The organism is Arthrobacter rhombi (assembly GCF_900163545.1).
Classification (GTDB): Bacteria; Actinomycetota; Actinomycetes; order Actinomycetales; family Micrococcaceae; genus Arthrobacter_H; species Arthrobacter_H rhombi_A.
Genome location: NZ_FUHW01000023.1, coordinates 1 through 82,469, shown reverse-complemented (window position 1 = coordinate 82,469; position 82,469 = coordinate 1). Strand labels below are relative to the sequence as shown.

Here is an 82,469-nt window from a genome sequence, read left to right as displayed (position 1 = left end):
AGGACGTGGACATCGTCCTCTACCCGGAGGACTTCGAATTCGATGCCGCCTCCGACGAGACGATCAAAACCAACAACCAGGCCAAGACCATGGTGAACACCCTCACCAACTGGCTCATCGAGCAGGAAGACCGTGAAGAGGCCGAGGAAGCCGGTACCCGGACCCCTGCCTCGCGGCGGCTGCATCTGCACTTCCTGCACGCCCCGGTGGAGATCACCGGAAACAACGGGGCCGTCGAAGGCATCCGATTCGAACGCCAGGAACTCGATGGCACCGGAAACGTGCGCGGGACCGGGGACATCGTGGACTACGACGTCCAGGCCGTCTACCGGGCCATCGGCTACTTCGGCTCCGCCCTGCCCGACCTGGCTTATGACGGCAGCAACGGGGTCATCCCCAACGCCGGGGGACGGGTCCTCGACGAGGCAGGAGGCCACGTTTCCGGACTGTATGCCACCGGGTGGATCAAGCGCGGTCCGGTGGGCCTGATCGGCCATACCAAGGGAGATGCCCTGGAAACCATCACGCTCCTGCTTCAGGACCTCGACAACCTTCCGACCGCCGTCGTCCCGGAGCCCGCGGAGGTGCCCCGACTGCTCGCCGCCCGTGGAGTGGAATTCACTGACTGGGCCGGATGGATCGCCCTCGATGCCCATGAACGGGCACTGGGGGAGGCCGCCGAACCCGTCGTCACGGCGGCGGGGCCGGCGGCCCGTGAACGCATCAAGGTCGTCGACCGCGGGGCCATGGTCGAAGCCTCCACCGGCGAGCGCCAGGGCAGTGACGTGGGGGCCTCTGTCTAAGCTCGCCCGGCTAGGAGGAGGCGGGATGGAGCCGCGGCGTGGGATTGGCCAGGACGAACTCGAAGCCGATGTCTTCGGGATAATCGAAGTCGGCATTGGCCACCACGACCCGCTCCATCGACACCTCCCGGATGCTGACCTTGACCCGTTCGGCCTGGTTGTCGACATCCAACCACCAGTCCTCGGCCAGATACCCCAGGCCCGGCTCCTCGAGGCGGGCCTCGGCCGCGGTCAGCTCCATGGCCGCCTCGAGTTCGTTCCATAACAGGTCGATGGGCACGAATCCCTCTTCCGTCATCTTCAGGTAGCCCAATTTCTCGTTGTCGGATTCCCTCGTATGCGGAAACACCACGTCTTCACTCATGCAGCCACCCTAGCGGGGCGGCAGAGCGGGGGAAATGGCCGCGACGGAAACCCCGCCCAGCGGCGCGGCCCCACGGCCGGTCCCGCGGGGGAGAAGTAGCCTCAAGGCATGACCGCCGTAACCCCGAAGCCGCCCCTGGACGAGTCACGGCCGGCAGAGATTGCCCACCGGTACGCAGGAACCGTCGCCCCGGCAGCCGCCGGTGGCTTCGTCTTTTTGATCCTGCGCATCTTCGCCGTCTCCGGCTACGACTGGGACACGGCCTTTGCGGTCAGCACGACGCTGGGTTTGAGCGATGGTCTGGCACTGCTGTTCGGTTCGCTGATGGCAGGCCACCTGCTGGTGACCTACCTGATGATCGTGATCCTGCCCTTATTGCTGGCCACCTATGTGTGGTCCCCGCTGGGCCGGCGACCGGTGGTGCTCTTGGCTACCACGCTGGCGTTGGTGACGCTGGCAGCGCTGACCGTATCCTTCGAGGTCTGGTGGCTTCCCGTCGCCGTGGCCGCCGTCTTCGGGCTCTTTGCCTTGATCCGGATGCTTTCCTCGAAGAACCCGGTGCGCCGGGCCTTTGCCAAGGCCATGGCGAGCGTGGGGTGGGTGTCCGGGATCTCCCTGCTCCTGGTGGCCGCTTTTGTCCAGACCCCCTGGGTTCCGTTGGAGCACATCGAAACCACCGGCGGTCCGCTGACGGCCTACGTGCTCAGCGTCGATTCGGGCTACCTCAACCTGCTCACGGAGGACCACGAGTTCGTGATCGTGAACAGCGGGGACGTTATTTCGCGTAAATAGCGGTCCCTGCGCGGTCAGGGTCCGTCGGGCTACCGGTCCGGTTCATCCGGGACGTTGCCCTGAACCCAATCCATGTACCTGGACAGTGAGGACTCCACCACCGGTTTGGCCCCCTGCTCGATGACGGCGAAGGCACTGTATATCCGGTCATAGTCATAGGCCGTGGTGGCCTCCAGGATCCGGCGGATGGAACGGGCCGGCAGCGGAATGTTGTTCGGATAACTGCGCATGGCGCTCACCGAGGCCCGGTCGGCGCCGATCTGGATCGTGTCCCCGCTGAGCATGGTGCCCTTCCCAGCGGCCCCCGTAGCCCAATGGACGACCGAACTGCCCGCGAAATGGCCGCCGCATTGGATCATTGTCAATCCTGGGAGCACCTCATGCACCCCCGACCACAGCTCAATGACCGGGTCGGGCCTGCGAATCCACGCCCGGTCCGCCGACGCCACCCACACCGGGGCCCGGTTGAAGGCATGGCTCCACTGGATGGAGGCCCCGGTCAGATGGGGATGACTCGCGGAGATGGCATCCACCCCTCCCAGCTCCTGCACCGCCGCGAGGGTCTCCTCATCGAGATACCCGGGCGGCTCCCACAACAGGTTCCCCTCGTCCGTACACACCAGCAGCCCCCGCTGGCCGATCGCCAACCGTGGGGACACGGACAACCCGTGCAACCCCGGTTCAAGCGGTTCGACGTGCATCCGGTGGCCGTCGGCCGAGAGCTCCAGCTGGTGGGTCCACCGCTGCCCGGTGGCCGGTACATATTGCCTCGCGTCCAGACAGATGGCGCAGGACGACGGCGGGGCCTCGGTGTCGGGATGCTCGATGCCGCAGGTTGCACAGATCCAGATGGTCATGGACACCATTCTTCGGTGCTCGACCGGTGACACGTCAAGGGTTCGCCGGGCGGAATCCGAGGCCGGACTATCATCGGTGACATGTCCGAACCCCGCCTTTCGCAGACCATCAACCAGCCAGCCGACCAGTTTTTCTCCGGCGGGCCAATTCTGACCATGGACGCGCGGAAGCCGCGAGCCCAAGCAGTGGCAGTCCGTGATGGGCTTATCCTCGCAGTGGGTTCCACCGAGGAGCTCTCTGGGCTGATCGGTGCCGGGACCGAGCAGATCGACCTGGAGGGCAGGGCGTTGCTGCCGGGATTGATCGACCCCCATATGCATTCCTCCATGGTGCAGTTGGCCGACTGGACCGATATCAGCCCCATGACTCGTCCCACGGCGGACGAGGTCTTCACCGCTCTGCGCCAGGCCGTCCCTGCCTCGACGGGCTGGGTTCTGGCGCAGCAATTTGATCCGAGCATCACCGCCGGCCACCCGGTGCTGGACCGCTATGTTTTGGACCGCCTGGTCCCGCACGCTCCGGCGCTGGTGTTGGAAAGCAACGGGCATATCGCCTACGTCAACTCCGCCGCCCTGGCCCGGGCCGGTATCGACCGGCATACCCCGGATCCGCCGGCGGGCCGCTATACCCGCGATGCCCAGGGTGAGCCCACCGGCCGGCTGGAAGAATCCTCGGCCCTGGCCGCCTTCGGTGCGGGGCTTCCCTTCGCCACCGGTGCTGGCTTGGCCGGCAGGATTCGCGAGCTGCTGTGGCAGGCAGCCGGCCAAGGGGTCACCTTGCTGCACGACTGCGGGATCGGTTCCATCGACGGCACCTCGGATCTGGACGTCCTGCGCACTGTACTCGACGCCGATTCACCCGTCAGATATCGGGGCATGCTGGTCTCGAGCTGCTATGACGACTGGATGGCCAAGGGAGTGCGCCCGGGCGACGGGGACGACCTGTTCCGGGTTGACGGCATCAAGGCGTGGTCGGATGGGTCCAACCAGGCAGGCACCGGATTCCAACGCGAACCCTATCTCGGCAAGAGCAGCCGAGGGGCCCTGAACCATTCGCCCGCGGAACTGGCGGCCGTGGTGTCCCGGGCCCACCGTGACGGTTGGCAGATCGGCGTCCACGCCAACGGGGACGCGGCCATCGACACGACCCTGGACGCCTTCGAACAAGCGCTGGCCGCCCACCCGCGGAGCGACCACCGGCACCGGATCGAACACTGCAGCCTCACCCGTCCGGAACATATTGCCCGCATGGCGGCAGCAGGGGTTTCACCATCGTTTCTCATCGGACATGTCAGATGGTGGGGCCAGGCGTTCCGCGAGCGGTTGCTGGGCCCCGAACGCACCAACTTCTACGACCCCTGCGCCTCGGCGCTGGCCGGTGGCCTGCGCATCTCGCTGCACAGCGATTGGAACGTCACCCCACTTGAGCCGCTGCGCTACGTGCAGGATGCGGTCACCCGGATCATGGCCGAAGGAGGCGGGGTCCTGAACCCGGACGAGCGCATCAGTGTTGAAGCAGCCCTGCGGGCCGTGACCATCGACGCCGCCTGGCAATGCCGGGCCGATGACGTGACCGGATCGATCGAAACGGGGAAGTACGCGGATCTGGTGTTGCTTGAAGAGGATCCGACGGCGGTGGATCCCACACGGATCCAGGACATCGCCGTCGCACAAACCCGCCGGGGCGGGATCGTGCGATTCGCGTAGGGTTCGCCGAGCCTGTGGTCCGGAGTGGGGTTCTTCGGGATACTGAGGGCATGAGGAAGAACCCCGGGGGCAGTGGATCCTGGACCCGGCGTCCAGGGTCCTCCTTCGAATCGGCGGTGTATGGGCTCATCGTGGTCTCCGCCATGCTGATCGTGATGGGCCGTTATGCCAACACGTCGGCGGAGAATTTCTTCAAGGTGCTCGGCACGGTCGTCGTCTTCTGGGCGGCCCATCTCTTCGCTGTCGCCGTAGCGCACCTGAACCAGAGCGAACCGGGCCAGGCAACTTTTCGCGGCGAGATCGCCCATGCCTGGCGCCATTCGGTGGGGTTGCTCTTGGCGGCCGTCATCCCACTGGGCATCCTGTTGCTGGGTGTCCTCGGGGTGCTCAGCGACGAGGTGGTCCTGTGGACGGCACTATGGGTCAACGTCTTCCTGCTCGCCGTGGTGGGATATCTGTCGTCGCTGCGCTGGGCCCCCACCGTATGGACTCGTCTCATGGTTTCCGGGTGCACGGCACTTCTGGGGCTGCTGGTCGTCGGGTTGAAGGTCTTCCTCCATTGAAGCCGGCCAGCCCAGACAAAGAAGGACCTGTGCACCACGACCAGATCGCGATTGACGTTCCCACGGTCCAGTCCTTGATCCGTCAACAGTTTCCACACCTGATGCGGGAACCCGTCAGCTATCTTCCAAGCACGGGAACCGTCAATGCCATCTTCCGCGTCGGCGATCTGTTGGCTGCACGCTTTCCGCTCCGCCGCACCGACCCGGACGAGCTGGCCGAATCCCTGCGTGCCGAAGCCGGTGCCATGAGCGAGCTCGCGGGGCCCAGCCCTGTTCCCACACCAACCTGCGTCGGCCTGGGCCGGCGCGGCGATTCCTACCCCCTGCCGTGGACGCTCCAAACGTGGATTCCCGGTAGCGTCGCGACTCCCTCCGGCCTTGCGGGCTCGATTCGGTTCGCCGACGATCTCGTCCGACTCATCCTGGCCCTGCGGAAAACCGACAGACACGGCCGTACCTTCAGCGGCGGCGGCCGCGGGGGAGACCTCCCCGATCACGACGGCTGGATGGAGCACTGCTTCGAAAAAAGCGAGGGCCTGCTCGACGTTGCCCGTCTGCGTTTGATGTGGGGCTCATTCCGTGAACTTCCGGCTGGCGGTGAAGACGTCATGAGCCATGGCGATCTGATCCCGGCCAACCTTCTCGTGGACGGGGAGCGCCGGCCCGCAGCATGAGCGCACCACCGCCCTGGTATCCGCTAGACTGGAAGCACCAGCAACGACCCGGCCATCACCGGTGAGCTTCCGGAAGAACGGTCAGCCCCCGTGCAGACCCAGTAGAACCGGGCGGTTGGGCGCGTGAAAGCCCAGTGCGAGCGGTTCGCGCGGCCCTCCTGTCAGGTGGGCCCGCGGACAAGCGGGGTGGTACCGCGAGAACCGGCAACCGAATGCCGGGAATCGTCCCCGCATCGAGAACACCAGACGTTGTCAGACAACGTCGAACCGATGCCAGGACTGCCGCTGATGAGTTTGTACCCCAAGGCCTCCACCGATCCGCAGAACGTCACGCCCGCCTCGCCGCGGTTCCCCGAGATCGAGGAACGCGTGCTGAAGTACTGGGAAGACGACCAGACCTTTCAGGCCTCCATCGACGCCCGACCCGCAGGGGCTGACGGGGCCAACGAATTCGTCTTCTATGACGGCCCTCCCTTCGCCAACGGCTTGCCGCACTACGGACACCTACTCACCGGCTACGTCAAGGACCTCGTCGCGCGCTACCAGACCCAGCGAGGCAAGCGTGTGGAACGCCGCTTCGGCTGGGATACCCACGGACTGCCCGCCGAACTCGAGGCGATGAAGCAGCTCGGGATGACGGATAAGCAGCAGATCGAGGCCATGGGCATCGACAAGTTCAACGACGCCTGCCGTTCCTCGGTGATGAAGTACGCCGGTGAATGGCAGGAATATGTCACTCGGCAGGCCCGCTGGGTAGACTTCGACAACGACTATAAGACGCTGAACGTCGACTACATGGAATCGGTCCTCTGGGCCTTCAAGCAGCTGCACACCCAGGGCCTGACCTATAACGGCTACCGGGTGCTGCCGTATTGCTGGAAGGACGAGACGCCGCTGTCCAACCACGAGCTGCGCATGGACGAAGACGTCTATAAGGACCGCCAGGACCAGACCGTCACGGTCACCTTCGGCATCCTGGCCGGGGAAAGCAAGATCTCCCAGCAGCTGGCCGGCACCCAGGCGATCGCCTGGACCACCACGCCGTGGACGCTGCCCACCAACCAGGCTCTCGCCGTGGGACCCGACGTCTACTACGTCGTCGTTCCCGCGGGCCCCGCAGGAACCAGCGCGGCGGGGGAGTCCTTCATGCTGGCCTCGGACCTGCTCGGCGCCTACGCCAAGGACCTCGGGTACGACGACGCTGCTGCCGCGGCCGAAGCAGTCACCGCCACCTACCAGGGGTCCGAATTGGAGGGGCTGGAATACGAGCGGCTCTGGGATTATTTCGCCGATGACGAGACCTACGGCACCGCCAAATCTTGGCGGATCCTGGTCGCCGACTACGTCACCACCACCGACGGCACCGGCATCGTCCACCAGGCCCCCGCCTATGGCGAAGAGGACCAGAAAATCTGCGAGGCCAACGGAATCCCCGTCGTGCTCTCGGTTGATGAGGGCGCCAAGTTCCTGCCGCTCTTCGCCCAGGGCCCGCTGTCCCAGATCGCCGGCGTGCAGGTCTTCGACGCGAATAAGGCCATCATTTCCGACCTGAAGTCTTCCGGTCGGTTGGTCCGCCAGGCCAGCTATGTGCACTCCTACCCGCATTGCTGGCGTTGCCGGACCCCGCTGATCTACCGGGCCATCTCCTCCTGGTACGTCGAGGTCACCAAGATCAAGGCCCGGATGAGCGAACTGAACCAGGACATCAACTGGATCCCTTCCAATGTGAAGGACGGCCAGTTCGGCAAATGGCTGGAGAACGCCCGCGACTGGTCGATCTCCCGCAACCGCTACTGGGGCAGCCCGATCCCCGTCTGGGTTTCGGATAACCCCGACTACCCACGCACCGATGTCTACGGTTCGCTGGCCGAAATGGAGGAGGCCTTCGGTCGCCTGCCGTTGAACCACGAGGGCGAGGTCGACCTGCACCGCCCGTTCATCGACGAACTCACCCGGCCCAACCCGGACGACCCCACCGGGGCCTCCACCATGCGCCGGGTCGAGGACGTCCTGGACGTCTGGTTCGACTCCGGCTCCATGCCCTATGGGCAGGTGCACTACCCGTTCGAGAATAAGGACTGGTTCTCCACCCACCACCCCGCGGATTTCATCGTCGAATACATCGGACAGACCCGCGGCTGGTTCTACATGCTCCACGTGCTCTCCACCGCGCTCTTCGACCGCCCGGCCTTCCGCAACGTCATCAGCCACGGGATCGTGCTGGGCTCTGACGGACAAAAAATGTCCAAGTCGTTGCATAACTTCCCCGACGTCAACGAGGTCCTGGACCGTGACGGTTCCGACGCGATGCGCTGGTTCCTGATGTCCAGCCCCATCCTGCGCGGTGGCAACCTCGTGGTCACCGAACAAGGCATCCGTGACGGAGTCCGCCAGGTCATCCTCCCGCTGTGGAATGTCTACAGCTTCTTCACCCTCTACACCAACTCCGCGAACTCCGGGGCCGGCTATGAGGCGAAGCTGCGCCATGACGGGTACACCGACACCCTGGATCAGTACCTGTTGGCCAATACGGGGGACCTCGTCTCCGAGATCGGCACCCGTCTGGACGCCTACGACGTCTCAGGGGCCTGCGACGCCTTGAGGTCCTACCTGGATATGCTCACCAACTGGTATGTCAGGCGTAGCCGCGACCGCTTCTTCGCCGAAGATACCGACGCCTTCGACGCCCTGCACACCGCGTTGGAAGCCCTCTGCCGGGTGGCCGCCCCACTGCTGCCGTTGGTGACCGAGGAGATCTGGCGTGGTCTCACCGGTGGGCGTTCGGTCCACCTGACCGACTGGCCCGAAACCGGCACCTTCGCCGCCAATCCCGAGCTCGTCGCCCGCATGGACAGGATCCGGCAAGTCTGCTCAACCGGTTCGAGCCTGCGCAAGGCAGCCAAACTGCGGGTGCGCCTGCCGCTGCAGGAACTCACCGTGGTCGTTCCCGCCTCCTCCGAGCTGGAATCCGGAACCGAGGTCATCGCCGACGAACTGAACCTGCGCCATGTCCGGCTGGTCGACGCCGCCGACGCCTCCCCGGAGGAATTCGGGATCGAACAAAAACTCGTCGTGAACGCCCGGGCCGCAGGACCCCGGCTGGGCAAGAACGTCCAGGTAGCGATCAAGGGCTCCAAAACGGGCAACTGGTCGCTCACCGACGGCGTCGTCACCTCGGGTGGGCTGGCGCTTGAAGAAGGGGAATACACCCTGGAAACGGTGGTCGCCGACGGGGACGACGGCGGATCCACCGCCGTCTCGATGCTCCCCGGCGGTGGTTTCGTGGTCCTGAACACCGACGTCACCGCCGAACTGGAGGCCGAAGGCACCGCCCGCGATATGGTTCGTTCGATCCAGCAGGCCCGTAAGGATGCTGACCTGCACGTCAGCGACAGGATCCTGACCACCATCAATGCCCCGCAGGACATCATCGATGCCCTGCACGCCAACGCCGAACTGGTCAAGCACGAAACCTTGACCATCGATCTGGAACTGATCCCCGGCGATGTCGACACCACCATCTCGGTAGAACGGACGGTTGCCTGAATGAGCCCCGACCATGACGAGTTCTCGGTCCAAAGCGTCTATGCCGAGCTGTTGGGCCGCGCGCCCGAAAATAAGATGGAACCACGGATGGAACCGATGTTCCGGGCCATGGAGGTCCTCGGCGAGCCCAACAGGGCCATGCCGATCATCCATCTCACCGGAACCAACGGTAAAACCTCCACCGCACGGATCATCGAACAACTGGTCCTCGCCCACGACCTGCGGGTCGGCAGGTACACCAGCCCGCATCTGGCCAGTGTGACCGAACGCATCAGCATCGACGGGGAACCGGTTTCCGATGAGGACTTCGTCCGTAATTGGGATGAAATCCGCCCGTTTTTGGCCATCGTCGACGCCGAACTGGAGGAGGCGGGGGAGAACCCGCTGACCTACTTCGAAGCATTGACGATCCTGTGCTTCGCGGTCTTCGCCGACGCACCCGTGGACGTCGCCGTGATCGAGGTGGGCCTGGGGGGCATCACCGATGCCACCAATGTCGGCGACGGACAGGTTTCGGTGGTGACCCCGATTTCCCTGGACCACACCGACCTGCTCGGGGACACCGTCCACGACATCGCCCTGGAAAAGGCCGGCATCATCAAGCCCGGCGGCTTCCTGATCTCCTCGGCCCAGGAACCCGAGGCGGCCCAGGTGCTGCTTGAAAGGGCCCGCGAACTCGAGGTCCCCTTCCGTTTCGAAGGCGTGGAATTTGGTGTGGAGTCCCGCCGGCTGGCCGTCGGCGGACAGGCACTGACCATCCAGGGCATTGCCGGACGGTATGAAGATCTGGCCCTGCCCCTACACGGAGCCCATCAGGGCCAGAACGCGGCCGTGGCAGTGGCCGCGATGGAGGCCTTCCTCGGCGGCGGGGAGCAGGCACTGGAGGAAGACCTGGTCCGGATGGCGTTCGCCAATGTGTCCAGCCCCGGCCGGCTCGAACTGGTGCGCTCGGCCCCCACCGTCCTGGTCGACGCCGGACATAACCCCGCGGGTCTGGCCGTCTCGGCACAGGCGGTGAAGGAGGCCTTCGATTTCAGTGCCCTCGTACTCGTCGTGGGGATCCTGCAGGAAAAAGATGCACGGGCGATGCTCGATGAGCTGTACGTCCAGTACGGGGACCTCGTCCACGGCATCTGCCTCACCCAGTCCACGTCCCCCCGGTCCATCCCGGCCGCCGAACTGGGCGAACTGGCCTTGAAGGCCGGGTTCAATGACCAGGACATCCACGTCAGCGATCGTCTCGACGATGCCTTGGAATGGGCGATCGGCCACGCCGAAGCCACCGAGGACCTCACCGGTGGCGTCCTGATCACCGGATCGATTACCGTCGTGGGCGAAGCACGCACCCTGTTAGGAAAGTAAGCAGAACATGGCACGCATGACCAAAGCCCAACGCGCCTGGCGCCCCGGGATGAAAAAGAAGCGCCGCTCGACACGGGTGCTCTTTGCCTCCACCGTTCTGGTGCTCGAAGCCGGCGTCGCCCTGTTCGCGACGCTGGCCGTCTTCGGCCTCTACCGGGACACGATCGACCCCCTGCTGATCTTTTTGACCGGTGGGTGGATCATGGCCGTGTGCATTATTGCGTGCGCTTTCCTGAACAAACCCCTGGGCTACTGGATCGGATGGATCGTCCAGATCCTGCTGATCCTGCTCGGGTTCGTGGATGCCTCCATGTTCTTCATCGGGGTCCTGTTCGCCTTGTGCTGGTGGTATGCCGTCACCAAGGGCAGGTCCATCGACCTGGAGAACGCCGAACGGGACCGGCTGCAAGCCGAATGGGAAGCCGCGAACCCCGAGCCCGAAACCGACCACTAGACTGGTCATAGATCCCCGCACCACAGAAGGAGCACCTCCGTGTCCACAGAACGCACCCTCGTCCTGGTCAAGCCCGATGGCGTGAAGCGCCAGCTGACCGGCACCATCTTGGCCCGTGTCGAGGCCAAGGGCTACCGCCTGGTCGAATTGAAGCAGGTCCAGGCCACCCGCGAGATCCTCGAGGCTCATTATGAAGAGCACGTCGGCAAGCCGTTCTACGAGCCGCTCGTGGAATTCATGCTCTCCGGCTCGGTCGTCGCCGCCATCTTCGAAGGCGAACGCGTCATCGAAGGCTTCCGCTCACTGGCCGGCGCCACCGAGCCGACCGCAGCTGCCCCCGGCACCATCCGTGGTGACCTCGGCCGCGACTGGGGCCTGAAGGTCCAGCAGAACCTGGTGCACGGGTCCGACTCGGTCGAGTCGGCAGAACGCGAAATCGGGATCTGGTTCTCCTAGCCCGAACCAGTGCCCCCGCAGAATCGGCCGCCGCCCCCCGTCCAGGGGAGCGGCGGCCGACGTCGTTCGCGGCAAGGGTTCGTTCTAGCCGAAGAACACCTTGGCGAAAGTGATCAGGATGGACCCGGCACAGAGCAGGACGATCAGCGAGACGATCACCCAATGCCATTCCGCCAGGAACTTCCGCACACCGGCGGGTGCCGGAATAACCCCGTGGCTGATGTTCCGGGCGGTCGTGTAGGTGAACACGACGATCATCATGGCCCAGACGACCATGCAGTAGGGGCAGAGGATCCCGATGACGTAGAGGGCCTGGAACCACAGCCAGCCGATCATGGCCATGGCCAGCGTGACGCCGATCTGCAGGCCCACGAAGTACCAGCGCGGCAGTGTGGCCCCGGCGATGAGGGTGATGCCGATCGCGGTCAGCACCGCGAATCCGGCAACACCAATCAGCGGGTTGGGGAAGCCGAAGAGGGCCGCCTGTGCCGTGCGCATGACACTTCCGCAGGATACGAAAGGGTTCATATCGCAGGAGGTGACGTAGTCCGGGTTCTTGTAGATTTCCAGCCGTTCAAGCGTCAACGCCGAGGAGGCGATCCAGCTGACGAAACCGGTGATGGCCAGGATCCACCCGAAAATGGGGGTCTTGGCGTAGCCGGGAAGATCCTCGCGGGCTGGCCGGATCGAGGTGCCGTCCGGCTGGTTCCTACTGGGGGCATGCTGGGCCACGCGGGGCTCCTCGGGTCTGTCGGTGTCGTGGCGATTGCCGCCATCCACTTCGATTCTAGGGCCCGGAGGCCACGCCACGGACGGTAGACTGGCAGAGTTCTCCAACGTGAAAGAAGTGTAGTGTCGCAGATTCCCGCCAAGGCCGCTGATCCCCAGATCATCGACCAGTCCTCCCGTCGTCGTACCTTTGCGGTGATCTCGCACCCCGATGCGGGCAAATCCACCCTCACCGAAGCGCTGGCACTCCATGCACGGGTGATCGGCACCGCCGGGGCAACCAACGGCAAATCCAACCGCAAAGACACCGTCTCCGACTGGATGCAAATGGAGAAGGATCGCGGTATTTCGATCAGCTCCACCGCCTTGCAGTTCGAATACCGTGACACCGTGATCAACCTGGTCGACACTCCGGGCCACGCTGACTTTTCGGAAGACACCTACCGGGTGCTGGCTGCCGTGGACTGCGCGGTGATGCTGATCGATGCGGGCAAGGGGCTGGAAGTCCAGACCATGAAGCTCTTCGAGGTGTGCCGGCAACGGAACCTGCCGATTATCACCGTGATCAACAAATGGGACCGCCCCGGGCTGGAATCCCTGGAGTTGATGGACGAGATCACCGAACGGACCGGATTGCGGCCCATGCCCTTGACCTGGGCGGTAGGCATTGCCGGAGAGTTCCACGGCGTCGCGGATCTGCGGAAAAACGAATACGTCCGCTTTACCCGTAACTCCAGTGGGGCCTCCTTGGCCCTGGAGGAACATTTCACCCCCGAGGAAGCCCAGGACGTCGAAGGGCAACTGTGGTCCGACGCCCTGGATGAGGCTTCGCTGCTGGAAAGCTCAGGAGAATTCGACCTGGATGGTTTCCATGCCGGCACCGCAACCCCGGTGCTCTATTCTTCGGCCGCACAGAACTTCGGGGTCCGTCAGATCCTGGACGCCCTGGTGGATTTGGCCCCCTCGGCCGCACCGCGCGCCGACGCAGACGGGGAAGTCCGTCCGGTCGATGCCCCCTTCTCCGGCTTCGTCTTCAAGGTCCAGGCCGGCATGAACCAGGCCCACCGCGACCATGTGGCCTTCATCCGTGTCTGCTCGGGAATCTTCGAACGCGGCATGGTGGTCACCCACGCCAACACCGGTAAGCCGTTCGCCACCAAATATGCCCAACACCTGTTCGGCAGGGACCGCGAAGTGATCGACCAGGCCTGGCCGGGAGACGTGGTCGGGCTGGTCAACGCCTCGGCGCTTCGGGTCGGAGACAGCCTCTATGAGGACACCCCGGTGACCTATCCGCCCATTCCCTATTTCAGCCCCGAACATTTCCGCGTCGCCCACGCGAAGGATCCCAGCCGCTATAAGCAATTCCGCCGCGGCATCGACCAGCTCGAACACGAAGGCATCATCCAGGTCCTGCGTTCGGACCGGCGCGGAGACCAGGCCCCCGTTCTGGCCGCCGTCGGACCCATGCAGTTCGAGGTGGTCCAGGACAGGATGGCCCAAGACTTCAACGCCCCCATGCGGATGGAGACCCTCGGATACTCCTTGGCACGGCTGACCACCAAGGAAGCCATGACGACGCTCGCCCCGGTTCGGGGGGTCGAGGTGATCATCCGTTCGGATGGCGAATATTTGGCGTTGTTCAACGATGTGTGGGCGCTGCGCCGGGTAGCCAAGAACTACCCGGACCTCCCGCTGACGCAGATCGGGGTCAACCAGGACGCGTCCGTCTGATCCTTCGGTAGAGAACGTGGCGACCGGCTCATGATTGAACGCGTATGAGACAATGGCGTTGGTTGGTGGTGAATCCACAGTTTGCTTCCAGCCCAACCACAGGATTCCGGGCCCTCACGCGATGGATCACCGTAGGCATCGACCACGATGCCGGCGGATGAAAACCGCGGACGGTCGCCGCAACAGAAAGCGGCTCGCCCGGGGAACTGGGTTGGTTTCCCGGGCCGCCGCACCCGCCGACGTTGGTGCACCTCGGGAGATAAGAAAACTGACTTCCGGGGATCGGATGGCCGACGAGGCCGCGGTTCCCGAACCGATCGCCGGCGTCCCGGCTGTGGAGGGTACTCCGGCTAGGAGCATGGCCTTTCATGGAAGCAACGAACGAAGAGCAGAATGGGCCGGCACAATCGTCCCTCCCGTTGAATGACGACGCCGCCGAGAGTATCGAAGCACCCCAGACAGCGGCACCAGCCAAGCGGGCGCCACGCAAACGCGCCACGACCCGTAAACCGGCGGCCGCTGCCGCCCCGGCCACCGAAGAAGTCGCCGCAACGGTTGCTGCCGCGGACCCGGCAGCTGCTGAAACCGCAGCCGAGCCCGAAAAGACCGCGGCCGCACCGGCCAAGAAGACGGCCCGTGCACCACGGACCCGGAAACCTGCCGCCGCTGCGGCCAGCACGGAGCAGGCCTCCGAAACGGCCGAGACGGAAGAACTGCCCCAGAAGCCGGCCCGCGCACCGCGGACCCGCAAACCGGCAGGCACCTCAGCGGCGACCGCTGTCACCGCAGACACGCCCGAAGCCGCCAGCACCACGGATCTCGACGGCGCGGGGCAGACCCCCGACGCCGCCGAAGCCCCGGCCAAGACCACCCGGACCCGCAAGGCCCCGGCCCGCAAGTCCCGGGCAGGCGCCACCAGCACGAAAGCCACCCCCGCCGCCGAAGAGGCCGATAGCCCGGCAGCAGCAGATACCGTGCCCGAGGCTGTGACGGAAAACCCCGCCGCCGATGAAACCGCGCCGGCCACGACCGCAGACCCGTTTGCTGTCCCCGACTCGGCGATCTCCGTCCTCTTCCAGGCCCCCGACCTGGCAGCAGTTGCCCCCGGTACCCGGGCCACCGAGGAAGGTTCCTCCGAGGACGGGCAGGATGCGGGTACGGGCAACCGTTCCAGCCGCCGCAACCGGTCGCGTTCCCGCGAGGAAGCACCGAACCGGGAGGAGCGCGCCGACTCCGAGGAAACCAGTGACGAGTCGGGATCCAGCTCGCGACGCCGCCGGCGGCGTCGCCGCGGTGACGCGGACCTGGAACTGACCGGCGGCAACGATGACGATCCGCCCAACACCGTGACCCGCGTGCGCGGTCCCCGCGCCGCCGCCGACCCGGCCCCGTCGAATAAGGTCACCAGCGTCAAGGGCTCCACCCGGCTCGAGGCCAAACGCCAGCGTCGCCGTGATTCCCGGGATTCCGGTCGTCGCCGCCACGTGATCACCGAGGCGGAGTTCCTGGCCCGCCGCGAATCGGTGGACCGTCAGATGGTCGTCCGCCAGCGCGACGAGCGCATCCAGATCGGGGTGCTGGAAGATGGTGTTCTGGCAGAGCACTTCGTCTCCAAAACCCAGCAGGATTCGCTCATCGGCAACGTCTACGTGGGCAAGGTCCAGAACGTCCTGCCGTCCATGGAGGCAGCCTTCATTGATATTGGACGGGGTCGCAACGCCGTGCTCTATGCCGGTGAGGTCAACTGGGATGTGGCAGGGCTCGAAGGCCAGCCACGGCGTATTGAACATGCCCTGAAGTCAGGGGACCCGGTGCTGGTGCAGGTCACCAAGGATCCGGTGGGTCATAAGGGGGCCCGGCTGACCAGCCAGATCTCGCTGCCAGGGCGCTACCTGGTGTATGTCCCCGGGGGGTCGATGACCGGCATCTCCCGGAAGCTGCCCGACGTCGAACGCAACCGGCTGAAGAAGATCCTCAAGGATCACCTGCCGCAAAACGCCGGCGTCATCGTACGCACCGCCGCGGAGGGGGCCAGCGAGCAGGAGCTGATGAACGACATCAACCGCCTGCGCGCCCAGTGGGAAGAAATCGAGGCGAAGTCCACGTCGACGAAGACCACCCCGCCCGAACTGTTGTACGCGGAACCTGACCTGACCATCAAGGTCGTCCGCGACGTCTTCAACGAAGACTTCTCCAAGCTGATCGTCTCGGGAGAACACGCCTGGGACACCATCGAGGCCTACGTCACCTATGTGGCGCCTGACCTGCTGGACCGGTTGGAGAAGTGGACGAGCGATGAGGACATCTTCACCGCCCGCCGACTCGAGGAACAGATCCACAAGGCCCTGGACCGCAAGGTCTTCCTTCCCTCGGGTGGTTCGCTGGTCATCGACCGGACCGAAGCCATGACCGTGGTGGACGTGAACACCGGCAAGTTCACCGGCAGCGGCGGAAACCTCGAGGAAACGGTCACCAAGAACAACCTCGAAGCCGCCGAAGAAATCGTCCGCCAGCTGCGGCTGCGAGATATCGGCGGGATCATCGTCATCGACTTCATCGACATGGTTCTCGAAGCCAACCGGGACCTGGTCCTGCGTCGGCTCGTGGAATGCCTGGGCCGGGATCGGACCAAGCACCAGGTCGCCGAAGTCACCTCCCTGGGGCTGGTGCAGATGACCCGCAAACGGATGGGCACCGGACTCTTGGAGGTCTTCAGCGAAAACTGTGAAGCCTGCAACGGTCGCGGAGTCGTCACCCATGACGAGCCCGTGGAACACCGTCGGTCCACGAGCCAGCAGAGCGAACAGCACAACCAGAAGCGGAACGACCGCAAACAGCGCGGCAACCGTCACGGCAAGGGCGGGGATCAGGTCACCGATCAGGCCACCGAGCCCTCGGCGCCCGAACCGAAGAAGCATGACCCCGAGGCGGAAGCCAAGGCCGAAACGACCCGGGCCGCTTTGGCTTCCATCGCCGCCGCTACCCAGGCCTCGCATGAGCAGACCGGGGGAACCAAGCAGCGCGACGGGAACGACGCCGGTGCTTCCAGCCACGGCGAGACGGCACCCGTTGAGGCTCAAGACGGCTCCGAGAGCGGATCGCGTCGCCGTGGACGGGGCCGCTCACGCGGCCGCGGCCGTGCCGGTTCGGCCGAGATGTCGCCTACCAGCGGGTCGGGGGAGCAGACGGTCGAAACCGCCGGCAGTGCCAGCACCACCGGTGGCCCCGCGGCCTCCAGCTCCCACCAGCCGGAGGAACGCCCGCAGGCCGGCAACGCCGGAAGCAGCGATGCCGCACAGGAGACCGAGGTAGATCGTGATGGCCCCGTGGTGAGCATCGCCGGCGAGGACGTCCGACTGCCGCGGGCACGTCGGAGCCGTCGGGCCACGGCACCAACACAGACCCCTGATCTGACGTTGGAATCTTTGAGTGCTGCCTTCGGCGCAGCACCGGAGCCGGTTCGTGAGCCGGCCGCCGTACAGCCGCCGGCACCTGCCGTTGATTCGGCACCGGCAGCACAACTGACACCGGCACCGGCAGCACAACCGGTGGCCAGTACCCCGGCCCGCCGTCCGCGGCGCAGTCGGGCGGCATCCAGCGCCCAGGGCGGCGCGAATATGCCGATCGAACGGGTGGAGGCCACGTCGTCGTCCCCTGAGGCAGGAACGAGTCACGTCGCCAAGCTCGAGTCTTCGGAGCCTGGGGCGAAGAAGAAGGCCGCCGAAGACGCGCCGATGATGTTCGGGGTGGGAGTGCCGGCCTCCGAGCTGTAACCGCAACGGACGGTTCACCCGTCCAGAAGAGTACCTGTGTGGGCGGGCCCTGGTTGATCCGGGGCCCGCCCACCGTCGTGGGGCAGCCTGAGTTCCCGGTTGCGCTCACGCCCCGCAGGATCATTGACCGGTGCGGAGCCCCATGCTAAACATGGCCCACCCCTGATGCTCAGGGACCGGTCGGCCGGCAACGGCATCCACCCTCACGGTTCGTGAACATCCCAACCGATCGATGGGTGGGACAACGATGTCCGGCAACAGCACCAAACAGGTGATGGGTCACCGGGAAACCGGCTTGCCCCGAAGCATGGGCTTGGCCTGCGCCATTGCTACCGTCGTCGCCGGCACCCTCGGAGCCGGGCTCTTCGTCACCCTGGGAACAGCGAGCACCACCACGGGTCCCAGCGTGATCCTCGGGGTTGCCGTCACCGGCATCATCGCCCTGTGCATTGCCACGTACTACAGCTGGATGGGCACCATCTTTTCGGCAGCCGGAGGCGCCTATACCTACCTTTCGCGCACCTTCAACAGCCGTTTCCTGGGCTTCGTGGTCACGTGGACGAAATGGTTGGGCTACATTGCGACCGACGCCGTGCTGGCCATCGGGTTCGGTAGCTACCTCAATGTCTTCTATCCGACGGTGGACCCCGCCGTCTCCGGCTTCGTCCTGCTCACCGTGCTCTTCATCGTCAATCTCGGCGGCGTCAAGGGGTATAGCGTCTCGCAAAACGCGATGTTCGGACTTCTGGTGGCAGCAATCCTGGTGCTGGTCATCCCCGGGGTGTTCTCCATCGACACCGCCAACTACCAGCCGTTCTTCACCGGTGGCGCCGGCGGATTCGTCGGCTCCCTCGTGCCTCTGTTCTACGCATTCATCGGCATCGAGGTCGCGGCACAGATGGGGGCTGAGATCAAAAACCCAGGACGCAACCTGCCGTTGGCGATGCTCGGAGGGACCTTCGTGCTGGTGGTCCTGTTCATGCTGACCGCCGTGGTGATCTACGGGGTGGTGGGCGATTACACGATTCTGGCCAACTCCGATCGGCCATTGGTGACCGCAGCCCAAACCTTCATGGGGGATACCGCAGTCATTGTGGTCGCCATCGGAGGCTTACTGGCCACCGCCACCAGTGTCCACGCAGTGATGGCAGCGGCCATCAAGATCCCCTATTCATGGTCTTGGGATGAAATCTTCCCCCGCTGGTTCTCCACGGTAAACCGGCGGTTCGGTACCCCGCACTGGTCGCTGCTGACGCTCTATATTTGTGCTTGTGCGCTCATGTTCTGGAGTGGGGGACTGGACCAGGCGTTGTCCATCGCCACCTTTAGCTACCTCGTCGCCTACCTGGGCGTGGCGGTGGCTGCAGGCTATATCTACGCCAAGAAACCCGGGTTTGCCGCCCGGGCAGCGTTCTCTCCCGGCCCCTGGTTCTATCTTCCGATCATCATCGCCGGGCTCGGGTCGGTGGCCTTGCTCTCCCAGGCGGCGAATTGGGGTGCCCTCTTCACTGGGCGTTTCCACGAACTGACCACCCTGGCCATCTACCTTCCGTGGCTGGCCATCGGGCTGGTGGTCTTCACGATCTATTCCCGTCTGGGGAAACGCCGGGGCACCGACGTCAACGCCATTCTGGACACGCTGCCCGGCGTGGAGGGGGAGACGATCTCCTCTTTGACCGGAAGAAAATGAGGCAGCCGTTGTTGCCTGCCGTTCGCGGTGTCGGGGCTGAGAAGGTAACGTAGAAAGGTGCTCCAGCCTCACGGGGGTCTTGACGACCCGCCGTCGGAGGATGTATTTGCTCCCGCGGACCGAAATAGCGTAATCTGGATCCTCGGTGCATGCGCCGCTCATCGGATTTTCCGCTCGGCGTGACAGCACAGCGCTTATCCCCGATCGTTTGGTCCGGTGGAATGTGCGCAGTAAGAGTAATAGACGTCGAGAGAAGTGAGTTCCCAAGTGGTGTACGCGATTGTCCGCGCAGGCGGCCGGCAGGAAAAGGTTTCCGTAGGAGACTGGGTGACCCTTGACCGCGTCCCCGAGGCAGCTGGTGGAACCATTGAGCTCCCAGCACTGCTTCTGGTAGATGGCGAGAAGGTCACCTCCGCTGCTGCCGACCTGGCGAAGGTCACCGTGACCGCCGAGGTTCTCGAGAACCTCCGCGGCCCGAAGATCGTCATCCAGAAGTACAAGAACAAGACCGGCTACAAGAAGCGTCAGGGTTTCCGTTCCGCACTGACCAAGGTCAAGGTCACCTCCATCGCCTAAGGCGACGGAGACCAGATCACCCACGATTCAAAGGTAGGCACATTCAATGGCAAGTAAGAAGGGCGCGAGTTCCACTCGCAACGGCCGCGATTCCAACCCTCAGTTCCTGGGCGTCAAGCGCTTCGGAGGCCAGGTCGTTTCCGCCGGTGAAATCATTGTTCGCCAGCGCGGCACGCGCTTCCACCCCGGCGCCAACGTCGGCCGTGGTGGCGACGACACGCTGTTCGCACTGGCAGCCGGCTCGGTAGAGTTCGGCACCCGTCGCGGCCGTCGTGTCGTGAACATCGTAGATGCCGGCTAATTTCTGTAGTACAGATTTTAGCTAGACTGGAGGGCGGGCCGTTTGGCCTGCCCTCCAGTTCTTTTTTTCACCGGCCGCATCACGGACCAGCAGGACCGTAGCGGCACCCAATAGAGGAGTCCCAGTAGTGGCAGCGTTCGTAGACCGCGTAGTCCTTCACGTTTCCGGCGGAAACGGAGGGCACGGCTGCGTGTCGATCCGTCGGGAGAAGTTCAAGCCGCTCGGCGGGCCCGACGGCGCCAGCGGCGGCAACGGAGGCGACGTGATCATCCGCGTCGACCCCCAGACCACCACGTTGCTCTCCTACCACCATTCCCCCCACCGCCAGGGCGGCAACGGCGAACCGGGCAAGGGCGATATGCAGCCCGGGCGCAACGGTGAGACGCTGATCCTTCCGGTACCCGATGGCACCGTGGTCAAAGACCGTGCCGGGAACATTTTGGCCGATATGGTCGGCGCCGGGACCGAGTATGTCGCCGCAGCCGGCGGCATGGGTGGCCTCGGTAACGCAGGCATTGCCTCGCAAAAACGCAAGGCACCAGGTTTCGCCCTCTTGGGTGTCCCCGGGGCGGAGCAGGACATCGTCCTGGAGCTGAAGTCTGTCGCCGATATCGCGTTGGTCGGCTACCCCTCAGCCGGAAAATCCAGTCTGATTGCCGCCATGTCTGCGGCCCGGCCCAAGGTCGCCGACTACCCGTTCACCACGCTGATCCCCAACCTGGGCGTCGTCCAGAGCGGGGAGGTCCGATTCACGGTCGCTGACGTGCCGGGGCTCATTCCCGGGGCCAGCCAGGGCAAGGGCCTCGGGCACGAGTTCCTGCGTCACGTCGAACGCTGCGCCGCGCTGGTTCATGTCTTGGACTGCGCCTCGCTGGAATCTGACCGTGACCCGCTCAGCGATCTGGAAGCCATCGAGGCAGAACTGGCCGCCTATGCCACCGACTCCAGCTACGCGGGCGCCGACGGTGTCGTGGTCCCGCTGAACGAGCGGCCTCGGCTGGTCGCCTTGAATAAGACCGACATGCCCGATGGTTCGGAGATGGCCGAATTCGTCCGTGCCGATCTGGAAGGGCGGGGCTACCGGGTCTTCGAGGTCTCGGCGTTGGCCAGGACCGGGCTGAAGGAACTGGGTTATGCCATGGCTGAGCTCGTCACCGAAGCACGCAAAAAGTCGACCGAGGAGCTGCCCCAGGTCGAGGTTCCCGTCCTGCGACCCCGCGCAGTGAACCGTGCCCCCTTCACCATCCACCGTGAGGAACGAAACCTCGAACCGCTGTTCCGGGTCGAGGGCGAAAAACCGGTGCGTTGGGTCAAGCAAACCGATTTCAGCAATGACGAAGCCGTCGGCTATTTGGCTGACCGGCTGGCAAAGATCGGTGTCGAAGACAAGCTGTTCAAGGCAGGGGCCAAGCCAGGGGATGCCGTGGTCATCGGTGACGATGACAACGGCGTGATCTTCGATTGGGAACCGACCATGGCTGCCGGCGCAGAACTGTTGGGCTCCCGTCGAGGCCAGGATGACCGGTTCGAGGACGCCAGCCGTCCCACCCGTGAACAGAAGCGTCAGGACCACCAAGAACGCAAGGATGCGCGTGCCGCAGCCCGCGCGGAATTGGAGCGCGAGCGCAAGTCAGGCGTGTGGACGGAGTCCGTGAACTATAAGCATCAGAGTTCGCCCAAGGACAGCGGGAAGTGAACCGACAGAACCGCCTTCCCTCCTCGATCCGGAGTCGCTCGCAACTCACCGAGGCGACACGGATCGTGGTGAAGGTCGGTTCCTCCTCGCTGACGACTGTCAACGGCGGGATCTCCGAGGATGCCCTCAATCGGCTGGTCGTTGAACTCTCAGCTGTTCGCAATCGGGGGATCGAACTGATTCTGGTGTCCTCGGGCGCCATTGCCGCAGGGATCGCCCCGTTGGGTCTAACCCGCAGGCCACGTGACTTGGCCACCCAGCAGGCGGCCGCCGGTGTCGGTCAAGGGCTGCTGATGGCCAAGTACACGCAGGCCTTCGGCGCCCACGGAATCACCGTTTCCCAGGTCCTGCTCACCGCGGATGACCTGATTCGGCGTCAACAGTATGCCAATGCGTTCCGGGCCCTGGGCCGTCTACTCACGTTGGGTGTGGTCCCGGTCGTCAATGAGAACGACACCGTGGCGACCCATGAGATCCGTTTCGGAGATAATGATCGGCTTGCCGCTCTGGTGGCCCACCTGGTGAAGGCCGATGCCTTGGTCCTGCTCTCGGATGTCGATGCCGTCTATGACGGCCCGCCGACGAGAGGGGCCAGCCGTATCGCTGACGTGGGTAGCGCCGCGGACCTCGACGGGGTCAGCATTGGGACGACCGGTGGCTCCGGCGTGGGCACCGGGGGCATGGTCACCAAAGTTGAGGCAGCCACCATGGCCGCCGATTCGGGGATCCCCACCCTGATCACGTCGACAAAACAGGCAGGCCGTGGCCTGGCAGGGGAGGACGTCGGGACGTGGTTCTCCGCCCGCGGCGGACGCCGTCCGGCCCGGATGCTCTGGCTGGCCCAATTGGCCAACACCCAGGGCGGCCTAACGCTCGACGACGGTGCCGTCGCCGCCGTTGTTTCGGGCGCGCGCTCATTATTGCCTGCCGGTATTACCTCCGTGAGCGGGAACTTCGAAGCAGGGGACGCCGTGGAGATCACCGATCCCGAAGGAAAAGTGGTTGCCCGCGGATTGGTGAACTACGCTTCCAAGGAACTGCCGGAAATGCTGGGACGTGGCACCCGGGAACTGGCCAAGAGCCTTGGGTCCCACTACGAACGCGAAGTCGTCCACATCGACGATCTCGTGGTGCTCAGGCCAGGGGGGCGGACCCGCAAGAAGCAGACCCTGCCGCCCACGGAACCGAAGCCTTAACACTGTTGCTCAACAATCGGCATGGCTCCGGTCGGGCCGACTAGGCTTGGGTCATGAGCCAGAGCGTTACCGATTCCACCAGTCCAACCGAAGATATTGCCCGTCAGGTCGGGCTGCGGGCCGATCGCGCCCGACAAGCTTCCCGCGTGTTGGCCCGGGCCACCCGGGATTGGAAAGACCGAGCCCTACGGGCTATCGCCGCTTCCCTGGACGAGCGGCGGGCCTCCGTGAAGGCCGCCAACGCCGAGGATCTCGAACGTGGCAGGGCGGCAGGCACGACCGATGGCCTGCTGGACCGGCTCAAACTCGACGACGCCCGCATCGACGCCCTGATGGCGGCCCTCGAGGAACTTGCGGGCCTGCCGGACCCGGTGGGTACCGTGCAGCGCGGACAGACGCTGCCCAACGGACTGCGCCTGCGGCAGGTCCACGTGCCGATGGGGGTACTCGGCACCATCTACGAGGCACGCCCCAACGTCACCGTGGATATCGCCGGTCTGGCCTTGAAGAGTGGTAACGCGGTTCTGCTGCGGGGTGGATCGGCTGCAGCACGGTCCAACGAGGCGTTGTTGTACTTGATTCGTGACGCCCTCGAGTCGGTGGGTTTGCCCGCCGATATCGTGCAGAGCGTGGATGACTTCGGCAGGGCGGGGGCCACGGCGTTGATGGGTGCCCGCGGCAAAGTTGATGTCCTGATCCCGCGTGGCGGTCACGATCTGATCCAGACGGTGCTGCAGAACGCCCAGGTCCCGGTCATCGAAACGGGGGAGGGCAACGTCCATATCTTCGTCGACGCCTCGGCTTCGGCCGAATCTGCTGCAGCGATCCTGCTAAACGCCAAAACCCAGCGGCCCTCCGTGTGCAATACCGTGGAGACCTTGCTTCTGCATGCGCAGGCTCCGGCCGCGCCCGAGGTTCTCAAGGCCCTGTCTCAGGCGGGAGTCACCTTGCACGGTGATGAACGAGCGATGGCACTCATGGAGGGGCTCCGCGCCATCCCGGCAACCGAGGAGGATTGGGCCCGCGAGTATATGGACCTGGACTTGGCGGTGGCCGTCGTCGACGATCTCGATGCTGCGTTGGAACATATCCGTACCTGGACCACCGGTCACACCGAAGCCATCCTGACCAATGATCTCGCTCACGCCGAACGGTTCGTCGCAGAGATCGATTCTGCGGCGGTCATCGTCAACGCCTCGACACGATTCACCGACGGTGGCCAGCTGGGATTGGGGGCCGAAGTGGGGATCTCAACACAGAAGGTTCACGCCCGGGGTCCGATGGGTCTACGCGAGTTGACGACGACGAAATGGATTGTTCAAGGAGATGGCCACATCCGTTCGTAGAGTGCCTCGCAGGTGGGTAGGATGGTAGGCAGACATCAGACGATCGACGGATCGCATCGCCCGTTGGGGGCGCCGGTCGACGACGGGCACGAAGGAGAAAAATGCTCACGCAGGTCTTGGGTACGGTCATGGCAAGCGGCGCGGAGGCCGAAAGCGCCGGAAACTGGCCCTATCTTATCGGTGGAGGAATTTTCGCCTTCTTCCTCCTGCTGCTTTTCGTCGCTGTTTCCTTCACGAATGTCGGCAACCGGCACGAAGGACAGATCGAAGCCGAGGACGTCCACAAGCAGTTCTCGAACAAGCACGGCCACGACGATCACTAGTAGATCGCAGGCGGTCGGGTCCCAGAGGCCGGTCCGTCTTGGTGTCATGGGGGGTACCTTTGACCCCATCCACCACGGGCACCTAGTGGTTGCCAGCGAAGTGGCCGCGGAGTTCGACTTGGACGAGGTCGTCTTTGTTCCCACGGGGCAGCCATGGCAGAAGTCGGGTCAAGACGTTGCCGATTCCGAACACCGCTACCTGATGACGGTGGTGGCTACGGCATCGAACCCGCGCTTTACGGTCAGCCGGGTGGATATCGACCGCCCGGGCCCGACCTACACCATCGATACCTTGCGGGATCTACGCCGGCTTCGGCCGAACGCCGAATTGTTCTTCATCACCGGGGCCGACGCGCTGGAGCGGATTATGTCTTGGAAGGACATTGACGAACTGTGGAGCCTGGCGCATTTCGTCGGTGTCACCCGTCCGGGACATGAACTCCCGGATCTGGGCCGGACGGATATCAGCCTGCTGGAAGTTCCGGCGATGGCCATCTCCTCGACGGCTTGCCGGGACCGGGTCAAGGCGAATAAGCCGGTCTGGTATCTGGTGCCCGATGGGGTGGTTCAGTACATTGCGAAATACGAGTTGTATCACTACGACGGCGACACCTGAGGGGGATTGCCTGGAATGGACAACATGAGCGACGATTTGGGACGTACGCCAACGCGGCGATCCCTGCGTGAACAACGCCGTGTCAGCGAAAGCGCTGACGGCGGCCACGATCGTGGGCAAGTCCCGGGGGAAGACGCTGCTGCGCAGCCGGAACCGCGCTCATCCGGGGACACCAACGAGCTCGATCGCGTCACCAAGGCCAACCGCAGCAGACGCGCCGCGGACGTCCCCTTCGATATGGTGCCCGAACGCGAAGAGCAGAGTGAACCGGGTGAGCGCAGCTCCCTGCAGCGGGCCCGGGACCGCGAAGCATTGAAGGCACGTCGCGAAGCCGCGGCACAGCCACCTGCCGCACCGGCCAGCAGCCAGCCCAGCGGGGACGAACCAGCCCCACTGACCCGACGCCAACTCCGGCTTCAGGCCCTGGCAGCTGCACGGGCTGCCGCCGCAACGGAAGAACCAGCGGCAGAGGTTACTCCCAGCGCGGAGCCCGCGTCGCAAACTGTCCAGGATCCCGTCGAGACGCAGGACTCGCTCAGCGTCGAAGCAGCCCTGGAAGCACGTCGCCAAACGGTCTTCGAACAGCCGGTGAAAGCCGGGGCCGAGGCCGAGGAAGAACATGACGATTTAGAGATCCTCGCCAAACAGCGTGAACTCGCAGCACGAGCGGCCATCATCAGCCGACGGGTGGCCGAACGCGAACGACTGAAACGAGCCCACTCCACCCGGAACCAGGACGAGCAGGCTGGCGACCCGTTCACCGGGGCCATGGACCGGCTGCGGCGGGAAAAAGCCGAAAGAGATCTGGCCAATACCGGGATCAACGCCCCGGAGACGAGTGGCTTCCATCTCCAAATACCCGCGACCGGCAAAGGACCCGCGGTTGAGGCGCCGACTCCCGGGGCCGTGTCCGAGAACGTCGGGGCGAAGCCCGAAGAGCGGGAGCCTTCGGCTCCGTTTTCCGATGAACCAGGTCGCGACGCTGCCCGCCAGCCCGTGAGCGCCAGGTCGGCCCAGGGCCTGGACCCCCTGGACTACCAAACGGGCGGGGCCAGGCGGGCGAATATCTGGGCCTGGACAGTCCTCGGGGTACTCCTCGTGGGTGCCGCAGCCCTCACGACCGGCATCATCTTGATCACTACCCACGGCTAGTCGTCCTCCGACGACCAGCACCATGACCCGAGGAGCCACATGGCTGCAACAGAATACTCACTGAACGTTATCCAAACCGCAGCATTGGCCGCGGCGGAGAAACTCGCAGAGAACCAGATTGCCCTAGACGTCAGCGAACGCCTGGGGATCACGGATGCCTTCCTGATCGCTTCGGCAGATAGCGAGCGCCAGGTCAACTCCATTGTCGACGGCATCGAAGAAGCCCTGATCGAAAAGTATGACCTACGCCCCGTCCGCCGTGAGGGCAGGGGACTCGGCCGTTGGGTCCTGCTGGATTACATCGACGTCGTCATCCACGTTCAGCACCAAGAAGATCGAGTCTTCTACGCGCTGGATCGTTTGTGGAGCGACTGCCCCGCCATCGAACTGCCCGTCGAAGCCCGAACCGTGGCCACCACCGACGAGCCGGAGACCACCGCACAGTAAGCTGCCGTCGATTTGCGCGGGCTAAATTCCGTGCCCTATGATGGATGAGTTGTCCGGACGGAAACGAAACCGGCAACTCCCTTTCGGGGGTATGGCGCAGTTGGTAGCGCGTCTGCATGGCATGCAGAAGGTCAGGGGTTCGAATCCCCTTACCTCCACCGAAATTGAGACATCAAAGAAGGAGCCCCATCTGCGGATGGGGCTCCTTCTCTGTCCGGGGTCATTGAGCTGCCTGCCGCGTCGACCCGGATTAGTGCTGGGGTCGATCTTCTTCAAGAGGTTCAACGTCATCGGCCGATGCTGGAATCCGTGGAATGGTTCCCGTCGTGGTCGGCATGACCGGGGTGAGGACCGAGGCGTAGTCATGCTCGTTGGAGTAGTGGAGGAACCCCAGATGTGCCTCGTACCGGTCCAGGACATCATTGATGATCTGCTGCTCCGTCAGACCCATCAGGTCATAGCCCTCGGTTCCCGTCTGGGTGAAGACCTCCAGCCGGTAGTAGACGTCGATCTGTCGCGACATGCTGCGCCCGCCGAACATCGGTGCCGGCGCTTCGACGGCAGCTACCTGGTAGTGGAAATTCCGGTGGTCTTCCATGTTGACCAGCAGGGTGTGCTCGCTGATGCCCGTTTCGAGATTGGGTTCGCTCGTCAGTTCGGCGTCGTAGCCCAAACCGTTGAATTCGTTGAGCACTTCCTGCAACGCAGGTTCCACCACACGGTCAGCGAACTGTGCCACGGCCTTCTTGGACGGGTACGAACGCAGCTGGGCCAGGCGCTGACGCCAGGTCTTCTCTGGGGTCTGGCCGCCATGGATGGCCATCGAGCGCCGGCGCCGCACCTGCCCCTCTCGTTCGGCCCGTTCCATCCGCAGGACCTTGGAAAAGGAGGCCATGACCAAATAACTGATGATGGTCACCGGCAACGCGAAGATCAGCGTCGCGTGTTCCATGGTTGTCACCCCTCCGGCAACGATCATCGAAACCGTGAGCACCGCGGTGAGTACCGCCCAGAAGATCCGCAACCATTTCGCCCCGTCCACTGAAGGATCTGGAATCGAGGAGGAGAAATTCGCCATGACCATGGCACCAGAATTCGCGCTGGTCAGGTAGAACAGCATCCCGGAAAGTGTGGCCAAGCCGATCAGGAAGGGGGCGCCGGGAAACATCTCCAAGAGGGCATACCAGCCATGTTCGGGACTATCCATGGCCAGCTCGGCGAAGTCGGTGTTTCCCTCCAGCACCTGACGGAGGGCACTATTGCCGAAGATCGTGACGATGAAGAAATCGCAGAGGACCGGTGCGGTGATCGCAGCAATCACGAATTCACGGAGGGTGCGGCCACGGGAGATCCGTGCCAGGAAGAGCCCGACGAAGGGCCCCCAGGCGAGCCAGAAGGCCCAGAAGAAGAGCGTCCAACTTCCCATCCACTCACTGCCACCATCGGTGTAGGCGAAGGTCTTTAGGGTGCGCTCGGGCAAGGTGAGGACAAACCTGCCGATATTTTCGACCATCGCGTTGAGCAGGAAAGCGGTCTTGCCGGTAATCAAGATGTAGAGCATCATGGCGCCGGCGGCCCAGAGGTTGAGCTCGGAGATGAGCCGGATCCCCTTATCCACCCCCGAGGCGCAGGCGGCCACGGTCATGATGACGGCGACGAGCACCAAGGCGATCTGCAATGCCAGCCCCTCGGGAATACCCAAGAGCCAGGAAAAACCGACGTTGAGGAGCACGACCCCGATCCCCATGGACGTGGCCACACCGAAGACGGTCCCCACCAGAGCGAAGATATCGATGACATCCCCTGCGGCCCCCCGTACGCGTTTGCCCAAGAGCGGATATAGCACCGCACGAATCGACAGGGGCATGCCCCACCGATAGGCAAAGTAGCCCATGGCCATGCCCAGCAGGGCGTACATCGACCAACCGGCGACTCCATAGTGGAACATCGTCCAAATTACCGAGTCCTGGAGGGCTTCAGCCGATTCGGGAGTGGCCGAGGGTGGGGTGATGAACTGGGTGATGGGGCCGGTGACCGAGTAGAAGAGCATGTCGATGCCGACCCCGGCTGCGAACAACATGGCTACCCAGGTGAAGAGGTTGTACTGCGGGCGAGAATGGTCCGGCCCCAGCCGGACACCGCCTTCCTTGGAGAGCGCCACCCAGAGGACGAAGAGGATGACCAGGGTGATCGTTACGACGTAGAACCACCCCAGATTGGTCGAGATCCACGTCACGGCAGCTTGCATGGTCGCCGACGCCTGATCCGGTAAGAGCATCGCCCAGACCGAGAAACCCAAAATGATCGCCGAAGAGGTGACGAAGACGCGCCAATTGACCCGGGGCCCGCGGTGCTCGGAGAGCTCGACGGGTCCCTTGCTCAGTTCGCTGCTGGAAATGGGGGGACGCATGTGTTGAGCGTCGGGCTCCCTGCGGCGGCCTGCGATGCCGAAACGGCTGCGGTCGATCCTGGGGTGAGGTCGTTCGGCTGAACCCTCGGGGGGCTCTTCTGCGTCAGTCAATCAGTACTCCTTCGCGTCGGAACAATGGCGAAGACTGTTCCGCTCTGCAACGGGTGTATTCTCCCTACGGCAGGAAGAAGGCGTGCGGGCTACCCGGTAGTAATACGCGGCGAGTCCATGCTAACCCGGTAGCGCCGACCCGGGTAGTTGAGCCCGGGGAGGAGAGGCCAGGCCCTCTCGTCGTGAGGAGCGGGGAAGCGCCCTCGTGCTTGACCGAGAGCCACGTCCAGCTGGTTTAACCATGCGGACATCACGAGGTCGCTGTCGTCAACATCGAGCAGTTGCAGCGCCAGCCGGTGCATATCGCGACCAGCTTGCCGTTCCAAGGGGATGATCCGCCCACGGAGAGTCTGACCCACGGCGACGACCGTCGACACGTGGAGCGCGGCGCGACACAGGGTTCCGGTATACGGATCGGCAAAAAATTCACGATGGCCTCGATCTGTTCCGCTTCCATCCCCCGATAGGGGGAGCGTCAACGGCGAGGGCCCTACGGCGTTCGACCATGTCGTCCAGTGCCGCAAGGATCAGATCCTCCCGGGTGAGGACGTGGTGCTGTCGGTTGCCGGCTGCCACCCCTTCATCGGCCAGGCAGACGAGGATCGCCTCGAGCAATCGCTGCCGAGTGATGCGGCTGCGGTCCTGCTTCGGTGTCGAAGAAAACTGCGGAACGAGTCCGCGACGTGTGGGCGGTCAAGACCCATCGGCGGTGACCAAAAGAGCGACCCAAGGGTTGGGATGACCTGGTGGAAGGCGCCACACCTGATCCGATGCACGTACTCATCGACGGCCGGGACAGTGTCCAGTGCCTTTACATGTGAGGGACGACTACGCGCCCGAAAGAGACGCTAACCAGCCATCTGTCGGTGACCATTGCCTCGCTGAGCAATTCGAGTGCCGTTCGTGAGAACCGGGGTTCCAATCCTCCGTTGACCCACATGATGATATTGCCGATGTCACGGAACTACTCGAACGCGTGGACGCGATGTATCCGCCGGCAGCAGTCATCCCCAGCTCCGGACAGACGGAAGTATTGCCGGTCACCGCCATGCAGAGGCCGGCCCATCTACAGAACGCCTCAAACTTTTGGGGAATTCAAACGCCACCCGTGCTGGTCGGCATGATGGACCCGACTGGAAGGGGACTCTCTGCCGGTGAAGTTGTTGAGATTGCCTACAGGTCCCCGAATGTCTGCTCCGGATACTGGAAGAACCCGCAGGCCAAGGAGTCATCGAAGATGCCGTCCTCTGGTTCTCCGACCGGCTGAAGGAGATCATCACGTCCGGTGGTGAGAACGCCTCCTCGATAGCCGGAGAACTGGAGGAACGAGTCGTCTCCCACGCCACGCAGCACCTTGCGCGTTTCCAGGTGCCCAAGATGGTGCGGGTCTTTGCGGAGCTTCCGAAGACGGTCACCGGAAAGATACGTAAGAACGAGGTCAGGGCCCAGCTGGAATAGAGAGGCCGGCCCGCGTGGAGCTCCGTTTTCCGAGCTCCACGCAGACCAGATCCGGCACTAGAAGAGTTGACGCCAGTTCGTCGCCGCGAGGTCCAATAGCTCGTCGCCTCTGCCGGACATGACCGTTCGTACGGCATACAGGGCGAACCCCTTGGCCTGTTCAGCGGTGACGTTCGGTGGCATGGTCAGTTCCTGACGCGCCGTGACGATATCAACGAGTGCTGGTCCGTCATGGGCCAGGGCCTTCTTCAGGGCCGCATCCAGATCGGCAGAGCTTTCCACCCGGATACCGAGAACCCCGACCGCGTTGGCCACCTCGGCAAAGTTCGGGTTCTCCAAGTCGGTGGCATAATTCACGAATCCTGCCGCCTTCATCTCCAGCTCCACAAAGTTCAGTGAGGAGTTGTTGAAGACCACCATCTTTACCGGCAGCTTCGACTGGACCACGGTGAGCAACTCGCCCATGAGCATCGACAAACCGCCGTCACCACACATGGCAACGATCTGACGGCCCGGTGCCGCTGACTGTGCTCCGATGGCTTGGGGGAGCGCGTTGGCCATGGACCCGTGGGCAAAGGATCCGAACAGACGGCGCCGGCCGTTCATGGTCAGGTAACGGGAGGCCCACATGACCGGGGATCCCACATCGGGAATGAACACAGCGTCATCCGAGGCATGACGATCCAGACTCCGAGCAACGAATTGCGGGTGCAACGGTTTGCCCTTGCGCGTCTTCGTGGCCAGATCGTCGAGCTTCTCGCGGGTCTTGCGGTAGTGCTTCTGCGCATCCTTCAGATGTGATCTGCGGGACTTGCGCTTGAGCATCGGCTGGAGGGCTTCGGCGGTGTCGGCCACCGTGCCCACCAGCCCGAGGTCCACCGGAGCACGACGGCCGAGCTGCTCGCCACGAAGGTCAACCTGGATAATACGGGCCTTGGAGGGGAAAAATTGCTGGTACGGGAAGTCGGTGCCCAGCATGAGCAAGGTATCGGCGTCTTCCATGGCCCGGTAGCCCGAGGCGAAACCGAGCAGCCCGGTCATGCCGACGTCGAACTCATTGTCGTATTCGATATGCTCTTTGCCGCCGAGGGCGTGGACGATAGGTGCACCGAGAGTGTCCGCCAGCCCCACCACGGCATCATGGGCACCTGCCACGCCCGCGCCAGCAAGGATCGTGACCTTGGAGCCAGCATTAAGAATGCCTGCCGCTTCTTCGAGTTCTTCCCTCGAGGGCACCACGACCGGGTGGGAGCGGCGGATGTGGGTGATCCGCTCATTGGTTGCCGGAGCCAGTGCCACGTCGCCAGGGATGACCAGCACGGCAACGCCACGCTTTTCGATCGCGGTCCGCATCGCAATTTCCAGCAAGCGCGGCATTTGATCTGGGGTGGAGACCATTTCCGTGAAGACCGAGCATTCGCTGAAGAGGTCTTGAGGATGTGTTTCTTGGAAGTAGTTACTGCCAATCTCCGCGCTGGGGATATGTGCGGCAATGGCGAGAACCGGTACACGTGATCTATTGGCCTCGTAGAGCCCGTTGATCAGGTGCAGGTTGCCCGGACCACAGCTGCCGGCACAGACGCCCAGGTTCCCGGTCATCGTTGCCTCGGCCCCGGCAGCAAACGCGGCGGCCTCTTCATGGCGGACATTGGACCAGGAAATCGTCCCGTCCTTGCGCAGCGCGTCGGTGATCCCATTGAGCGAGTCTCCGGGGACGCCATGGATTCGTTGGACGCCGTTGGCCCGAAGGGTGGCGATCATGTGTTCTGAGACCGTAGTCATATCAGTTAGAGTTCCTTCCGCTGAGGTTGAATCCAGCCTACCGCTGAGCCTTCGACCCTCGCTTTTCCGAGGAGGTGGCGACACGCCGTCGCGGAGCGACACACCAGCTGTTGGCTTGTGGGCATCTTCCATGCACAGCCTGTGGATGGAGCTGCCTGAACCCCGGATTCGTGCGGCAATTAGGGATGCGTTTCTCCACACCCGCTGTGGACTAACGCCGTGGGGAATGACATACTTGTAAGACAACATATAGGGGTTGCTTGCTGAACCTTGTACTACATGTAGTATTGAAATCTCAGGAAGCGCCCCACGGGGCGGGAACAGTTTCTACTCCCGCCAACGCTCGGATGGCCCGCTTTCGGACCCCCGGGAATCCGGGAACACACCACGAAGAAGACCGCATATTTTGTACGAGGGGATCAACGCCATGACCGTCACGGTTTACACCAAGCCAGCATGCGTGCAGTGCAACGCCACTTACCGAGCGCTGGACAAGAAGGGCATTGCCTACCAGAAGGTCGACATCTCCCAGGATGCGGATGCCCTCGAGCGCGTTCGGGCCCTCGGCTACATGCAGGCCCCCGTCGTCATGACCGAAGCCGACCACTGGTCAGGCTTCCGCCCGGACAAGATCGAGGAACTGGCCATGGCCGCCTCGAACGTAGCCTAGGCAACAACACCCATCACCAGCAGTTGGAGGCCGGTCTCATGTCTGGCGACATCGCGGTGGAGGAGCGGACCACGCGTCCGGCCACCGCAAACACCACTGAGAGTTCCCTGATCTACTTCTCCTCCGTTTCCGGCTACACGAAACGGTTCATGGAGAAACTGGGGCTTGAAGCGGCGCAGATCCCCCTCTATGCCAGCGAACCAGAACTGCTGGCTTCTCAGCCGTATGTCCTCGTTCTGCCCACCTATGGTGGGGAGAAAGGGGCGCGGTCGATCCTCCCGCAGGTGATCCGGTTCCTCAACAACGAGGGAAACCGACAGCTGCTGCGCGGCGTCATCGGCGCCGGCAACACCAACTTTGGAACCACCTACTGCTTGGCGGCAGACAAGATCTCCGCCAAATGCTCGGTTCCCGTGCTATATCGTTTCGAACTCATGGGGACGTCGGAAGACGTCACCCGTGTACGCCAAGGATTGGAAGAGTTTTGGACACCACCGTCGCAGAGCCAACCGTGAAGACCGACACCAAGGAAGTCCCTGAGGCCTTTCAGGGCTTGGGATACCACGAGCTCAACGCCATGCTCAACCTTTACGATAAGGAGGGGAAGATCCAGTTCGCCGCAGATCGTGCGGCGGCACGGCAGTACTTCCTGCAGCATGTGAACAACAACACGGTCTTCTTCCACGACCTCGACGAGAAGCTCGAGTACCTCGTGAAGCACGAGTACTACGAACGCGAAACCATCGACCAGTACACGATGAACTTCGTCCGCGGCCTCTACGCACATGCCTATAAGAAGAAGTTCCGCTTCGAAACCTTTCTGGGCGCCTTCAAGTTCTACACCTCCTACACGCTGAAGACCTTCGACGGAAAGCGCTTCCTGGAACGCTACGAGGACCGCGTGTGCATGGTCGCCCTGCACCTGGCCCGTGGCAACGAAGAGCTGGCCACGCAACTGGTCGACGAGATCATCGATGGTCGCTTCCAGCCAGCCACCCCCACCTTCCTGAACGCCGGCAAGGCCCAGCGCGGCGAGCTGGTTTCCTGCTTCCTGCTGCGCGTCGAAGACAACATGGAGTCCATCGCCCGTGGCATCAACTCCTCGCTTCAGCTTTCCAAGCGCGGTGGCGGTGTTGCCCTGTCGCTGACGAACATCCGCGAACACGGTGCCCCGATCAAGCAGATCGAGAACCAGTCCTCCGGCGTCATCCCCGTGATGAAGCTTCTTGAAGACAGCTTCTCCTATGCGAACCAGCTGGGTGCCCGCCAGGGTGCAGGAGCCGTCTACCTGCACGCCCACCACCCGGATATCTACCGCTTCCTCGATACCAAGCGGGAGAACGCGGACGAGAAAATCCGCATCAAGACCCTCTCATTGGGCGTGGTCGTCCCCGACATCACCTTCCAGCTGGCCCAGACGAACGAGGATATGTACCTCTTCTCGCCCTACGACGTCGAACGCGTCTACGGCATCCCCTTCTCCGACGTCTCCGTCACGGAGAAGTACTACGAAATGGTCGATGATTCGCGGATCAAGAAGACCAAGATCAACGCCCGCGAGTTCTTCCAGACCCTCGCGGAGATCCAGTTCGAATCGGGCTACCCGTATGTGATGTTCGAAGACACGGTGAACCGGGCCAACCCCATCAAGGGCAAGGTCATCATGAGCAACCTCTGCTCGGAGATCCTGCAGGTGTCCTCACCGTCGGTGTACAAGGAAGACCTGGGCTACGAGGAGATCGGCAAGGATATCTCTTGCAACCTCGGCTCGCTGAACATCGCCAAGGCGATGGATTCCCCTGACCTCGGCGCCACGGTGGAGACAGCGATTCGCGCGCTCTCCGCAGTGTCGGATATGTCCTACATCGGTTCGGTTCCTTCGATTGCTGAGGGCAATAAGCAGTCGCACGCCATCGGTCTGGGTCAAATGAACCTGCACGGCTACCTGGCACGTGAACACGTCCACTACGGCTCCGAAGAAGGCCTGGACTTCACGAACATTTACTTCTACACCGTGCTCTTCCACGCCCTGAAGTCTTCGAATAAGTTGGCCATGGAAACGGGCGAAACCTTCGATGGGTTTGAGGATTCGAAGTACGCCTCGGGGGAGTTCTTCGATAAGTACACTCAGGCTGAATGGGTTCCGCAGACCGAAAGGGTCCGCGAGCTTTTCGCCAATGTGCACATCCCGACCCAGCAGGACTGGGAGGAACTGAAGGCTTCGATCATGGAGCACGGTATCTACAACCAGAACCTGCAGGCCGTCCCTCCGACGGGCTCGATCTCCTACATCAACAACTCGACCTCTTCGATCCACCCGGTGGCCGCGAAGATCGAGATCCGTAAAGAAGGAAAATTGGGCCGTGTCTACTACCCGGCTCCGTACCTGACCAACGAGAACCTGGAGTACTACCAGGATGCCTACGAAATCGGCTACGAAAAGATCGTCGACACGTACGCAGCCGCAACCCAGCACGTTGACCAGGGCCTGTCGCTGACGTTGTTCTTCAAGGACACCGCCACGACCCGTGACATCAACCGGGCGCAGATCTACGCATGGCGCAAGGGCATCAAGACGCTTTACTACATCCGCCTCCGCCAGCTCGCGCTGGAAGGCACGGAGGTTGAGGGCTGCGTTTCCTGCGCACTCTAGGAGTCGCAGGCGCTGAATAAACCTCGTCCTTCCACCTGGACGCCGTCAGCCGGCATCCAGGACACCGGACCGGGACGACGGCGGGAATCTTCCCGCCGTCGTCCCGCTCACGGAATACACAGGCAACCCGCATTAGAAAGTCAAAGTCAGGGGATGAAATGACCGATCAGGTCAAGCTGCAGCATCACGTCGAGGCCATCAACTGGAACCGCATCCAGGACGAGAAGGACGTCGAGGTGTGGAACCGCCTTGTCAACAACTTCTGGCTCCCGGAGAAGATCCCGCTGTCTAACGACGTCCAGTCATGGAACACGCTCACCGAGGACGAGAAGCTCCTCACCATGCGCGTTTTTACGGGGCTCACCCTGTTGGACACGCTGCAGGGCACCGTCGGGGCTGTCTCCTTGATCCCCGATGCCATCACCCCGCATGAAGAGGCCGTTTACACGAACATCGCGTTCATGGAATCCGTGCACGCCAAGAGCTACTCCTCGATCTTCTCCACGCTGGCCTCCACCAAGGACATCGACGAGGCATTCCGCTGGTCCACGGAGAACGTGAACCTCCAGAAGAAGGCCTCGATCATCGAGTCCTACTACTACGGCGAGGATCCGCTCAAGCGCAAGATCGCCTCAACCCTGCTGGAATCCTTCCTGTTCTACTCCGGCTTCTACCTGCCGATGTACTGGTCCTCACGCGCCAAACTGACCAATACTGCTGATCTGATCCGTCTGATCATCCGTGATGAGGCCGTTCACGGCTACTACATCGGCTATAAGTTCCAGAAGGGTCTGGAAGGTCTCAGCGAGGAGCGCAAGACCGAGTTGAAGGACTACACCTTCGAACTGCTCTACGAACTGTATGAGAACGAGGTGCAGTACACCCACGACCTGTACGACAGTGTGGGCCTGAGCGAGGACGTCAAGAAGTTCCTGCACTACAACGCCAATAAGGCGCTGATGAATCTGGGCTACGAGGCGATGTTCCCGTCCTCGGTGACGGACGTGAACCCCGCCATTCTCTCGGCTCTGAGCCCGAATGCCGACGAGAACCACGACTTCTTCTCCGGCTCCGGCTCCTCCTATGTGATCGGCAAGGCCGTGAACACCGAAGACGAGGACTGGGACTTCTAGCAAACCCAGCAGGTTCTGCACGAACCGTTCGAAGGGCTCCGGCGCATCAGTACCGGAGCCCTCCGACGTTTGAGCTGTGGCGGCAGACCGCCGATGCAGCGAACCTAGGCATCAATCACCAGGTCTTCCGTCGGTCGCGAACAGCACAGCAGGATCTTGCCCTCGGCTATTTCGCGTGGCCGGATGCCGCCAGCATGATTCATTTCGACCGCGCCTTCCAACAGACCGCTCTTACAAGTACCGCACATCCCCAAACCACAGGACGAGGGGACCGGCACGCCATCGGCGAGGGCCGCGTCGAGGACGAAGGAGCCTGCCGGGCAGTCGATGCTTCGCCCACTGCGCGCGAAGGTCACGGTGAACGCACCAGCCTTGTTGGTACTGGGGATTCCGGCGGATGCCGCATCTTGGTGGACTCCGATGTCGAAGCTCTCCTCGTGCCGGCGATCTGTGGCGCATCCCGCGGCATCGAGCATGGTCCGAACTCCGTCCAGATATCCTGCGGGACCACAGGAGAAGATCTCACGGTCCACGAGATCGGGAACAAGGCTGCGCAGCAGTTCCGTATCAAGCCGTCCGGGGGAGATTCCGATACCTGCAGGTAGCTTCGTCCCGCGCCTTTGGTCGGCAGTGACGAGCGTACTGCTGACCAGTTCCACACGCAGCCCGCGCCGGACGGAGAAGGCTTCCAGATCCCGACGGAAGATGACGTCGTCCGGACCGTGGAGGCTGTTGACCAGAACGGCATCGATCGGGTTGCCCTTGACCAGCAGCGTGCGCAGGATGGCCATGATCGGCGTGATGCCGGAGCCTGCTGCAAGGAAAAGATAGCGCTGCCTTTGCGCCCTCGCCTCGTAGTCCAGCTCGAAAGGTTGCGTTAGCTGGAGCTCGGTCGGTGTGAAACCGCCCACCGGCCCGTGCGCGCTGATTGCTCGGCCCGGGCGCAAGTTCTCGTGCAGCCAGTTGGAGAATGACCCACCCGCGATGCGTTTGACGGTGATCTCCAGCCGCCGGCTACCCGACGGTGCCGAACTGATGGAGTAGCACCGGCTGGCCCCGGCGCCGTCGATCTCCTGGCTCAGGGTCAGGAACTGGCCCGCCACCCATCCGAATCCTTCCTCCCCTTCGGGCTCAAAGACGAAGGTCTTGACATCGGCTGTCTCGTCACGGACATCGACGCAGCGCAGGACGTAGGCATCGGGGGCAGCCGGGTCGGCCGGAGATACTGGTGTGTGCACGGCCCGAGTGTGCTCGGCCATCTGGGTCATGGGAACACTTCCAATCCGTCGCCACCGGCTGCGTCGTCCAGAGCCGCAGAGGATCCGTTCCAGGATTCCGCTTCGACGTGGGCTCGTAACCGGTTGATGTACCAGGAGCAGAAGGCCTCCACCTGGTATTCGTTCGGTGCGTAGGGTCCCGGTTGGTAGGCGGGGCTGGACACGCCGCGCTGGGCGCGTTGCACGAAGACCCCATCTTGTGCGTTCGTCTGCTTCCAGACTCGCTTGAGCTCCTGTAGATCGTAGTCGTGACCTTCCACCGCGTCCTCGTGGACGAGCCAGGTGGTGCGCAGCAGGGTCCGGTCGGCAGCCAGCGGCACCACCGAGAACGTGACGGCGTGGTCGCTGAGGAAGTGGAACCATGCATTGGGCTGCCAATGCATCGAGAGCCGGCCCAGCCGGGGCTCAGTCAAATCGCCGAGTAGCTTGTTCGAGACGATCCGCCCATCCGGGCTGAAGGACTCGCCGGCCCCGTCGAGCGGTTCCCGCTGGATGCGGAACCCGGTCACGGGAGTCTCGAGTTCCTGGATTCGCTCGAACGGCAACCCGTTATCGGCGCTGACGCGCCGCAGATCCGCTTCGGCACGCAGGTAGCGGTCGTAGGCCGGCCGCAGCCGCGCCGGCAGACCGTCGGGTTCATAGCCGTAGGTGGGAAACAGCGAGCAAGAGAGTTCCGGGTGCCCGTCGCAGTGATAGCACTCTCGGTTGTTCTCCATCACGAGCTTCCAGTTACCCTCTTCGACGAGGTCCTCTTGCGCTGCGACCTTGGTACGCATCAGTTGATGCGGGGTCAGATAGGATTCGATTCGCTGGGCCACCGAATCGAAATCCTCCGGCGGCTCCGCAGAGAGGCAAATGAAGATCAGACCAGCGATGCTCCTGACCGCGACCTTTTTCAGAGCGAAGCAGCTGCGGTCGAAATCGGCGGGCTGCGAGTCGGCGTGCAGCAGCGAGCCGTCCGTCCCGTAGGTCCAGTGGTGGTATCCGCACACCAGGTTCCCGACCGAACCGCTGGCGTCGTTGAGGATCCGTGCGCCCCGGTGTCGGCAGACGTTGTGCAGGGCGCTGACCTGATCGTCGTCGTCGCGCACCAGGATCACCGAGTAGGGGCCGACGGTGATGGTGACGTAGTCCCCGGGCTCGGGCAGTTCGGCGTCGGCCGCCACATAGATCCAGTGTTTGGCGAAGATTGCGGCGATGTCCAGATCATGGACCAACGCGGATGTGTAGAACTCGGAATCAAGGCTCAATCCTTCAACCCGCTGGTGCACCAGCTGGGTCAGGCGGGCCGGGATCGGTTGGGCTCGCCCGGTTGTTTCGGTGCTGACGGGTGTGGTGTTCATGGTCTTCCTCCGGGGTGCCGTGGTGGATGCTGATGGCGTGGCCGGCCGACGCGGCTCGATCTGTTTCACATCGGCAGGCACAGCCGGAAGGCGTCGTAGATGGCTGCGTGGATGTTCCGGCTGGCCACTGCATCGCCGACGCGGAAGAGTTGGAACTTCCCGGAGGCCTCGGGATCCACGGGTTGTGGTTCTCCGGCCAGCAGTGCCTGGTAGTCGACTTCCCCTGCGTTGGCCGAGTCCGCCAGCAGCTCGAAGTACAGTTCGGCGTTGGGCAGATTCCCGTGTTCGACGACGACGAGGTCCACGGTTCGCGTCATCACCTGGCCGGAATAGTCGCTGCGAAGTTCAGCACTGAATTGCCCGTGGGCTGCCGGCATGACCGAGACGAGTCGGTGGGCCAAGGTGATGGTGACGTCGTGCTCGGAGAAGGCACGCAGGTAGCCCGGGGAGTTCATGCTGCCCACATCGGGGGCCACGGTGCGCTCCGGGGTGACGAGTTCAACGCGGGTGCCGGCCAGTGCCAGTCGTTCGGTGGCATCCATTCCAGGCTCGGCCCCGTTGTCGTCGTAGACCAGGGCCGTGGACGGCATCTTCGATAGTTGTCCTAGTACGTCCCAGCTATCGGCTACCAGATCCTCACCGGCGGCCAGGAACGATCGGTTCGGGGTGCCACCGGTCGCGACCACGACGACGTCGGGGTTCTCTGCCAACACCATCTCCCGATCGGCGTAGACACCGTACCGGAGGTCAGCGCCTGCCAGCTTGGCCTCACTGACCCGCCAATCGATGATCCCGATCAGATCGCGTCGGCGCGGTGAAGAGGCGGCGATGAGCACCTGGCCCCCGGGGGCATCGCCCGCTTCGAAGAGCACGACGGCGTGACCGCGCTCGGCCAAAACACGGGCGCATTCCAACCCCGCCGGCCCCGCCCCGATCACCATTGCCTTCTTTCGTGCTGCACCACCGGACACGATGGTGTGTGGCAACTGGAGTTCACGTCCCGTGGCGGGGTTGTGGATGCATTTGGCGTCGCCCGATGCGTAGATGGAGTCCAGACAGTAGTTCGCGCCGACGCAGGGGCGGATCCTGTCCTCCTGCCCGGCCGCCAGCTTGGCCACGAGCTGTGGGTCGGCGATCTGTGCGCGGGTCATACCGACCAGGTCCAACAGGCCGGCACCGATGGCGTGCCGGGCGGTGGAGACGTCGGCGATCCGCGAGGCGTGCATTACCGGGATGTCGATCTCGCGTTTGATGGCACCGGCGAAATCAAGGAACGGGGCCGAGGGGGTCCCCATGGAAGGAATCACCCGCGAGAGCGTGGCGTCGCTATCGATGGTGCCTTTGATCACGCTGAGGAAATCGATTCCATCGGCGATGTAGTGCTGCAGCGCCTCGAGGGCCTCGTCCTGCCGGAGGCCATCGGCTCGATCCTCATCCATGGACATGCGGATACCAACAATGAAATCTGGCCCGACCGCGGCACGGACGGCTTGGATGACCGCCCGAGGGAAGGCCATGCGGTGTTCGTGGCTTCCACCCCACACGTCCTGGCGGTCGTTGGTTGCCGGAGAGAGGAAGGCGTCCAGGAAGTGTCCGTAGGACTGGATTTCGATGCCGTCCAATCCGGCCTCCTTGCAACGCAGGGCTGCCCCTGCGTAATCGGACACCACCCGGCGCAGATCCCAGGGCTCTGCCACCTTGGGGAAGGCGCGGTGGGCGGGCTCCCGCTGATGGGAGGGGTAGAGGACCGGCAGCCAATCGCCGGTGTAGTTACTGGTCCGCCGCCCCAGATGGGTGATTTGGCACATGACCGCCGCGCCGGCGTCGTGCACTTCGTCGGTGAGCTTGCGGATCCATCCGGAGACTTCGTCCCGGTAGAGCAGCAGGTTGCCGAAGGCCGGGGGGCTGTCGGGGGAGACGACGGCGGATCCACCGATCATCAGCAGGCCGGTTCCGCCGCGGGCCCGTTCCACGTGGTAGGCACGGTAGCGATCGGTGGGCATGCCACCTTCCGCGTACGCCGGTTCGTGGGAGGTGCTGACGATCCTGTTGCGCAATGTCAGGTTCTTCAGCGTAAAGGGTTGGAGCAGTGGGTCTGTCGCGTGCATGGGGATGATTCCTCCCGGTGTCCAGATGCGCTGTCGTGGCCACCTGATACCTTTAGTGTGGTGTTCGCGAATGCTGAAGAAAAGCGAAAGATTCGTCACAGTACCGTGTACAGTTATTGCATGATTGATAGCCGACTTCACGTCCTGCGGATGTTGGCCGCCCACGGCACGGTGACGGCGACGGCGCGGGCGCTGCACTACACTCCTTCGGCCGTTTCACATCAATTGAGGGGGTTGGCCGAGGATCTCGGAGTCGTGCTGCTGATCCCCCAGGGACGCGGGGTTCGCCTGACCCCTGCGGCCCGAATCCTCCTGAGCCAGGCCGACGACCTTTTCGCCCGCTGGGAGACCATCAAGGCACTGATCACTTCCGAGTCGGGCGAGCACGCTGGTGAGTTAAGACTCTGCGGTTTTTCAACCGCAGCGGCGGCCCTCTTGCCCCCGGTGGTCACCGCTCTGCGCTCGTGGCGTCCGGAGCTTGAAGTGCGGATCATCGAGGCCGACCCGTTGGAGTGCTTCGACCTCCTGCTGGCCGAGGAAGCGGACCTAGCAGTGATCGTCGCCACCGACACCGTGCCAGCGACGGCCGATGGCCGCTTTGACCAGCAGTTCCTTCTTGATGATCCTCTTGACCTGCTGGTCCCCGACGGGCATCCATTGGCGCAACGTGCCTGGATTACCCTGCGTGAGACCGCCGAGGAGTCGTGGATCGTCGATCGGCCGAACCGTCCGCACCGCCAATTGGTCTTCACTTCATGCGCAGAGGCAGGCTTCACCCCGACCGTCGCACATGAAGCCGTCGAGTGGGACACCGGGGCGGCCTTGGTGGCCGCAGGGTTCGGGGTATCGCTGGTTCCGCGGCTCGCCCGGATGCCGGCAGGGTATGCCACAACCCGCGTTCCCTTGCGCGGGGATCCCGCACCGTCACGGCATATCCGCACTGTGGTCCGTCGAGGGAGCCGGTCCCAACCACTGCTGGCTTCGGCACTGGAAGTGCTCGGCGAGACAGCGGCCGGAGTCCACGCGCTTGACACCAGTCCTCCGCTGCCGGCGTCGGGCTGAGCTGTCGCCGGCTGTTCACCGTCGCCTCGGTTGCCCGCTCACCTACTCTGAGTGGGAACCATCGCGCGCTTGCCGTAGCGAAGTCGAAGCGGTCTGCCGGGATCTCCGTTGCCGTTGCCTCTGACGCATCAGCAAGCAGTCCAATGAGAGGACCAGAAAGGCCCCTAGCGCATAAGCGGGTAGATCGGTGAGGGAAAAGGTCGTACCCAAGACCAGACGGATCGGTGGAACGACGGCGGAGAGGGCACTGGGCAGTGCTGTCAGCTGCAGCAACTCCACCAAGGTACTGACGCAGAACGCCCAGATCGCCACCCTGAAGGGACGCCAGGCAGGTTTGATCAAACCGACCACCAGATAAATCAGCACTGTGTAGAGCGCCCCGCCAGCAATATCAGCCAGTCCAGCCGGCAGCAGGAAACGTGCTGTCAGGCCCACGGGGATGACGGAAACGGCTGCCACGCAGAGAATGAAACGACGTGACCCGAGGAATGATGTCAGTCCGGGCGATGGCATGGAGGAAGTCTAACGCCGCCGTGGTGGCGGTAGGCTCGAAGCATGAGTCCAGCACTACAGCAATCCGTTGTTCTCGAGAACGGGTTCGCCCGGAATTTCCCCGAACTCTCCATTTCCTGGGCAGCGGAAGAACCCCCGGCACCGGAACTATTGGTTCTGAATGAGCGATTGGCACGGGAGCTCGGGCTGGACCCCGAATACCTTCGCAGCGCCGAGGGGATCTCCGTGTTGACCGGGGCCCACCCGCCCGAAGGGGCGACACCCGTTGCCCAAGGGTATGCAGGGCACCAGTTCGCTTCGTACTCCCCGCGGCTCGGGGACGGCCGGGCACTGCTCTTGGGAGAGCTGCGCGGCGCTGATGGAAACCTCCGTGACCTACACCTGAAGGGTTCGGGACGGACGCCCTTCTCCCGTGGTGGTGACGGGTTTGGCGCCGTAGGGCCCATGCTGCGCGAGTATATTCTGAGCGAATCTTTGCACGCATTGGGAATCCCGACCACGCTCTCGCTGGCGGTTACCGCCACAGGAAACGGAGTATTACGTGAAAGCCGGTTGCCCGGCGCCGTGCTCACTCGCGTTGCTTCCAGCCATCTGAGGGTGGGCTCATTCCAATATGCCCGCGCGCTGGACGACCCCGATCTGCTGCACCGTCTGGCTGACTACGCCATCCTCCGCCATCATCCGGAGGCAGGTGAGGCCGAGCGACCCCATCTGGCCCTGTTCGACGCGGTTGTCGCCGACCAAGCTACTTTGATTGCCCAATGGATGTTGGTCGGATTCGTCCACGGGGTGATGAACACCGACAACATGACCATTTCGGGGGAAACCATCGACTATGGGCCCTGCGCGTTCATTGACGCCTTCGATCCCGCCGCGGTCTTCAGCTCCATTGACGCGCAAGGACGTTATGCTTATCGGAATCAGCCGGTGATGGCCGAATGGAACCTGGCCCGTCTGGCAGAGGCCATGCTGCCGCTCTTTGACGACGATGAGGACCGGGCCGTGGAATTGGCCATGGAATCGTTGCGCACCTTCAGGACCCGCTACAGCGAGGCCTGGTCCGCGGGTATGTTCGAGAAATTGGGCCTGCCACCAGCCACCGGCGTCGAGAGCCGCGACCAGCCGGCCCACGACCTCGTAGAAGCCACGACCGCTCTATTGGCTGCCAGCGGGGCCGACTACACTTCGTTCTTCCGTGCCTTGGCGGATGTGGCCCGGGGCGAGCGAGCAGTCGCCCGTACCCTTTTCGCCGACCCGGCGCCCTTCGAGGACTGGGCCGGAAGGTGGCTGGCCCTGGGGCCCGACCCTGCGGGGCTGGACCGGATCAACCCCGCCTACATTCCGCGCAACCATCTGGTGGAAGAAGCCCTTGAGGCAGCCACGGGAGGGGACCTGGAACCGTTGAACCACCTTTTGGAAGCCGTCTCTGCGCCCTATGATGTGCGTCCGGGCCTGGAGCGGTATGGCACGGGTGCGCCTACGGAATTCGGCCCATACGTCACCTTCTGCGGCACCTGAGGCTGCCCGTTTCGACACCAGCGGATCAGGTACTGCGGGACCAAGAACGACCGATAGGGTGGAACGGTTAGCGCCGATCCCCGAGGCGCTGAAAGGATGCCTTCATGACTGCCTCGACCATCGGCCACCAGGACCGCCCGGACGCTTCCGGAACCCATCTCCTCGAGCTGCCCGACGGCTCACGCCCCTCCAGCTTCTACGTGCCACTGGGGGAAGGCAGCTACCGTTCCACCATCCACACCCAAGGTGCCTGGAACGAGCACGAGCAACATATGGCGCCGGCCACCGGGCTCCTGGTCCGCGAGCTCGAGCTTTTCGAGCCCCGCGAGGATATGCGCATGGCACGAGTCAGCCTGGATATCCTGGGGATCATCCACGGTGGCGACGTGCAGATCACCACGCAGATGATCAGGCCCGGCAAGACCATCGAACTGGTTGAGGCGCAAATGGTTTGTCAGGGCCGGACCGCCATCGTGGCCCGCGGGTGGAGGCTGAAGACCCACGACTCACAGCTCGTCGCCGGTGTCGAGGACGCTGACGTCACCCACCCCGAAGACCTACCCGTCTGGGACGGAATGGAGATGTGGCCCGGCGGCTACATCGAGCAGCTGGAACTACGGGTCGAACCCGGACACCGTTTGGGCAAGGGCGTGGTGTGGCTGCGCAACCCGCAGCAGATGGTCGATGGCTTCGACACCCCTGATATGGTCCGGCTGTTGGGGATGGTCGATACGGCCAACGGGGTAGCACCGAGGGTGGCTCCGGGACCGGAATCCTGGATGTTCCCGAACGTCGACCTGCAGATTCACATGTACCGCCGTCCCGTCGGTCAATGGCTGGGCATTCAGTCGCAGCAGACCTACGGTTCGGACGGGATCGGACTGACCTCTGCCGTACTGCATGACACCGAGGGGCCCTTCGGGCGCAGCGAACAGATCCTCACCGTCCGTCCGATGCCCACACGCTAGCGCGGGTCAGGCACCGTGGAGGCTGACGCGAGCATGGACCGGATCCTGGCCTTGGGAGTAGGGATGAAGCCTGCGTTCACGTAGCGGCGCCGTACTGAGCCCTCGGCCCGGTACAGGGCCCAGCCACGACGCAGCAAGAACGGAAGCGGCTTCCGGCGTTCCTTGATATCGCGTACCAACCGACGCACCGCCGTCGTGATGGGGGAGACGTCTATGTAATAGGCGCGGACGTCCACCCCGTGAGCGATGAGCGGCGCCCGGATCTCATCCACGAAGATTCCCTCGGCCACGACGGGACCGCCGGCCATGGTGACGGTCGAATAGCCGGAGTAGCTCGACGTGGAAATCGAATAATGCGGGACTTCCATGCTGCCGGTGCGTAGCAGGTGCAGGACGGAGTTGACCGCTGCATCACAGTTCCAGGTTCCGGGATGGTCCCAGTCGACCTCGCCGTAGGCGGTGTGGGGCAGCGGGGTCTGCGGGGAATCCTCGGCCAATTCACGGTAGAAGTTATCCAGCTCGACATGCGGGCGGCCGTAGCGCTCGGCGAGATAGGACTTTCCGGATCCGGAGGAACCGCCCAGGAGGATCAAAGTCAGGATTGGTTCAGGCACGACCCCCATTATTCATGCGGACCGCCCACAACTAGAATCGTCATCATGACTTCCTGGAATTCCGCCACGCATCAGCCCCTGACCGTGTGGCGTTCCGAGGCGAGTGGAAACCCGGAAGCTGACCTGCTCGAAGGCATCGAGCTGCTTGAACGGGTTCGCTACGGGAAGTCCGGGCCGACACTGCGCCTCTACCGCCCCGAACCCACTGTGGCCTTCGGCCAACGGGATATCAGGCTTCCCGGCTATGAACAGGCCACCGCCTCGGCTCGTGGCCTGGGCTTCGACCCCGTGGTCCGAAAAGCTGGCGGCCGGGCAGCTGCCTACCACCAGGGCACCTTGATCGTCGATCATGTCGAACCAGCAGGTGAGGCGATGCTTGGCCATCAGGACCGCTTCAAGGTTTTGGGCAGCCTCTATGCCGAGGCCCTGAAGAGCCTGGGCATCGACGCCGTGGTGGGTGAGATCCCCGGGGAGTACTGTCCCGGTGAATTCAGCGTCCATGGCCGGCCCGGCCCCGGCTCCAGCACCGCATCCCCGGTGAAACTTGTGGGCACCGCACAACGGGTTGTCTCCGGTGCCTGGCTGTTCGCCAGTGTGTTCGTCATCGAAGACTCTGCCCCGTTGCGCGTGGTTCTGGAGGCCGTCTACGCGGATATGGGATTGGACTTCGACCCGACGACGGCTGGTGCCGCGGAGGACCTGGTTCCTGGAACCACCGTGGAAGCCGTTGAACAGGCGCTGCTGCGGGCCTATGCCCAGCACACCACCGTCATCGACCCACAAGCCCTGGTGGGATAACCTCCGTCGACTCGACACCCACAGGCGTGCACACACCCCCGTTGTGCACAGCAGGAAGCTGCGCCCTCACGGTTCACGACCACGGCTCGATGCTGGTGGCTAGGCGCTGAGACTCCGGCGGGGAGACCGGTGCCCTAAGGAGGCATCATGTGTAGGAGCTGCAGCATTACGTCCAGCCGGCTCGAGGGGCGGCTGGCGCCATTGCCGGGGGAATGGTTCATTGAACACGCGATCGGACGCCGCGGGGTTCCGGTCGCTTATACCGTGGGACTGACCGGGATCCACCAGCCGGAGCTGATCATCCGCGAGACGGGATTCTCCCGTGGTCACCGGATCCTTCATGAACTCATCGCCGGTGTCGTGGTCGGTTCCCTCCGGCTGGAACCCGGGCCAACTCGCTTGGGAGAAGGACGAGATCTGGTCCTTCACCGCTATGCCCATAGCATCGAGCTGACCGAAGCCGTCCGGCGGTACGACGGAATCATCAACGTGCTCCAGGTGGTGCAGGTTCCCTTCAAGGATTCCTCCGCAACTGTCAGACGGTCGGTTTCGGTGGTCCAGGCCAGGACTGCCGAAGTTGTTTCGCTGGGCAGTGTGGCCCACGAGTTTCGAAGGCCGCGACGAGAGCAAGGCGCCTAGGGCTGTGGGAGCTCGTGAAACACCGCGTGGCGGGAACCCTTTCGGGCTCCCGCCACGCGGTAGATCAATCGGGGGCCTGTCGGCCCTCCAGTTTCGACTACTTGCTGATCTGGTCCAGCCATTCCTGCAATTGCGGGGCTTCGGCAGCGATGCTGGTCGCATCACCGTGGCCGGTGTTCACGATGGTGTTCTGCGGCAGCACCAACAGTCGGTCCCTGATCGAGGCCACAATCGTCTCGTAGCTGGAATAGCTGCGCCCGGTGGCACCGGGGCCACCGCTGAACAGGGTGTCCCCGGAGAAGACCGTGTCCAACTCCTCGGCGTAGAAACAGGTGGATCCGGGGGAGTGGCCAGGAGTGTGGATCGCCTTCAACGTCGTACCGGCGATGTCGAAGGTATCGCCATCTGAGATCTCCTGATCCGGCGTCGTCCCGGGGAAGACATCCTCCCAGAGCATCTGATCCTCGGGATTCATGTAAATCGGAGCGTTGACCATCTCGGCGAAATCGCGCGCATAACGGATATGGTCGTCATGCCCATGAGTGAGCAGGACGGCGGTGACCTTGCGTCCGCCCACCGCTTCGACAATGGCAGCGGGCTTATGCGCCGGGTCGATCACGAAGACTTCGGCCTCGTCACCGATGATCCACACGTTGTTGTCTACATCCCATGTTCCGCCGTCGAGGCTGAACGTTCCGGAGGTCACCAGGTTTTCGATCTGTGCGGCCATTAGAGCTCCACCACCGAACGCAAGACGGTGCCATCATGCATCTTGTCGAAGGCCGCCTCGATATCGCCCAGCCCGATGCGTTCGGTGACGAACGCATCCAGATCCAGTCTCCCGAGCTTGTATTGTTCGACGAGCATGGGGAAGTCGCGGGAAGGCAGGCAGTCGCCGTACCAGGAGGACTTCAGTGACCCGCCGCGGCCGAAGACGTCGGCGAGGGGCAGTTCGAGCTTCATCTCCGGATTGGGGACGCCCACCAGCACCACCCGGCCGGCCAGGTCACGGGCGTAGAAGGCCTGCTGATAGGTTTCCGGGCGGCCGACGGCATCGATGACGAGGTCGGCGCCGAAGCCACCGGTCAACGCCTGGATGGCTTCGACCGGGTCCTTCTCCTTAGAGTTCACCCCATGCGTGGCACCGAGCTCCAGGGCCATGTCGACCTTTGACTGGTCGATGTCCACGGCAATGATGGTGGTGGCCCCGGCCAGCTTCGCGCCGGCAATAGCGGCGATGCCGACACCTCCGCAACCGATGACCGCCACGGATTCGCCGCGTTTGACCTCGCCGGTGTTGATGGCCGCACCAATACCGGCCATGATTCCGCAGCCCAGCAAGCCCACGGCAGCTGGATCGACGTCGTCGTCCACCTTGGTGCACTGGCCCGCGGCGACCAAAGTTTTCTCGGCGAAGGCACCAATGCCCAGCGCGGGGGAAAGCTCGGTACCGTCTTCGAGGGTCATCGGCTGAGCAGCATTGGCAGTATCAAAGCAATACTGCGGCTGGCCCTTGGCGCAAGCGCGGCATTCCCCGCACACGGCACGCCAGTTCAGGACGACGCGGTCGCCGACCTGGACATTGGTTACGCCTTCACCGAGCTGGCTGACCACGCCGGTGGCCTCATGCCCCAGCAGATAGGGGTAGTCATCGCCAATTCCGCCGAGCTTATAGTGCAGGTCGGTGTGACAGACCCCGCAAGTGAGGATGTCCACGACCGCTTCGCCGGGACCGGGATCCGGAACGACGATCGTCTCGATTTCCACCGGTGCGTCCTTGGCCTTCACGACGACAGCCTTGACCTTTTGTGCCATGGTTTCCATCCTCTCGGCCATGCCCTGCACGGCCCATTCAGTTCAGAAAAAAGGTGCCCACACGGAAAAAACCGCGGGCACCTTTCATCCTGTCATAGAGCGCCTAGAGACGCTCGCGAACCTGCTCAATACGGGGATTCGTGACGGCCGAACCATCGGAGAAGATCAAGGTGGGGACCGTTTGGTTACCGCCGTTGAACTCCTCGACGATCTCGGCGGTTCCCGCGACGTCCTCGATGTTGACCTCCCGGTAGGAGATGCCATCGGCGTCCATGGCCTTCTTTAGGTTCCTGCAGTATCCGCACCAGGAGGTCGTGAACATGGTGACGGTCCCGGCTTCGGGGATGTAGTCCTCAGTCTTCAAATCAGTCATGTCCAGCACAACCGGCACTATGAGATCCTTATTCCATGTGTGGGAGATACGTAATGGCCCGGGCCATTGGTGACCTGGTAGCCGAAGCCGAGGCGGAAGCCGACGATGCGCTGGAACTGCGTAAATCGTGGAACGTCGCCCCGACCAGCGATGTTCCGATTGTGTTGGAGCGGTTGGTCGACGACGAAGTCGTCCGTCAGGTGCACGTGGCCACATGGGGTTTGGTACCTATCTGGGCCAAGGACCCTTCCGTGGGGGTGAGGGCTTTCAACGCCCGCAGTGAAACCGTTCTGGAGAAACCCACCTTTCGTTCTGCCATCAAGGCCCGCCGGTGCGCCATCCCCGTTGAGGGCTACTACGAGTGGAAGAAATCCGGGGCCGGCAAGACCGCCTCCAAACGTCCGTATTTCGTGCACCCGGAAGGCGGCTCGCTGATCTTCTTCGCTGGCATCTACGAGTGGTGGAAAGATCCCTCAAAGACGGAAGACGACCCAGAACGTTGGCTGCTCAGCTGCAGCATCCTCACGATGGCCTCACCCGACGAGACGGGCGAATCCACGGTGCTCGACGAACTGCATGGACTGCACGATCGGTTGCCCATCCCCTTGGATCGGGAGACGATGTCCGAATGGTTGAACCCCGGCGACCGGGAAGCTGCCCCGTTGGTCGAGCAAGTCAGATCCGAAGCCTATGAGGTTGCCGGAGGCTGGTCTCTCCGGGAAGTGGGCTCCGCCGTGGGCAACGTGCGGAACAACGGTCCCGAGCTCATCGAGCCGGTTCAGAACCTTTTCGCGGAGTAATCTGAGGGGATGGAAGCGCACGAACTGCAGGAGCTGATGCGGTTGCGTCGCGCCAGGGATCTAATGGACCGCGACTTCGCTGATCCTCTCGATGTGCCCACCATGGCCGGCACGGCACTGATGTCCCCGGCCCATTTCTCCCGAAGGTTCAAGGCCGCCTATGGTGAATCGCCGTATGCCTACCTGATGACCCGACGCATCGAACGAGCGATGACCTTGCTGCGGGGTGGGGTCGGGGTCACCGATGCCTGCCTGGCCGTGGGCTGCACGTCACTGGGGTCGTTCAGTTCGAGCTTCACCCGGATCGCCGGTGTTTCCCCGACGCAGTACCGGGCCTTGGACCATGCGGCACTGCAGGCCATGCCGGGCTGTTTGGCGCGGTTAACCTCCCGACCTACCTCCTTGAAACCGAGCAGGATCCGAGAAGCACCCCCAGTTATCCAGGACTAGCGTTGGATACATGAACATTTCCTTGAAGTACTGCCACATCACCGTGAACGATGTCGACGAGGCCATCGCCTTTTATCGCGACGGACTCGGGCTCGAGGTGGTCAACGACGTCGCCGGTGGCGGGCACCGGTGGGTCACCCTGGGTACCGTCTCCCAGCCAGGGGCGGAAATCGTGCTCTCTAATCCACATGCAGGTCGATCAGAGCAGGACGGGGATGTCCTCCAAGAACTCCTGGCCAAAGGTGTGCTGCCCATGACCGTGTTCACCACGGACGACGTCGACGCCCTCTTCGAAAAAGTCCGTGCCACGGGTGCCGAAGTGCTCCAGGAGCCAATCGATCAACCGTGGGGACCACGCGACTGTGCCTTCCGTGACCCCTCAGGGAACATGGTGCGCATTAACCAAGCAACTGACTGAGCGGCGGTGCTCCTGCCTCCTGCGAGTGACGTCTCGTGACCCGGGCAGGGCATCCCCTAGGGTGTTCATCATGACTTTGACGTGGAGCACGACGCACCCGATCTTGAAAAGTTCCACGAACGGTGGGGCGGGGATCGTCTTACGCCCCTGGAGCCCCGAGGATGCGGACTCGATCTACCAGGCCTGCCAAGACCCGGAAATCATCCGGTGGACGACCGTGCCGTATCCATACACGCAGGATCACGCGGTCTCATTTGCCGATTTTTCCGCAGCAACCTGGCGCGAGCAGGCCGGAGCTTCCTTCGCCGTGGTGGATGAAAGCACGGACGCTGTCCTGGCTTCCTGCGGGCTGGTTGATGTCGACCAGACGAACGCCACGGTGGAAGTGGGATATTGGGTGGCGCCATGGGCTCGTGGCCGTGGAGTGGCTACGGCGGCAACCAAGGCCGTGAGCCGGTGGGCGATAGAAGATCTGGGAGCCCAACGGGTCAGCCTCGAAGCCGCATCGGAAAACCATGGTTCCCAGCAGGTGGCACTCAAGGCCGGTTTCACCCGCGAAGGTATCCAGCGATCCAAGGCCGCACGCTTCGGTGAACGCCATGACATGGTGCTGTTCTCCCTCCTGCCCGGCGACGGAGCATCCTAACAGGACCTCCGCTACCCGCGGGAGGAAGAAGAAGGCAACCCTGGTCCGCTGATGAAGGAGAAGGGCGTGCTCTCCGCCGCCAGCGTGTCATGTCAGCCGCCCTCGATCAGCGCCTTCAACCGGGCGAGATCCTCCCGAGCATCGTTGGCATCCTGTTCGAACTCGGCGTCACTCATTCCCGTTTTCTTGAAGAGGGTGAACACGACCTCGCTGCCCTGATCGTTGCTCAGTACACGGAGGGGATTGCGCACGACGGTCCCGTCCGGCAGGACCACGTCATGATCGAGGACGCCCGACTTGATCGGGCCGACGAACCTCACCTCGACTGCGCCCATCGGGGAATCGGTAATCCATCGTCCCTCTTCGTTGCGAATGCCGGAGCTCAGACCCGCGGCCCAATGAGGGAGCTGCAGAGGGTCAGCGGCAACGGCGATGACCCGGTCGATTCCAGCGTCAATGGTCTGGGTGAGGTGTCGCACCGGCCATGTCATGGTCCAGATCCTATCCAGAAACCCAAAGTGTCGTACATGCTTTCTAGTCTAATCTTGCTTAGAACAAAGATTCGAATAGAATGGGATGATCGTCGCGCACAGGCAGTTTTGCGGCCCCTTCCATGATTTAGGGCCCCGAGACCTATGCCGTCGTCCGGGGCGAATTGGAGGTATCAGATGGGGCTTTTCACCCAGTCAGTCGACGTGGAATGCAGCACCGCAGGCTTACCTTTGCGGATGCGGTGGCAGGGACGGGAATACCGTGTTGCCGCCGATCCCGTGCGCTGGTTTGAGCGCCGCCGCTGGTGGGCCGAGGAGATCCGCGCAGAACGCGGCCGCGGTCCGGGACTTGTCGACCATGAGATATGGCAACTACAGGTCAGGCTCGCCGGCAAGGGGCCGCTGCTCACCTTCGAGGTCTCCCGCGATGTGGAGAGCGGGCGCTGGCGACTCATCCGGATCCACGATGCCTTGCTGGAGAGTGCATGAGTTTCACCCATTTGAACGTGGCCTCCGCGTTCAGCGCACATTACGGGGTTTCCTGGCCCCAAGACCTCGCCCTGAAGGCCGCTGCCGAGGGGGCTGACGCCCTGGCCAGCACCGAACGCAATGGCCTTTACGGCGCCGTCAAACACCTCAAGGCGTGCCGGGAGACCGGACTGGATCCGATCCTCGGGGTGAACCTAGCGGTGCTGGGCCCCGGCGCTGATAACGCCCGGCATCCTCCGGCGCATGCTGCCCGGGGGCGCCCGGGACTACAGCTCCAAGGGCGTGTCATCGTACTGGCTAAAGGACATTGCGACGGGGCCGGCTACCGGGCTCTGTGCCGGCTGGTCTCCCTAGCCCATGAGGGGACTGCGGCGCACCGGGGTGCTACCGGAGGCAAACCCGTGGGGGTGACTCGTGCGCAGTTAGCGTCGTGTGCCACCGACCCGGAGGCCGGTACGGTACTGAAGGTGCTGCTGGGACCGGATTCCGATGTCGGTCAGGCGGCCCTGCGCCGTGAACTCCCACGCGCCAGGACCGCGCTGGCCGGATGGCTGCAGGCGGTGGGTAGAGATGTGGTGCACCTCGAGCTGGTCACCCACCTGAACACCCCGGGGGAGCGGCTCAGCACAGCGCATTCCATCCGGATGCTCCGCGTCGCCCAGGCCCTTCATGTTCCGGCAGTACTTACCAACGCCGTGCGCTATGCAGACCCCGATGGTGCGGCTACTGCCGACGTGCTGGATTCTGCCCGTGCCTTGAGCTCGTTGGAAACTCTTGGCGATCTGCAACCAAACGGGCAGGGATGGCTCAAAAGCCCCGGACGGATGAACGCCCTGGCCCGGGAAATTGCGCGGGACGCGGGGGAGGGGAGAGCCGCTGGGGAACTGCTGGGCAACACCTCGGCCATGGCCGACTGGGCACGGATGGACCCGGTGGACGACGCCGGCTGGGGAATCCCCGTGGTCCCCGAAGCCAGCGTGATTGGTATCAGCGGTCACCCCGATGCGGAACTGGCGGCACGCTGCGAAGCAGGCATTACCCGCCTGATCCCTCAGGACGCCGGTTCCCGTGCGCTGCGCGATCGCCTCGCGATGGAACTGGAAACCATCTCCGACCTGGGCTTTGGCACCTACTTCCTCACCGTGGCCGAGGTCAGCTCGATGATCACTACCCTGGGCGTGCGCAATGCCGCCCGGGGATCCGGCGCTTCTTCCGTGGTGAACTTCCTCCTGGGCATTAGCCATGTGAACCCGTTGGCCCACGACCTGCTCTTCGAACGCTTCCTCTCGCGGGACCGGACGACCCTTCCCGATATCGACATCGACGTCGAATCCGCCGAACGACATCGGGTCTATGAGCACATCTTCAAACGGTTTGGTTCAGAGCGGGTCACCCTGATGAGCATGCAGAACGGGTACCGGGCCCGTGGCGCGGTCCGGGACGCGGGGCAGGCGCTGGGCATGGGAGACGGGGACCTGGATGTCATCGCCAAACAGCTGTGGCGTTTCTCGGCCAGCAACTTCCGCGAGGCCCTGGACGAGAAGCCGGAGCTGCGCCCCTTTGCCGAACGGATGGGGGCCGAGAAGCAGCTGGACCTGCTGGTGGATTTGACCGAGCGGCTGGACCGGCTGCCCCGCCACATCTCCATGCACCCGTGCGGGGTGATCCTGGGGGATAACACCCTGCTGGACCGGACCCCGGTCCAGCCCAGCGGACTCGGGTTGGCGATGAGCCAATTCGATAAGCACGATATGGACCCCATGGGCATGCTCAAACTGGATGTGCTGGGGGTGCGCATGCAATCGGCGATGGCCTATGCGGTCTCCGAGGTCGTCCGGATCCATGGGGACGGGGATGCGGTTGCCCGCGCCGGCGCCCATTCGAAAACATCTGACGGGGGGCTTCCGGAGTATCTGGACACCGACGGGACCATCGACCTGCAGCGGGTCCCGCTGGATGATGAACCGACCTTCGAACTCATCCGCACCACCGACACGCTGGGCTGCTTCCAGATCGAATCTCCCGGGCAGCGTGAACTGATCGGCAAACTGGCACCACGCGAATTCAACGACATCATCATCGATATCTCGTTGTTCCGGCCCGGGCCCATGCAATCAAATATGGTCAAACCGTATCTGGAAAATCGGCATGGTTTTGCGGTTGAAAACTATCCTCACCCTGACCTTAAACCAGCACTGGCCGAGACGCATGGGGTCACGGTCTTTCACGAACAAGTACTACGGATCTTCGACGTGATGACCGGGTGCGGATTGGCCAAGGCAGATGTGTATCGGCGGCTGCTGGGCAACGAGCAGGCCGAACCACGGGTGGAGGAACTCTACCGTTCCAGAGCTCTGGAGCGGGGCTATCCGCTGGCCGTGATCGACGAGGTCTGGGCGACATTGAAGGCCTTCGGCTCTTTCGGCTTCTGCAAGGCCCATGGGGCAGCTTTCGCCGTGCCGACTTACCAGTCGGCCTGGCTGAAGGCCCACCACCCCGAGGCGTTCCTAGCCGGTATCTGGGAACACGATCCCGGAATGTATCCCAAACGTTTGCTGGTAGCGGAGGCTCGGCGGATGGGCATCCCCATCCTGCCACTGGATATCAACTGCTCTGACGCCTCCTACCGGGTCGAACGTTTGAAGGGATTGCTGCCCCCGGCCACGGTTCCACCCGTCTACCGGGCACCGGGAACGATGCCAGCCGGACGGTTAGGCATCCGGCTGTCCCTGAGCGGGATCCACGGGGTCTCGGGAAACGAGGTGAAGCGGGTCGTTGCCGGAAAGCCCTACGACTCGCTGGCTGATGTGCGCGACCGGTCGGGGCTGAATCGTTCCTCGTTGCGGACTTTTGCCGCCCTAGGGGCCTTCGATTCCCTGCAAAAGGTGGCTGGGCGCGGCAACCGTGCGGACCTGATGGCCCATCTGGCAGCCAGGCCCGCCAAGGCCTTGCCCCCACGGCACCGCCCCATTGCCGGGCAGCTGCCCTTGCCCATGAGCGACGTGGAACTGGGCGGATTGGCCGTGGGACACGTCGAACAGAGCATGGAGGAAACCGTCCGGACCGAATTGGATCTGATGTCGGTGGACGTCAGCGGCCATTTGATGTCCTCGCATGCCCCGGTATTGGCGAAACTGGGGGCGACCCATGCCGAGGATCTGCGGAGATTACGCAACGGAACCGAGGTTCTGGTGGCCGGGGTGCGGGTTGCAACGCAGACGCCACCCATGCGTGGTGGCCGACGAGTCGTGTTCATCTCCCTGGACGACGGAACCGGTTGCGTGGACTGCACCTTCTTCCACGAAGCCCAGCAGAACTCCGGGCCGCTGCTATTTTCCACCCGGCTTTTGCTGGTCCACGGGATCACCCGGCGGACGGGCCCCCGCGGCATCAGCCTGCAGGCCCTCCAGGCGTGGGACCTTGCTGACCAGGCCTCCCTCCCGGGGCCGGGACACCTCAGCGACCCGAACCGTGTCAGTGCGAAGCAGTCACTGTCCGCGACCAAGAAGCCCGGCAGCGAGGGCGCCTTGTCGTTGGCTACCCGGATGAAGGACGAAGGCCTGGACCACCGGCTGCCCGGTGAGGTTCCCGAGGACTGGCCGGAGTTCGACGTCGGATCATGAGCCGGGTCCCACCGCCAGTAGGCTGAAGCAGGACAAGTCACCGTAGGACACGAACCAAGGGAGAGGCACCGGATGACCAGCCCGAAACTTGAGGAATGGCCATCGACCGACCCCAGATACCGTCGCTCGGAGGCCTCGGCACTGTTGGGCCAAGGCGACGCGCTCTGGGAGCGCGTAACAGTGGATGTCATGCGTTGGCGGGTGAAGACTGCCAGCGGGTTTTGCGTGAACTCAACGGCCCCAGCGGCTCCGGGGGACCGCCTGGATGTCACCGTGCACGTCCTCGGGATGACGATCATCGAACCCGTGGAGGTCACCGACGTGGTCATCGAACACGACCGCGTCGGTTTTTCCTACCGCACTAGGCCGGGGCACCCCGTCAGTGGTGAAGAGGCCTTCATCGTGCACCGCCGGGGCGACGCCGTGCACTTCACGGTCCGCTCGCTCACCCGGGCGGCTCCACAACAACCCTGGCGGGTCCTCTACCCTATGCTGCTCATCGCCCAGCACATCGTGCGACGACGTTATCTGCGCGCGCTGCGATGATTGCCGGCTCTGATAGAAAGGTTGGTGCGCAGATGGACTTGGAGAGCAATCCACAGCGTGCGGCAGAACTCTGCTGTGCAGCGCAGACACGATTAAGAACGCGGGTTGCCCACCTGACGGAGGAGCAGGTTCGGGCCCCCAGCCGTCTACCCGGCTGGAGCGTAGGGCACGTTCTGACCCATCTGGCCCGCAACGCCGACGCCCATGCACGTCGACTTTCTGGTGCGCTTCGTGGAGAGGACCTGCCGAAGTATGCCAACGGACCCGAGCAGCGTGGCAACGAGATTGAAGCCGGAGCAGGGCGGGCCGCCGCGGAGATTATTGCCGACGTGGAAAACAGCCAATCGCAGCTCGAAGAAGTCTTCATGCTCAATGCAGCAGCCGGGTGGCCTCATGGCGACTTTCTGGGCGGTGGACACTACGGGGTTTCGGGATGCCCCGCGCACCGGCTGCGCGAAGTAGAGATGCACCATGTGGACCTGGGACTGGGCTACACCCCTGCCGATTGGCCGCATGAATATGTCGAGTGGGATCTTCCTATTCTGCTGGCCACGGTCGCAGAAAGGCTCGGATCCTCCGGTGACCGCCGACGAGTCATGGCCTGGCTGGCCGGCCGGGGACCACTGGATCCGACCGCGACGCTGGCCCCGTGGTGAGCGGCGGGGACCGAAGCAGTAGCTGGCCATGAACGACGACGGCTACGAAGCCTCCGGCATGGATGGCCTGATTCCCCCCGGGGCGGGTCCGCGCCGAAGACCAGCCTTTGTGCTGAGCCGCAGGATGCGGGGCTCGGTTTCGGGTAGCGTCCTGTGCATGCCCGAGGAGAAGGCCGTTGCGCAAACGGTGAAGCGAAGAACACGGTCCCTGTCCTCCGACGACGCCGGCGAACTCGCAGAACTGCTTCGACTGAACCGCTCGTTTCTGGCGCCTTGGGAACCGGTCAGGCCCGAATCCTTCTTCACCATCGCCGGACAACGCGAGTTGCTGGAACGGGCCCTTGAAGCGCGGGCCGCCGGGACCATGATTGCCTGGGGGATCACCGACGAGACCGGCGCCTTGGTCGGCAGGATCAACCTCAATGGCATCACCCGTGGCGCGCTTCAGTCAGGCAGTCTGGGCTTTTGGGTCGGCCAGGAACACAATGGGACCGGCCTGGCCACTAGGGCTGTGGCCGAAGCCAGGCAATGTGTCTTTAATGAGTTGGGACTGCACCGACTGCAGGCGGAGACCCTGGTTGAGAACCACGCCTCACAACGTGTGCTGGCGCGCAACGGGTTTACCCGGTATGGCACGGCGCCTAAGTACTTGAAGATCGCCGGGCGGTGGCAGGACCATGTCATGTACCAGGTGCTGTGCACGGATGGATCGCAGGAAACTGACGATGGCTGAACCCCAGGCCCTGGCCCGGCGACTGAATACCTTTGACGCCTCGGTCATCGGTCTTGGCTCGATGATTGGTGCAGGCATCTTTGCGGCCTTCACCCCGGCGGCGGCCGCGGCAGGATCGGGACTGCTGATCGGTTTGCTCGTTGCGGCCATCGTGGCCTTTTGCAACGCAACGTCATCCGCCCAGCTTGCTGCCGTCTATCCGACCTCGGGCGGGACCTACGTCTATGGGCGCGAACGGCTCGGCTCCTGGCCCGGGTTCCTGGCCGGATGGGGGTTCGTGATCGGAAAGACGGCAAGCGCTGCAGCCATGGCCATGACCTTCGCCGCTTATGCCGCCCCGTCCGGGTGGGAACGTCCTGTAGCCATCGCCGCTGTCCTGGTTCTGGCAGCGGTCAACTACTTCGGGGTCACCCGCACTGCAGCGGTCACCCGCGTCATCGTGGTGGTGGTGTTGGCGGCCTTGGCGATCGGGGTGGCAGCCGCGTGGGGAGGTCCTGCCCGCGCCCCGTCAGGCATCCTGGGTGCTGGCCTGCTGGCCCACGGCTGGTATGGGATCCTGCAGTCCGCAGGCTTGCTGTTCTTTGCCTTCGCCGGATACGCCAGAATCGCGACGATGGGTGAAGAAGTCCGCCACCCCGAACGAACGATTCCCCGCGCCATCGTCATCGCACTGGGCATCAGCGTCTTGGTCTACGCGGTGATTGCCGTGACGTTGCTGGCGACCCTGGGCCCCGGTGGGGTGGCGAGCCACGTGGCCCCGCTGGCGGCGGCCGTTGATGCCGGATCCCTGCCCTGGGTCGGCTTCGTCGTCAGGTTCGGGGCCGCGGCAGCGTCCCTGGGCGCGCTCCTGGCCCTCATTGCCGGGCTCGGAAGGACGAGCTTGGCCATGGCCCGCGAACGCGATCTGCCACAGTGGCTTTCCGCGGTGCACCCCCGCTACAGGGTTCCGCATCGGGCGGAGATGGTACTCGCCGTGGTGATCTGCGCGGTCATTTCCGTCGCAGATCTACGCGAGGCGATCGGCTTCTCCTCCTTCGGCGTCCTCATCTACTATCTGGTCGCCAATGCCGCTGCATTCACGCAGCCCGCTGTCGACCGCAGGTATCCTCAGGCCTTGCAAGTCCTGGGTGCCGGATCATGCGTGGCCCTGATCGCCACGCTGCCGCCACTGTCGGTGGCGATCGGGATCGTGATGTTCGCGGCGGGGATCGTCCTGCGGCTGATCAGGATCGGAAGAGACTCCTGACATGGATGGTGCCCGCGCCCTATCCGTTGTGCTGGAACATCGGCCATAACACGGAGGGGGTCCGGACCGAGTTCGCGCGGAGCGGATTGCTGGGGCGGTCTGGGTGCGGTGCTCCGGATGTGGGCGGTCTTCCATGGGTGGGCCGGGGCTGCTCCACCGTCCCGGGGGCACTTCACTTCGTGGCCGGGCGGTGGGCGCTGTTCTCAGCCGGGGTGGGGGTAATTACCGAAAACGGCGCGGAAACTCGTGGCCATTGACCCCTTGACGACCGCCGCGAACGCCACCACACTGACGGGACTGTAGATAGTCCTTCAGCCGGCCCATCACGTGGAGTGATCCTCATGCCTGAACGTCACATCATGGTGCAACGGCGCATGTCTGCGCCCATCGGTTCAGTCTGGGCCTTGTACGCCGACTTCCCGAATCTCGCGAAGCATTGGAATGGTCTCAGGTCCACGAGAGCCATCGGCGAGCAGACCAGCGGTGTGGGCGCTCGCCGCCGCGTTGAACTGAAGCCGATGGGCAGCATGGATGAAACCGTCACCACGTGGGAGGAGGGGCGCAGGATCGACACAGAAAACCAGCCGAGCCTGGCGGTGCCGATCAAGCGGGCCGAGTCCACGCTCATGCTCCTGCCCGACGAGGACGGCTCCTTCGCGACGTTCGACTACCGATATGTTCCCCGGGGTGGGCCAATTGGTCGATTCACGGGCCCGTTGATCGACAAGATGCTGACGTCGAACTTCACTGGCATGCTGGCTGCCATCGAGGACGCCGCACTCGCGAAACGATAGTGGACGCAGAACGGGCCGCCGGACCGAGGATCTGGTGTCCACGGACGTGACCCGAGTTTCCCGGGCGCAACTCTGACCCGAAACCGCGAGTAGCGAGTTGCTGGCGTCGGTCTGGATGTGGTGCCCCGGATATGGGTGGGTCTTTCGCGTTGTGGCTGGGCGGTAGGCGCTGGCCTCGGTCGGGGTGGGTTGGCTGCCGCAGTCGAGGCAGGACGGCGGTCAGCAGGTTCGGCCCCGGTGGCCAGCGCAGGAAGCAGGCCCGCTGCGGCGGGTCCTCCGGGCCGGGCTGTGGCCCAGAACCCGATGTGGATCCGCAGCGGCAGTTCCCCGGGATGGGCGTGCGCGCCCGTGGCCGCGATGGTCCGAGTGGCAGGGGCCAGGGCGGCCAGCTGAATCAGGCCCAGCGCAGTGGAATCTCCGTCGAAGTCGGCCTGTCGGGGCTGAGAGGGGCATCGGGTTGCCGTGTGGCTGGCATCCAGGAGGAGGGAGTTGGTGGTTTCACGCTGAGCGGCGCCCGTCCCGTGAGGGGATCACCGAACCGCCGTCACGGCTGCGTAAGGAATCCCCGCATTCGCAATGGTCCGGACAACGAGAGTATACTGTCGTAAAGACACTAAATCGAAGGAGTCGTCATGAATAACCAGCCAGTTCGCAATCTCGAGGACAAGGCGATCATCGTCACCGGCGGTGCCGCTGGTATCGGCGGTGCGGTAACCCGGGCGTTCGTGGCCCGAGGCGCACGGGTCGTGGCGGTGGACCTCAACGAGGACGCCGGAGCTGCCATCGTGGAGGAACTCGGCCAGGCCGTGGAATTCGTCGCCGGGGATGTCTCCGATCCCGAGGTCGCGAAGAAGGCGGTAGCGCGCGCCGTGGAACGCTTCGGTCATCTGGACGCCCTGGTCAACAACGCCCACGCCTCCAAGCAAGGGTCCTTCCTGGACCATACCGATGCCATGTGGGACCTGTCCTTCAACACCGGCTTCTTCGCGACCCGGAACTTCATGCTCGCTGCCTACCAGGAACTGAAAAAGACTGGTGGGGCCGTGGTCAACTACGGATCCGGTGCCGGGCTCGAAGGCCAGCCGACCCAGGCGGCCTATGCTGCGGCCAAGGAAGCCATCCGCGGACTCAGTCGGGTCGTCGCCAACGAATGGGCCCCCGATGGCATCCGGGTCAACGTGGTGTGCCCGATGGCCATGACCGAAGGCGTGGAGAACTGGAAGAAGAACTACCCGGAGATGTTTGCCGCCTCCGAGGAGAAGGTGCCGTTGGGACGTTTCGGCGATCCGGAGACCGATGTGGCTCCCATCGTCGCGTTCCTGTGCTCCGATGACTCCCGCTACATGACCGGACAAACGGTCATGGCAGACGGCGGATCCATCAAACTGCGCTGACCCGATTCCGGGGCGGGTGGGGCCGGCAGCCGGGATCCGATTGGTTCGGGCATGATCTGGTCCGTTAAGCTGGATCCCGGCTGGCTGTGGTCACCGTATGCCACAAGTCATGAAGCCCCACCACGATTCAGGAGACCCACGTGTCAGAGCAGATCACCCTCAGTGTCGACGGCGAACAGCGAGCGGTGGCTGCGGGCACCACCGGCGCCGAGCTGTACTTCGACGATCGCAGCGTCGTCGTCATGCAGGTCGACGACGCCCTCTGCGACCTGTCCCGCGAACTCGAAGCCGGGACCACCGTCGAACGGGTGACCATCGATTCACCGGCAGGGCTTGAGGTTCTGCGCCACTCCACAGCCCATGTGATGGCCCAGGCCGTCCAGCAACTGCGCCCGGAGGCGAAGTTGGGCATCGGCCCCTACATCACCGACGGCTTCTACTTCGATTTCGACGTCGAAGAGCCCTTCACCCCCGAGGATCTGAAGACCCTCGAGAAGATGATGCTCAAGATCGTCAACCAGAACCAGAAGTTCGCCCGCCGCGTCGTGACCGAGGCCGAAGCCCGTGCCGCCATGGCGGGAGAGCCGTATAAGTTGGAGATCCTGGGCAAGTCCAGCGACGCCGACGCGGTCGCCGAGGGCGCCAACATCGAGGTCGGTGCCGGTGAGATCACCATCTACGACAACGTGGACCGCAAGTCCGGGGACACCATCTGGTGCGATCTCTGCCGCGGCCCGCACCTGCCCAACACCAAACTGATCTCCAATGCCTTCGCTTTGACCCGTTCCGCTGCCGCCTACTGGCTGGGCAACGAGAAGAATAAGCAGCTCCAGCGCATCTACGGAACCGCCTGGCCGACCAAGGCCGATCTGAAGGCCTACCAGGAGCGCCTGGCCGAGGCCGAACGCCGCGACCACCGCAAACTCGGTGCCGAACTGGACCTCTTCTCCTTCCCCGACGAGCTCGGCTCGGGCCTGCCGGTCTTCCACCCCAAGGGCGGCATCATCCGCCGGGCCATGGAGGACTACTCGCGCCAACGCCACGAAGAGGCCGGCTACGAGTTCGTCTACACCCCGCATATCACCAAGGGCCACCTCTACGAGATCTCCGGTCACCTGGACTGGTACCGCGACGGCATGTTCCCCCCGATGCACGTGGACGAGGAACTCAACGAGGACGGCTCGGTGCGCAAGCCCGGCCAGGACTACTACCTCAAGCCGATGAACTGCCCGATGCACAACCTGATCTTCGCCTCCCGGGGCCGCTCCTACCGCGAACTGCCCCTGCGCATGTTCGAATTCGGTTCCGTCTACCGGTACGAGAAATCCGGCGTCGTGCACGGGCTGACCCGCGTGCGTGGCATGACCCAGGACGACGCCCACATCTACTGCACCCGCGAGCAGATGAAGGACGAATTGACCAACGCGCTGGAATTCGTGTTGGACCTGCTCAAGGACTACGGACTCGACGACTTCTATCTGGAGCTCTCCACCAAGAACCCCGAGAAATACGTCGGGAGCGACGATGCCTGGGACGAGGCGACCCGCACCCTGGAGGAGGTAGCCACCGCATCCGGTTTGGAACTGGTCCCGGATCCGGGCGGAGCCGCCTTCTACGGCCCGAAGATCTCCGTCCAGGCCCGTGACGCCATCGGGCGCACCTGGCAGATGTCCACCATCCAGCTGGACTTCAACCTGCCCGAGCGCTTCGAACTCGAATTCCAGGCAGCAGATGGCTCCCGCCAGCGGCCGGTGATGATCCACCGCGCCCTCTTTGGTTCCGTGGAACGCTTCATGGGTGTACTGATCGAGCACTACGCCGGCGCGTTCCCCGCCTGGCTGGCCCCGGTTCAGGTGCTCGGCATTCCCGTGGCCGAGGCCTTCAACGACTACGTCCAGGACATCGTGGGCCAGCTCAAGGCCCTCGGCATCCGCGTCGAAGCCGATTTGGGCACCGAGAGGTTCCCGAAGAAGATCCGCAACGCCTCCAAGAACAAAATCCCCTTCACCCTGATCGCCGGGGGAGAAGACGCAGAGGCCGGCGCCGTCTCCTTCAGATTCCGCGATGGAAGCCAGGACAACGGGGTGCCGGTGGCCGAGGCCATCGAGCGCATCGTGACCGCCGTGCAGAACCGGGAGGCGTAGCCCGTGGGGACCCCGGAACACGACGAGGAGATCACCGACGACTTCGAACTGGCCGGGGTCCCGGACTCCTTCCAACGCCTCTGGACGCCCTACCGCATGGCCTACATCAAACGGGGCCAGGGGCAGGTCAAAAGCGAGGACGACTGCCCGTTCTGCACCGGACCGCAGCGCAGCGACGAGGAATCATTGATCGTCCACCGCGGCAAAACGGTGTTCGTGGTGCTCAACCTCTTTCCATATAACTCCGGGCATCTGTTGGTGTGTCCCTACCGCCACGTCCCCGATTACACGGATCTCACCGTGGAGGAAACCGCAGAAATGGGTGCTGCAGCCCAACAAGCGATGCGCGTCCTCCGGGCGGTGGCCAACCCTTCCGGCTTCAATCTGGGGATGAACCAGGGAGTGGCCGGCGGGGCTGGTATTGCCGCGCACCTGCATCAGCATGTGGTTCCCCGGTGGAGCGGGGACGGGAACTTCTTCCCGATTATTGCCCAGACCAAGGCCATCCCCGCGGTCCTGGGCGATATCCGTCAGGACATCGCCGACGCGTGGGAACAGGACTGAGGCAGCCCTCGAGCATCAGTTGTGCTAAGCATCTGCGTCATCGACTGACGGAAAGCACGCCCATCGCTGACCGGTGGCGTCATCCGGGGCGGTGATCGCCGGCACACTGGCTTAGGATGGAGCGTACTTTCCCCCGTTTTGAAAGGACCATCCGTGTCCAGCACTGAGAACACCTCCGCGCAGTCCTCCACCACAGGTAGCCCCCGGGTGAAGCGTGGCATGGCCGATATGCTCAAGGGCGGCGTCATCATGGATGTCGTGACCGCCGAGCAGGCCCGAATCGCCGAGGATTCCGGCGCCGTCGCCGTCATGGCACTGGAACGGGTGCCCGCAGATATCCGTGCGCAGGGCGGCGTATCGCGCATGTCGGACCCGGATATGATCGACAGCATCATCGAAGCCGTATCGGTTCCCGTCATGGCGAAGGCACGGATCGGTCACTTCGTGGAGGCCCGCGTGCTGCAGTCCCTCGGCGTCGACTACATCGACGAATCGGAAGTGCTCACACCCGCCGACTACGTGAACCACATCGATAAGCGTGATTTCACGGTCCCGTTCATTTGCGGGGCGACCAACCTCGGGGAAGCCCTGCGCCGCATCAACGAGGGTGCCGCAATGATCCGTTCCAAGGGTGAAGCCGGTACGGGCGACGTCTCCAACGCCACGGGTCATATGCGCAAGATTCGCGCCGAAATAGCGAAGCTGTCCTCCATGCCCGAAGACGAGCTCTATGTGGCTGCCAAGGAGCTGCAGGCCCCCTACGAACTGGTCAAGGAAGTCGCCGAGGCCGGCAAGCTGCCCGTCGTGCTCTTCACCGCCGGCGGCATCGCCACTCCTTCGGATGCCGCGATGATGATGCAGCTCGGTGCCGACGGCGTGTTCGTCGGCTCGGGGATCTTCAAATCAGGGAACCCGGCCCAGCGTGCCGCAGCCATCGTGAAGGCCACTACCTTCCACGACGACCCCTCCGTGATTGCCCAGGCCTCACGCGGCCTCGGCGAGGCCATGGTCGGCATCAACGTGGAGGAGCTGCCCGAACCGCACCGCCTCTCCGAGCGCGGCTGGTAAACACCACAGCATCACCAACGGCTGGCCACTCCTGGAGAGTGGCCAGCCGTTCGTGTTTTCTACTGGACCAGATGGCGTCCCTTGCCCAGCAGCTCCAGACCATTGGTGCGGAAGAAGGTCGAGGCGCCGGGGGTAGACGCCGCCAATACCTGGCCCTTGCCTTCCTCGGAGTCGAGGCGTTGGACCAAGGCATCCAGGATGGCGGTTCCCGCCCTCTGGCGCCGCCAGGAAGGCCCTACCGCCAGAGACTGGATGGAGAGGTCCCCGCCGTCGTGCAACTGGGCGAAGCCCCGCCCCGAGAGTGTCCCATCGGCACCTCGGGCGACGGCATGTTCAATCCGGCGGCCCGGCTGGAGGACCGCCATTTCTTCCCGGTCAGCCCCGGTGGCTTCGGGAAGCTCGGAGGACAGGTCGATGCTTCCCTTCCACGGTTGGGCATCGCTGCTCGCTGCCGCCACGTCCGCCGGTGAACCGCCATGCCAGAAAAGTGGTGGCGCGTCACGGAAACCCAACTCGGTCAGAGCACCATCACGGGCTGCAGCGTTGAGGAAGACGTGGACCTCACGCGCCCCCAAACGCGTTCCCTCTGCCAAACCGGGGCGCAGCCCCGAGGCGTCGGGGCGGGTGGGGAAGAGCAGGACCAGCCGGGCTCGTGTGGGTTGCCAAACCCATTGGCACCCGTGCGTGGAGAACTCCCGGCCACCGGTGGCCGCAGCTAACGTTCGATGCCAGTCGGCGAAGGCGCGTTGTGCGCCGGCAATAGTGCTCACCGTGCTGCAGCAGCGAGTCCGCGGCGCACCAGCAGCGGCGCCAAACGGGCTTCGCGCCCACGAAAGGCCGTATAGGACTCCAGCGGGTCCCGGGTATTGCCCCGGGCCAAAAGTTCGTTGCGGAACCGGTCGCCGTTGGCCCGGGTCCCACCGCCGTTTTCAGTGAACCATTCCACCGTGTCGGCATCGAGTACTTCACTCCAGATATAGGAGTAGTAGCCGGCGGAATAGCCGCCATCGAAGATGTGTTTGAAGTAGCCGGTGCGGTAGCGCGGGACGATGACCTCGGGGGAGAACCCTGCTTCGCGCAGCACCCGGTCCTCGAATTCCACCGGGTCACCCGGGTCCTCTCCGGCGGCCAGGGAATGCCACTCCAGATCCAAGAGTGCTGCCGCCAGGTATTCGGTCGTGGAGAAACCCTCACCCCAGAGTTGTGCGTCCTGGATTTTCTGCAGGGCCCCGGCAGGCAGGGGGTCGCCGGTATCGATGTGGCGGGCATATTCGCTGATCAGATCGGTGTCGAACTGCCACATTTCATTGACCTGCGAGGGATACTCGACGAAGTCTCGCGGTACCGAAGTCCCAGCCAAAGAGGGGTAGATCCCGTTGGCGAACAGCCCATGGAGGGCGTGGCCGAATTCATGGAAGAGGGTGCGGCACTCGTCGAGGGTCACCAGTGCGGGCTGTCCGTCGGCCGGAGCAGGAATATTGAGATTATTGGTCACCACGGGAAGCTCGTCGAAGAACGAGGCCCCGTCGCGGATGCTGTTCATCCAGGCGCCCCCGGATTTGGTGGGACGGGCGAAGTAATCGCCGAGGAACAATCCCAGCGTGCTGCCATCGGCGTCGGTGACTTCCCAGACCCTGACTTCCGGGTGGTAGACGGGCAGGTCATGGCGTTCGGAGAAGGTGACCCCGTAGAGCCGGGTGGCTGCGGCGAAAACCCCGTCGTGGATGACTCGGTCCAGTTCGAACCAGGGCTTCAGGGCCGCGGCGTCCACAGCATATTTCTCTCGCTGGACCCGGGCCGAATAGTAGGCGCGGTCCCAGGGGGCGATCTCCCGGCCGGCCAGCTCGGCCATGGTCTGGGCCTCGGTCGCGGCGTTGGCCAGGGCACCGGGGATCAGCCCGGCCAAGCGCTCACGCACCGCCTCGACCGACGGGGCGGTCTGGCCTTCCAATACGTAGGCCGCGTGATGCTCATAGCCCAACAGGGCTGCACGTTCAGCGCGCAGACGCGCCATCGAGGCCCCCAAGTCCAGGGTCCGGTTCTGCCCGTCCTGCCCGCGTCGGGTCGATGCCTCGAATATTCTGCGCCGTGACTCTTCACGTTCGAGCCGGGCCAGGGCAGGCTGTTGGGTCGGGAGGACTAGCGTGAGCAGATAACCACCCTGGTGTCCTGCTGCCGTAGCCGCACGGGACGCCGACGCGATTTCTGCCTCCGAGAGGCCTTCGAGTTCCTGGGCGGACTCGAAGTGCACTGCGGCATCATTCATGCCGTCCAGCAACAGCGTGCCATAGCGGGTCGAAAGGGCGGAGATTTCCGCGTTCAGGGCCCGTAGGCGCTCCTTGCCGGCGTCGTCGAGGCCTGCCCCCGCCTGGCTGAACGTGCGCAGTGTTTCGGAACTGAGGCGCTGCTGTTCACCGTTCAGGCCTCCGCTGGCCTCCACGGCAGCCAGCCGGGAGTGGAGCTTTGCGTCGAGGTGGACCGTGTCCTGGTGTTCGGTCAGCAGCGCTTGGATTTCGGCGTCCACTTCCACGATGTCTTCGGTTCCGTGGGAAGGCCTCACATTGGAAAATGCCATCACCGCCCGACGCAGGGTTTCGCCGCTGGCCTCGAACGCCTCGGTGGTATTGCCGAACGTGGGTTCCTCGGCGGAGGACGTCATGGTGGCGATGGCAGCCAGTTGCTCGGCGATACCGTGTCTGACTGCTTCGACGTAATGCTCGGCCGTCAGGATGTCGAACGCGGGCATTTCGAATGGCAGCGGACTTTTGCTGAGCAGAGGATTCGTCATGAAGGTAGTTTTTCACACCTGGAGGCAGGGCGCGACGCATAACATCGTGGGATGACCCCCACTTCATGGCCGACCCGTCACCGGGCCCTGGGCCGGCTTGTCCCGCTCATGGCCTGTTTGCTGCTGATTTCCGGTTGTTACGCCGCCGATTCATCCAGCCCAGCCGGCGGGGGAGCAACCCCTGGCGGGTCGTCGGCCCAGACCATGGGTCCCAGCCAAACTCAGACCCCGACGAAAGAGCCAGCCAGCACCGTACCGAGCCCGACGCCGTCGTCCGCCGAGGAGGTTTCGGTGATGGTCACCGGCGACGTCCTGCTCCACCCGCCGCTCTGGGAACAGGCCAGGGCCGACGGTTCTTCCGCGGAACCTGACTTCGTCCCGCTGCTTTCAGGGCTTCGGCCCTACCTTTCGGACGCCGATCTGGCCATTTGTTCGTTGGAGACCCCGGTGGGTACTGAGCAGGGGCCCTATAGCGGGTACCCCTCCTTCGTGGTGCCTCCGCAGATCCTGCCTGCTCTGGCCTCCACCGGTTATGACGCCTGTACCACCGCCACCAATCATGCCGTCGATGGCGGCACTGCAGGGGTGAAACGGACCTTGGACGCGTTGGATCGGGCCGGGCTGGAGCATACCGGGACGTACCGCAGTGCAGCGGAGGCCAAGCAGCCGCTGATCCTTGAGACCGGTGGAATCCGGGTCGGGGTCGTGGTGGGGACCTACGGGCTCAACGGGTTGAGCGCCGATACCCCCTGGAGAGTCGATCTGATCGATACCGAGAAGATGATCGCCCAGGCGAAGAAGGCCCGGCGGGCGGGCGCCGACGTCGTGTTGGCCGGATTCCATGCCGGCGAAGAATATTCGACACGCCCCACGGCAGAACAACAGGGCATCGCCCACAGACTGGCCGATAGCGGGGTCTTTGACGCTGTCTATTCGCACCATACGCATTCGGTCCTGCCGCTGGAAAAACGAGGTGGGGTGTGGATTGCCTACGGCCTGGGAAATTCGGTGTCCTCCCACGCGACCGATCTGGCGGTGAACCGGGAAGGCCTGAGCCTGAAGTTCAGTTTCGTGAAGAAGGGCGATCACTGGAAGACCGCGGCTCCGCGCTGGGCAGGACACATCATGGCCCAGGATCCGGTGCGCTGGTGTGCCCTGCCGGCAAAGACCCCGTGTACGACGGCCGCCGGCGACGCTGCCTCGTTGAAACGGACCCGTTCGACGGTCAATCGCTTGGGCGCCGATGCGGACGGGGCAGGCCCCTGGCAGCCCGATGACACCAAATGACGTCGACGTGGGTCCTCGTGTCCTGCACGGTGAGGCGGACGGTCGAGGGGAACTATGCTGAAGCGTCCCATTCTTCCGCCGCGTCACACGGTGTGAATCCTGGATCCTTTAGGGAAAGGCTGTCTTAGATGCCCACTGTCGGTGTTCTGGCACTGCAAGGTGATGTCCGTGAACACGTGGCCGCGTTGGAGGACGCCGGTGCCCGTGCGGTTCCGGTCCGCCGCGCCGAAGAACTCACGGGGCTCGATGGTCTGGTTCTTCCCGGTGGCGAGTCGACCACCATCGATAAGCTGTCGCGGATGTTCGGCCTGGCGGGACCCGTGAAGGAACGAATTGCCGACGGCTTCCCCGTTTTCGGTTCCTGTGCCGGACTGATTTTGTTGGCTGACCGGATTCTGGACCCCGCCACGGATCGCCAAGGTGTGTCGCAGCAGAGTTTCGGTGGCATCGATATGAGCGTGCGACGCAACGCTTTCGGCCGCCAAGTCGAGTCTTTCGAGACGGATCTGGACTTCAAAGGACTGCCTGATCGCCAGGAGAACACCGCACGGGATGGCGCTGGACGGGCAGCACCGGTGCATGCGGTGTTCATCCGGGCGCCATGGGTCGAATCGGTGGGTGGAGGGGTCGAAGTTTTGGCCTCCGTCCACGTGCCGTCGGGGCTATCGGGCACGGATCCGGGAACGGACAGTAGAATCGTTGCAGTACGTTCGGGATCTCTGTTGGCGACATCCTTTCATCCGGAAGTCACGGGGGAGCGCCGGATCCACGAACTGTTCATCCAGCTGATCAAGGGAGAAGCGTAAGCATGTCAGGCCACTCCAAATGGGCAACCACCAAGCATAAGAAGGCGGCCATCGACGCCAAGCGCGCGAAGTCGTTTGCCAAGCTCATCAAGAACATCGAGGTCGCAGCCCGCGCCGGTGGCGCCGATATGGCAGGCAACCCTGGCTTGGAGGTCGCCGTTGCCAAGGCGAAGAAGACCTCGGTGCCGAACGACAATATCGACCGGGCCGTCAAACGCGGTGCCGGACTGACCGGCGAGGTCATCGACTATGCCGAGATCATCTACGAAGCACGCGGACCTCAAGGCTCTGCGCTGCTCATCGAGTGCCTGACCGATAACAAGAACCGGGCCGCTTCCGAGGTGCGCCTGGCCATCACCCGCAGTGGTGGGACCGTCGCGGACCCGGGTTCGGTGGCCTATATGTTCACCCGCAAGGGCGTGATCTCGGTGCCGAAGAACGAGCTGACCGAAGATGACCTGCTGATGGCAGTGCTCGACGCCGGTGCCGAAGAAGTCAAGGAATCCCGGGACAGCTTTGAGGTCCATTGCGAACCGACTGACCTGCAGTCCGTGATCAAGGCGTTGGAGGAGGCCGGCATCGAGTACGAATCCGATGAGGTCGAGTTCGTACCGTCCATGCAGGTCCAGATCGACGCAGCAGCGGCACGTAAGTTCCTCAAGCTTGCCGATGCCCTCGAAGAACTCGACGATGTGCAGAACGTGTACTCCAATGCCGACCTCACCGATGAGGTTATGGCCGAACTCGAAGAGGACGACTAGCACCCCATGGCGTTGCGTGTGGTCGGCGTCGACCCGGGACTGACCCGTTGTGGTTTGGCCGTGGTCGACGTCGAACCCAACCGGCGGGCCTCCCTGGTTGATGTCACGGTGGTCGGCACGTCCCCGGACACCCCCTTGGATCAGCGCCTCCTGGCCATTGCCGAAGGCATCGACGCGTGGTTGGACCAGCATTGCCCCGACGTCCTCGCCGTCGAGCGGGTCTTCAGCCAGCTCAATGTCAGCACGGTGATGGGCACCGCGCAGGCCTCGGGGATCGTCATTGTCGCCGCAGCCCGTCGCGGCATCCCGGTCGCCTTGCATACACCGACCGAGGTGAAGGCCGCTGTCACCGGAAGCGGACAGGCGAGCAAGGCAGCCGTGGGCAAGATGGTGGCGAAGATCCTTCGCCTCGCCGAGCCACCCAAACCTGCCGATGCCGCCGATGCCGCCGCCTTGGCCATTACGCACGGGTGGCGCGGTGCGGCCCCCGGCTCGCAGGCCTCCACCGGCGTGACTGCCGGTTCCAGCGGTTTGACCCCGGCGCAACGAGCCTGGGCTGCCGCCGAGGCAGCAACACGTCAACGAGGCTAACCGAGTCGCTGGGCCCGGAATCATAGGCCAGCAGGTAAGGTATTCGTAGATATGTTCGGATGCCGTGTTGCGGTCGCCGATACCAGAACGACGCCGGAGGAAGTCTTTTAATGATCAGTTCGCTTAAGGGTGTGGTGAGCCACGTGGCCCTCAACAGTGCCGTCATTGAGGTCTCAGGTTTCGGGATGCTCATCCAGGCCACCCCGCAGACCCTGTCCGGGCTGCACGTGGGCCGAGAGGCAGTAGTCCACACCTCGATGGTGGTCCGCGAGGACTCGATGACGCTCTTCGGATTTGCCGAAGCGGGGGAGCGCGAAGTCTTCGAGGTCCTGCTCTCCGTGGCAGGGATCGGTCCGCGGCTGGCGTTGGCGGTTTTGGCGGTCCATACTCCCGAAGACGTCAGGGTGGCCGCCTCGGAGGGGGACGCCAAGGCTTTTTCCCGGGTTCCTGGAATCGGCCCCAAAGGGGCCCAACGCATCGTCCTGGAGTTGGCCGGAAAGCTCACGCCCACGGGCGAATCCACCACGACACCGCAGGGTACCGCCCTGCCAGCGTGGAAGGACCAGGTGCTCCAGGCCTTGACCGGGTTGGGCTGGTCGGAAAAGGATGCCGACAAGGCGGTGGTGGCCACCGAGAAGGCCGAACCCGGGCTCGTGGCCACCGGCCAGGTGGGCACCATCCTCAAATCCGTGTTGCGCGATCTCGGTCGTGGCGCCTCAACCGGCGGGCGATAGGCTAGAACCATGACCGAGAACCAGCAGATCACCGCCTCCACCTCGGAGCCGGAGGAGCGGGCGCTCGAGTCGGCACTGCGCCCGAAGAACCTCCATGACTTCGTGGGCCAACCCCGGGTCAGGCAACAACTATCCCTGGTCCTGGAAGCCTCGCGGATCCGCGAACGGGCAGCCGACCATGTTCTGCTCTCCGGCCCCCCAGGGCTGGGCAAGACCACGTTGGCCATGATCATCGCAGCAGAAATGAACGCCCCGCTGCGCATCAGCTCCGGTCCCGCCATTCAACATGCCGGGGACCTGGCAGCCATCCTCTCCTCGCTGACCGAAGGCGAGGTGCTATTTTTGGATGAGATCCACCGCATGAGCCGTCCAGCCGAGGAAATGCTGTACATGGCCATGGAGGACTTCCGGGTGGATATTGTTGTGGGCAAGGGGGCAGGGGCCACGGCGATCCCCCTGGAAATCCCGTCCTTCACTCTCGTCGGGGCCACCACGCGCGCCGGCCTGCTGCCCGGGCCCTTACGCGACCGGTTCGGCTTCACCGGACATTTGGAGTTCTACGCGACCGAGGAACTCGAATTGGTGTTGCGGCGTTCAGCGATGCTCATGGATATGTCAGTTAATTCCGCTGCCTTCGCCGAGATTGCCCTGCGTTCGCGGGGAACACCCCGTATTTCCAACCGCCTGCTCCGCCGCGTCCGTGACTGGGCTCTGGTCCACGGGATTGAGCAGATCGACGCCCGGGCCGCCTCCGCGGCACTGGACATGTATGAGGTCGACTCCAGGGGGCTGGACCGGATGGACCGCAACGTCCTTGAAGCCCTGTGCACCAAGTTCGGTGGCGGACCGGTGGGCCTGTCGACCCTGGCCATCGCCGTGGGACAGGAAATGGAAACGGTGGAGACCGTTGCCGAGCCCTTCCTGGTGCGGGAGGGCCTCCTGGGGCGCACGCCACGCGGGCGAATCGCCATGCCGGCCGCCTGGGAACATCTGGGGTTGGCCGTGCCGGCCCAAGCGGTTCAATACGATGCCCCGGGCGGCCAATTCGGCCGTCAGGACTCCACGGAGAACCCCTCAGCCAGCTGATGCGTCTTGCCGGGAAGGGGCCAACAGTCACGGAACGTCCAGAATAGGCCTATACAATAGTGTCTTGCCCTCCGTGGACGTTGTCGAAAACGTGCGCGGAAGTCCCCGGAACAGAAACAGGTAGTAACTCTTGACCTCCACCGTATTCGCTCAGGCGGGTCAGCCCGCGGGCTTCGACCCGATGACCCTGATCCTCATTTTGGCTTTTGCGTTCCTCATCTTCATGATGTTCCGCGGACGCAAGAAGGCGCAGAAGAAGCAGCAAGAGCTGCGTTCGCAGCTGAGCGTTGGCTCCGAAGTGATGACCAACTTCGGCCTGTTCGGAACGGTGGTGGGGATCGACACCGACGATAATAAGGTCATTCTGGAAATCTCCCCCGGAACCACCGCCACGGTCCACGCCCAGGCCATCGCCAAGGTCGTTCCCGTCGCTGAGTCCGGCAATGACGCCGGTGTCCCGATGGACGATGCCGAGGCACCCGCCGGAGAAACTCCCGAGGAGACCCTGCGCCGGCTTGATGGCGAAGGCAAGAACCCGAACGACTAGATGCATCGCGGCGTCGGCCTCCCCTGGGGGCCGACGCCGCGTTCTGCCGTACTCCGACGTCCTTGAGCGACGTCTTGAGCAGGAAGTCCCATAATGAAGAACACTGGCCCGATCAAACACGCGCGCCGCGCGCTGTTGTGGCTCGGCATCATGATCATCGCCCTTTCGGCAGTGTTGATCAGCGGCGTCGCAACCCAGCAATCGACCTTCTCCCCGAAGCTTGCCCTGGACTTGGAGGGCGGCACACAGATGATCCTGTCCCCGAAGGTCCAAGGGGACCAGGAGATCAACCAGGAACAGCTGGATCAAGCGGTGAAGATCATTCGCCAGCGTGTTGACGGTTCCGGTGTCTCCGAAGCGGAGATCACCACCCAGTCGGGTCGCAACGTCGTGGTCTCCATGCCGGGATCCCCGGATGAAAAGACCCGCGAACTGATCCAAGCCTCGGCGAACATGGAGTTCCGCCCGGTGATCGCTGCTGGTACGTGGGAGGCCACCCCCAAGGCTGAGCGCACCAAGAAGGCCGACCTGCCCCAGCCCACGGCCAAGCCGAAGAACGGCTCGGATGAGAACTGGATCGACGCCAAGTTGATGAAGAAGTTCGAGGCCTACGACTGCGCGGATGAAACCACGAAGTCCAATATCGAGAACGGCGATCCCGACGTTCCGATGATTTCCTGCGATCCCAACCAGCAGGCCAAATACATTTTGGGGCCCGTCGCCATTCCCGGAACCGATATCGCCGATGCCACCTCAGGGATGTCGACCTCAGATCAGGGGTTCAACACCGGCAAATGGGTCGTCAACCTCGAGTTCAACTCGGATGGTGCCAAGAAGTTCGGTGAAGTCACCAAACGTCTGGTTGCCATGCAGGGACCCCAGCACCAATTCGCCGTCGTCCTGGATGGCCAAGTCCTCACCGCCCCGACCGCCAATGCGCAGATCGGCAACGGCAAAGCGGAAATCAGTGGCAACTTCACCGAGGAATCCTCCAAGGCTCTCGCCGAGAAGCTCAAGTACGGTGCACTTCCGATCAGCTTCGAGATTCAGTCCGACCAACAGATTTCTGCGACCCTGGGTTCCGACCAACTGCGGATGGGCCTGATCGCCGGCATCATCGGTTTGGCCCTGGTCGCTGTCTACTCCTTCTTCCAGTACCGCCTGCTGGGTCTGGTGACCATCGTTTCCCTCCTGGTGGCGGGCGTGCTGACCTATCTGGCCATCGTCCTACTGGGGTGGGCGCAAAACTATCGGCTCTCCCTGGCCGGCATTGCCGGCATCATCGTCGCCATCGGACTCACAGCGGACTCGTTCATCGTGTACTTCGAGCGGGTCCGTGACGAACTCCGTGATGGCAGAAGTCTGCCGTCAGCCGTGGAAACCGGGTGGAAGCGCGCCAAACAGACGGTCATCGCCTCCAAGGCGGTCAACCTGTTGGCCGCCGTCGTGCTCTATGTCGTGGCCGTGGGCAATGTGAAGGGCTTCGCCTTCACCCTGGGCCTGACAGCGATCGCCGACCTTATCGTCGTGTTCCTGTTCACCCACCCCATGCTGCAGATTCTGGCCCAAACCCGATTCTTCGGCGAAGGACACCGCCTCTCCGGTTTGGATCCGTCGCTCTTGGGCGCCGAACCGCTCTATAAGGGGGCCGGACGGATCAGGGAATTCCGGCCGACACCCAGCGCGGCCAAACGAAATGCCGGTGCCTCCAAGGAAGCCGTCCGACGGCAGACCATCGCCGAACGTAAGCAAGCCGCATCGCGGTCCACGGACTCCCAGTCAGTCGCGACGAAGGAAGACGATAATGCCTAATCTCGCAACATGGGGCAACGAGCTCTATACGGGTAAGAAGTCCTACCCGTTCATCGCCAAACGCAAACTCTGGTTTTCCATTGCTGCCGTGCTGGTCCTGGCCTCGATCATCCTTCCGATCGCCAAGGGCGGATTCAACCTGGGCATCGAGTTCAGCGGTGGATCCGAATTCACGATCTCGCAAGTTAAACACACCGACCCCAAGGTCGGCGAAGAGGCCATCAAGGCCATCGCCCCCGACCACGCGCCGACCGTCACGAACATCGCCGCCAACACCATGCGGGTCCAGACCGAGCGACTGACCAACGAGCAGACCCTCAAGGCCGGTGACGCCTTGGCGGATGCCTATGGGGTCTCCGACTCCGAGGTGACCTCCTCCTTCGTGGGGCCTTCCTGGGGCGCCGACGTGTCCAAGCAGGCACTGTTGGGCCTGATCGCGTTCGTCGTTCTGGTAGCCCTGTTGATGGCGGTGTACTTCCGCACCTGGAAGATGTCGCTGGCAGCAATCATCGGGTTGTTCACGGTGGTGATCATCACCGCCGGGATCTACGCCCTCTCGGGCTTCGAAGTCACCCCCAGTGCGATCATCGGCTTCCTGACGATCCTGAGTTATTCGCTCTATGACACCGTGGTGGTCTTCGACAAGATCCGGGAAAACACCGCGCATACGTTCGAACAAACGGATCGGACCTATATTGAGCACATCAACCTCGCGGTGAACCAGACACTGGTCAGGTCGATCAACACCTCGGTCGTCGCCGTGCTCCCGGTGGGCTCGATCCTGTTCATCGGTTCCTACCTCTTGGGGGCCGGCACGTTGAAGGACCTCTCGTTGGCACTGTTCGTCGGCATCATCGTGGGCACCTTGTGCACCGTCTTCATCCAGGCACCGCTCTACGCTGTCCTGCGTCACGGTGAGGCCGATGTGCGCGAACACAATAAGAAGGTTTTGGCCAAACGCGGGGCAGACCTGCATTCCCAGGCGGCCACCGCCGGCTGACTCGTCATCCCCCGGGACGCCAAAGTGACGGCAGAGGCCCGCGGGTGCTATAACCTTGAGGAACGGAGGGGCCACGGGCGGTTAGCTGCTCGTGGCCTCCCCGTCACCCAGGCCCCGGAAGCGTAGTGCGAACCGGGTACAGCGAGAGGACCTGCCATGGCGGAACCCACAGCCCGGGCAGCGAACGACGCGGCCGATCAGCCGGCGGAGCCGGCGACACCGCCGCCGGCAGCCCGCCGCCGCGGAGGGACCATGTCACGGCTGGCCCGTTTCGCCGGTCGCAGTACCTCGGGACAGCCGCCCATCCTGGAGCCCTTGCTACGTACCGTGAGGGCGAATAGCCCGCGCGAGGATCTGGATCTGATCACTCGTGCCTTCACCGTGGCCGAACGCTGCCATGAGAATCAGAAACGCAAAAGCGGCGATCCCTACATCACCCATCCGGTGGCCGTCGCCACCATTCTGGCCGAAATGGGCATGACCGGAAGCACGCTCGCGGCGGCATTGCTCCATGACACGGTCGAAGATACCGACTATTCATTGGAGGACCTGGCCCGCGAATTCGGTGACGAGGTAGCCATGCTCGTCGATGGGGTCACCAAGCTGGACAAGGTCCAGTTCGGTGACGCAGCCCAAGCCGAAACAGTTCGCAAAATGGTCATTGCCATGGCCCGTGACATTCGGGTCCTGCTGATCAAACTCGCCGACCGACTGCATAACGCCAGAACCTGGCGCTACGTCTCACCCGAGTCCAGTGCCAAGAAGGCCCGCGAAACCCTGGAAATCTTCGCTCCCCTGGCTCACCGGCTGGGCATGAACACGATCAAATGGGAACTTGAGGACCTCTCCTTCGCGGCCTTGCATCCGAAGGTCTATGAGGAAATTGTCCGCATGGTGGGGGACAGGACCCCGGAACGGGAAAAGTACCTCTCAACCGTCCGGACGCTGATCGGCGAGGACCTGCATCAGGCCCGCATCCGGGCGACCATTACCGGCCGGCCCAAACACTACTATTCGATTTACCAGAAGATGGTGGTGCGCGGGAAGGAGTTCGACGACATCCACGATCTGATGGGTGTCCGCGTTCTGGTCGATTCCGTGCGCGAATGCTATGCAACCTTGGGTACCCTGCATGCCCGCTGGAACCCCCTGCCCGGGCGTTTCAAGGACTACATTGCGATGCCGAAATACAATATGTATCAGTCGCTGCACACCACCGTCGTGGGGCCCGATGGAAAACCCATCGAGATCCAGATCCGCACCCACGACATGCACCGGCGGGCCGAATACGGGATCGCCGCCCACTGGAAGTACAAGTCGGGTGCCGCCAAAACCAAGGCCGTCGGCCAGGACGGCCAGGACCTCAACTGGCTCCGCAGTGTCATGGACTGGCAGCAGGAAACCCGTGACCCCAGCGAGTTCTTGGACTCGTTGCGCTTCGAGATCAACGCGGCAGAGGTCTTCGTCTTCACCCCCAAGGGCGAGGTGATGGCCCTTCCTGCCGGGTCCACTCCCGTGGACTTCGCCTACGCCGTCCACACCGAGGTCGGCCACCGCACCATCGGCGCCCGGGTCAACGGCAAACTCGTCCCCCTGAACAGCGAACTTCACCACGGGGACTGGGTGGAGGTCTTCACCTCCAAGGCCGAAGGCGCCGGCCCCAGCCAGGACTGGCAGGGGTTCGTCAAGAGTCCGCGGGCACGGAACAAGATCCGCCAATGGTTCACCAAGGAACGCCGCGAAGAGGCCATCGATAAGGGCAAGGACCAGCTCACGAAGGCGCTGCGCAAGAATAACTTGCCGCTGCAAAAACTGATGACGCACGATACGCTCACCGCCGTCGCGCAGCAGTTGCGGCATTCCGATATCGCCGCCATGTACGCGGCGGTAGGTGACGGGCACACCTCGGCACAGAACGTCATCGAACATCTGCAGGCCCTGGTGGGGCCGACCCACCCGCATGAAGCCGACTTCGACGAGACCCCCTCGTTCACCCCTGGCACCTCACGACAGACCCATGATGCCGGGGTGGTGGTGGCCGGGGCAGGGGATGTGATGGCCAAACTGGCTCGCTGCTGCACACCGGTGCCACCGGATGCCATCCGTGGTTTCGTCACCCGGGGTTCGGGGATTTCGGTGCACCGCGCTGACTGCGCGAATCTGCAGGCGCTGGGCGATCAGGCCGAACGGCTGGTCGACGTCAGGTGGGCTCCCACACAATCCAGCGTGTTCCTCGTGGAGATCCAAGCTGAGGCGCTGGACCGAAAATCGTTGCTCTCCGATGTCACCAAGGTGCTCTCGGATAATCAGGTCAACATTCTCTCGGCCAGTGTGGTGACCGGCAAAGACCGGGTAGCGACCTCCAGGTTCTCCTTCGAGATGGGTGATCCCAAATATCTGAATCACGTCTTGAACGCGGTCCGAAGGATCGATGGTGTCTACGACGTCTACCGGACCTCCGAAGGGCGACGCCGCAAATAGGCGGGGACGGTGGGTGCCCGGAACCTCATCGGGGCACGGCAGCCAGCGACGGCAACCCCTGGACCAGATCCCAGGCCGCACGTTTGCCAGGTCGGCGCCCCGTGGCTTCGATGGCGGCCAACAGTTCATCCCGAGTGCAGGCACCGCTGCGCGCAGCGATCAGGCGGCTGATGACCCGGCGCGCCACTGCCGGTTCACTATGGAAGGCAAGATCCAGTCCCGTGCGGATCGGTGTTGTCACCGGCATCCTGAAACGTTCATCGACCTCCGTCGGCTCGAGCACGCACTCATGGAGCGCCAGCCGCACCTGACCACGGTGCAACGGGATGCGGTGGAACCTGGAGACCAGCAGTTCAAGGGTGTCCGGTGCCGGATGGAAACCATGGACCCAGGCCGCAGTCAGCCGCCCGATGACGGCGACCTCCAGGAGCCGTGGGCCGGCGAGGGTGGCCACCGCGGTGGCGCGTAACCCCGGGGTGTCCTCGACGACGGAGCAGACGAAGGTTCCGGGCAGTACCTGACGGATAACCCCCTCATGCGAGAGCACCATCAGCTCTGGTGTGGCGAAGGGTCTGCCCGGTTGCAGGAGCACGGTGCCGTCGGTTGCCTCGGTGGGATCGATCATGAACCAACTGTGGCAAAGGGCTACCGAGAACAAAAGGGCCGGGTACCAGTCTGTGGATACTGGTGCCCGGCCCTTCAGCGTTCCGTCCTGGTGCCTCGGAAACCGCCCGGGGTCACGAGGCGCTAGCTGCGCGTGGGAGCCTACTCGAAGTCCTGAGCAGATTCCTGCAGTGTTTCGAACCAGGCGCGACGGGCCGACAGGGCTTCCTCCGCCTTCTTGATCCGGCGGTCGTCCCCCGAAGCCCGAGCGGTTTCGAGTTCGGTCTCCAGCTCGGCGATGGTGTCCTCGAGTTGGGTGAGCATGCTGTTGGAGCGGGCCTTGGTCTCCGGGTTGGAGCGGCGCCATTTCTCATCCTCGGCACCACGCAGGGCATCCTCGACCGTGCGCATCCCGCCTTCCATGCGTTGCATGGCCGAACGCGGCACCTTGCCGGCAGCCTCCCACCGATCTCGGATCGGTTCGAAGGCCTTCTTGGCAGCTGCCAGATCCTTGATCGGCAGCAGCGCGCGGGCCTCGGCGAGGATCTTCTCCTTGACGGTGAGGTTCTCCTCGAATTCCTGGTCCAGCTCCTCGTTGGCCTGCGAACGGGCGTTGAAGAAGACGTCCTGGGCGGCGCGGAAGCGAGCCCAGAGGGCGTCGTCGTCCTTACGGGAGGCCCGCTTGGAGGCCTTCCACTCATCCATCAGCCGGCGGTATTCTCCTGCGGTCTGTCCCCAGTCGGTAGAACCCGAGAGGGCTTCGGCGCGGGAGATCAAATCTTCCTTGACGCGTTTGGCTTCGGAGTTATCCGCATCAAGTCGCGAGAAGAAAGCACGACGGTGACGGTCAAAGGTGGTCCTGGCCCCACGGAATCGCTTCCACAGGCCATCTTCGGTGGAACGGCCCAGACGAGGACCGTTCTTCTGGGCTGTCTTCCACAGCTCGAAGAGCTCGTTCATCCGGTTGCTGCCCTGTTTCCATTGGACAGTGGCCGGGTCCTGGGCGGCGAGTTCCTCGGCTTCGACGACGATCGCCTCCCGGGCCGCCAATTCGCGGGCCCGGTTCTCTTCCTGCGTCTTGCGTTCCGCCTTTTGGCGTTCGGCGACTTCCTGACGGGCAGCGTCCAAACGGGTCTGCAGGGCCACCAAATCCCCGACCATGATCCGTTCGGTGACCAGCTGCTGCAGGTGGTCGAGAGTCTTATTCATATCCGTCGAGGGGGCGTGGGCGGCCACGCGCTGTTCCAGCAGCAACAGCTGGCTGACGACGTCGTCGTGTTTGCGCACGAAATAGGCGAGCGCTTCGGCAGGTGTGGCGTCAGGATACTGGCCGACCGGGAATTCTTCGCCCTCGACGATGACGAAGACATGGCCGTCATCGGTGACGCGGCTGAACTTCGCTGCTTCGTCGAGATCGCTGCTATAGGCCGGGGGAGCGGGGACCACCGGGGCCGCCTTGGCGGATTGTGGTCCTGCCGGCGGACGGGGCATGGCAGCGGGGGTGGGGAC

At 63.6% G+C, this 82,469-nt stretch carries 74 protein-coding genes, 1 tRNA gene and 1 pseudogene; 57 read left to right on the top strand and 19 right to left on the bottom strand.

The window, feature by feature from the left end; translation table 11 throughout:
- A pseudogene (locus tag FM101_RS06135) lies at positions 1–803 on the top strand (pyridine nucleotide-disulfide oxidoreductase); the annotation flags it as partial.
- A 10-nt stretch (positions 804–813) separates the two neighbouring features.
- Here FM101_RS06135 and FM101_RS06130 read toward each other — a convergent pair.
- Positions 814–1,167, bottom strand: coding sequence for a hypothetical protein (locus FM101_RS06130; RefSeq protein ID WP_086996971.1), 354 nt, complete (start codon positions 1,165–1,167; stop codon positions 814–816).
- 108 nt (positions 1,168–1,275) lie between these two features.
- Between FM101_RS06130 and FM101_RS06125 the strand changes: the two genes are divergently transcribed.
- The gene (locus FM101_RS06125) at positions 1,276–1,959 is read left to right on the top strand and encodes a hypothetical protein (protein WP_086996968.1); all 684 of its coding nucleotides are present in this window, start codon (positions 1,276–1,278) and stop codon (positions 1,957–1,959) included.
- Positions 1,960–1,988: 29 nt separating this feature from the next.
- Here the strand turns inward: FM101_RS06125 and FM101_RS06120 are convergent, their stop codons facing one another.
- Positions 1,989–2,816, bottom strand: a complete 828-nt coding sequence (locus tag FM101_RS06120) for a hydrolase (RefSeq protein WP_086996966.1) — start codon at positions 2,814–2,816, stop codon at positions 1,989–1,991.
- An 81-nt stretch (positions 2,817–2,897) separates the two neighbouring features.
- Here FM101_RS06120 and FM101_RS06115 point away from each other — a divergent pair, with 81 nt between their 5' ends.
- The 7 genes from FM101_RS06115 to ndk all read left to right on the top strand — a co-directional run bounded on the left by FM101_RS06115 (position 2,898) and on the right by ndk (position 11,578).
- Entirely contained in the window at positions 2,898–4,523 is a 1,626-nt protein-coding gene (locus tag FM101_RS06115; RefSeq protein ID WP_086996964.1) for an amidohydrolase, read from the top strand.
- 50 nt (positions 4,524–4,573) lie between these two features.
- Entirely contained in the window at positions 4,574–5,086 is a 513-nt protein-coding gene (locus FM101_RS15715; RefSeq protein WP_158225911.1) for a hypothetical protein, read from the top strand.
- Between the two features lie 29 nt (positions 5,087–5,115).
- On the top strand, positions 5,116–5,760 hold the full coding sequence (locus FM101_RS06110; RefSeq protein ID WP_179204255.1) for a phosphotransferase: 645 nt from the start codon (positions 5,116–5,118) through the stop codon (positions 5,758–5,760).
- Between the two features lie 288 nt (positions 5,761–6,048).
- Positions 6,049–9,306 (top strand): isoleucine--tRNA ligase, encoded by a 3,258-nt coding sequence (ileS, locus tag FM101_RS06105; RefSeq protein ID WP_086996958.1) that lies wholly within the window; start codon positions 6,049–6,051, stop codon positions 9,304–9,306.
- A complete protein-coding gene (locus FM101_RS06100; RefSeq protein ID WP_086996955.1) occupies positions 9,307–10,668 on the top strand; it encodes a bifunctional folylpolyglutamate synthase/dihydrofolate synthase in 1,362 nt (453 codons plus the stop codon).
- Between the two features lie 7 nt (positions 10,669–10,675).
- Complete coding sequence (locus tag FM101_RS06095) at positions 10,676–11,122, top strand: DUF4233 domain-containing protein (RefSeq protein WP_086996952.1); 447 nt, start codon at positions 10,676–10,678, stop codon at positions 11,120–11,122.
- A gap of 39 nt (positions 11,123–11,161) precedes the next feature.
- Positions 11,162–11,578 carry a nucleoside-diphosphate kinase gene (gene ndk, locus FM101_RS06090; RefSeq protein ID WP_086996949.1) on the top strand — a complete coding sequence of 139 codons (417 nt, stop codon included), beginning with the start codon at positions 11,162–11,164 and terminating at the stop codon, positions 11,576–11,578.
- A gap of 84 nt (positions 11,579–11,662) precedes the next feature.
- Here the strand turns inward: ndk and FM101_RS06085 are convergent, their stop codons facing one another.
- Complete coding sequence (locus tag FM101_RS06085) at positions 11,663–12,310, bottom strand: vitamin K epoxide reductase family protein (protein ID WP_179204252.1); 648 nt, start codon at positions 12,308–12,310, stop codon at positions 11,663–11,665.
- Positions 12,311–12,430: 120 nt separating this feature from the next.
- Between FM101_RS06085 and FM101_RS06080 the strand changes: the two genes are divergently transcribed.
- The 13 genes from FM101_RS06080 (at position 12,431) to FM101_RS06020 (ending at position 27,315) form a co-directional block, all read left to right on the top strand.
- Positions 12,431–14,041: a peptide chain release factor 3 gene (locus tag FM101_RS06080; RefSeq protein ID WP_086996943.1), complete on the top strand. Its 1,611-nt coding sequence runs from the start codon at positions 12,431–12,433 to the stop codon at positions 14,039–14,041.
- Positions 14,042–14,409: 368 nt separating this feature from the next.
- Positions 14,410–17,814 (top strand): Rne/Rng family ribonuclease, encoded by a 3,405-nt coding sequence (locus tag FM101_RS06075; protein WP_086996940.1) that lies wholly within the window; start codon positions 14,410–14,412, stop codon positions 17,812–17,814.
- Between the two features lie 247 nt (positions 17,815–18,061).
- Complete coding sequence (locus FM101_RS06070) at positions 18,062–19,504, top strand: APC family permease (protein ID WP_086996937.1); 1,443 nt, start codon at positions 18,062–18,064, stop codon at positions 19,502–19,504.
- Between the two features lie 267 nt (positions 19,505–19,771).
- Positions 19,772–20,080 (top strand): 50S ribosomal protein L21, encoded by a 309-nt coding sequence (rplU, locus tag FM101_RS06065; protein WP_086996935.1) that lies wholly within the window; start codon positions 19,772–19,774, stop codon positions 20,078–20,080.
- A gap of 46 nt (positions 20,081–20,126) precedes the next feature.
- Complete coding sequence (gene rpmA, locus FM101_RS06060) at positions 20,127–20,381, top strand: 50S ribosomal protein L27 (protein WP_086996933.1); 255 nt, start codon at positions 20,127–20,129, stop codon at positions 20,379–20,381.
- Between the two features lie 127 nt (positions 20,382–20,508).
- A complete protein-coding gene (gene obgE / locus FM101_RS06055; RefSeq protein WP_086996930.1) occupies positions 20,509–22,077 on the top strand; it encodes a GTPase ObgE in 1,569 nt (522 codons plus the stop codon).
- On the top strand, positions 22,074–23,273 hold the full coding sequence (gene proB, locus FM101_RS06050; RefSeq protein WP_086996927.1) for a glutamate 5-kinase: 1,200 nt from the start codon (positions 22,074–22,076) through the stop codon (positions 23,271–23,273). The genes obgE and proB overlap by 4 nt, the downstream gene beginning before the upstream one ends.
- 53 nt (positions 23,274–23,326) lie before the next feature.
- Positions 23,327–24,619 (top strand): glutamate-5-semialdehyde dehydrogenase, encoded by a 1,293-nt coding sequence (locus FM101_RS06045; protein ID WP_086996924.1) that lies wholly within the window; start codon positions 23,327–23,329, stop codon positions 24,617–24,619.
- Positions 24,620–24,720: 101 nt separating this feature from the next.
- The gene (locus FM101_RS06040; protein WP_086996922.1) at positions 24,721–24,942 is read left to right on the top strand and encodes a hypothetical protein; all 222 of its coding nucleotides are present in this window, start codon (positions 24,721–24,723) and stop codon (positions 24,940–24,942) included.
- Positions 24,857–25,558, top strand: coding sequence for a nicotinate-nucleotide adenylyltransferase (gene nadD, locus FM101_RS06035; protein WP_086996919.1), 702 nt, complete (start codon positions 24,857–24,859; stop codon positions 25,556–25,558). Before FM101_RS06040 ends, nadD begins: the two co-directional genes overlap by 86 nt.
- A 24-nt stretch (positions 25,559–25,582) precedes the next feature.
- Positions 25,583–26,710, top strand: a complete 1,128-nt coding sequence (locus tag FM101_RS06030) for a hypothetical protein (RefSeq protein ID WP_086996916.1) — start codon at positions 25,583–25,585, stop codon at positions 26,708–26,710.
- A 39-nt stretch (positions 26,711–26,749) separates the two neighbouring features.
- Positions 26,750–27,157, top strand: a complete 408-nt coding sequence (rsfS, locus tag FM101_RS06025) for a ribosome silencing factor (protein ID WP_086996914.1) — start codon at positions 26,750–26,752, stop codon at positions 27,155–27,157.
- Positions 27,158–27,242: 85 nt separating this feature from the next.
- Positions 27,243–27,315, top strand: a tRNA-Ala gene (locus tag FM101_RS06020).
- 92 nt (positions 27,316–27,407) lie between these two features.
- On the opposite strand, the gene betT is transcribed toward FM101_RS06020, so the two are convergent.
- Both betT and FM101_RS15930 read right to left on the bottom strand, forming a co-directional pair.
- On the bottom strand, positions 27,408–29,567 hold the full coding sequence (betT, locus tag FM101_RS06015) for a choline BCCT transporter BetT (protein WP_086997001.1): 2,160 nt from the start codon (positions 29,565–29,567) through the stop codon (positions 27,408–27,410).
- A 1,284-nt stretch (positions 29,568–30,851) separates the two neighbouring features.
- Positions 30,852–31,019: a hypothetical protein gene (locus FM101_RS15930; protein ID WP_241895271.1), complete on the bottom strand. Its 168-nt coding sequence runs from the start codon at positions 31,017–31,019 to the stop codon at positions 30,852–30,854.
- Between FM101_RS15930 and FM101_RS16195 the strand changes: the two genes are divergently transcribed.
- Positions 30,942–31,136 (top strand): AMP-binding enzyme, encoded by a 195-nt coding sequence (locus tag FM101_RS16195; protein ID WP_428844143.1) that lies wholly within the window; start codon positions 30,942–30,944, stop codon positions 31,134–31,136. The two genes, FM101_RS15930 and FM101_RS16195, sit on opposite strands and share 78 nt — an antisense overlap.
- 57 nt (positions 31,137–31,193) lie before the next feature.
- Here the strand turns inward: FM101_RS16195 and poxB are convergent, their stop codons facing one another.
- Complete coding sequence (gene poxB, locus FM101_RS05995; RefSeq protein ID WP_086996903.1) at positions 31,194–32,918, bottom strand: ubiquinone-dependent pyruvate dehydrogenase; 1,725 nt, start codon at positions 32,916–32,918, stop codon at positions 31,194–31,196.
- A gap of 427 nt (positions 32,919–33,345) precedes the next feature.
- Here poxB and nrdH point away from each other — a divergent pair, with 427 nt between their 5' ends.
- The 4 genes from nrdH (at position 33,346) to nrdF (ending at position 37,374) form a co-directional block, all read left to right on the top strand.
- Complete coding sequence (gene nrdH / locus FM101_RS05990) at positions 33,346–33,588, top strand: glutaredoxin-like protein NrdH (protein ID WP_086996998.1); 243 nt, start codon at positions 33,346–33,348, stop codon at positions 33,586–33,588.
- Between the two features lie 38 nt (positions 33,589–33,626).
- Positions 33,627–34,103 carry a class Ib ribonucleoside-diphosphate reductase assembly flavoprotein NrdI gene (nrdI, locus tag FM101_RS05985; protein ID WP_143269231.1) on the top strand — a complete coding sequence of 159 codons (477 nt, stop codon included), beginning with the start codon at positions 33,627–33,629 and terminating at the stop codon, positions 34,101–34,103.
- Entirely contained in the window at positions 34,073–36,241 is a 2,169-nt protein-coding gene (gene nrdE, locus FM101_RS05980; protein ID WP_428844142.1) for a class 1b ribonucleoside-diphosphate reductase subunit alpha, read from the top strand. The genes nrdI and nrdE overlap by 31 nt, the downstream gene beginning before the upstream one ends.
- A 131-nt stretch (positions 36,242–36,372) precedes the next feature.
- Positions 36,373–37,374: a class 1b ribonucleoside-diphosphate reductase subunit beta gene (nrdF, locus tag FM101_RS05975; RefSeq protein ID WP_256382346.1), complete on the top strand. Its 1,002-nt coding sequence runs from the start codon at positions 36,373–36,375 to the stop codon at positions 37,372–37,374.
- A gap of 104 nt (positions 37,375–37,478) precedes the next feature.
- On the opposite strand, the gene FM101_RS05970 is transcribed toward nrdF, so the two are convergent.
- The 3 genes from FM101_RS05970 to FM101_RS05960 form a co-directional block, all read right to left on the bottom strand.
- Positions 37,479–38,612 (bottom strand): hybrid-cluster NAD(P)-dependent oxidoreductase, encoded by a 1,134-nt coding sequence (locus tag FM101_RS05970; RefSeq protein ID WP_218778263.1) that lies wholly within the window; start codon positions 38,610–38,612, stop codon positions 37,479–37,481.
- Positions 38,613–38,638: 26 nt separating this feature from the next.
- On the bottom strand, positions 38,639–39,994 hold the full coding sequence (locus FM101_RS05965) for an aromatic ring-hydroxylating oxygenase subunit alpha (protein WP_086996895.1): 1,356 nt from the start codon (positions 39,992–39,994) through the stop codon (positions 38,639–38,641).
- A gap of 65 nt (positions 39,995–40,059) precedes the next feature.
- Positions 40,060–42,102 (bottom strand): NADH:flavin oxidoreductase, encoded by a 2,043-nt coding sequence (locus FM101_RS05960; protein WP_086996892.1) that lies wholly within the window; start codon positions 42,100–42,102, stop codon positions 40,060–40,062.
- Positions 42,103–42,222: 120 nt separating this feature from the next.
- On the opposite strand from FM101_RS05960, the gene FM101_RS05955 reads away from it, so the two are divergent.
- Positions 42,223–43,164: a LysR substrate-binding domain-containing protein gene (locus FM101_RS05955; RefSeq protein ID WP_086996890.1), complete on the top strand. Its 942-nt coding sequence runs from the start codon at positions 42,223–42,225 to the stop codon at positions 43,162–43,164.
- A gap of 42 nt (positions 43,165–43,206) precedes the next feature.
- Here the strand turns inward: FM101_RS05955 and FM101_RS05950 are convergent, their stop codons facing one another.
- Complete coding sequence (locus FM101_RS05950) at positions 43,207–43,677, bottom strand: DUF2809 domain-containing protein (RefSeq protein WP_086996887.1); 471 nt, start codon at positions 43,675–43,677, stop codon at positions 43,207–43,209.
- 42 nt (positions 43,678–43,719) lie between these two features.
- On the opposite strand from FM101_RS05950, the gene FM101_RS05945 reads away from it, so the two are divergent.
- Both FM101_RS05945 and FM101_RS05940 read left to right on the top strand, forming a co-directional pair.
- Positions 43,720–45,195, top strand: a complete 1,476-nt coding sequence (locus FM101_RS05945; RefSeq protein ID WP_086996884.1) for a protein adenylyltransferase SelO — start codon at positions 43,720–43,722, stop codon at positions 45,193–45,195.
- 104 nt (positions 45,196–45,299) lie between these two features.
- Positions 45,300–46,163, top strand: coding sequence for a thioesterase family protein (locus FM101_RS05940; RefSeq protein WP_086996882.1), 864 nt, complete (start codon positions 45,300–45,302; stop codon positions 46,161–46,163).
- On the opposite strand, the gene FM101_RS05935 is transcribed toward FM101_RS05940, so the two are convergent.
- Positions 46,160–46,786, bottom strand: a complete 627-nt coding sequence (locus tag FM101_RS05935; RefSeq protein WP_086996879.1) for a hypothetical protein — start codon at positions 46,784–46,786, stop codon at positions 46,160–46,162. The two genes, FM101_RS05940 and FM101_RS05935, sit on opposite strands and share 4 nt — an antisense overlap.
- Positions 46,787–46,822: 36 nt before the next feature.
- Here FM101_RS05935 and FM101_RS05930 point away from each other — a divergent pair, with 36 nt between their 5' ends.
- Positions 46,823–47,575, top strand: coding sequence for a lipoate--protein ligase family protein (locus FM101_RS05930; protein WP_245806636.1), 753 nt, complete (start codon positions 46,823–46,825; stop codon positions 47,573–47,575).
- Positions 47,576–47,722: 147 nt separating this feature from the next.
- Positions 47,723–48,214, top strand: coding sequence for a hypothetical protein (locus FM101_RS05925; RefSeq protein ID WP_143269230.1), 492 nt, complete (start codon positions 47,723–47,725; stop codon positions 48,212–48,214).
- 97 nt (positions 48,215–48,311) lie between these two features.
- Here the strand turns inward: FM101_RS05925 and FM101_RS05920 are convergent, their stop codons facing one another.
- The 3 genes from FM101_RS05920 to FM101_RS05910 form a co-directional block, all read right to left on the bottom strand.
- Complete coding sequence (locus FM101_RS05920; RefSeq protein ID WP_086996873.1) at positions 48,312–48,944, bottom strand: MBL fold metallo-hydrolase; 633 nt, start codon at positions 48,942–48,944, stop codon at positions 48,312–48,314.
- Entirely contained in the window at positions 48,944–50,029 is a 1,086-nt protein-coding gene (locus FM101_RS05915) for an S-(hydroxymethyl)mycothiol dehydrogenase (protein WP_086996989.1), read from the bottom strand. Before FM101_RS05915 ends, FM101_RS05920 begins: the two co-directional genes overlap by 1 nt.
- Before the next feature lie 103 nt (positions 50,030–50,132).
- Entirely contained in the window at positions 50,133–50,402 is a 270-nt protein-coding gene (locus FM101_RS05910) for a glutaredoxin domain-containing protein (RefSeq protein WP_086996987.1), read from the bottom strand.
- A 35-nt stretch (positions 50,403–50,437) separates the two neighbouring features.
- Between FM101_RS05910 and FM101_RS05905 the strand changes: the two genes are divergently transcribed.
- The 4 genes from FM101_RS05905 (at position 50,438) to FM101_RS05890 (ending at position 52,716) form a co-directional block, all read left to right on the top strand.
- Complete coding sequence (locus tag FM101_RS05905) at positions 50,438–51,202, top strand: SOS response-associated peptidase (RefSeq protein ID WP_086996870.1); 765 nt, start codon at positions 50,438–50,440, stop codon at positions 51,200–51,202.
- Between the two features lie 9 nt (positions 51,203–51,211).
- Positions 51,212–51,652 carry a helix-turn-helix transcriptional regulator gene (locus tag FM101_RS05900; protein WP_086996867.1) on the top strand — a complete coding sequence of 147 codons (441 nt, stop codon included), beginning with the start codon at positions 51,212–51,214 and terminating at the stop codon, positions 51,650–51,652.
- Between the two features lie 10 nt (positions 51,653–51,662).
- Positions 51,663–52,070 carry a VOC family protein gene (locus FM101_RS05895; protein ID WP_086996864.1) on the top strand — a complete coding sequence of 136 codons (408 nt, stop codon included), beginning with the start codon at positions 51,663–51,665 and terminating at the stop codon, positions 52,068–52,070.
- 70 nt (positions 52,071–52,140) lie between these two features.
- Positions 52,141–52,716, top strand: a complete 576-nt coding sequence (locus FM101_RS05890; protein ID WP_086996861.1) for a GNAT family N-acetyltransferase — start codon at positions 52,141–52,143, stop codon at positions 52,714–52,716.
- A 92-nt stretch (positions 52,717–52,808) separates the two neighbouring features.
- Here FM101_RS05890 and FM101_RS05885 read toward each other — a convergent pair whose 3' ends face one another.
- On the bottom strand, positions 52,809–53,207 hold the full coding sequence (locus tag FM101_RS05885; RefSeq protein ID WP_086996858.1) for a polyketide cyclase: 399 nt from the start codon (positions 53,205–53,207) through the stop codon (positions 52,809–52,811).
- A gap of 177 nt (positions 53,208–53,384) precedes the next feature.
- Here FM101_RS05885 and FM101_RS05880 point away from each other — a divergent pair, with 177 nt between their 5' ends.
- The 11 genes from FM101_RS05880 to pdxS all read left to right on the top strand — a co-directional run bounded on the left by FM101_RS05880 (position 53,385) and on the right by pdxS (position 66,464).
- On the top strand, positions 53,385–53,696 hold the full coding sequence (locus tag FM101_RS05880) for a DUF6504 family protein (protein ID WP_086996855.1): 312 nt from the start codon (positions 53,385–53,387) through the stop codon (positions 53,694–53,696).
- The gene (locus FM101_RS05875; RefSeq protein WP_086996852.1) at positions 53,693–57,319 is read left to right on the top strand and encodes a DNA polymerase III subunit alpha; all 3,627 of its coding nucleotides are present in this window, start codon (positions 53,693–53,695) and stop codon (positions 57,317–57,319) included. Before FM101_RS05880 ends, FM101_RS05875 begins: the two co-directional genes overlap by 4 nt.
- Before the next feature lie 72 nt (positions 57,320–57,391).
- On the top strand, positions 57,392–57,865 hold the full coding sequence (locus FM101_RS05870; protein WP_086996849.1) for a DUF1990 family protein: 474 nt from the start codon (positions 57,392–57,394) through the stop codon (positions 57,863–57,865).
- A gap of 32 nt (positions 57,866–57,897) precedes the next feature.
- Positions 57,898–58,521 (top strand): maleylpyruvate isomerase family mycothiol-dependent enzyme, encoded by a 624-nt coding sequence (locus FM101_RS05865; RefSeq protein ID WP_179204254.1) that lies wholly within the window; start codon positions 57,898–57,900, stop codon positions 58,519–58,521.
- Positions 58,522–58,678: 157 nt separating this feature from the next.
- Complete coding sequence (locus tag FM101_RS05860; protein ID WP_086996983.1) at positions 58,679–59,254, top strand: GNAT family N-acetyltransferase; 576 nt, start codon at positions 58,679–58,681, stop codon at positions 59,252–59,254.
- Entirely contained in the window at positions 59,247–60,500 is a 1,254-nt protein-coding gene (locus tag FM101_RS05855) for an APC family permease (protein ID WP_086996844.1), read from the top strand. Before FM101_RS05860 ends, FM101_RS05855 begins: the two co-directional genes overlap by 8 nt.
- Before the next feature lie 341 nt (positions 60,501–60,841).
- A complete protein-coding gene (locus FM101_RS05850) occupies positions 60,842–61,294 on the top strand; it encodes an SRPBCC family protein (protein ID WP_086996841.1) in 453 nt (150 codons plus the stop codon).
- Positions 61,295–61,926: 632 nt separating this feature from the next.
- A complete protein-coding gene (locus tag FM101_RS05845) occupies positions 61,927–62,688 on the top strand; it encodes an SDR family NAD(P)-dependent oxidoreductase (protein WP_086996839.1) in 762 nt (253 codons plus the stop codon).
- Between the two features lie 140 nt (positions 62,689–62,828).
- Entirely contained in the window at positions 62,829–64,832 is a 2,004-nt protein-coding gene (gene thrS / locus FM101_RS05840) for a threonine--tRNA ligase (RefSeq protein WP_086996836.1), read from the top strand.
- 3 nt (positions 64,833–64,835) lie between these two features.
- Positions 64,836–65,396 (top strand): HIT family protein, encoded by a 561-nt coding sequence (locus FM101_RS05835; protein WP_086996833.1) that lies wholly within the window; start codon positions 64,836–64,838, stop codon positions 65,394–65,396.
- Positions 65,397–65,534: 138 nt separating this feature from the next.
- The gene (gene pdxS, locus FM101_RS05830; RefSeq protein ID WP_428844141.1) at positions 65,535–66,464 is read left to right on the top strand and encodes a pyridoxal 5'-phosphate synthase lyase subunit PdxS; all 930 of its coding nucleotides are present in this window, start codon (positions 65,535–65,537) and stop codon (positions 66,462–66,464) included.
- A 59-nt stretch (positions 66,465–66,523) separates the two neighbouring features.
- Here the strand turns inward: pdxS and FM101_RS05825 are convergent, their stop codons facing one another.
- Positions 66,524–67,234, bottom strand: coding sequence for a GNAT family N-acetyltransferase (locus tag FM101_RS05825; RefSeq protein WP_086996827.1), 711 nt, complete (start codon positions 67,232–67,234; stop codon positions 66,524–66,526).
- Positions 67,231–69,252, bottom strand: a complete 2,022-nt coding sequence (locus FM101_RS05820) for a M3 family metallopeptidase (RefSeq protein WP_086996824.1) — start codon at positions 69,250–69,252, stop codon at positions 67,231–67,233. Before FM101_RS05820 ends, FM101_RS05825 begins: the two co-directional genes overlap by 4 nt.
- A 51-nt stretch (positions 69,253–69,303) precedes the next feature.
- Between FM101_RS05820 and FM101_RS05815 the strand changes: the two genes are divergently transcribed.
- The 10 genes from FM101_RS05815 to FM101_RS05770 all read left to right on the top strand — a co-directional run bounded on the left by FM101_RS05815 (position 69,304) and on the right by FM101_RS05770 (position 80,357).
- Positions 69,304–70,539: a CapA family protein gene (locus FM101_RS05815; protein WP_179204253.1), complete on the top strand. Its 1,236-nt coding sequence runs from the start codon at positions 69,304–69,306 to the stop codon at positions 70,537–70,539.
- A gap of 128 nt (positions 70,540–70,667) precedes the next feature.
- Entirely contained in the window at positions 70,668–71,345 is a 678-nt protein-coding gene (gene pdxT, locus FM101_RS05810; RefSeq protein ID WP_086996821.1) for a pyridoxal 5'-phosphate synthase glutaminase subunit PdxT, read from the top strand.
- Positions 71,346–71,347: 2 nt separating this feature from the next.
- Complete coding sequence (locus tag FM101_RS05805; RefSeq protein WP_086996819.1) at positions 71,348–72,106, top strand: YebC/PmpR family DNA-binding transcriptional regulator; 759 nt, start codon at positions 71,348–71,350, stop codon at positions 72,104–72,106.
- 6 nt (positions 72,107–72,112) lie between these two features.
- On the top strand, positions 72,113–72,697 hold the full coding sequence (gene ruvC, locus FM101_RS05800) for a crossover junction endodeoxyribonuclease RuvC (protein ID WP_086996816.1): 585 nt from the start codon (positions 72,113–72,115) through the stop codon (positions 72,695–72,697).
- 110 nt (positions 72,698–72,807) lie between these two features.
- The gene (gene ruvA / locus FM101_RS05795) at positions 72,808–73,431 is read left to right on the top strand and encodes a Holliday junction branch migration protein RuvA (RefSeq protein WP_086996813.1); all 624 of its coding nucleotides are present in this window, start codon (positions 72,808–72,810) and stop codon (positions 73,429–73,431) included.
- A gap of 9 nt (positions 73,432–73,440) precedes the next feature.
- Complete coding sequence (ruvB, locus tag FM101_RS05790; protein WP_086996811.1) at positions 73,441–74,517, top strand: Holliday junction branch migration DNA helicase RuvB; 1,077 nt, start codon at positions 73,441–73,443, stop codon at positions 74,515–74,517.
- Between the two features lie 130 nt (positions 74,518–74,647).
- Entirely contained in the window at positions 74,648–75,064 is a 417-nt protein-coding gene (yajC, locus tag FM101_RS05785) for a preprotein translocase subunit YajC (RefSeq protein ID WP_241895266.1), read from the top strand.
- A gap of 93 nt (positions 75,065–75,157) precedes the next feature.
- Entirely contained in the window at positions 75,158–76,876 is a 1,719-nt protein-coding gene (gene secD, locus FM101_RS05780) for a protein translocase subunit SecD (RefSeq protein ID WP_086996808.1), read from the top strand.
- Positions 76,869–77,876, top strand: a complete 1,008-nt coding sequence (gene secF / locus FM101_RS05775) for a protein translocase subunit SecF (RefSeq protein WP_086996805.1) — start codon at positions 76,869–76,871, stop codon at positions 77,874–77,876. The genes secD and secF overlap by 8 nt, the downstream gene beginning before the upstream one ends.
- A 252-nt stretch (positions 77,877–78,128) precedes the next feature.
- On the top strand, positions 78,129–80,357 hold the full coding sequence (locus FM101_RS05770) for a RelA/SpoT family protein (protein WP_245806637.1): 2,229 nt from the start codon (positions 78,129–78,131) through the stop codon (positions 80,355–80,357).
- Between the two features lie 25 nt (positions 80,358–80,382).
- Here FM101_RS05770 and FM101_RS05765 read toward each other — a convergent pair whose 3' ends face one another.
- Positions 80,383–80,982 (bottom strand): type IV toxin-antitoxin system AbiEi family antitoxin, encoded by a 600-nt coding sequence (locus FM101_RS05765; RefSeq protein ID WP_086996799.1) that lies wholly within the window; start codon positions 80,980–80,982, stop codon positions 80,383–80,385.
- A 140-nt stretch (positions 80,983–81,122) separates the two neighbouring features.
- Positions 81,123–82,469, bottom strand: a 1,347-nt coding sequence (locus FM101_RS05760; RefSeq protein ID WP_143269229.1) for a DUF349 domain-containing protein, incomplete at its 5' end; no start/stop codon positions are given.

What these genes read in the sequence shown, in the direction of transcription:
- FM101_RS06130 (WP_086996971.1), bottom strand. Translation starts at nt 1,167, where the DNA reads ATGAGTGAAGACGTGGTGTTTCCGCATACGAGGGAATCCGACAACGAG.
- FM101_RS06125 (WP_086996968.1), top strand. Translation starts at nt 1,276, where the DNA reads ATGACCGCCGTAACCCCGAAGCCGCCCCTGGACGAGTCACGGCCGGCA.
- FM101_RS06120 (WP_086996966.1), bottom strand. Translation starts at nt 2,816, where the DNA reads ATGACCATCTGGATCTGTGCAACCTGCGGCATCGAGCATCCCGACACC.
- FM101_RS06115 (WP_086996964.1), top strand. Translation starts at nt 2,898, where the DNA reads ATGTCCGAACCCCGCCTTTCGCAGACCATCAACCAGCCAGCCGACCAG.
- FM101_RS15715 (WP_158225911.1), top strand. Translation starts at nt 4,574, where the DNA reads ATGAGGAAGAACCCCGGGGGCAGTGGATCCTGGACCCGGCGTCCAGGG.
- ileS (WP_086996958.1), top strand. Translation starts at nt 6,049, where the DNA reads ATGAGTTTGTACCCCAAGGCCTCCACCGATCCGCAGAACGTCACGCCC.
- FM101_RS06100 (WP_086996955.1), top strand. Translation starts at nt 9,307, where the DNA reads ATGAGCCCCGACCATGACGAGTTCTCGGTCCAAAGCGTCTATGCCGAG.
- FM101_RS06095 (WP_086996952.1), top strand. Translation starts at nt 10,676, where the DNA reads ATGGCACGCATGACCAAAGCCCAACGCGCCTGGCGCCCCGGGATGAAA.
- FM101_RS06075 (WP_086996940.1), top strand. Translation starts at nt 14,410, where the DNA reads ATGGAAGCAACGAACGAAGAGCAGAATGGGCCGGCACAATCGTCCCTC.
- FM101_RS06070 (WP_086996937.1), top strand. Translation starts at nt 18,062, where the DNA reads ATGTCCGGCAACAGCACCAAACAGGTGATGGGTCACCGGGAAACCGGC.
- rpmA (WP_086996933.1), top strand. Translation starts at nt 20,127, where the DNA reads ATGGCAAGTAAGAAGGGCGCGAGTTCCACTCGCAACGGCCGCGATTCC.
- FM101_RS06045 (WP_086996924.1), top strand. Translation starts at nt 23,327, where the DNA reads ATGAGCCAGAGCGTTACCGATTCCACCAGTCCAACCGAAGATATTGCC.
- FM101_RS06040 (WP_086996922.1), top strand. Translation starts at nt 24,721, where the DNA reads ATGCTCACGCAGGTCTTGGGTACGGTCATGGCAAGCGGCGCGGAGGCC.
- nadD (WP_086996919.1), top strand. Translation starts at nt 24,857, where the DNA reads ATGTCGGCAACCGGCACGAAGGACAGATCGAAGCCGAGGACGTCCACA.
- FM101_RS06030 (WP_086996916.1), top strand. Translation starts at nt 25,583, where the DNA reads ATGAGCGACGATTTGGGACGTACGCCAACGCGGCGATCCCTGCGTGAA.
- rsfS (WP_086996914.1), top strand. Translation starts at nt 26,750, where the DNA reads ATGGCTGCAACAGAATACTCACTGAACGTTATCCAAACCGCAGCATTG.
- betT (WP_086997001.1), bottom strand. Translation starts at nt 29,567, where the DNA reads ATGCGTCCCCCCATTTCCAGCAGCGAACTGAGCAAGGGACCCGTCGAG.
- poxB (WP_086996903.1), bottom strand. Translation starts at nt 32,918, where the DNA reads ATGACTACGGTCTCAGAACACATGATCGCCACCCTTCGGGCCAACGGC.
- nrdH (WP_086996998.1), top strand. Translation starts at nt 33,346, where the DNA reads ATGACCGTCACGGTTTACACCAAGCCAGCATGCGTGCAGTGCAACGCC.
- nrdI (WP_143269231.1), top strand. Translation starts at nt 33,627, where the DNA reads ATGTCTGGCGACATCGCGGTGGAGGAGCGGACCACGCGTCCGGCCACC.
- FM101_RS05965 (WP_086996895.1), bottom strand. Translation starts at nt 39,994, where the DNA reads ATGAACACCACACCCGTCAGCACCGAAACAACCGGGCGAGCCCAACCG.
- FM101_RS05960 (WP_086996892.1), bottom strand. Translation starts at nt 42,102, where the DNA reads ATGCACGCGACAGACCCACTGCTCCAACCCTTTACGCTGAAGAACCTG.
- FM101_RS05955 (WP_086996890.1), top strand. Translation starts at nt 42,223, where the DNA reads ATGATTGATAGCCGACTTCACGTCCTGCGGATGTTGGCCGCCCACGGC.
- FM101_RS05950 (WP_086996887.1), bottom strand. Translation starts at nt 43,677, where the DNA reads ATGCCATCGCCCGGACTGACATCATTCCTCGGGTCACGTCGTTTCATT.
- FM101_RS05945 (WP_086996884.1), top strand. Translation starts at nt 43,720, where the DNA reads ATGAGTCCAGCACTACAGCAATCCGTTGTTCTCGAGAACGGGTTCGCC.
- FM101_RS05940 (WP_086996882.1), top strand. Translation starts at nt 45,300, where the DNA reads ATGACTGCCTCGACCATCGGCCACCAGGACCGCCCGGACGCTTCCGGA.
- FM101_RS05935 (WP_086996879.1), bottom strand. Translation starts at nt 46,786, where the DNA reads ATGGGGGTCGTGCCTGAACCAATCCTGACTTTGATCCTCCTGGGCGGT.
- FM101_RS05930 (WP_245806636.1), top strand. Translation starts at nt 46,823, where the DNA reads ATGACTTCCTGGAATTCCGCCACGCATCAGCCCCTGACCGTGTGGCGT.
- FM101_RS05925 (WP_143269230.1), top strand. Translation starts at nt 47,723, where the DNA reads ATGTGTAGGAGCTGCAGCATTACGTCCAGCCGGCTCGAGGGGCGGCTG.
- FM101_RS05920 (WP_086996873.1), bottom strand. Translation starts at nt 48,944, where the DNA reads ATGGCCGCACAGATCGAAAACCTGGTGACCTCCGGAACGTTCAGCCTC.
- FM101_RS05915 (WP_086996989.1), bottom strand. Translation starts at nt 50,029, where the DNA reads ATGGCACAAAAGGTCAAGGCTGTCGTCGTGAAGGCCAAGGACGCACCG.
- FM101_RS05910 (WP_086996987.1), bottom strand. Translation starts at nt 50,402, where the DNA reads ATGACTGATTTGAAGACTGAGGACTACATCCCCGAAGCCGGGACCGTC.
- FM101_RS05905 (WP_086996870.1), top strand. Translation starts at nt 50,438, where the DNA reads ATGTGTGGGAGATACGTAATGGCCCGGGCCATTGGTGACCTGGTAGCC.
- FM101_RS05900 (WP_086996867.1), top strand. Translation starts at nt 51,212, where the DNA reads ATGGAAGCGCACGAACTGCAGGAGCTGATGCGGTTGCGTCGCGCCAGG.
- FM101_RS05895 (WP_086996864.1), top strand. Translation starts at nt 51,663, where the DNA reads ATGAACATTTCCTTGAAGTACTGCCACATCACCGTGAACGATGTCGAC.
- FM101_RS05890 (WP_086996861.1), top strand. Translation starts at nt 52,141, where the DNA reads ATGACTTTGACGTGGAGCACGACGCACCCGATCTTGAAAAGTTCCACG.
- FM101_RS05885 (WP_086996858.1), bottom strand. Translation starts at nt 53,207, where the DNA reads ATGACATGGCCGGTGCGACACCTCACCCAGACCATTGACGCTGGAATC.
- FM101_RS05880 (WP_086996855.1), top strand. Translation starts at nt 53,385, where the DNA reads ATGGGGCTTTTCACCCAGTCAGTCGACGTGGAATGCAGCACCGCAGGC.
- FM101_RS05875 (WP_086996852.1), top strand. Translation starts at nt 53,693, where the DNA reads ATGAGTTTCACCCATTTGAACGTGGCCTCCGCGTTCAGCGCACATTAC.
- FM101_RS05870 (WP_086996849.1), top strand. Translation starts at nt 57,392, where the DNA reads ATGACCAGCCCGAAACTTGAGGAATGGCCATCGACCGACCCCAGATAC.
- FM101_RS05865 (WP_179204254.1), top strand. Translation starts at nt 57,898, where the DNA reads ATGGACTTGGAGAGCAATCCACAGCGTGCGGCAGAACTCTGCTGTGCA.
- FM101_RS05860 (WP_086996983.1), top strand. Translation starts at nt 58,679, where the DNA reads ATGCCCGAGGAGAAGGCCGTTGCGCAAACGGTGAAGCGAAGAACACGG.
- FM101_RS05855 (WP_086996844.1), top strand. Translation starts at nt 59,247, where the DNA reads ATGGCTGAACCCCAGGCCCTGGCCCGGCGACTGAATACCTTTGACGCC.
- FM101_RS05850 (WP_086996841.1), top strand. Translation starts at nt 60,842, where the DNA reads ATGCCTGAACGTCACATCATGGTGCAACGGCGCATGTCTGCGCCCATC.
- FM101_RS05845 (WP_086996839.1), top strand. Translation starts at nt 61,927, where the DNA reads ATGAATAACCAGCCAGTTCGCAATCTCGAGGACAAGGCGATCATCGTC.
- FM101_RS05820 (WP_086996824.1), bottom strand. Translation starts at nt 69,252, where the DNA reads ATGACGAATCCTCTGCTCAGCAAAAGTCCGCTGCCATTCGAAATGCCC.
- FM101_RS05815 (WP_179204253.1), top strand. Translation starts at nt 69,304, where the DNA reads ATGACCCCCACTTCATGGCCGACCCGTCACCGGGCCCTGGGCCGGCTT.
- pdxT (WP_086996821.1), top strand. Translation starts at nt 70,668, where the DNA reads ATGCCCACTGTCGGTGTTCTGGCACTGCAAGGTGATGTCCGTGAACAC.
- FM101_RS05805 (WP_086996819.1), top strand. Translation starts at nt 71,348, where the DNA reads ATGTCAGGCCACTCCAAATGGGCAACCACCAAGCATAAGAAGGCGGCC.
- ruvC (WP_086996816.1), top strand. Translation starts at nt 72,113, where the DNA reads ATGGCGTTGCGTGTGGTCGGCGTCGACCCGGGACTGACCCGTTGTGGT.
- ruvA (WP_086996813.1), top strand. Translation starts at nt 72,808, where the DNA reads ATGATCAGTTCGCTTAAGGGTGTGGTGAGCCACGTGGCCCTCAACAGT.
- ruvB (WP_086996811.1), top strand. Translation starts at nt 73,441, where the DNA reads ATGACCGAGAACCAGCAGATCACCGCCTCCACCTCGGAGCCGGAGGAG.
- secD (WP_086996808.1), top strand. Translation starts at nt 75,158, where the DNA reads ATGAAGAACACTGGCCCGATCAAACACGCGCGCCGCGCGCTGTTGTGG.
- secF (WP_086996805.1), top strand. Translation starts at nt 76,869, where the DNA reads ATGCCTAATCTCGCAACATGGGGCAACGAGCTCTATACGGGTAAGAAG.
- FM101_RS05770 (WP_245806637.1), top strand. Translation starts at nt 78,129, where the DNA reads ATGTCACGGCTGGCCCGTTTCGCCGGTCGCAGTACCTCGGGACAGCCG.
- FM101_RS05765 (WP_086996799.1), bottom strand. Translation starts at nt 80,982, where the DNA reads ATGATCGATCCCACCGAGGCAACCGACGGCACCGTGCTCCTGCAACCG.